Genomic DNA, 115,343 nt, shown 5'->3' with positions numbered 1-115,343 from the left:
GCGTAAAATGCCCGTCATGGCGAGTGACCTATATCCAGCACCCGTCAACTCTGACGACCTGCCCGTGAATGTAATCTGCTCCCTCTGAGCTGAGAAAACGAACAACATTCGCCACATCTCTCGGCTTGCCAATCCTGCCTGCCGGTATGTCATCAACTATCACACGAACATCTTCCTCCGTCAGCTCACCGTTCATTTTCGTGTCTATCATTCCGCAGGATACGCAGTTCACTCTTATGCCGCTTATGGCAACTTCCCTCGCCAAAGCCTTTGTGAAGCCTATAAGCCCAGCCTTTGCCGCAGAGTATGCAACCTCGCAGGAAGCTCCCTTCTCGCCCCATACGGAGGTTATGTTTATCACGTTTCCACTGTGCTCCCTTATCATCTCAGGAAGCACCGCCCTGCTCATACGCATTACGCCAAGCAGATTCACGTTCATCATCTCGCATAGCTTCTCGTCAGTCATGTCAGTAAAAAGCTCTATATCCGCTGTGCCTGCGTTGTTTACAAGAAGCGTAACAAAGCCCAAACTGTCCCTGACTTCCGCCACGCATTTATCTATACTGTCCTTGTCGCCAATGTCGCAGTAAAAAACCTCTGCACATAAGCCACGCTCTTTAAGCTCAGATACCAAAGCTTCCGCCGCCGCCCTGCAATTCTTGTAGCATACAGCCACCTGCCAGCCGTCCTCAGCAAGCACCCTGCATATCTCCGAGCCTATCCCGCCAGAGCCACCTGTTACCAATGCTGTCTTTTTCATAAAAATACCCCCCGCAGATCATGATATACTGTAATTATATCACACCTGCGGAGGTTTTTCAACGGCTACTTTTCGTTCTCGTCTACCCATTTTCTCGCCCAGCCTGCATTCTGCTCCTGACGATTGTATACTCTGCCGTTTGGCGCAGTGTAATTGTCCGTCACAACATATTCCTGACCTGCCGAGATAACGTCATGGGGCTTGTATACCTTTGTGCCGTCTGAAGCCTGCGGGAAACGACTCTTGTCACGCTTTTTCATGGCTATCACTCTCCTTTTTATGTTATTATCCTGCCCGAAGCTTTTGTGATTATCAGATGAAAAATCTGCATAACAGTTGAAAATATCACGATAACGTGGTATAATTATCTTATACTATTTTTTTATCGGGAGTATTAAAATGGAAAAATACAACAAACAAAAAGCTATACTCACCGCACTGCTGAAATGGGTGGAAACAGAGTTCTTCGGAATTTTCGTATTTCTCTTTTTTATCGCAGTTGCAAAGCCTTTCGGTGCATTGGCAAATATAATTTTCGGTCTTACAGGACTTCTCACAGTGGTCTGCCTTATGGCTGACTTTGGTCTGAAACAGGGAGAGGAAGCCAGAAATAAGGTCACCTTCCACGGTGAAAAGGATTGCCCTAACTATGGCTTCACACTTGGTCTTATTGCAAGCATACCATGCTACATAACAATGATACTGCTGATGATATCAAAATTCAGCGGTTCGTTTAACTTCATGCCTGCCTATAAGCTTCTCGACGCCTGCTTCTATCCTCTTATAGATTGGGCTGCCCACTCTGCCGACGTGAAAGATATGTCCCCGTTTGTTTTCATCATGACCGCCATATTCCCTCTACTCTATCCATTTGCCACATGGATAGGCTTCAAAATATCCTACAAGCAGATAGACGTAAAAGAGCGTGTGGTCTACAAGCACAAATAAAATCAAGCCTGCCGTATCAGTCCGATACGACAGGCTTTTATCTTTTTATCGAAAAAAACTTAGTTCTCCACTACACATTAAACTATTTCATTACTGAAAATCTATCTCTATATCTTTTAGCGTCACATAGTTTACTCCATTGCAGTTTTTATCGCTTGCAGTGTTTGCGATAAGCGTTATCTTTGCCGTGCCTTTCACATAGTCGGCACCAATATCCGTCTTGTAGTCATACGTGTAGCTCTCTCCGGCTTTGAGCAAAGTGTTCATGGTGTTTCTGTCGCCATTTTCGCCATAGCTCGTGGAATTGCCCTTACTGTCCTCTGTGGTGATATACTGGTCAGTCGTGAAGTCAAGCACCATGTCCTTGTCCCAGTTGTTTGTGTAGGTAATATGGCTTATGAACTCGCCTCCGCTTACCTCATAGGAGTATTTCGCCGTGAGCCTGCCGTCCTTTGTTGTAAAGGTATTGTCCCCAACGTCCTCAAAATAGTCGATATATCCAATATCAACTTCGTCGGCCATATCAGAATCGTCCTTGGCGACAGAAGTCACTGCTTTCTCACTAGGGTCAACATCGCCAGCGACCTCAGCGTTTTTCTTTTCGTCAGTGTATTCGCAGTTCTCATTGAGCCAGTTTTCAAGCTTTTCTGCCTTTTCACCGCCTATATCAAATTTTAATATATCTCCTGCAAAAAGCTGAACATACAGATCTCCGTTAGCAGTAAAATAAGCCGTACCGTTGACGTCAAGTCTTTCTACATAGAAACTTATTGTTATTCCGCCCTCAATGTAATATTCATCATCATTTGTTACCGACAAATTAATATCAGGGTCGCTCTCATAAGCATCTCCCTCATAGACCGCATTGTATGAACCATTATCGTCCTTTAACAGGTCAAGCAGCTTTGAGATGTCGGTATTAGTATACTTTCTGAGCCTGCCCATTCCTGCGTCATTGTAAGCATAGTCCACACGAGCCGTTTTTTCAAGACTTACGTCATTTATTATGTCATCAAGGGTCATATCGGTCTTGCAATCAGGTGAGTATTTCCAATCATCATACCACGCCACAGAGCCGTCATCAAAGACCACCGCCAGATAAACGCTTGGTGACAAGTCCTTTATTGAATAAATATCCGCTTTTGTTGTTTCCTTTTTGTTTGTCTCATAGTTTTCCGTTTCAAGAGTCATGGTGGTGAGCTTGCTGTCAAGAAAAGACTTATCAACATGTCCCATTGAAACATATTCCACATCGTTATATTCAAACGTCTCATATTTTGCATTCATTGCATATTCGTCCCAAGGAACTCTATATGACACTGTTGCTTCCTCGTCTGCCATCTGCTGGTCAGCCGCAGACTTTGCCTTTATATCTTTGTCCGATCTGCCTGCAAACATCATAACACCCGTCGCCGCAGCGATAACACCGCAGGCCGCCACAGCCGCCCACTTTGTCCATATGGTTTTTATCTTTATGCCGCTGCCGCTCTGTCTGCATTCTTCAATGTAATGCTCGTCAGCATTTTCCAAAGCCTTGAAAATATCCTCTCCTGTTGTTTTCATAAAAGAACTCCCTCCTTTTCAAGCAAAGCCTTTAACTTATTTCTGCTTCTGAAAAGGCTCGCCTTAACTGTGTTCAGGTTCATAGCATACTTTTTTGATATCTCTTTTATAGGCGTTGCAAACCAATATCGCTGGAGAAATATATTTCTGTCTCTCTCCTGCAACTCGCCAAGAAATTCGTTTATAAGCCCCTCAAGATGTCTGCCGTCGCAAAGACTCTCGGTGGTGTCATTGTCAGGTATGCACTCGTCAAGCTCCTCCAGGACCGCCGCTATCTCACCTTTTCCACGCTTTGCGGCCTTTGACGCACGATATCTGTCAAATGCGATATTTCTTGTTATCCGCCCGAAAAATGCCGACAGCATTCTGGGTTTCTGTGGTGGAATGGAGTTCCATGCCCTGAGCCAAGTTTCGTTCACGCACTCCTCCGTGTCCTCCCTGACTCCAAGAATATTGTAGCCCACAGAATAACAGTATCCGCCGTATTTTATATCCGATTGTGAAATAGCCTGCTGATCTCTGCTTTCATAAAGCTCGATTATCTTGCTGTCCTCCATTTTCCGCCCCCCTATACAATATACTTCATTGAAAGTCCTTTCACCTATAATGACGAGATGTCCGCCAAAAGGTTTTATGAAAACGCAAAATAATTATAACATATGATAAAAAATTATGCAACAAAAAACGACGTCCCACATCACTATGGAAACGCCGTTTATAGGAAGAATGATTTTATGACATTGTTTTATGACAACTCGTTAAGAAGATCCATATACAATTCGTTGTAATCTGTTCTGTTATCCTTCAGGAATGCGATAGCCGCACGAGGGTGGCGGTTGAGCGCACCTGTGAGCATATAAGGCACGTCATAGCCCCACTGTGAACCCTTTGCCCTCTCCTCAGCAACGTACTTTTCAACAAATTTCAGTGTAGGAGTAAGCTTGTAGTTAGGGTTTCTCAGGAAGCTGAGCATCTGCTCCATGAAGCAGTTTCCTGCACCTCTTCCCATGCCGCTCATTGTAGCGTCAGCAAAGCTTGCACCGTGAGAAATGCTCTCGATAGTGTTTGCAAAAGCAAGCTGCTGGTTGTTGTGCATATGAACGCCCACCTTTTTGCCACTAGCCTCAGCCACTTCACAATACTGCGCAGTAAGTCTTCTCACCTGCTCTGGGAAAAGTGAGCCGTAGCTGTCAACAAGATAAATAACGTCAACAGGGCTTTTTGCCACAAGGTCAAGAGCCTGTGCGATATCGTCCTCACGGCTCGCAGAAACAGCCATGATGTTGATAGTAGTTTCATAGCCCATATCGTGGCAGTAGTTTATCATCTCCAGCGCACCAGGCATCTGATGAGTATATGTTGCGATCCTTATCATGTCGATAACGCTCTCGCTCTTTGGCAGGATATCTTTCTTGAAATCACATCTGCCAACATCAGCCATAACAGAAAGCTTCAGAGGGCTGTCATTCTCGCCCACGATAGCTCTGATATCCTCCTCATCACAGAACTTCCACTTACCGAACTCCTTAACGTCAAAAAGCTCCTTAGAAGCCTTGTAGCCGAACTCCATGTATTCAACGCCTGATTTTATGTTAGTTTTATAGAGTTCTTTTACAAACTCGTCTGAAAATCCAAAATTATTTACAAGACCTCCGTCACGGATAGTTGCGTCCAGAAGCTTTATATCAGGACGGTATGACATAAGGTCACCTTTCTGATTTATTGTCTTTGCCTGATTTGCCATTGTGATTACTTCCTTTCCAAAAGCAGGTACTTACCATGTCTTTATAAAATTTATCACTTTAAAGATTTTATGCTTTTAAGCTTTTATGTATTAAAGTATAACATCGTTTTTGCTGTATGTCAATAGAGCAAGAAAATTTTAAATATATTTTTTACATTTTGATAATATTTCCCTCCCTCAAGCCTGAACTTTTGTACATTTCCAACTATCAAAACGATGCAGTATTGTGAAAAGTGCTGAAAAATATCCACGCTCCTTGACAAATCAGACTTATAGTTGTATACTCTAAGTGTACTACAACAGATAATACAGTTAGTACAGCAGAACAAATGAAACGAAACAACAAAATCGAAAGGAGGTATTCAAGGTGATAACGCTTGATCTTACAGGAAGAGCACCTATCTACGAACAGATATGCAGCCAGTTCTCAAGCCTTATATCAAAAGGCGTGCTGAAAGAAAACGATAAGCTGCCAAGCTCAAGAATGTTGGCAAAGGAACTGGGTCTGAATCCAAACACAGTCGCCAAAGCCTACAGCAGACTTGAGCATGACGATATAATCTATTCTGTAGCAGGAAAAGGCTGCTTTGTGGCAAAGCAAAAAGGCTCTATAGAGAAAAAATTGCTGGAAGAATTTAAGCTCCATGCCGCCGCCGCAATGCAGGCAGGCATAAGCCTTGGATCGCTTACCTTCGTCCTTGAAGAACTGGCGGAGGAACAGAGAGAAAGGAGTGACAAAGAATGATAGAAATAAAAGACCTGTCACTTACATTCAAAAACGCAGACGAAGATCACGAGGCACTGAAAGCCGTCACCCTGGATATCCCCGAGGGCTGCATATACGGCTTTGTAGGCTCGAACGGAGCAGGAAAATCCACGCTTTTGCGTGTCATAAGCGGAATATACCGTCCCGACAGCGGAAGCGTCACCATTGACGAAACAGAGGTCTATGACCGGCCGCAGGCTAAGGAGAACATCTTCTTTGTGAGCGACGAAACGGTGCAGTTTTCAAGACTGACAGTGAATGACCTGAAAAGCTTTTACCAAAGCAGCTACCCGACCTTTGACGACAAGGTGTTCGATGACCTTATTTCAAAGCTTGACCTGCCACGGAAGAAACCGCTGTCCCAGTTTTCAAAGGGCATGAAAAGGCAGGCTATCGTTGCGGCTGCACTTGCCAGCCGAACAAAGTATATCCTCCTTGACGAAGCCTTTGACGGCCTTGACCCTGCCATGCGCAGACTTATCCGCACCATGATAGTTGACGATATTTTCGACCGTGGTGCGACCCTTATCGTGTCCTCCCACAACGTTACCGAAATAGGCGATCTTTGCGACAAGGCAATGCTCCTACACAAAGGCGAAGTCATTTTCGCCAAGGATATCGACGACGTAAGAGAGGGCTTTGAAAAGGTGCAGATAGCCTTACCTGAGGGCGAGCTTGACCGCTCCGCCATAGAAAACGCAGGCGTCGAAGTACTCAGTTTCAGAAACCTTGGAAGAGTTTCCACCGTGGTGGCAAAGGGCGAAAAAGCGGATATCACCGCAAAGCTTTCCGCTATCTCCCCTGCCGTTCTGGAGCTTGTCCCTCTCACACTTGAAGAGATTTTCATTTACGAAATGGAGGTGCGTGGATATGCTGTCAGCAGCGAAGAGGATAAGTAAGACCTCAAACCGTGATCTTAAAGCGAACAGTTTGTTTTTTATAATCACAAATCTGGTGCTTTTTGTAAATTACATTGTGCAGATGTCCATACGGAATTTTATTACTTACTACAATGAAAGCATAACGAACTACTATCAGGGCTATGTCATTGCATACATTGGCGTTGCCGCTGTCGCACTGTGCGGAGTTTTCACTGTGTTCGCTCTTTTCCATGAGAGCTACAGCAAAAGTCACGCAGACCTTGCCTACTCACTGCCCGCAGGTGCAAAGGAACGCTTTTTCTCAAAGCTTTGCACACTTGTAAAGCTGCACATCTTGCCTGTAGTTTTTTGGAACATCATTCAGTTTATTTCCACTATCATAACCACCGATCTATCTTTGAAGATACTTGCAAGGTATGCCGCAGTGCTGTTTCTCACTGAGCTTTCTACCTGCCTGTTCGTTGACCTTGTTGTGATACTGTGTCTTGTCTGCTGCGGCAGGCTTGCGGAGGTCATATACACAGCTGTGATAATAACAGCCTGTGAGGCGATACTGCCAAGGTGCATAGTTCTTTCATCTATCAGCATTTTCTCAACACGAGGCAGTGATGATATTGAAATCATTACAGATAAGTGGTTTGCGTGGAGTGCATTTCCTGCTTATCTTATGGATAACGGCTATTCAAACGCACTGGTTTTAATGCTCATGGGCAGCTCGCTGCTTTCGGCAGCACTCATATGCCTGCTGTATTTCATCTACAAAAAGCGTGACGGCAGAGCCACAGGCAAGCCATTTGTATTCACCGCTTTTCGTGAGATAGTTCTTATCCTCGGCATTGTGACCGTGACGACCTACGTTCTTTCCGATCCTGACAACATAGTTCTGCTGCCAGTGGTGCTACTGAGCTACCTTCTTATAAGGATATTCTCTGCAAAGAGCACCTTGACAATAGCGAAATTCGTAAAATGGATAGCAGTCTTTGCTGTATATATGATCATGATATTTGCCTTTAACTTCATTTCATATCTTTGCGACGGTTTCGCTGGCAAGCCTGACCTGTCAGTGCTCACCGACTATGACGACGTTTGGGTGTGGGTGCAGACAGACGAAGATATAATGACCTATACCTCAAGCTACAAAAACCCAGAAGGCAGAAAAACTCTCACTAAAGAGCAGGCTGAGCAGCTTACAGACATTTACATTAAAGCTCTGGACAGCCGTGAAAAGAGCTTTAGCGATTATATCGACTGTCTGAAAAACCGCAACCTTGCAGGCAACTTCGCCTCCATAACTTTATACACCCGTAATTCGGACGATATTTACAGCGACAATAACAGCATCATTGATGTGATCGACATTGACGTCAGGCTGACAAAGAACAGTACCGAGCAGGTGGCAGAGGAAATAAAAGCCCTTGATTTCATTTCACCGGAACAAATATCCTATCTTGAAACGAAAGAATACTATGACTAACAAAACCCCCTCAGAGCCACGCTCCAAGGGGGTTTTATCTTTCTGTTCTCTATTAATCCATGACCGCATTAGCAAGCATAAGCTTGATACGGTTCTCCTGATTGACCTTTGTCGCACCCGGGTCATAGTCGATAGCGACTATATTTGCGTCCGGATAAGCCTGCTTGATAGTTCTTGACATACCCTTCGCCACAATGTGGTTAGGCAGACAGCCGAATGGCTGAGTGCAGATTATGTTCTTTGTGCCTGTTTCTGCAAGAGCCGCCATTTCAGCAGTGATGAGCCAGCCCTCGCCCATTTTTACGCCCTGACTAATATACTTGTCAGCACACTTTCTAAGGTGTTCAAAATCATGAGGCGGCTGGAAAATGCCCTGCTCGTTGATGACCTTTATCTGCTGCTTCTGGAACTTGTAAAGCACATCATAACCAATGCCGTACATAAGAGTGCGGCTGGTTTTCTTGTCATAAAGCTTCTCGTCATTGATAGCGTCCGACGCACAGTAAAGCACGAAGTCCAACAGTCCAGGCACGTTAGGCTCACAGCCCTCAGACAGCAGAAAATCGTTCAGGTGATTGTTCGCAAGAGGTGAATACTTAACGTATATCTCTCCCACGATACCTACCTTAGGCTTCTTCTCCTTTGACCTCGGCAGTGCCGCAAAGTCTTTGAGCATGGCATTGTAAATGCTCTTTGTGTGCATATATCTGCTCGGGGTAGCAAACAGCTTTCCAAGCCTGTGCTGCCACCTTGCCAAAAGCTCGTCCGTAGAATTTTTCTCTATCTCGTAAGGCTTGCACTGATTGTACAAAAGCATGAGCATATCACCATAAAGTACCGCATAAATAAGCTTCATTGCAATGGCAAGGGTGATATCTATGGAAGCGTCCTTTTCAAGTCCGCTGAAATTCAGCGACAGAACAGGCACTTCTGGGAACTGCGTTGACAGCGCCTTTCTTATAAGGTGGATATAGTTTGAAGCACGACAGCCGCCGCCCGTCTGCGACATAAGCAGAGCCGTGTGTTCAAGGTCATACTTGCCGCTTTTGAGAGCGTCCATAAACTGTCCGATAACAAGAAGCGCAGGATAGCAAGCGTCATTATGTGTGTTTTTAAGTCCCTCGTCTATAACGTTTCGTGAGCAGTTTTGCAAAAGCTCCATGTTATAGCCGTATTTTTTGTATATCGCCATGATAAGCTTGAAGTGTATAGGAAGCATATCAGGTATAAGTATAGTGTATTCCTCACGTCTTGACTTGTCAAAATAAGACCTTTTTACTCTGTCCGAGCCTGCGTGTTTTATCTCTTTTTCAGCCATTACATTGCCTCCTTGTCCATTTTTTTCTCAGCATTTGCGCTGGCTTCTTTTTCCTCCAGTGCCGCCGCCAAAGACCTGAGTCTTATCTTAGCCGCACCGAGATTCGTTATCTCGTCTATCTTTAGCTGAGTGTAAAGCTTGCCCTTTTCTTCAAGTATAGCTCTCACCTCGTCTGTTGTAACAGCGTCGATACCACAGCCGAAGGATACCAGCTGAACGAGCTGCATATCATCATTCTCGCATACATACTCTGCCGCTCTGTAAAGCCTTGAGTGATAAGTCCACTGATTGAGAACGTCAAGGGCAGGAGTGTCCACCTTCATTGCCACGCTGTCCTCAGTGATGACCGCAAAGCCAAGAGAAGCGATAAGCTTGTGTATGCCGTGGTTTATCTCAGGGTCGATGTGGTAAGGTCTGCCTGCCAGAACGATTATTTTCTGACCCTTCGCCCTTGCCTCAGCGATTATCTCCTGCGCCTTAGCCTCGATATCCCTATGGTATCTCACCTGCTCAGAATAAGCCTTGTTAAGCACTCCAAGCACCTGCTTTGCAGTGATGTTATACTTTGAAAGCGCCCTTGCCATTGCCTTTGCAACGTGCTTTTTGATGTTTATGTCAAGATAAGGCATGATGAAATTATCATCATTCAGCTTGTCATTGTTAGCCTTTAGAAGCTCAGGATAATAAGCAACGACAGGACAGTTATAGTGATTGTCCGACTGACCCTCGTCAGCATTGTAGCTCATGCAAGGATAGAAGATAAAGTCCACGCCCTTGTCAAGGAGGCTCTCTATATGACCGTGACAAAGCTTTGCAGGATAACATACCGTATCAGACGGGATAGTTTGCTGACCCTTGTAATATGTATCTCTCGTTGACTCCTCAGACAGCACCACCTCAAAGCCAAGGCTTGTGAGCAGCGTTGAGAAGAACGGCATAAGGTCATAATAAGACAGTGCCAGTGGCAGACCTACCTTTGCAATAGGCTTTGCAGGCTTGTTGTCAGCATAAGAGAGTATCTTGTTATACTTATACTCTATCATGTTTTCCGTTCTGTCGGTTATCTTTATGCCTGCACCCTTTTCACAGCGGTTTCCGGAAGTAAATCTTCTGCCGTCATTAAATCTTATTATAGTAAGGTTACAGTGCGCACCACAGCCACCGCACTGAACGGCTCTTGAATTGTAAGCAAATTCTTCAAGCTGAGCCTTTGTAAGAACGCCTGACTTGCCGTCCCTGCCCTGAGATTTTTCTTTTGCGAAAAGCGCACAGCCGAACGCACCCATAAGTCCCGCAATGGCAGGTCTTATAACGTTTCTGCCAAGCTCCATTTCAAATGACCTGAGCACAGCGTCGTTAAGGAACGTTCCGCCCTGAACGACTATATTCTTGCCAAGCTCATCAATAGACTTGGCTCTTATTACCTTGTAAACTGCGTTCTTGATGATAGACGAAGAAAGTCCTGCAGAGATATCCTCAACGGAAGCTCCGTCCTTTTGCGCCTGCTTTACAGATGAGTTCATGAACACTGTACATCTTGAGCCAAGCTCCACAGGTGCTTTTGCAAACAGACCGAGCCTTGCAAACTCTGCAATGTCATATCCCATTGCACCTGCAAAAGTCTGAATGAACGAGCCACAGCCTGATGAACAAGCCTCGTTGAGCATAATGCTGTCGATAGCGTTGTTTTTTATCTTGAAGCACTTTATATCCTGTCCGCCGATGTCGATGATAAAATCAACGTCAGGGCAGAAATAAGCCGCCGCCTTATAGTGCGCAACAGTTTCAACTATACCATAGTCAACGCCCAGACCTGCCTTTATAAGATCCTCACCGTAGCCTGTTACCGCAGAAGCTTTTATGTTAAGCTCAGGAGTAGCAAGGCTGTAGATCTCCTCAAGCTTTGAAGCGATTATATCCAGCGGCTGACCCTTGTTTGAGCAGTAGTGCTGATAAAGAAGCTTTCCGTCAGGTGTGATAAGCACAAGCTTTGTGGTTGTCGAGCCTGCGTCTATGCCAAGATAAGCGTCGCCCCTGTAAGTTCTGATGTCTTCATATTTAAGGTCAGACTTCTTGTGTCTTTCCACGAAAGCATTATATTCCTCACGGCTTGCAAACAGTGGCTTGCCTACCACGATATTGTCAGTAGCCTTTGCGTTCACTATCTTGTCAAGAGCTTCGTCTATAGTCATTTCCTCAGCAAGAGTGTCAGCATGAAGTGCCGCACCGAAAGCCATATAGCAGGAAGAATTTTCAGGAAGTATAGCGTGTTCCTCGTCAAGGTTCAAAGTAGTTCTGAATGCCTTTCTCAGTGCACTGAGATATGTAAGCGGACCGCCAAGGAAAAGCACCTGACCGCCGATCTTTCTGCCCTGTGCCAGACCCGAAACTGTCTGGTCAACAACAGCCTGAAAGATAGAAGCGGCAATATCCTCTTTTCTTGCGCCCTGATTAAGAAGCGGCTGAATATCAGACTTTGCGAAAACACCACATCTTGAAGCGATAGGATAAGTCTTTTCAGCCTTAAGAGCAAGGTCGTTCATCTCGTCAGGGGTAACACCCAAAAGTCCTGCCATCTGGTCGATAAAAGCACCTGTTCCGCCTGCGCAAGAGCCGTTCATACGCTGTTCAACGCCCCCTGTGAGGAAGATTATCTTAGCGTCCTCACCGCCAAGCTCAACCACAACGTCAGCCTTTGGATACTTCTTGTTTACAGCGATATAAGCAGAAAAGACCTCCTGCACGAAAGAGATCCCACTTGCCTCAGCGATGCCAAGACCTGCCGAGCCTGTTATGGCTATCCTGAACTTGTCCTCAGGATAAAGCTCTCTGATAGCACGCAGCTGCTCAGCCACCGTTTCCCTTACCTTTGAAAAGTGTCTTTCATATTTGTTATAAATAAACTCGCCCTCGTCAAGAATTACCGTCTTGACCGTGGTCGAACCTACGTCTATGCCTAAATCATAAATCTTGCCCATAGTAAAAACCTCACTGATTCTCGTTTGTACACTCTTAATTATTATATCACACTTTTTCGCAAATTACAAGCTTTTTATATTAACAAATATGTATCTGAAAACTACCTATAAAGCTAAAACGGGCGAACACTGTTCGCCCCTACAATGCAACTATTACAATGTATGGCAAAATGCGTTCGCCCGTAAATATTCATTTTTTATCTATGCTTATTCCTGCTCTAAAAGGCAATCAGTAAGATTAAGGTCATAGAGATTGTTGTAGGTAGGCTGCTGAACAGGCTCGCCTGCAAGTCTGTAGAACTGCTCTGAGCCGTACTTCTTGATGAAGTTTGTGGTGTGGCAATTTATTTTCAGCTCCTCGATAAACTTCTTCATAACATTGCTGTCAGCGCCATAAGCATTCTCAAGGAAGTCAAAAGCGTATTTCAGACCATTCATAGACTGCTGTGTAACGTTGTTTGCGCCATGGAGCAGATTGTTGAAGGAGTTCTGCAAAATAACAGTACAGCGGTTTTTGTTATCTCTTCCCTCGTTCGTACACTTATCAAGATAAGCTTCCAGATTGTGGAGTATCCAGTGCTGGATCTTCTTGTTAGACGGCGAGATGTTTCTTGCTCTTACCGCCTTGTCAAGGCTCTTGTTGCAGTCCATGATGTGTTCACTGATTATCTGACGGCATGAAAGACCATTGTTTATCTTCACAAGAATATCTTCCATTCTTGGGTGGATAAGTCTTATCATCTTCTCCATTTGGATACAGCTTCTCATTGTGTATGTGATGCCGTCCATAAGCAGATTCATAAGAGCCACAGCTTCCTCAGTGCCTGCCGCTCTTGCGTCAGCAATGTTCTGAGCAGTTATGCCGCCCTCGAGGATAGCGTCAACGTCATATTTCTCACGATAGTAGTTGAATCTGTCATAATATTCAGCAAAGCCCTTTGAGAACTCTGGGTTCTGTACATACTGAGCAGCCAGAGCGTGGTCAACAAGGATACCGCTCTCCTCATAAAGCTGCATCATTTCAGAAAGGTCCTCCCAGCCACGGGCAGTAACAAAGCGGTAGTTGTTCTTATCGCTTGCGTCCACCATATAATAGTGGTCAGGGTGAAGCTCAAGATATGATATGATAGCAGGGTGAACGCCTGCATAGTAAGCATATTCTTTCCAAACGCCGAAATCAGGCTGACACTCGACCCTCTTAACACGGTCGAGAGTAACGATATCGAACTCAGAAACAGACTTGTTGAACTCAGGCGGGTTACCTGCTGTAACAACTACCCAACCTGCCGGAACCTGATGAAGTCCGAAAACCTTATACTGCAAAAACTGGAGCATTGCAGGAGCAAGGGACTCGGAAACGCAGTTGATCTCATCGAGGAAGAGAATACCCTCTTTGATGCCAGTGGCTTCGATAGTGTCATAAAGAGTAGCCACGATCTCACTCATCGTGTACTCGGATATCTGCACGTCAGCACCGGTGTAGTTTCTATGTACAATAACAGGCAGACCGAGGGCAGACTCTCTTGTGTGGTGGGACATGGAGTAGGTAACAAGGTTTACGCCAGTTTCCTGAGCTATCTGCTCCATAATAGCGGTCTTACCGATACCAGGTGCGCCAAGCAGGAACACAGGTCTCTGATGTTCTATGCTAATTCGGTAATCGCCAAATTCGTCTTTAATGAGATAGGCTTGTATTGCATTAAGTATCTGTTGTTTTGCTTCTTTAATATTCATAATCATTTCTCCTCAGTGCAGTCTGAAGCTGTGAACAAAAAGCACTGCACAATTAAATAATCTTACCATTTTATTATAGACTATCTCCAAATTAAAGTCAATAGTCATCACAAGTTTTGTCAGCTTACACAAACAATTGAAAATATTTTAGTTATTCTGTATCAAAGTCATAAAATTTAACTGTTAAAATATTGATATCAGAACAGAATTTTCAACAGACCTTTAAGTTTTTTCAAACGTTTTCGTCCATACCCCAGCCGACCTCATAACCTCACTGCTCACTTGGTTTTGACATCTCCCAAACAATGTGCTATAATAATAAGGTATAAAATTTTTTCTCGGAGGTCTGATCTATGCTTTATGAAATAAAAAATGATAAACTCTCTATCTCAGCCGACACTTTCGGTGCTGAGCTTCACTCTATCAAACTGGACGGCAAAGAATATCTCTGGCAATGCGGTGACGCTTGGAAACGCTACGCTCCTATCCTTTTCCCGTTCATATGCTCCCCTAAAGACCGCACCTACAAGGCAGGCGGTCAGGATTATCACATGGCTGCAAACCACGGCTTCGCCCGTGACAGCGAATTTACATACGCTGGAAGCACCAAAAATTCAGTAAGCTTTCTACTAAAAGACAATGACGTGACACTTGCTCAATACCCATATCACTTTGAGCTTGAAGTCACTTACTCCATAAAAGGTTCAAAAGTCACCGTCACAAACACAGTAAAAAATACTGATGAAAAGGCTATGTACTTCTATCTCGGCGGTCACCCTGCTTTTATCTGCGATATCCAAGGTGGCAAATGCACAGTTGAGTACGAGAAAAACGAGCATATCGTTCAGCCTATCCCAAACGGCGAGAGGACTATCCTTGACGGTGAAAAGACTATCACTCTCACAAGAGAGCTTTTCGACTATGACGTTATCATGAAAGACCACCCTGCTTCAAAGGCTGTCACCCTGAAAAAGTCTGACGGCGGTTTCGTAAAGCTTTCATTTCCACATTCTGACTGCATTGCCGTATGGACTTCCACAGGCAACCCTGACGCTCAGTTTATCTGCCTTGAGCCTTGGACTAGCGTGCCTGTTTACGAGGACGACGCTTTTGAGGATATCGAAAACAAGCCTCATGCTATCAAGCTTGCACCTGAAGCTGTTTACACCTACAGCTACACCGTGGAGGTGGGCTGATGAGAGCGGTAATACAGAGGGTCACAAGTGCAAAAGTTGAGGTCGAGGGCAAGGTCACAGGCGAGATAGAAAAGGGCTTTCTGATACTTTTCGGAGTAGGTCAGGAGGACACTGAGGCTGACTGTGACAAGCTTGCAGACAAGATATCAAAGCTTCGCATTTTCGCCGACGAGAACGACAAAACAAATCTTTCTATAAACGATGTTGGCGGAGATATTCTTTGCGTTTCTCAGTTCACCCTTTATGCAGATTGTCACCACGGCAACCGCCCGTCATTTATCTATGCAGGCAAGCCTGATGAAGCCAACAGACTTTATGAATACTTCTGCAAGGTCTGCGGTGAGAAAATTTCAGGCAAGGTAGAAAAGGGCGTTTTCGGTGCAGACATGAAAGTTTCACTGCTCAATGACGGTCCTTTTACTATCATTCTTGAATGCAGAAACGGAGAGATAATCCCATGAATATACAGATATTCGGCAAGTCAAAATCCTTTGACACAAAAAAGGCCGAGCGTTATTTCAAAGAGCGTGGAATAAAGTTCCAATCTGTTGACCTGCCTACAAAGGGGCTTAGCAAGGGCGAGCTAAACTCAGTGCTTGCGGCTGTCGGCGATATAGACAAGCTTATCGACCCAAAGGCAAAGGGAGAGCAGGCAATGCTCATAAAATATCTTGGAAGTACCGAGGAGAAGATAGAAAAGCTTCTTGACTATCCCGAGCTTTTTGCCGCACCTATCGTCAGAAACGGCAAGAAAGCCACAGTAGGCTTCTGCCCCGAGGTGTGGAAAAGCTGGGAATAGCCCTAGATGAAAATACTGTGAAAATTGCCGATATTCGTTGAAAGAAGCTTGAAAGTGTGGTATAATACCATATGGAAAAGTATTTTCAGAAAGAGATGTTTTAAATGGTAATTGATTTTCACGTTCATGCCTTTAATCCAAAGGTAGCGGAAAAGGCTGTCGAAAAGCTTCAGGCTTGCAGTGGAATAACTCCTTTCACAAGAGGCACTGCAGAGGAAACCATACAGCGTTTTGACGAATGGGGCATTGACAAGGGCGTGCTGTTATCAGTGGCAACAAAACCTACTCAGCAGAGAGTTATAAACGATTGGTGTGCCCAACAGGACGGCGGAAGATTTATAAGCTTCGGTGGAATACACCCTGACGCTGAGGACTATGAGCAGGAGATAGCCCATATAAAGGAGCTTGGACTTCACGGCATAAAGCTTCACCCTGATTATCAGGGCTTTATGATAGATGATGAGCGCATGGACAAGATATATGACGCCATTGAAAGAGCCGACCTGCCTGTTATATTCCATTCGGGCTATGACTGCGTTTCCCCTGACCTTATCCACTCCACACCTGAGAGGGCGCTGAACATGATAAAAAAGCACCCTAAACTCAAGGTCATTTTTGCACATCTTGGTGCAAACATGATGTGGGAGCAGGTGCGTGACGTTTTGGCTGGAGCTGACGGTGAAGTTTATTTTGATACCGCTTTCACAAGTATGTGTCCTGACGAGCTTATGCAGGCTATCGTCGAAAAGCATGGGGCTGACAGGATACTTTTTGCAAGCGACTGCCCTTGGGACAGTTCCTACCTTATAAAAGAAAAGATACTGCGCTTGAACATTTCCGAGGATAACAAAGATAAAATTCTCGGAGGCAACGCAGAAAGACTTCTTGGCTTAAAATAAAATTGTGTAAATTCTGAAAAGAGGATATAAAAAATGAGATCAAAACTGCTTGCGGCTGTGCTGGCTTGTTCTGCGGTTTTCGGGCTTGCGTCATGTGGGGCAATGCTTCCAGAAAGCTCCTCCGAAACGGAGACCACCACGGGTACTGCCGCCCAGAGAGTTATAGAGACCACAAAGACCGCCACAATGGGCGACGATTATGATGAGGACGATGAGGATTACGAGGGCTACACCACCACCACTTCTGTGACGGCAGGCACACTTGAAAACCCTGACGTAAGCATTGACGAGGGCTACGACCCTGACATAATCGCAACGGCAACAAAGAGGACGACCACCACCACAACCACAACATCTGCCGAAACAAAGGCGACTAAAAAGACCACCACCACAAAGTTCAAAAAGGACGCACTTTTCCCTTTGGGTGATGATGTGAAATACCCTGATTCTATCCCATTTCTTGTAAAGTCAGACACCTCTTATCTTAATCTCAGATACGGTCCGTCAAAGAAATATGACGTGATAGAAAAGATACCTGACGGCAAGACCATAAACGGCTATGGCGAAAGAACAGACGGTGACGGAAACATATGGGTATATGTAAAATACAACGATAAAAGCGGCTGGGTAATGAAAGAGCTTCTCAGCGGCACTGAATAAACGGAGGACAAATAATGGACAGCTTCAAGGAACAGATAGTTCGCAAGATTCCCACAAAGAACGATAAGATACAGAAAATTTTCATCATGATAGCAAGCGTGGCACTTGCCGCACTGTGCTTTATCTTCCCTTTCGGCACGCAGTTTTCTGTAATAGGCATTTTTCTTGCCGCTGCCGCACTTTATGGCGGTTATTATCTTACAACAAAACTCGATGTGGAGTATGAATACATTTTCACAAACGGAGAAATAGACGTTGACAAGATAACGGCTCAGCGTTCAAGAAAGCGCCTTATCACATTCCGTTGCGGCAGTGCGACAGATTTCGGCATTGCTGACGAGAATTTCTCTGTACCTGAGGGCGCAACACAGGTCCTTGCCTGCGCTTGTGACGATAGCCTTACAGACTACTACATAACATTCAACCACAAAAATCTCGGACTTACAACTGTTATCTTCACACCAGATGATGATATGCTTGAGCTTATGAAGCCTGCGCTTCCAAGAACACCGAGGAAATAAAAATGAAAATATTTGTCGGAACTGATCTTATTGAGATCGAACGCATAAAAAAAAGCTGTCAGAGCCGACGTTTCTGTGAAAGGGTTTACTCCGAAAAGGAGCTGACCCTTTTTTCACAGAAGAAAAACCCATACGAATCCATGGCGGCGAATTGGGCGGCTAAGGAAAGCTTCGCAAAGGCTTTAGGCACTGGGGTCGAGGGCTTCGCCTTAAACGAGGTGTCCTGCTTGCGTGACGAGCTTGGCTGTCCTTATCTGGAGCTTACAGGGAATGCGCTTTTGGCGGCTGAAAATAGGGGGCTGACCTTTGCGGTGTCACTTTCCCACATCAAGGATATCGCTTCGGCAGTGGTGATAGCTTATGAAAAGGAGGATAAAAATGGATAGGATATTAACAGTGGAGCAAATGACATTTTGCGAGCATGAGGCTGAAAAATATGGCGTGAGCCTTGCTCAGCTCATGGACAATGCGGCGGCACAGCTTTCGGAGGTCATTGCAAGCAACTCGTCTTCGTCCTCAAAGATAGTGCTTCTTATTGGCAAGGGAAACAATGGCGGTGACGGACTTGTGGCGGCAAATTTGCTTGCGGAACAAGGCCTCAAGCCTGCGGTGGTCCTATGCTGTGGTGAGCCTGACACTGACCTCTCCTCGGCAGCGTATGCTAGGCTCGATAAGAGCGTAGAGGTGCTGAAAGCTGAAAATGCGCTGGATTTTATCGAGGGTGCAGACGTGCTTGTGGACTGCATTTTCGGAACGGGTTTTCACGGAAGCCTGCGTGAAAATATCCTGCCAGTGTTCAGAGCTTGTGAAAAATGTGAAGGCATGAAGATAGCCTGCGACCTGCCGTCGGGAGTCAATGCACGGAATGGTCAGGCTGACAAGCTATCGTTCATGGCTGACGTGACAGTGACCTTTCATCGTGGCAAGCTGGGTCTTTATTTACAGCCTGCGGTGGACTTTTGTGGTGAAATTCTTGTAAAAGATATCGGCATTGACGAGCGTTGCGAGAATACCCTATACCCTGTCATAACGCCTTTTGACGTAACAAAGGCAAGGGCTGCACTGCCTTTTAGACCTGCTGACGGACACAAGGGCACTTTCGGCAAGGTGGTGAGCGTGGCAGGCTCGGAGAGCTATATAGGTGCGGCAGGGCTTTCAGCAATGGCGGCAATGCGGACAGGCGTGGGGCTTTTTGAGCTTTGCACTGCAAAAAGCGTAGTCAACTCCCTGTCGGCTGGTATGTATGAATGTACATACTCGGCAATGAAAACCGACAAGGACGGCTTTATGGTGGCTGAAAATGCGGAGGCGATACTGAAAAAGTGTGAAAAGGCAAGCTGTTTGCTGATAGGCTGTGGGCTTGGTCACACGGCTCAGACAGAGAAGCTTGTGGCGGAGCTTATTGAAAATGCGGAGATACCCATAGTTTTGGACGCTGACGGAATAAATTCACTTTGTCCGAATATAGATGTACTGTTGAAGAAGAAAAGTACAGTTATCCTCACCCCTCACCCTGCGGAGCTTGCAAGGCTTTGTGGCGTGACGGTGGGCGAGGTCATGTCGGACAGACTTGGGTTTGCATATAGGCTGTCAGAAAAATATGGTGTGACAGTGCTTGCGAAGTCGGCTGACACCTTTGCTGTGGACGGTGGGAAAGTTTATCTTTGCACCGAAGGCACAACTGCGCTTGCAAAGGGTGGCTCAGGGGATATGCTTGCAGGCATTGTTTCCTCCTATGTGGCTCAGGGGTGCGATGCTCTTGATGCGGCGGCACTTGGGTCGTTCACACTTGGCTCGACGGCTCTACTTGCAGGATACAAAAGATCTGAGCGTGGAATCATTGCAAGAGATGTTATTGACGCTTTGCCACGATTTTTGTATGACCTTGAAAACGCCGACTAGGCTGTACTAAAAACAAAGACCTTCTTCTTATGAAGAGGGTCTTTTTTTATGGAGGGCAAAATGAAAAGAACAAAGGCATTTTTTCTCACGATTTTGGCGGTAATGGGCTTATGCTCATGCGGTGAAAGCACCGAAGTCAAACCCGTAAAGCTGGCAGAGGACTACAAGACCCCGGCTGAGTTCACCATTGACGGCACGGAATACGTCGCAAGCTTCACCCGTGAGGGCGCAGATATGTGGGAGTGTGAGATAACTGCGCCGGAAACTGTAAGCGGCATGGTGATAACCTGCTCAGGAGAAAGCGCACGAATTGAATACAAGGGTTTGACCTACGAAACTGACCGAGGGAACATACCCGAAAGCTCCGCTGTCACAATGACTGCCGCTGTGCTTGACAAGCTTATTTCGCAGAAAGGCGTGACGTATCTCAAAAATGACAAGGGAGACATCACCGCCACGGGACAGATAAAAGGGCAGGATTTTTCGGCTAAAATCAAAGGCGGAAAGGTAAAAAGCTTGAAGATATCAGGGGAGGTAAGCGTAAAATTCACATAAAAAAAGGTGCAGAGAAAATCTGCACCTTTCTTATGTATGGAAATGAATTATTTACCAAAGTTTGCGCAAGCGATAACGTTACCGTCCTCGTCCTCAAATCTGAGGTCAGCAATGTAGAAATCAGCCTGGTTTGGAATGCCCCATCTCATAAGTGAAACATACTGTGGTTCAGTTGAGTTTACAAATGTAGCACCGTCCTTGATACCAGGTCTCATTGTAAGCTCATAGGAACCCCACTCAGAAGTCCACTCAGCCTCGCCGAAGTCATAGAGGTCGTTCCAACTGTTTTCGCCTTCACCTGTTGTAGGCTGTGTAACGAATGCACCCATGAAGTTACCAGGAACGAGTGATTTTGTGCCGTCGTCACCTGTGAACTCGCCAACTGCCTTTGTAACTACATCAGCCTTGATAGTGAAGATCTTCTCAAGATCAGCCTCGTGACCCTCAAAGAACTTCTCCATGTGGAACTTGATCTTAGGGATCTTGTAGTTGCCATTATCCTGATCGAGAGTCTCGACCTTGAGCATTGGAATACCTGCAAGCTCCTCAATAGAGAGATTTACATGAGACTCATCGTTCTCGTAATCCTTCTCAGCGAAAGGTTCAACGATAGAAGCAACGTCCATATCCTTCTTGAAATATACAGAAGCCTCCTCATAGTTCTTCAGAGTAGCTGGCATTTCGGAAATATCCTTTGCAGCCTCACCCTCAGACTCTGTGCCGGAAGCGGCTGTTGAATCAGCTGTTGACTCAGGAGCAGCTGTTGTTGTAGTAGCCTCTGTTGTTGTAGCAGCTGTAGTTGTTGTTGTAGTAGTTTTTGCCTCAGCCTTTGATGAAGAATCATCAGAGCTGCCGCAAGAAGCGAACATAGCACTTGTAAGTGTAAGTGCAAGAGCGCAAGCTAAAAACTTTTTCATTTTAATAACCTCCGTTTAATCGTCATGCTATACACATAGCCTGACCTATATTTACTTTTGTATTATAACACAATTGTCACATATTTTCAATATACTATTTGCACAATTTAAGCACATGATTTCATATGTTTTGCACAGAAATCGTTTACAAGTTAGTGCAGGTTACACAAACGAAAAAAAACAGAGCTTCCCGAATGACAGAAAGCTCTGTATAAATTCACTTATTCAAGTGTGTTATCTGAGAGAGATTACTTTCTCTTAGAAATAACGATAGCTGCACCAGCAAGTGCTACGCCAGCAAGTGCAAGACCAGCTGTTGCGCCTGTAGCTGCTGTGTTGTCAGAAGCTGCTGCGGAAGATGTAGCTGTTGTAGTTGTTGTGCCAGCCTTTGAAGATGTTGTGCCAGCTGCTGTTGAAGATGTAGCTGCTGCAGAAGACTTGTCGTCCTTCTTAGAATCGTCCTTCTTAGAATCTGTGCCTGAAGGTGTTGAATCAGCTCCAGAGCTTGACTCCTCAGCTACTGGCTTCTTCTGAACTTCCTTCTTGTCCTTGTTAGAACCAGCCTCGAAGAGAACGTTGCCGTCAGCGCCAAGAACCTTCATACCTACAACGTCGATACCCTTAAGGTCTGCTGCCCAGTTGTTGATACCAACTGCTGCGTAATTATCAGCATCGCCGTCTGTTGTTGCGAAAACAGGAGCGTCGCCGAGGTATTCAAGAACGTATGTGCCTTCCTCTTCTGTTGTGTAGCAGAGAGTATCCTTTGGCTTATCGTCCTCAACCCATGAGCCGCCAGCCCAGTCCTTAGCGTTCCAGCCACCAGACTTTGAGTTGAAGTTGATTGATCCGCCACCGCCGATCGTGTTCCAATCGTTGTTGTCAACCTTGATTGTGAATGAAGCACCGTAAACAGCTCCAAGGTCAGAGATAGCATCCTTGTTTACAGCACCCTCTGACTCATCGCCATTGAAGAATACAGCAAAAAGGTCATCCTGAGTCTGTCTGCCGATCTTAGCGAGGTCATCGCTTACGTTGAGCTTTGTGCCTGCTGCTGATGCTGGGATCATTGCCATAGAAGCTACGATAGCTGCTGCTGACATACCAGCGAGAATCTTAGAAATTTTCATCGTTAATCTCCTCCATATGAATATAGTTTTATGAATTGTCATTCAATTCTAGTCTTATTATAGCAGACTTTCTCCCTAAAATCAAGGGGTTTTCACTTTTTTTATTCCAAAAAGTGTTGAAATTTCTAACAATATTGTCACACTTCTTTTGTGCATTAATCACAGAAAACGTTATCATTTTTTGCTTTTTACAACAATTGTCAGTCCTATCTGTCATTGAATCTCTGCAAGAACTGCTTTGTTCTTTCGTTCTGGGTCTGACCGAAAACTTCCTCCGGAGTACCCTCCTCCACGATATAGCCGTCGTCCATAAAGATAACATGGTTTGCCACATCACGGGCAAATGCCATTTCATGGGTGACTATTACCATGGTCATTTTCTCTTTGGCAAGCTCTTTTATTACCTTTAAAATCTCCCCTGTAAGCTCAGGGTCAAGTGCGGAGGTCGGCTCGTCAAAGAAAAGTATCTGCGGCTTCAAAGCCAATGCTCTTGCGATAGAAACACGCTGCTGCTGACCGCCTGAAAGCTCGCATGGATAAGACTTGCCTTTAGTTTCGAGTCCCATTTTTTTCAAAAGCTCCTCACAGTTGGCTTTGGCTTCCGCTTTTGGCTGTTTAAGGACATGGAGAGGTGCTTCCATTATATTCTGATTTACAGAAAAGTGCGGAAAAAGGTTGAAATTCTGGAACACAAGACCTATTTTCAGGCGGATATCCCTGAGGGTCTTAGAGGGTGCATACACTGCCTTGCCGTTTTCCGTGTGGAACATATTCACGCCGTCAACGTTTATCTCTCCGCCGTCTGCTTTTTCAAGCTGGTTTATACAGCGCAGAAGCGTTGATTTACCGCTGCCTGACGGACCTATTATTGCGACTACCTCGCCCACCTCAACGTTAAAAGAAATATCTTTGAGTACCTTAAGGCTGTCAAAGCTCTTAGAAATATTTTTCACTTCAAGAATAGCCATATGAGTTCTCCTTATTTATAATAATCGAATTTCTTTTCGATAACGGCAAATGCCACCGTCACGATAGCGTTGAGTACGAAATAGAATGCGCCTGCGATAAAAAGCGGTGTTATTGAGCTATACAGGTTCATCTGCTGTTTTGCCTTCATTGTTATCTCAGCGAATGCGATAACGTTTGCGAGAGAGGTATCCTTTACAAGGACGATGACCTCATTCGATGTGGCAGGGATAACACGCTTTGTGACCTGGGGCAGGATTATTCTAAAAAATGTCTGCATTTTCGTCATGCCGAGCATTGAAGCCGCTTCGTACTGTCCCTTTGGGATAGCCTCGATACCACCTCTGAATATCTCTGCGAAATACGCCGCATAGTTAAGGACAAATGCCGTAACAAGGGCGATAAACATATAGTTCTCGTTGTTTTTTATATTGGTAAGCACGTCATATACACCGCCTGTTTTGCCCTGCTTTGCAGCACTTGCGATAATAAGCGGCACCGCATAGTAGATAGCGATTATCTGAAGCATGAGCGGTGTGCCACGCATGACAAGTATATAGAGATTTGTCAGCCACGAGATAGGCTTGAAGCGGCATTTTTTCAGCATTGTCACAAGCACTCCCACAGGTATTGAAAGCACGATGGTCCATGCGAAAAGCTTCAGTGTATTAGGCAGGAACTCCAGCAGGATCTCCGTGACCTTTTTTACTTCCTCAAAAGTCATAAATATTCATTCCTTAACAAAATATTACGATAACACGTCACCGTATCAGCGTATTAATACATTATACTACATATTTTGCGACTTGTCAAACGGAAAGAGTGAGGAATGAGGAGTGAGGAATGAAGGTATCGCCTGCGGCGATGATTTTTTTATTGCGAACTGCGTTCGTACAATTAACTCACCAACGTTCTTATTAACTTACCTCTTGAAGTATCTCAAACCACAGCTATGCTAATTCCTCATTCCTCATTCCTAATTCCTCATTTGTCATTCCTCACTCCTCACTTTAAATCAGTTCTCTTCGTTTTTCAAGGCAAGCACAGAATCACGGACTTTCGCCATAAGCTCTTCGGGGGTTTCGCCATTAGGATAAATAGGCTCACCGTAAACGACTTTTACTTTATATTTGCTAAGACGCTTCCAGTTGAAAAGCCTTGGGAGCTTTCTGTCTGGTGGGAATATCTCGTGTCCGCCTTTGATGTAGGCTGGTACTATAGGTACATTGGCTTCGATAGCAAGGACGGCTGCACCGCTTTTGAACTTGCCCATTTCACCAGTTTTGCTTCTTGTACCCTCCGGGTGAACTAGCACACCCCATTTCTGACCAAGCTTTTTACGCAGAGCCGCCATGGTTTCGTCTACTCTTCCGCCCCTGTCAACAGGCACCATACCGCCTATTCTTACTATAAGTCGGCTGGCTAAACTGCCGTTGAAAAGCTCTTTTTTTGCCATACAGCAAAATTTTGCAAAACGCTCGTATCTGAAATTCAGGGTGAGGAAGATAAAATCAAAATTTGAAACGTGATTTGCACAGATTATATAACCGTCCTTATCAGGTAGATTTTCCTCGTTGGTGACCTTGACTTCATAGAAGGCTGTCACAAGATTTCTGTAAAAGCGGTAAATACGATAGTCTATCTTTTTCTTGTCCAGAGGATAGAGCATTGATTTCACAGTCTGCGGTTTTATGCGGTTTGGGTTTTGAACGAGGGCGATAAGCTTGCCCACTGTCATGTTCTTATCCATACAGCCGTCAACACGCACGCCGCTGAACTCCTCTATCTCCAATGCAAGCTCGATAGCTGAGAGGGAGTCTATGGTGAACTCCTGCAAAAATTTTGTACTGAACTTGACTTCATTCGGCTGAACGTGTGCTATTTTTGCCACGGCGTTTCTCACCATTGACGGGATATCCGACGGGTCGATACTATTTTTCGCCTGCTTTGTAAGGCTGTCAAGGTTATCCTCCATGACCATTTTCTTCAGCAGATAACGCTTTGGCTTGCCGATAGCTGTTCTTGGTATAGAATCCACAAAATGTATGCCGCTTAGCTTCATTGCCTGACCTGCGGAGGAGCTTATCTCTTTTAGCTTTTCTTCCGTCTGCTCACGCTTATCCTCAGCACAGACCACAAAGGCGTGCACCTCGTCATAGCTTCCCTCTTTCGCAGGCACTCCGCAGACCACAAGCTCGTCAACGCTCTCGATGCCCCTATAGACCTGTTCGATATCGTCAGGGGCTGCTTTTTTGCCTGTGGACAGGACGATATTTTCTTTACATCTGCCGAGAATGACGATATTTTTATGCTTATCGAACTTTGCAAGGTCGCCTGACTTGAACCAGCCGTCAGGATTGAAAGCTTCATCTGTGGACTTTTTGTCGCCATAGTAGCCTATCATCATATAAGGTGACTTTATGAGAAGCTCACCGCTGCGGTCTATCTTCACTTTGATATCGGGGTACGGCTTGCCGCAGGTGTCAGCATAGACGTGCTTGCCATATGTGCCGATAGTTGGTATGCTCGTTTCGGTCGCACCGTAGTTGTTCACAATATTAAAGCCTGTGCCGTAGAAGAAATCAAATGTATCCTTTGACATCGGCGAGCCTGCGGAGCAGAGAAATCTAAGCTCACCGCCCAAGGCTTTGTGTATCTTTGCAAAGATCTTTTTGCCGCTGTTTATGCCGTAGATCTTACGCTGATGAAGTGCAACAGGAAACATTTTCTTGAAAAGTGCTGAAGATACTTTGCTTGCGTTGATCTGCTGCATTATCTGGGTTTTCAAAAGCTCATAGACCTTTGGCACACCCGGAAAAACTGTCGGCTTGAAGTTTTGGAAGCCTGCGGAAAGACCCTTTGCGGAGAGAGACTCAATAAAGCACACTGTTCCACCTGTGAGGAGTGGGGCTAAGACCTGTGCAAAAAGTCCGTAGATATGGCTGTTTGGCAGGATTCCGAGATAGCGTTCGTTATCGGTTATGCCGTTGCACTGGCAGACCATTTTACAGGAATTTATCTGAGAATCGTGGGTGTGCATGATGCCTGAGGCTGTCCTTGTCGTACCGCTGGAAAAGATTATCACTGCGATATCAGGGTCGCCTACTTCACCTTGGCGGAGTATATTTTCCCCTGAACCGTCTAGTCTGTCAAGCTGGTTTTGGATATCGAGAACAGGTATATTTTTCACGCTTGTAAGCTTCTTTGCCGCCTTTTGAGAAGCGACAACGCACACAGGCTGTGACTTTTTCACCAGTGCGACAAGCTCTGCCGCAGGAAGCGAATAATCCAAAAGGACGGCTGTGGCGTTTAGCTTTGCACAGGCGAGAAATGCGATATTCCACTCAGGTCTGCCCTCAGAGGCGATACAGACCCTATCCCCTGCCACGACGCCCAAGGCTTTAAGGCGGCTGCAAAAAACATCAGCCTGTTGCAAAGTTTGTCCGAATGTATATTCCTTTGTTTCACCCTCGTCATTCATCATCACGAGAGCGGTCTTGCTATAGCGGTTTATTGCCGTTTTTCTAAATTCGTTATAAATGTTCATGGCAGTTTCCTTTCCGCACCTCAGATTTTCTGAGAGTTGCCCTTCATTGTATGTTCAAGTGCCTCGACAGCTTTTTCGGAGCTGTCAAGGAGGTTTTTGAGATTTTCCTCACCCAGTGCGTCAACGAACACGCTGAAATATTTTTCAAGACGCTGCTGCTTTTCTTCAATGGATTTTTCACCTTTTGGGAGGAGTTTCACCTGCACACGGCGTTTATCCTCAGGGTCACGCACAAGGCTAACAAAGCCTTTTTTCTCCATTGCACTGAGCACTGACGTTGCTCGCTGACGTGATATCATAAGGTCACGGCTTATGTCTGAGGGGTAGACTATGCCCTCGGCTGTGCTAAGATAGACTATCACTTTGCTTTCGCCCTGAAAAAGCTCTGCAAGGTCGTCCATATATCCTGTTTCAAAAAATCGTCTGAAAACTTCTCCAAAACGCTGGGCTGTTTTATCGTTCATTGTTATTCCTCCAAATGTCAAGGCGGTTGATTGTCAACACTGTTGATTATACACCCTGTTAATGAATTTGTCAAGTGCTATGGGCGGTATGGTACAAATGCCCTTGACAAAATGTCTATATCATACTATAATAATATGGTATAAATCTTTCGGCAAATGCCGAAACACCGAAAGGAGGATATGCTTTTCAAAGGTCGAAAGGCATGATCTGGATATGATAAAGGACGTACAGGAAAAAATTCTTCAGTTAAAGAAAGAAAACGATATTTGTATACTTGCGCACAGCTATCAGGCTAAGGAGATAGTGGAGGTAGCAGATATTACGGGTGATTCATACAAGCTAAGCGTTGAGGCGCAGAAGGTCTCAAACAAGAATATACTTATGTGCGGAGTGCATTTTATGGCTGAGGCGGCAAAAATGCTCAACCCTGACAAGAACGTATATCTTGCAAATCCATCGGCAGGCTGTCCAATGGCAGAGCAAATGGAACCTGAGATGATAGAAATGATAAAGGCGCAGGAGCCTGACAGAAAGGTAGTATGCTACATAAACACCACAGCTGCACTCAAGAGGGTTTGCGACGTTTGCGTTACTTCCTCGTCTGCGGTGAAGATAGTAAAGAACATGGACGCTGACAAGATACTGTTCATTCCTGACTGCAATCTTGGTGCATTCGTAAAAAAAGCCTGTCCTGAAAAGGATATAATGCTTTTGCAGGGCGGATGTCCTGTTCATGCGTCGGTAACAAAGGCTGACATGATAGCGGCTAAGACGGCTCACCCTGATGCACTGGTGCTTTGTCACCCTGAGTGTATCCCTGCGGTAAGCGAAATGGCTGATTATGTTGGTTCAACTTCTGGAATAATGAATTTTGCGGCAGAGTCTGACGCAAAGGAGTTCATCATAGGCACTGAGATATCTATTGCGGAGCATTTGCAGTACAGATTCCCTGAGAAGGAGTTTTACGTACTCTCAAAGAAGATACTTTGTCCTAACATGAAGCTCACCACTCTTATGGACGTTTACAAGACCTGCGAGGGCATCGGCAACGGCGGTGGTTTTGAGATAAAAATGACAGACGAGGAGATAACCTCTGCAAGAAAATGTATCGACGAAATGATACGTCTTGGGGGCTGATATAATGGATAATTACACCATAAAGATCGCAAAAGGGCTTGCAAACAACGCAGACGCCAGGCTCATAAGACAGCAGGTATTCGTTGAGGAGCAGGGCTTTGTGAACGAATTTGACGATATTGACGCTAAGGCTTATCATGCTGTTATTTACACGGGCGGATATCCCATTGCAACAGGCAGGCTGTTTGACGAAAACGGTGAGGCGCACATTGGACGCATCTGCGTGAGAAAGGCATATCGTGGCAGAGATCTTGGCAGAATGATAGTGGAAGCCCTTGAAAAGCAGGCTGAAAAAGTGGGCTACAAGGAAGTCGGCTTATCGGCGCAAACGAGAGTACAGCCTTTCTATGAAAAGCTTGGCTACACGGCATATGGTGATGTTTACAAGGACGAATACTGTCCGCACATTGCAATGAAAAAGACCCTTTCAGGGGAATAGATATGAAAAAGGACGACTTGGGGTCGTCCTTTTTTTGTGGCGTTTAATGAACAAAACAGTTTGTGATTGAAACGAACGAGAGTGGCGGGACGTCGAGGGCGCCGTCCCCTACACAAAAAAATTGCGCCGCTCCCCTACATAAATGTATTGATAAAAAACGATAATAATATAAATTTTTGTAGGGGCGAACAGCGTTCGCCCGTTTACCGCAAGATTGCCCACCGCTCGCAAGATATCAATTCGCCCCACAAAAATTGCACATAATTTGCGCACAAAAAAAGGACGGAAGCGATTCCGTCCTTGATTTTTTTAGCTATTTACTGTTTCCTTGATAGCGTCAACTATTTCAGGGAAATACCAGCCGCCCTCGGATCTGTTGAGAAGTCCGAAGTTCTCACCGTTTCCTATTCTTGTGCCGTTATCCCACCAACAGCATGGTACGCCATACTGCTTTGCGGTGCTGAGATAATCCTTTACACACTGAACTCTTGCTTCTGTATTAGCCTTATTTACAGAGCCGAACTCACCGATTATTACAGGTATTCCCTTGCTGAGGAACACTTCATTGATATCGGTAAAGAGTGTTGTGATAGAAGAGTCGATACTTGTATACTGGTCTGTGCCTGCGGTATCAAGTGCAAATGAATATGGCAGATAAGCGTGGATAGAAACTATTATCTTATCGTCGCCCTGCGGAACTTCGAGGGCTTCCATGTTCTGTCTTGATGATGATGCGGCATATGGTGTTACCATTATACATCTGTTAGGGTTGTTTCCGCCAGAAGCACGGACTGTTTCGACGAACGCCTTTGCATACTGATTTACGACCTCTCTTGACTCAGCGTCGCCTATCCACTCGTTGCCCTCGCCTCTAAGTCTAGGCTCGTTCACGCCCTCGAAAATGAGGTGTTCGTCATAGCCCTGAAATCTGTCGCATATCTGCTTCCAGAGGGCTTTGAGCTGCTCTATATCCTTATCGGCACGGTCTTTCTTAGGCATATACCACTCCTCGTGGTGGGTGTTGAGGATAACGAACATTCCGTTGTCGATACCGTAATCGACAATTTCCTGAACTCTGTTCATCCATGCTTCGTCAACTGTATAGTTCTCGTCCATGTGAGTACCCCATGAAACAGGAAGTCTGAACACGTTGAAGCCTGCGTCCTTGACCTGGTCTATCATCAATTTTGTGGTTTCCACATTTCCCCATGAGGTTTCAGCGTCAACGCCTGAGCCGCCTGTGGAATCCATGGTATTGCCAAGACTCCAGCCCACTTTCATCTGAGCCACAAGGTCTTTTGCAGTGGTCACTGTCATAGGGTCATTGGTATGCTTCTGAGTATTTTCTGTAGCTGAGGAATCTTTCTCAGCCTTTGAGGAGTTGTCCGAACTGCCACAGGCTGTCATCATTGATACGCCCATTGCAAGGGAAAGCACTGCTGCAAGTAGTCTTTTGATTTTCATATTTTGGTTTTCCTTTCTCACCATATAAAATAATAACATTTATATTTTAGCTCATTAATGTGGATTTGTCAATAGGAATAATAAAATTAGATAAACGCACAAAGTTCTGTTGAAATGTGACTATATATACAAAATTTGTTTTTTGTTATTCATTTTGCCCATTGACAATTATAATCATAAACTGTATAATTTAAACATAGAGTATTTAATTTGAAAATTATATGGGGGGGGTACAACTATGAAAGCTAAACACGTTGGCATAATAATATGGATAATCGTTGCTGCCTCTTTTATATTTTGTTTTTGGTATTTTGGCATAAAGAACATAGTTTCTTCTGATGAACCTGAAGATGATGAAAGCGGGATAAATACCTTTAACTACAGCTGTCCCCATGACGATACCTATCAGGAACCAACGCTGAATATGGGAAAATATTATCCAAACGGAGATACAAGCAAAGATTATTTTATAATAGGAGAAAACAACACTCTGAAATACAGCGGAGATTCGGAATATCTTTGCAATAAGCTGTTTACGTTTTATGACGAGACCGCAAAGCAGGATACGATAAAAATGTGGTCTGAAACCAGAACATATACTATTAAAACCTATCACGAAGCAAGAGATCAGATACTAATTGAATTTGACTATGGAAAACATGAAAATGCTTTCGCTTTAGCATTTAATTATGTTGATGAAAACACATTCGTCGCCGTTGATACTTACATTCGTGTTCCCGACGATTCTGCCGCTGAATCGGAATCTTATTCCGACGATGTTTCGGTAAATGAAAGCAAAATTTCATAGTAAAAAAAACTTCAATGGCGAAAAAACGTCATTGAAGTTTTTATTTATGTTTTATGTTTCAGCCGGCTTTTCCGGAATTATCGGGGTAAGCTTTCCGTCACAGAGAAATTCTATGTAATCTTCTATGGAATTGATAGGCTCGTCAGTTGCAACACCGCTGATACGGCTGTCCTCCACCCACAGGTGGTGATTGTCCGTACCGCCTGTTTGCTTGAAGCCGAACTGTTCGGCATACCACTTTGCACGCTGATTATAGACCTCTTTGCCGTTGCCGCTGTTATAGACCTCAACGCCGTCTATCCACTTCGGCAGGAGCTTTATTTCATGGATATACCAATCCGCTTCACGAAAAGGGTGGGCATGGACTAACACGCCACCTGCTTTATGCACTCTGTCGGCAAACTGATAAAAGCTTATATCACTGATGTTATCATTGGCAAGAAGAAAGTCCTTGTCGATACCATAGGTCAAAAGGTCTGCGCCAAAGTAAGAATACTCCAGACCGAAAAAGACTTTCAGACCTATCTTGTCACCCACTTCTTTGGCATTCTCATAGCCCTTGCAGAACTTGTTCACTCTGTCCTCCCAACTGTCAAAGTTGGTGACAGCACAGTTGCCGTTGAAAAAGTGATCGGTGACGATGATCCCGTCATAGCCTAGGGCTTTATAACGCCTTGCCTGCTCTGCTCCGCTTGCAGAGGCACAGCCGCTTCCCTCGGCGGTATGCAGGTGTGTTTCATACCTGAACATCAGAAGTCCACGCCTCTGTTGATGACCTCCATGCACATTCTGCCGTTATGATAAGGGCATTTCCATGGACCTACTATCTCTTTCCAATCATGCGGCTTATGGTCATAGGAAACCTCGGCATACCACTCTGAGCCTTCTCTCTTGTCGATTATCTCAGCCTTGATATATTCCCACACGCTTCTTGCACTTTCAAGGAACTTCTTTTCTCCGCTGTGCTGATAAGCGTTGATGAAGCCAACAACAGACTCGGCTTCTACCCACCATACACGCTTCTTGTCTATCTTATCGTTCTCACGCTCGTTGTTCAGTGCGCCGTTATCAAGGGCGATGTTCTGAATATTATGAGAGATCTTAAGATCCATTTCAGCAAACTGCTTTTTAAGCTCCTCGTCACCCAAAGTATCGCAGGCAAGGTCCATAAGCCATGTTGCTTCGATATCGTGACCAAATGAATGGATATCTCCCACAAGGTCAAACTTTGTGTCAAAGAAAACTTTCAGAGCGTTTGTTTCAGGAGTATAAACAATATCTCTCATCTGACCAAGCTGGAATTTAAGCCTTTTAGCAACTTCCTCGTTGTGGTCTGCCTTATAAAGCTCGGTATAAGCTTCGATAAGGTGGAGGATAGCGTTCATTGTCTTATCAGCATGCAAGCCATTCTCAGAAAGAGCGTCATTTGATACCAGGTTCCACTGTCTGTCAAAAGCTTCTCTGTAGCCATACTCGTCGAGAGTGTTGTTCTCGATATCGTGGAAAAGCTTATATGCAAGCTCCAGAGCTTCCTTATCTCCGCTTGCGTTATAGTAGCATGACAGTGCATAGATAGCAAATGCGATGTTGTATGTATGCTTCATAGTGTCGGCAGGCTCACCCTTATAGTTCATCATCCAATAAACTCCGCCGTACTCATAGTCGATACAGTGGTTTTTGATAAACTCGTAAGCGTGGCGTGCGTTGTCAAGAAGTGTCTTATCGCCCAGAGTGATATACGCTTTTGAATAGAACCAAAGTATTCTTGCGTGGAGGATAACGCCCTTATCAGCCTGCTTATCCAGCTTGAGGTCATAGCTCATAAAGCCGTAAAATCCACCGTTCTCATCATCTCTCAGCTTGTTCCAGAAGGGAATGATATGTCCTGTAAGTTCCTTTTTGACTTCTTCAATTATCATCGTAAAAACTCCTTTTAAAATATATTGTCTACGATTTTTCTATTTCAACATTTCTTTAATTTTTCTATTTCAATATTTTCCTTGCCTCAACATAAAATCTCTTATCCTCGGCATGACCCATGGAGAACGTTTTTCTTGGCAGTGCGCCGTCAACGATAACTGTAGGGAAAAGCTCTTCCTTGCCCATGTCAGGGAGCATAAAGCCTATGGAATTTTCCTTTGTGGAAAGCTCTCTTATGACCTCTGCACCGTGGATATAATCCACCTTGCCGCCCTTTTCCTTGATATAGCTGTCAAGGAAATTCTGCAATGAGCCGACAGTAAGCTTTGAAGTCGGCTTATGTATATAGAGCGTCTTTTCCTCGCCATTGTCGCAGACAACTATTGCCTGCTCTGCCTTTTCCTCAGAAAGCTCAAGAGCCGCTGTCATTTCGCTCATAAGAGCCTTTGTGTCAACGTCTGTAACTATCCTATGGATAGCTTCAAATTCAAGTGCAGGCGAATGGAGATTCACTATCTCCACAAGGGCATATCTGCAAAGAGCATTGCTCATGTCCTTATCAGGGTTCTCTCTCTTCTGCTCCTCGTAAAACTCCTTTGCAGTAGCAAGAGAATGGTTGCCGTCACCCATTGCGTAGACAAGCGGTGAAGTTTCCTTAAGACCATACTTTGTATTGAAAGCGTCGATATCACCAAGCTTTTCAAGTGCGGCTATTATCTTTTCCTGCATAGGCTTTTCAATAAGATAGCCTGCGATATGACCACCCTTTTTCATAAGGTCAAAGTCATAGAGCTTTTTCATCTCTGCCTTGTGAGCCTCCAGCGGCTCGACAACGCTTTTTTCTGTATCGTCAACGAGTATCATGATATGCGGCAGCTCAACAGGTGCGCCACGTCTTACCTTTATTCTAGGCGGTATTCTCTCCACAACTGTGGCTTCTGTTGCTCTTACGGCAGACTTCGAGCCTTTGCGGTAGTCATACTCTTCAAGGTCGATAGCGCCAACAATGCCCGCTCTGACCTTTCCGTCAGACTGTGTTCTTTCAACGTATATCATAGCGTCCTTATACTCTTCAAAAACGCCCTCGCTGATATAGCTGTCCATATTCTTATGTATGTCGGCTATTCTTTCATCAACGTTATCGTCCTCCAGATAGACCTCAGGCAGGATAAGGTTCAGTGCGCTTTTTGCACCCTCTGTTATCTTTTCCACGTCAGCCCAATACTCAGGCTCAGAGGTATACTGGTCGCAGGCAACCACTGCCCATTTTGACATATCGGCGTTCTTAGGCAGAAGTATATCTGCGCTTTTAAATGCTGTTGACATTTCACTACACTCCTATTATTCTTATATCCAAAACAGGACGGCTGTTTTCACCGTCCTGCATATTGTTTTTATTTCTCAGAGCTGTCAGAGCTATTCTCTGCCTGCTCGGCTTCGTCAGCCTGTACACCGTTTCCAGCACCACAGCAGTTCTTATACTTCTTGCCGCTTCCGCATGGGCAAAGATCGTTCCTGCCCGGCTTCTTAGCCTTTCTTACGGTCATGTTATGATGCTCGCCCGGCTTGAGAACGTCCTCTCTCTTTGGAGCGGCGCTGTTCTTCCTTACCTGAATGGTGAACAACATTCTTACAGTGTCCTCACGGATAGAAGCTACCATATCGTCGAACATATCCATACCTTCCATACGATACTCGACTACTGGGTTCTTCTGACCGTATGAACGCAGACCGATACCCTTTTTCAGCTCGTCCATATCGTCGATATGTGCCATCCACTTTGTATCGACAACTTTAAGCAAAACAACTCTTTCTATCTCATGGAGAAGTTCCTGACCAAGGTCTTCCTCACGCTTTGCGTATATCTTCAAAGCTCTGTCTTCAAGGAGGTCGATTATATCCTTCTTTGTTATCTCGTCAAGCTCCTGTGGGGTATAGTTGAAGTCGTCCTCAACTGTGATTATGCCCATAAGTCTGTCCTTAAGACCCTGCAGGTTCCAGTTATCCTGAACGTCCTCGTCAGTGATATACATATTTACAGAATCCTCAACAAACTCCTTTATCATGCCGAGGATATTTTCATGGAGATCTTCTCCGTCAAGCACCTGCTGTCTTTGCTTATAGATTATCTCACGCTGTGTGTTCATAACGTCGTCGTAGTTAAGGACGTTCTTTCTGATGTTGAAGTTTCTGCCCTCTATCTTCTTCTGTGAGGACTCGATAACACTTGTGAGCATTTTTGACTGTATTGGGGTATTCTCGTCAACCTTGAAAGTATCCATCATAGCTGTTATTCTCTCGCCGCCGAAAATTCTCATAAGGTCGTCTTCAAGTGAGAGGAAGAATGTGCTTTCGCCCGGGTCGCCCTGACGGCCTGAACGTCCTCTAAGCTGATTGTCGATACGTCTTGACTCGTGTCTTTCTGTACCGATGATATAAAGTCCGCCTGCTTCTCTAACCTTTTCTGCAAGCTCCTTTACCTCTTCTGAATACTTTGCATAGAGCTTCTTATATTCTGCTCTTGCAGCCAGAACTTCCTCGTCCTGAGTATTTGAGAAACCTGCTGCCTCGACAGCCACTTCCTCAGAATAGCCCATTTTCTGAAGGTCTGCAAGTGATTTATACTCAGCGTTACCGCCAAGCATGATATCAGTACCACGTCCTGCCATGTTGGTAGCGATAGTAACCGCACCGTATTTACCTGCCTGTGCAACTATCATAGCCTCACGGTCATGGTGCTTGGCGTTAAGCACTTCATGCTTGATGCCCTTATTTTTCAGCAGTCTTGAAAGATACTCTGACTTCTCAACGGAAACAGTACCAACGAGGACAGGCTGTCCCTTTTTATGGCACTCTATTACCTGCTCGATAACGGCATTGAACTTGCCCTTTTCCGTTTTGAAAACAACGTCTGGGTGGTCAACTCTGATAACAGGCTTATTTGTCGGTATCTCGATAACGTCGAGCTTATAGATCTCTCTGAACTCGTCCTCCTCCGTAAGGGCAGTACCTGTCATACCTGACAGCTTGCCATAAAGACGGAAGTAGTTCTGATATGTTATAGTAGCGATAGTCTTTGACTCTCTTGCTATCTCAACGCCCTCTTTTGCTTCGATAGCCTGATGCAGACCGTCATTGAAACGTCTGCCCTGCATGATACGGCCTGTGAACTCGTCTACGATAAGAACTTCTCCGTCCTTAACAACGTAGTCGATATCCTTTTTCATAACGCCGTTTGCCTTGATAGCCTGATTGATGTGGTGGGCAAGGGTCATATTGTCAGCGTCCATAAGGTTTATAACGTTGAACGCCTTTTCTGCTTTCTTAACACCGCTCTTTGTAAGAGTTGCGGTCTTAGCCTTTTCGTCGATGATATAGTCGCCGTCCAGAAGGTCGTTATCTGCCTTATCGTCCATTTCAACAACTGTAACAGGTTTCAGTGTTTTTGCAAATCTGTCGGCAAGTGAATAAAGCTTTGTTGACTTGTCGCCCTGACCTGAAATGATAAGCGGAGTTCTTGCTTCGTCTATGAGGATAGAGTCCACCTCGTCCACGATAGCGAAAGCGTGCTCTCTCTGAACCTTATCTTTCTTATAGATAACCATGTTGTCACGGAGGTAATCAAATCCGAACTCGTTATTTGTACCATATGTAATATCAGCGTTATAAGCTTCCCTCTTCTGCTCCTTGTTCATGCCAGTAAGCACAACGCCGATAGAAGTGTTCAGGAAGTGGAACACCTTGCCCATTTCCTCAGACTGGAACTTAGCAAGATAGTCATTTACAGTTACAACGTGAACGCCATTTCCTGTAAGGGAGTTAGCATAAGCCGCCAGACAGGCAACGAGAGTTTTACCTTCACCTGTTTTCATTTCGGCGATACGTCCCTGATGAAGAACGATAGCACCGATTATCTGAACAGGGTAAGGCTTTTTGCCAAGCACTCTGAACGCAGCTTCACGGCAAACCGCAAGAGCGTCAGGAAGAACGTCATCAAGAGTTGAAAGCTCGTCCAGCTTGCCCCTCAGAATGGCAGTCTGTCCGCCCAGCTCCTCGTCAGACATATCGGCATACTTACTTTCAAGCTCGAGTACCTTATTCTTTATAGGCTCGATCTTGGCAAGCTCTTTTTTAGAATAGTTGCCGAATATTTTATCAAATAATCCCATGTTTCAATCCACCTTTATTTATTCTCCTGCCAGAATTTATGGCAGGAAAAAGTTAAAAAATATACTATGCTATAAATACACTATTATATTATACAATATCCCCTTTTAAAAGTCAAGCAATTTATGTGACGTTTTACAAACAAAAATGTAGTGCTACAATAGATATTGGACAAAATTAAGAAAAAAGAAAAGAGAGATAGGCAAAAATCTGATAAAATAAAGTTACCACACAAATACAAATCAGAAAGGAAGCCTATCTCTCATGAATAGTATAACACAAGATATGAAGTTTCGTCAATCCTTAATGAATTACGCAAAGAAATATGGAGTGAGCCGAGCGAGCAGAAAATACAATAAATCACGTTCATATATATATTTCTGGCTGAAACGCTGGGACGGAAGTGTGGAGTCCCTCGCAGTTAAATCACGCCGACCGCATCATCATCCCAACGAGCATACCAAGGAAGAAATAGATCTTATCAAAAGGTATCACAAACGAAACCCAACGCTTGAGCTTCCCGAACTATGGCATCGTCTCAGAAAACAAGGGTATACACGCTGTCTTGAAAGTCTTTACAGGGTTATGAAAAAACTAGGAATGCTTCCGAAAAAGCCGAAGAAAGCGACGTATAAACCAAAGCCATACGAGCAGATGACATATCCCGGAGAACGTGTTCAGGTGGACGTAAAGGTAGTTCCGAGAAAGTGTATAGCTGACCCAGAGATGAAGCTGTACCAATACACGGCGATCGATGAGTATACCAGGATAAGATTTTTATACGGATATGAGGAGCAAAGCACCTATTCTTCAGCAGACTTTGTAAAAAGGCTGGTGAAATGGTACAAACGCAGAGGAATAACGGTGAAATGTATTCAGACCGACAATGGATTTGAATTTACTAACCGCTTTTCGCCAAGCAAAAGAGACAAGAAAACGCTGTTTGAGAATACGCTCTCACAACTTGGCATTGAACACAAACTCATTCGTCCATATACGCCCAGGCACAATGGCAAAGTAGAGCGCAGTCACCGAGAAGATCACAACAAATTCTATTCGTGCCATAGGTTTTATTCCTGCGACGACTTAAACGTGCAGCTAGCTGCACGTTTAAGTCGAACAAACAACCGTCCTATGCGTCCCCTCAAATGGTTTTCGCCTATCGAATTTCTTAATAATAGTGTCCAATATGATTGACAAACCTACATTTATGTGACGTTTTACAAACAAAAAACGACGGACAGTGTTTTCTCACTGCCGCCGCACCAATGGACTATTTCTGCATTAGCCTGTATTCGCTGATACCTGTCAGCACTGTAAACGCCACCTGACGCTGATAGTCCTCATTCTCCAATTTCTGAGCCTCCTCAGGGTTTGAAAGAAAACCGCACTCTATCATAACCGCAGGATTTTTGGTATTATTAAGTAGATAAAGCTCGTCGCCTACCGGCTTAGTTTCTCTGGTATTGTCAGGCTGTAAAAGGGAAACGAACTGCTTTTGCATCACTCCCGCAAGCTTTTCACCCTCGGCATTGTCTTTAGAATAGAACATCTGCGCACCGCTGTAGCGGCTGTCGGTAAACTGATTTTGGTGTATGGAAACTGATATGCCCTCGGAATATTTCGAGAATATGGCAAGGCGGTTTTTCATATCGGACTTTTTCTGCTCCCCAAGCCCCTCTGTGCCTTTGTCATAGATAGAGATATCGCTTTCACGGGTGCAAACAACATCATAGCCGAGAAGCTTCAGACCGTCACGGAGGCTTTCCGCCACCGCAAGGTTTATCCCCTTTTCAGGTGTGCCGTCAACGGATACACAGCCTCCGTCCACACCACCGTGACCTGGGTCGATGACCACCACAGGCTTATCCATGGTCGTTTTCACCGCCCCACCTGTCATGACGGCTTCACCGTTGTTTTTGCCATACCAGCACACTGCCGCAAAGCCTGCTATCACCACACAGCACAAAATATTCTGCAATCTTCTGAACATATATCCGCCCTCCTAGTTTTTGTCCTTTGTACAAGTTATGCGGACAAAGGACGGCTTATGCAAAAAAATCACCGCACCACGAGAGGGTACGGTGATAAAATATTCAGCACGCAGATAATATGCCAATATACGGGTGAACGCTGTTCACCTCTGCATATGTTAGGCTGAAAAGACTATTTCTTTTTACGCTTTGCACATATCGCCAAACCTGCTCCAGCGGCTATTATTGCGGCTGTAACGCCTGCCGCCGCACCTGTTGACGGATTTGTTGACGAATCGGTATTATAATTCTTTGAAGCCTGAGAGCCTGCTGTTTTGTCAGGGTTAGAAATATCATTTGAAGTGTTCTTCTTTTCTACATATGTAAAGCTTGCTCCGCCCACAACGTCACCAAGCTTATAATCGTCATATGACTCTGCAAGGGTGCCTTCATTATTAGGGACTTTGTTTTCGCCCATGGTGCTTATTGTTACAGAAAGCTCATCATAGTCGCTGTTAAGCTTTGCAAGATACGCCTGAAACTCCTCTGATGTGGCTTTCTTTCCCTCGATGGTGTATGAAGTCACGCCTTTTTTGCTGTCATATTCTGCGGTGCAGATATCAGCGGTGAGACATTCACCAAGACAGCCAAAAAGCTTTCTCACTGCGTAATGCTCCTTGCCGTCCTCTGCATATCTATCCTCTGAGAGGTATGTTTTTTCGCCAGTCTGCTTGTTTACATAAGGCTTGAAGCCGAAGCCGTTCTCACCGTCGCCATGGTCGTTCGACACATTGGTATCCGCCAAAAAGCCAGCATTGCCCATACCGATAACGTCATAAAGCCTTAAAGCAGTACCTTCATCTAAGAGGTCTGCAATACCGCCGATAACAAAGTCAGGAACGCCGTCAAAGTTTAAATCCTCAAACCAACTGTTATAGCTCCAATCAACATCATCAGCAATTTCAGAAGGAACGTCAACCATCATCTCTTTAAGAAGATCGTTCATCTCGACTATTACGCTTGTCATATCGTCCTTTTTGTTCTCCGCCGTCATGACAACGCAGTTATACTCGTTATACATTTCCAGAAGCTTATCAGCGTCAGCCTTTGCAGTTTCATCTGATGTCAGCTCTGTATTTTCCACTTCAAGAGGGATAAATCTGCTGAGGGTGGATTTATAGTTATAATACTCGCTCTCGCTGACCTCTTTGCCGTCTGTTTTGTAAACAGTGCTGTCAGTTTCCAAATCGTATTCTTCCGAGCAAAGCTCCTTTTCAGTAACGCCTTTTTCAGGGTCAAAGGTCATAGTTTTTATCTTATCGTTACTTGAAAAATATGATACCTTCCCTGTATAAAGATCTCTGTAAGGCATATAATCAAAGCCCATAAATCCCGGAAAATACTGTCCGTTTGCAACAGTGTCATCTATCTTTATCTCCTTGCCGTCCTTGGTAAGAATAGAATAATGTCTGTCGCCGTCAGCCATTTCGCCACCTATTATAAACTCAGGCACACCGTCATAATCCAGATCCATGAACCATGAGCCATAGTCGAAATAGGTCTTATCGCCGTCTGCAACACTGTCCATACTCTTTAAAATATCAGGCAGCTTGCCGTCTATGAAATTGACGAAGTCTTCTCCTGCGTCCTTATCAAGAACATAGGAAGCGTCTGCCGAAGCTGTAGTGAACATCATGCTCGCTGACATAATGACCGCAATTGCCGCCGCACTTATCTTTTTTATCATACATATCACCCCATAAAATAGTTTTCATACATATACCTACTTAATATTTCATACATATACCTACTTAATATATAACATATATCAAATAAAAAGTCAAGAAAAAAACTGACCAAAGCACACACTTTGGTCAGTTTATCACTTTTTAGGAAAGGGTATTTAGCAATATTGTATTATTGCAGGTCGCCTCTGTTAAATTCTGAAAGCTCAAGACCCTCGTTTCTTTCAAGCGCCCAGCGGATATTCCACTCGCTTGTGAAAAGAAGCAGATAGTTGTCACGGAAGTCCTTGACAAGCTTTGTGTCACTTGAAAGCTTCAATGTCTTAGGGTCGATATCCTTGTTATCTATCCAGCGGATATAAGAATAAGGCAGGCCCTCTTTGAAGAGGTCAACGTTGTACTCATTTTTCATTCTGTATTCAAAAACTTCAAGCTGAAGAACGCCCACAACGCCCACGATAACTTCTTCCATACCGCTGTCAGGCTCATGGAATATCTGTATTGCACCCTCTTGTGCGATCTGTGTTGTACCCTTTACGAACTGCTTTCTTTTGAGGGTATCCTTCTGACGGACTCTCATAAAATGCTCAGGTGCAAAGGTCGGGATAGACTCGAACTCGAACTTTTTCTTTGGCGAGCAAATCGTATCACCGATAGCGAAGATACCCGGGTCAAACACACCGATTATATCTCCTGCATAGGCTTCGTCGATTATCTCTCTTTCCTGAGCCATTATCTGCTGAGGCTGAGAAAGTCTGAGCTTTTTATTGCCCTGAACATGGAGAACTTCCATATCCTTATCGAACTTGCCTGAGCAGATACGCAGGAAAGTGATACGGTCACGGTGAGCCTTGTTCATATTAGCTTGTATCTTGAATACGAAAGCCGAGAACTCAGGGTCGAACGGATCTATGATACCGGCAGAAGAATTTCTCGGAGTAGGAGAAGTTGTCATTTCGAGGAAGTTTTCCAAAAACGGCTCGACGCCGAAGTTTGTAAGAGCAGAGCCAAAGAACACAGGCGAAAGCTCACCCTTTCTCACCTTTTCGATATCGAACTCATAGCTTGCGCCATCGAGAAGCTCGATATCATCGCAGAGAGTTGAGTGGAGATCCTCGCCGATAAGGCTGTCAAGTGACGGGTCGGAGAGGTCGACTTCTGTAGCTGCCACCTGATGCTGTCCACCGCTTGCCTCAAAAGAGATTATATGCTTTTTATCTCTGTCATAAACACCCTTAAACTCTTTGCCTGAGCCGATAGGCCAGTTCACAGGATAGGTCTGGATACCAAGCTCAGACTCTATCTGCTCCATAAGATCGAAAGGATTTCTGGACTCACGATCCATTTTATTTACGAAAGTAAATATAGGGATATGGCGCATAACGCAGACCTTGAAAAGCTTTCTGGTCTGATTTTCCACACCCTTTGAAGCGTCTATTACCATTACGGCTGAGTCTGCAGCCATAAGAGTACGGTAGGTATCCTCAGAGAAGTCCTGATGTCCAGGAGTATCCAGGATATTTATACAATAATTTTTATACTGAAACTGCATAACAGAAGAAGTAACAGAGATACCTCTTTGTTTTTCTATTTCCATCCAGTCTGAAACAGCATGGCGGGAGTTCTTTTTACCTTTTACAGCACCTGCCTGAGCTATCGCACCACCATAGAGCAGAAATTTTTCCGTAAGAGTTGTTTTACCTGCGTCAGGGTGGGAAATTATCGCAAAAGTACGGCGGCGTTTGATCTCATCTTCAAGCTTACCCAAAATTATTCCTCCATATTTCATTGCATTTTTAAACATACCTTGTTAGTATAACACAGTATCGCTTAAATTGCAAGAGATTTTTTATGAAGAAAGCGGCGTTTGTAGAATGAGGAGTGAGGAATGAGGAATTATGGTATCGCCTGTCGGCGATAAATTTTTTGATAGGGACGAACGCTGTTCGCCTGCTTCTTGTTTGCCCATACATTCCTGCGATATCCACACATTATTTATGTTTTCACAAACCATGTAGGGGACGCTACTTTGCCGTGCCGCAAAATCGCTTCGCTCTTTGCGGATTTTACGTTGTGCAGGAAACAACAAAAGCGGTGCAGGTCTTATTCTTCGATACTTATTTGTTTAGTGATTTAGTTTGTATTTCTTCTTTTCACCTCTGCACCGCTTAATCGGCTTGCGCCGAATGAGGCTCTGCCTCAAACTCCGCTAGGGACTCTGTCCCTAGACCCTGCAATGGGTTTCACCCCTTGACCCTGACCAGGGGCGTGCCCCTGGACCTTTTGCTCGCTTCGCTCGGTGTTGGCTACCCCACTCTGTGCGGCTATGTCATTCCTCACTCCTCACTTAAACCGCTCCTCACTTAACTTCGTTTCTCACTTAAACAGCCGTTGACATTCTCCACAAACTATGCTAAAATCAAATTATAAGCAATCAACTATCAAACCTACAAAGGAGGCTGTTTTATGAAAGATCTGCTCGAACTTATGAAAACCAGAAGAAGTGTACGAAAATACAAGCCTGACATGATACCTCAGGACGTTCTCAACCGCATCATAATAGCAGGAACTTATTCCGCCACAGGAAGAAACTTGCAGTCACCTATTATCATTGCTGTCACCAACAAGGAAATGCGTGACAAAATTTCTGAGATGAACAGAAAGATAGGCGGCTGGGCTGAGGGCTTCGACCCGTTCTATGGTGCGCCTGTTATTCTTATTGTACTAGCTGACAAATCCTGCCCGACTTATATTTATGACGGAAGTCTTGTTATGGGAAATCTTATGCTTGCCGCTCACAACGAGGGCGTTGGAAGCTGCTGGATACATCGTGCAAAGGAAGAATTTGAGTCTGAAGAAGGCAAGGAGATCCTCCGCAGCCTTGGCATCGAGGGCGAATACGAGGGCATCGGTCACTGCGCACTCGGCTACACTGAGGGTGAATATCCCGAGGGTCACGAGAGAAAAGACAATTGGGTATACTATATCAAATAATCCTGACAAACTATCTAACAAAAAACGGAGCGGTCAAAACCGTTCCGTTTTTTTTCTTATTAATGAGCTGTCACGTCAGAAAATTCTATGCCGACCTGCTTGCCCTCATATGTTGCGGAATACTCAAACGTTGTGCCAACAACTGTCGCCTTGCCATTGCTGTCTATCTTGAGCTTGCACTTCGGAAGCTTCTGGATATAAAGCTGTTTTGTTTCCCCAGGATAGTTGTTGTCATATATCTGAAGGATATATTTTCTGTGGCAATCAGAATCCTGAATAAGTCCGATAGCGTTCACTGTATGAGTATCGTCTATAGTTGTAACAACTGGTATGCCAAGGCTGAGCTGGTCTTCAAGCTTTTCAAAGCCCTTACTGTCGTTGTTAAGGTTATACTCTGACGAAGAATCGTCCCACTGGAGGGTGTTAAGTCTGTAGAGTGCCTTTGCGAACTCTGCGTCATTTGAGGAATAGCCACCCTTTATTTTGCCAATGCCGTTTGCTATATCCATATCAAGCAGTTCTACCTTTTTCCAGCGGAGATTGCCGCCTGATATTTTCGTAACGTTCTTTACCCAGCCCTTGTTCTTGCTGTCATACTTATAGTCATCATTAAGGGTGAGAATATCCCCTGTGCAGGAATAGTCGAGATACTTTGTAACGTCTGAATATGTGCCCGCAAAAAGGTCTGAGGTTATCTTGCTAAGCGGCACTCTTTCGTCATACTGTTTACCAAAGTCTGTTCCGCTTATGTCATAGCCTGCGGCATTCACCTTTATGTCGCTCTTATCTGACGGAGTGATATCTCCAAGAGAAGTTTTTACATTTCCGAGATACCAATCTCTTGCCATAACAGCCATGCCGAAGTCAACGCTTGCGGTAGTTGTTGTTCTGAAATTCTTGAATGAGAAGCCGTTCACCTTTGGGTCAAAGCCTGTGTTGTAGAGTGAATAACCTCTTACGTTATCGTCAGCGTTCGTGTATGTAACGATATCATAGTTCAGTGTAGTAACTATCTGCTTGTAAACGTCATTAAGGGCGTTTGCGTCGGAAGCGGAGTAATACTTTCCGCCTGTGGAATAAGCAAGCTCCTGAAGCCAATCTCTGTCAACATCTCTGCCAAGACCAACTGTGAGAACGATTATGTCCTTATCCTTTGCAGTATTTGCAAGGCTTGAAACGCTTGCAGGATTAAACTCGTCAGACTCGCCGTCTGTGAGCATCACGATGATATTTCTGTATTTTCCACCGGAAGTTGCCTTGAACTCGTCCATGCACTTTTTAAGAGCCGTCTGGCTGTGAGTGCCGTTAAATATCTCTTCCTCCGACTTTATCTTATCGAGAGCTTCCGTAAGCTTCGTCTTATCATCAGTGAAGTCTACCATCTTTTTGTAGCTTCCTGTGAACTTGCAAATGCCGACCTGATAGTGGCTCTCAAACTTGTCGATAAGATTCTTTGCAAATTCAAGACGCTTGAAGTCAACATCATTCTCAGAAGAAGTTACACACTGCTCCTTTGGATACATAGAGCCGGAGTTATCAACGAGGAAGCAGATCCTTGTTGTGGCTTCATCGTTTACAGTTTTCTCAACGCCTACCACATAAGTGCCAAGCTCTGTAAGAGAAGCAGAAACTGTCTTTTTGCTCTTGTCTGCCTTTGAATCCACCTTTGTGTAAAGGGTCGAGCGTGAATCAAATCTCAGCACTGTAAGGTCATCAAATGAATATCCCATTTTACTCAGCTTTGCAGAGTCGATATCAAAAGTTATCTTTGCCGAGTTGAACTTATAGTCAGAATAAGCGTCATAAGCCTTTGTTACGATACTTGCATTTGAAGAGATACCAAAGAGGTCAAGCTCAACGAGGGTCGCACTGGCAGCGTTTGCGTCGCCCTTTATTTCAAGGCGGCAGTCCCCTGCATTTTTTTCCACTGTAAGCTCTCTTTCAGCGTCATTGGTCTTTCCGTCAGACTTTGACTCTCTCGGATTTGTGCCTGCCATAAGCTCATAGCCGTCAAGAAGACCATCGCCGTCAGTATCGGCTTCAATAGGGTTCGTGCCTAGCTTTATCTCATCGCCGTCGCTTATTCCGTCATTGTCAGTATCCTCGCTTTGAAGGTTAGTGCCGTGGCGTGTTTCATCGGCATTCTTTATGCCGTCGCCGTCCCAGTCCTGATCGTCAGAAAACTCCGACTCCTTGAAGGTAGTGCTTATATCAAGCTTTGTTATGACCGATTTCGCCATGGCGATACGGTTATTTTCCCTTATTTTCAGACCCACGATAACACAGGCAGCCACAAGGAACGCAAGCACTATACACAGCACCAGCAACGCTATCTTCTTTTTGCGCTTTCCTCTGTTCATGCTCTGAACAAAATCATTCGTATCAGAAAAATTTGCTTTCATAAATATTAATTCCCCTTATCAGATCACATATTTCACGATATTAATATTCTAGCATATATGTACCTCATTTGCAAGCAAAATAACCTAGAATAATTCACAAAATAAACTGTTCTTTTTTGTTTACAAACAGTATATCTTACCAAAACATTAACAAGATAATTCTTTTATTATTAACCTAAAATAAATTAAAACCTTCTTTTTCCACAAAAAAGGGCAGCCCCTCTCGGAGCTGCCCTTTGGCATAATACTATCACTCTTCTGTAACAGTATTATAAATAACGTTCACAACGAAGTCCTTGTCATAATCTACCTGCAAGATAGAATCAGGCTCAAGCTCGTCTGCAATGATCTTCTTTGCGATAAGAGTTTCGATACGTCTTTGGATAAACCTCTTGAGAGGTCTTGCACCGAAGTTCTGGTCGTAGCCCTGATTTACGATAGCTTCCTTAGCGGCGTCTGTTACCTCTATGCTTAGCCTCTTGTCTTCAAGACGCTTGCCAAGCTCTGCAAGCATAAGATCAACGATCTTGTATATCTCCGTCTTCATAAGCGGCTTGTAGTAGATTATATCGTCAAGTCTGTTAAGAAACTCAGGTCTGAACTGCTGTTTCAGCAGAGCGTCCACCTTGTCCCTTGCCTCCTGAGATATCTCGCCCTCAGGTGTAATGCCCTCAAGGATATAAGGAGAACCAAGGTTTGAAGTAAGGATTATGATAGTGTTCTTGAAGTCAACCGTTCTGCCCTGTGAGTCTGTGATACGTCCGTCGTCAAGCACCTGCAAAAGGATATTGAAAACGTCAGGGTGAGCCTTTTCAATCTCGTCAAGAAGAACTACTGAATAAGGCTTTCTTCTTACAGCCTCGGTGAGCTGACCGCCCTCCTCATAGCCTACATATCCCGGAGGCGCTCCGATAAGACGGCTTACGCTGAATTTCTCCATGTACTCCGACATATCTATACGAACGATATTGTTCTCGTCGTCAAACAAAGCCTGTGCAAGAGTTTTTGCAAGCTCTGTTTTACCAACGCCTGTAGGACCGAGGAACAGGAACGAACCTATCGGCTGATTTGGATTTGCGATACCGGCACGAGATCTCATGATAGCCTCAGACACACGCTCAACGGCTTCGTCCTGACCGATAACTCTCTCATGGAGGATATCAGGCAGGTGGAGAAGCTTCTCACGCTCGCCCTCCATAAGCTTTGCAACAGGGATACCTGTCCAGCGGCAGATTATCCTTGCGATCTCTTCCTCTGTTACCTTATCTCTTAGCAGAGTGTTCTTTGTCTTTGACTTCTCTGCCTTTTCTTCTTCCTCGGCAAGCTGCTTCTGCAAGTCAGCCATTCTGCCGTATTTCAGCTCTGCAAGCTTGTTAAGGTCATATTCACGCTCTGCTCTCTCGATATCCTTTGAGCATTGCTCGATATCCTCACGGAGCTTCTGCACCTTAGAGATAGCAGACTTCTCATTCTCCCATTTAGCTTTCATTTCATTGAACTGCTCACGCATTTCTGAAAGCTCTTTCTGCACCTCATGGAGATGTTCAACTGCAAGCTTATCAGTTTCCTTTTTAAGGACAGTTTCCTCTATCTCGTGCTGGAGTATCTTACGTCTTATCTCATCAAGCTCTGTAGGCATTGAGTCCATTTCCGTTCTGATGAGTGCGCAGGCTTCGTCCACAAGGTCGATAGCCTTATCAGGGAGAAATCTGTCTGTGATATATCTGTTTGAAAGAACAGCCGCCGCAATAAGCGCCTGATCCTGAATTTTTACGCCGTGGAATACTTCGTATCTTTCTTTCAGACCACGGAGTATAGAGATAGTGTCCTCAACTGTCGGCTCGTCAACCATAACAGGCTGGAAACGTCTTTCAAGAGCGGCGTCCTTTTCGATATACTGACGGTACTCGTTAAGAGTCGTTGCACCAATACAATGGAGTTCGCCCCTTGCAAGCATAGGTTTCAGCAGGTTGCCTGCGTCCATTGCGCCGTCTGACTTGCCTGCGCCAACGATATTGTGAAGCTCATCTATAAAGAGTATAATCCTGCCCTCAGACTTCTTTATCTCCTCAACGACAGCCTTAAATCTCTCCTCAAACTCGCCTCTGTATTTTGCGCCTGCGATAAGCGCACCCATATCAAGTGAGAAAACCTGTCTGTCTTTCAGACTGTCAGGAACATCTCCGCTGACGATACGCTGAGCAAGGCCCTCTGCAATGGCGGTCTTACCAACGCCAGGCTCACCAATAAGACAAGGGTTGTTCTTTGTTTTTCTTGACAGTATCCTTATAACGTTTCTTATCTCACTGTCTCTGCCGATAACAGGGTCAAGCTTGTTCTGTCTTGCAAGCTCAACGAGATCCTGACCGTACTTTTTCAGCACGTCATAGGTTTCCTCAGGGTTCTGGCTCGTTACCTGAGCGTTTCCTCTTACAGCTTGAAGAACTTTCAGAAACTTTGTTTTTGTTACACCAAAGGTCTTGAATATTTCCTTCAAAGCACTGTTTGGGCTGTCCATGATACCCATAACAAGATGTTCAACTGAAACGTATTCGTCCTTCATTCTCGAAGCTTCCGACTCGGCTTCCGCAAAAGCCTTGTCAAGGTCGCTTGAAATGTATACAGAGTCCTGTGCACGTCCGCCTACCTGCACCTTAGGTATATCGTCAACTGCTCTTGTAAGAGCCGCCTCTATATTTTCAGGGGCGATATCCATTTTTACAAAAAGCTGCGGCACAAGACCGTTTTCCTGTGAAAGCAAAGCCAGCATAAGGTGCTGCTGGTCAACAGCCTGATTTGAGTTTCTTGAGGCAATGCTCTGCGCTTCCTGCAAAGCTTCCAATGATTTCTGTGTCAATTTCTGAGCGTTCATAAAATTACCTCCCTTATCACCTAAAAAGATATATGCTCACAGCAGGCGGAATGCTCCGCCCACCGTTTAAAGAACGACAACGCCTTTTTTCAGATATCTTTCATACATTTCAGATACCTTTCTTGCCGCCGTTTCAGGTTCTGCAGCGTTGTCAAAGTAAAGCTGAATACAGCTGTCCATACAGCTTATATAATCACCGATAGCGTTCGCTATATCCTCGTCGGTCAGCTCCGACTGAGGCGGTGCGTAAAAATCTCTTGTAAATCTGCCCTCGGCTGTTTCATAAGGCACGCCAGTAGTGAAAAGATACGAAAGATATTTTTCCTCGAGCCTTGCCCACAGCTTAAAAAAGCTGTCAAGCATTGAAATGAGCTGTGTGCTCTGAGTTCTGAAAGATACTTTCAGCCTCCCCACCTTTCCGTGAAAATCACGGCTCAGCTCTATGCTGTATCGTATGGTCGGCTTATATTTATATCTCAAAGGACTTTTTATAGACATCATAGCGTCAGAGGGCTGATTAAGGGTCTGAAACCTGCTGTCCATAAGCTGTTCTATTTTAGAGAATATTTCACGCATTCTTTTTTCAGGGGTGAGAAGCTGGACACGCTCTGCCAAAATCTGATTTATCAGATTTGAACGGCTGGTGTTCATGGAATATGCCATTCTGTCGATAGCCTCCACCACATCGTCTGCAAGCACCAGACTATACACGCTCTTGTTCACTTTGCTCTCATTCCTTTCTTTAAGGCGTTCCCATATGGCGTCGCCTTTTATCACTGTACTTATTATACCACATTCTAATAATTTGTCAATAGGATTATATAATTTTAATTACGAATTATATAGATGCACAATAGAATGTATGTTCTGCGCCTCTAATTTGTGCAGTTTTATTGAAAACTCGTCAAAAGTATGATATAATAGCAGATACCAAGTTGGAAAGGCGTGATAAAAATGCTCAAAGGCGTTATATTTGATATGGACGGACTAATGATAGATACGGAAAAGCTGCTCACAAGGTTTTGGTGTGAGGCGGCGAATCATTACGGCTATCCAATGACAAAGGAACACGTTCTGGGCATACGCTCTCTTGCAGCGAAGTATGCTATCCCACATCTGAAAGGCATTTTCGGAGAGGATTTTGATTACTACAAAGTTCGTGGAAAGCGTATCGAGCTTATGAACGAGTTTATCAGGCAAAACGGCATAGAAAAGAAAAAGGGGCTTGATGAGCTTCTTGACTATCTTGACAGCACAGGGCTGAAAAAAGCCGTTGCCACTGCCACCGACCTACAGCGCACCACGCTGTATCTCAGCTCTATAAATATCATTGACAGATTTGACAAGCTTATCTGCGGAAACATGATAGAAAACGGCAAGCCTGCCCCTGATATTTATCTCGCCGCCGCAAAGGAGCTGGGGCTTGACCCTAGCGAGTGCATTGCCCTCGAGGACTCACCAAACGGCATACGCTCCGCCCACGCCGCAGGCTGCAAACCTGTTATGATACCCGACCTTTCACAGCCTGACGAGGAAACAAAAAAGCTTCTGTATGCCTGCTGTGATGACCTTTCCAAGGTCATAGGCGTGATACAAAAGCTTTTAAGATGAATATTCTGCCAATTCATGTAGGGGCGAACATTGTTCGCCCGCTTTTTGTAAAAACCCTATAAAAATTGATACAATGTTACACGAATTGACACAAACGCTACATAGGGATAGTAAAACCGATAGCTTTATCACTTCGACGGGCGAACGCTGTTCGCCCCTACACTGACTACACTGATTTGCAAAATAAAATACAAAAATGCGGATACCTCCACGATATCCGCATTTATTTTTTATCCTATCTAATTAATCCTCGACCTCAGAAACAGAAGACGTGTCAGTGTCCGTCTTGCTGTCCTTGTCTTTATTATCAGAAGCCTTGCCGCCCAGATACTTTTCATAAATAGCTATCTGATCCTCAACAGACTTCAGCTCGTCCTTAGACTTTGTTGTAACACAAATATATGTGTGTCCGTTATCATCAAGTATAGTTGAAAGGGTGTACTTTGCTTCGTCGGTAAAGCCTGTCTTTCCGCCCTCGATGCTTATGCCGTCGTCAGCCTCGCCGTCACCGTCACAATCCACATAGTAGCCCTCAATTCTCTGTGCAACAATGCTTGTAAGCTCGATACCGTCCTTGTGCTGTTTTGTCTTTGAAGTTGTGTACTTTGTTGCTGTAAGCACTTCACGGCAAGTTTCGTTATCCATAGCCGCCTTTGTGATAACTGCGATATCCTGCGCTGTGGAATAATGATTTTTGTTGTGCAGACCGCTTGCATTCACAAACTTTGTGCCGGTAAGACCAAGCTCCTGGATCTTAGCGTTCATAAGCTCAACGAACTTCTCCTCTGAGCCTGCAACTGCGTTTGCAAGACCTGTTGTGCCATCAGCACCGCTCACAAGGATAGCTGAATAAAGCAGATCTTTCATTGTAACAGTTTCCCCGGCTTCAAAGCCTGCTCTTGATGCGTTGTCCTCGATAAGAGGGTCGATATCATCGCTTGTGAACTTATATGTAGCGTCCATATCCTGAATATTCTCTGCGGCTACAAGAAGCGTAAGCATCTTTGTAAGAGAAGCAGGATATACCTTTTTCTCGTAATTATAACCTGCAACTATCTCGTTTGTGTCAGCGTCAACAAGTATAGCTGAGTTTGCTGTCATACCCTTTATATTTATATCCTGATAATTTGCAGACTTCACAGGATAATTGCTCACAGGCTCTTCCACAACTGATGAAAGGTCGTCAACCTCTGAAACCTCCTCAGAAGAGCTTTCCTCAGGTTTGCTGTTCACCTTAACAACTGCGTCTGCCACCTTGCTTGCCTGAATGGTATATCTTCCTGTTACCACCAATGCCGCTGAACCAACAGCCACAAGCATTATAACTATAAGCACAGCAACTATAGCTGCACCGCCCTTTTTGTTTGTCCTCTTCATTTTTACAACAATTCCTTTCCTAGTGCTTATACTGCACCTATCTCCTCTTTTTCTTCCTTATGACCATATTTCGCTTCATACTCGTTAAGAGTATCGTGACAATATTTAAGTATATCTCTTCTCGTCACAATACCTATAAAAACTTCCCTGTCATCAATAACAGGCACAAAGTTCTGATCCATTGAAAGAAGTATCAGATCCTCGATAGTAGAATAAACATAGACGGGTTTCATTCTAACACGTCTTGTTATCTCACTTATCCTATATTTCTCCAGCTCACGCATATCCTGAATGCCATTATTGAGCATGAACCACAGAAAGTCGCCCTCTGCAAGGGTCTTTACATATCTGCCCTCACGGTCGATAACAGGCACAGCGGTAAAGCTGTGATTTTTCATTTTCTCAAGAGCCTGCCTTGCTGTGTTGTCATCATAGACAAAATCCACGCAAGCCTTCGGCTTCAAAAACTTTAGTATATTCATTTATATATATATCCTCTTGTAAGCATACGTTTTTATGCGGTAACGACCGCACCTATAATTATACCAAAAAAACGCATACAAGTAAAGCATAGAGAGGGCATTTTCCGCCCTGCGTTTTCAACAAATCTCCACGCTGAAATTGTGCATTTTGACTTACTGCTGTGCAGACTTGTAGCCGTATGTGTAAACAAGGCTCACAAAGCTGTCATAGGATATGGTCTTAAGATCGTCCGTCTGATATCCCCCTGCACTGAGATCGTCTGTTGTAACGCCTGCTTTGTTGAAGATACCCTGACAATAGCCAAGCCTCTGATCCTCTGACATACTGTCAAAGTCCACAAGACTTGTCGCCTGAGATACGTCAAACAGGCTGTCGTCAGCTTCCCCCGAAAGCTCGTCAACAGTGTATTCTGAAACTGTATCATCTGAGCCTTCAATGGTAAAGGTCTGCGTGTATTTTTTTAAGCTTCCGTCAGATTTATCAAAATACAGGTCGATAGCAGTAATGTATGTGTCGCCCGTATAAGTGTACTCCTCGATATCGAAATCATCAGCCTCATCACTGTTTATATGACCATAGGTTCTCGGCAGGTTTTGCTTGACTATGCTTTCAAGAACGCCGTCAAGCTCCGTCACGTCTGACTTGTGATAAACACCGGTCACGTTATCGTAATCATATCCTACTCCGTCAACATAGATAAATCCGCTGGTGCCTATATCCGATGTGACTTTCAGATAGATGTTTCCGCCCTTTTTGGCTCTTACTACCTCCTGCTTTGAGCCGTCGGCCTCTGTGCAGGTCGTTTTCAGAGTGTAGTCGCCGTCAAAGATCGCAGCAGTTTTTTTAATAAGCTCACCCTGCTCGTTCAATACCTTACTATCTGTATCACTCTCGTCACCCTTGCTGTCCTCAGACTTTGCGCTGTCGGCATTGTCGGCTGTTGAAACGTTCGCCTTGCTCTCTGTGGCAGAAGAGCTGTCCTTACTATCCTTTGAACAGCCCGCTGCACACAAGCATACCACGCAAGCGCAGAGAGCCGCACATATTTTCTTTATATCCATATGTAAATATCCTTTCAGACCATGTACTATATTTCTTTTTCAAGACAATACTGCTGTTAACATTATACACCCCTTAAACTTTTATGTCAAGAGATAAGGCAGAGCGTAAAGATCGGTGAATTATTTGCTATTTTACCTTATTTACGCACATAAAAATCACAAAAATCACCTATCAATGTATACTGTGAGTTCATGCTTTTTTCACAAAAGTCTGATATAATATTTGGGTATTATGACGAAAGAACACCTAAAGAAGAAAAATATATGTGAAAGAGGAAGTAAAAATGGAAGCAGGTCTGATAATCGGAAACCAAATAATAATAATGTTCATTATCCTTATTATAGGCGCATTTTGCTATTTAAAAGGGATAATCACAAAGGACGGTACAAAACAGTTGTCCTCATTCGCACTGAATATAATCAATCCTGTGCTTATATTCATGTCCTATCAGTCAAAATATGACAAGACCCTTGTGCATGGATTGCTGTGGTCTTTTCTGTTGTCAGCGATATCCTATGCAGTGACTATCTTGCTCACCTATGTTCTTATAAGAAAAAAGACTCCCGACCTTGCGGTGGAGCGTGTTTCGTCAATATATTCAAACTGTGCATTCATGTGCATACCCCTTATAAACGGCATTTACGGCTCAGAGGGCGTTTTGTATCTTACAGCGTATCTTACGTTCTTCAACGTCCTTATCTGGACGCATGGACTTATGACAATGAAAGGCGAGCGTGACTTTTCTTCTCTTGTGAAAGCCCTTATCTCACCGTCAGTTATAGCCGTTGTGGTCGGTCTTATTTGCTATCTTACAAATGTCAGACTGCCGAAAGTTCCTGCAACAGCTTTGCAGTACATAGCAGATATGAACACGCCTATCGCCATGGTGATAGCAGGTGCAACAGCCGCACAGACCAACGTTTTGAAAGCCCTTCAAAACCGCCGTATCTACTACGTTTCACTGTGCAAGCTCATAATACTCCCTGTGGCAGGCTTCTTTGCAATGTGGATACTTGATCCTCCTCCGATAGTTCTTATGACAGTTACCATAGCCGCCGCCTGCCCTGCAGCGACCATGTGTACAATGTTCGCTGTAAACCTTGACAAAGACCCTAAAACAGCCTCAGAGATCTTTACAGTCACCACTATCCTCAGTGCTGTAACTCTGCCGCTTATAACTATCTTTGCCGACAGACTTACATATCATATTTAAAGTCAGCCTAAGCAAACATATCCATATAAACAAAAAGACCTGTCAGCATTTCGCTGCACAGGCTGTGAAAAGATAAATAAGCTACGCTCTGCAATGCTTTCCGAAAACCTCGGAGAGCATTTTTTTATCACTCTTTTTGCTGCACCGCAGGTAATTCTATAAAAAGCCTGCCGCACACACTGATCCCCTTCATGACAACACCGTTTAAAGAGATTTCAAACGTCTTGCCTTTATAATTTTTTATCCACCCATAGTATACACCTTACTTCATCGGTGCCTCGGATAATAAAAGTATAACATATAATCAATTCACTGTCAATATTTCTTTGAACAAATAGCATATAAATTGTATATTTCAATAAAACAACCAGAAAATTTATAGCGTTTTACACAAAATTGTCAGAAAGCATTCTCAAACAAGACACAATTTCTCCGCTATTTTACTTTTTTCTGTAAAATATTATCCTCCGCCCTCATAAAAAATCTGTATACATCTCCAAGAGAAGCAAGGTCACTGCATACTGTGTCCAGCAAGTTCACGTTGAAAAGCAGCTTAGGGTCTTCACTGTCAAAGCTTACACCGATATCCTTTTTATTGAGCCACAAAGCGTCCTCACGGCTGGCATTGGGAAAATGGTCACGCTTATACTCGTCACCGAACAAAACGAACTTGCTGTTGTCTTTCAGCGCCTTGTGAGCCTTTTTATATTCCTGCGCCCCTGCAAGTATCATCGCCCTCATTTCGTCCATGCTTTCTCTGTCGGTTTTGTAATATCCACAACCATAGCCGAAACCATGGGTAGAGATATAGAAATAAAACTCAGGCATGGGGTGATATTCGCTTTTGTCATGCTGGCATTTCAAAGAACACCACACGCTCTCTCTGAATATCGGTCCGCCCTTGTTGTAACGTGCGTCTTTGTAAAGCCTTGAAATCTTTTTCGGGTTGCATACTATCCTGCTGTCAATATCGTTCATTATGGGCGTTAGCGCAGTGATAAGCTCCGCAAAAGGCTCTTCTATGAGCCTGTGATAATCCGCCTTATGCTCCTTGAACCATTCCTTACTATCTCTCGTATGATTTTCAAACAAAAAGCCGATAGCCTCTTCACTAAATAGCATTTTTTCTCTCTCCTTGATGTTTCTAAACTTATTATAGTATATCACGATTTGCATTTTTAATCAAGAAAAAAGAGCCTGCCAAAGCAAGCTCTCTTCCAAATGGATTTTATGAATGAAGTCCCATTTCGTAAGCGGTTTTCATGTGTGCACTGCTCTGCACTTCGCCCTTGTCCCACACGCCTGTGCCGTAAAGGATACCCTTTTCAACCGCCCCGTCAAGACAGTCAAGAGTAAATCCCCTTATGCTCTCAACTGTCTTTTCAAGGTTAGCGGCATTGGTATCAGCCGCGGTGAGTATATAATACACCTCTTTGTTTACCATTTCAGTGTATCTCGGCACTGTTCTGTCAATGAGTGTCTTGAGCTGAGCGTCCATGGTGTAGAAATAAACAGGCGTTGCAAAAACGATAACGTCAGCGTTCACCATTTTGTCCATTATCTCCGCCATATCGTCTTTCTGCACGCACTTGTGAGTGCTGTTGCAAACGCCGCAGCCTGTGCAGTAGTTCACCTTAAAGTTCCTGAGAAATATTTTTTCCACCTTGTGTCCTGCCTGCTGTGCACCCTTTATGAACTCATCGCAAAGCACGTCGGAATTTCCGCCCTTTCTAGGGCTTGCGGATATAACAAGTATATTTTTCATATTGTCACCTCAAAGATCAAAGTGTTTTTATAACGTCCTCAGCTATCTGCTCAGGGGTAAGATGATTTTCTTTCAGCACCTCGGCAGGGTCATAGCGGTCATAGAACTTCTTTTCAAGACCAAAGCAAAGGGTCTTTACATCACTGTCGCCGTAAAATCTTGCTATCTTCTCGCCAAAGCCGCCCTCAAGAACGCCGTCCTCAAGAGTGATAATGGTCTTGTGGTCAGCCTTAAGGCTTTCAAGCATTTCCTTGTCAATGCCTGTGATGTAGTAAGGGTTTATTACAGTAGCCTTGACACCTGTTTTTTCCTCGATAAGCTTTGCGGCCTCAACGCCCAAGCCGTAGAACGAGCCAAGTGCAATAACAGCCACCTGACTTCCCTTCTGTGTCATCTCATACTTGTTGAGCTTTGAAAGATCCTTTGTGAAAGGCTTGCCGTCTGAAACAAGGCTTGCAGGAACTCTTATTGCAACAGGGTGTTCGTTCTGTTCAAGGGACCAATCCAGCATTGCAAGATATTCTTCCTTTGTTACAGGTGCAAGATAAACAAGCTCAGGGATATTTGATATCATCGGTATATCGTAAATTCCAAGGTGAGTAACGTCACTCATGCCGTAAACCGAAGCCGCAAAAACAGCTATTGTAACAGGACTTTTATTTATGCAAACGTCCTGAGAAAGCTGGTCGTAGGTACGCTGTAAGAACGAGCTGTAAACGCCGTAGAAAGGCTTCCCACCGTTCTTTGCTATACCTGAGGCAAGTGCCATTGCGTGTTCCTCTGCAATGCCCACGTCCATAAACTGCTTGCCTGCTTTCTTTCTGACATCAGGAGTGAAGCCGAAAACCGTTGGAGTAGCGGAGGTTATAGCACACACGGACTTGTCAGCCTGCATTTTCTCAAGAAGATAATTGCAGGTAACAGTTCCGTAATCCTCGCCCTCAGCATCGTAAAGGGACTTGCCTGTTTCAGGGTCGAACGGCATATGCCAGTGCCATGTTTCCTTATCCTTTTCCGCAGGAGCATAGCCCTTGCCCTTTTGTGTTACAATGTGAACGACAACAGGCTTTTTGCTGTCCTTTACGCCCTCAAAAGCCTTGATGAGCGAAGGGATATCGTTGCCGTCCTTAACGAAAACATAGTCAAGACCCATTGCCTTGAAAAGGTTACATTCAGCCTTGCCCTCGGTATCACGAAGAAGCTTGAGATTTCTGTACATACCGCCGTGGTTTTCTGCGATAGACATATCGTTATCGTTCACAACGATTATGAAGTTTGTATCCATTTCCCCTGCAAAGTCGATACCCTCCAGAGCTTCGCCACCGCTGAGAGAGCCGTCGCCGATAACAGCGATAACATTGCCCTCCTCGCCCTTGAGATCTCTAGCCTTTGCAAGACCGCTTGCAAGGCTCACAGAAGTAGAAGTATGGCCAACCGTAAAAAAGTCATGCTCGCTCTCCTCTGGGTTTGTGTAGCCTGAGATATCATCGAACTTGTCAGCGTCAAGGTAGGACTCCTTTCTGCCTGTGAGCATTTTATGTGGATAGCTTTGATGTGAAACGTCAAAAACTATCTTATCCTTAGGGGACTCAAAAACATAGTGCATTGCGATAGTGGCTTCCACCATGCCGAAGTTAGGGCCAAAATGTCCACCATGCTTGCTGAGCCTGAAAAGCAGAGCCTTTCTCATTTCCTCAGCCAGCGCTGTCATTTCATCAACAGTGAGCTTTTTAACGTCAGCAGGTGAGTCTATTTTTTCAAGATACATTTTCATTTCCTCCTGTTTTACTTATAATTTTTCTTAGCTTTAGCTTACTTATATTGTACCACCTAGAGTTAGCTCTAAGTCAACAGGTTGTAGAGATATTTTACATTTTATTAACAATCGACCTAACAAAAAAGCACGGTCATGTGCCGTGCTTAGTATATTTCTCTTGAAAAAAATTAATGCTGTGCTATAATTATAGTATCACCAATATCACACCGGAAAGGTCTTGAAAGCATGAAATACAAAGTTATAGACATAAGTGAAGAGGATTACGGCTGCGAGGGTATACCGGAGAACAGCGAACTCATGTGCAGTGTTTTGATCGAAAGCTCTGACGGCACACAAAAATGGTTGAAAATAGCTGACCGATATCTCAGAGAAAACGACATTGATATAGGCAGTGTCATCACTGCAGACTAGCCTGCCTCCCCTGGAATATCACGCATTATCCACGCAAGCTGTTCTTCTGTAGGCTCTTCTATCTCATAGCCGTTGACATGGTCGCCCTTGAAACAGTTTTGATACAGCTCCACCCATGCAAATGTTGACAGTTTGCAATCAGAATAGATTTCTTTTTCACCTTTGTACGGCAGATCTTCAGGATAGCAGGTCTTGATAATAGGATTTCCATAAGGGGTGCAGTCCTCGAACTTATCCTTATTGCTCCCAAAAGTGTCTTTACAGCACACTCCCCTCAATGAGTATCTTGCCACAAGATACTTTTCACCCTCCTCATCAGGGTTCTTTTTAAACGCTATCTGCGCCAGCTCGACAATAGCTTCTGCGGCGTATATAGGGCAAGGAATTAAATATCCGTTGTGAAGCTCAAAGATCTTGTCCTTGTAATGAAAAGTCTTTCGCTTTTCGATAGTGCCATATTCTGCATACTGAAAAATATTCAGCTCAGGGGCATCGGAGTAATAGTCGGTGACAATTTCCCCTGCCTTACTGCGGAAATAGCGTTGTTTCTGCGCTTCAAGATGGTTCGATTCCACATTTTCATCAGAAAAATAATTGTGTTCAAATTCGTCGATATCCTCAGTAAAAAACGAAGCTGTACCGCTTGTGCATGAGGGAAAGTTGGCGTCAAACAAGGTTATTTTGTATATCATATGGATTTCCTTTCTTAGAAGCAGTGCCAAGCATTTCGGTACTGCTTTTATTATATTCTATTATGTTCCCATTTGAGGTAAATAAGACTATTTTTCTTTGTCGCAAAGGAGAAAATATTCGCTCATGAGTTTGGCGAGGTGCAACTACACTCATATCTTAAATCAACATCATAATTTTGTAAATAGTTTTATTTATAAATCGCCAATAATTTGTATCTTTATGCAAATTGATACTGCAAAATTTGTAGCAGATAAACAAAAAAAGCCGCAGACAAAACGTCTACGACTTAGAAAACACTCTGGCAGGGGCAGAAGGATTCGAACCCTCGGCACGCGGTTTTGGAGACCGCTGCTCTACCAACTGAGCTATACCCCTAGATAAAAAAATGTGGTGGACCATCAGGGACTCGAACCCCGGACCCACCGGTTATGAGCCGGTTGCTCTAACCAACTGAGCTAATGGTCCACATAGAGCAAAAAAATAGCAAGCTTTTTGAGAAGCTTGCATAACGACCTCACGCAAGCGAGAGGAAATATTGGTGACCCGTGGGAGAATCGAACTCCCGATGCCGGCGTGAGAGGCCGGAGTCTTAACCGCTTGACCAACGGGCCATATAATGCTGACCTGCAGCATATAAAGAAAAACCGCAGCGAGCAAAAATATATCTGCCCGTTACGGGAAATTTGGTGCACCATCGGGGACTCGAACCCAGGACCCACTGATTAAGAGTCAGTTGCTCTACCATCTGAGCTAATGGTGCATAGGTGTCGGCAGCACCCTATCTTACCGGGACGTTACCATCCAAGTATTTTCGGCGAAGAAGAGCTTAACTACTGTGTTCGGCATGGGAACAGGTGTGACCTCAACTCAAACGCCACCGACTAAGTGAAGAGGAACGAATCCTCAAAATTGAATAATGAAAAAGCTGTTGGTTAAAAGGAGTAGTCATAACCAATAAGGTTAAGCCCTCGACCGATTAGTACTCGCTAGCTAAACACGTCACCGTGCTTACACTTTGAGCCTATCAACCTTGTAGTCTTCAAGGGGTCTTACTCTGTAAACAGAAGGGATATCTTATCTTAAGGGCGGCTTCACGCTTAGATGCCTTCAGCGTTTATCCGTTCCGCACATAGCTGCCCAGCTGTGCCACTGGCGTGACAACTGGTGCACCAGAGGTGCGTCCATCCCGGTCCTCTCGTACTAGGGACAGCTCCTTGCAAATATCCTACGCCCACGACAGATAGGGACCGAACTGTCTCACGACGTTCTGAACCCAGCTCGCGTACCGCTTTAATTGGCGAACAGCCAAACCCTTGGGACCGAATTCAGCCCCAGGATGCGATGAGCCGACATCGAGGTGCCAAACCTCCCCGTCGATGTGGACTCTTGGGGGAGATCAGCCTGTTATCCCCAGGGTAGCTTTTATCCGTTGAGCGACGGCATTTCCATTCACATACCGCCGGATCACTAACTCCAACTTTCGTTACTGCTCGAACCGTCATTCTCGCAGTTAGGCTCGCTTTTGCGTTTACACTCTGACGCATGGTTTCCATCCATGCAGAGCGAACCTTTGAGCGCCTCCGTTACTCTTTAGGAGGCGACCGCCCCAGTCAAACTGCCCACCTAACAATGTCCCCCGACTTGCTTCAAAGCCGCAGGTTAGAATTCCAGCACTCCAAGAGTGGTATCCCAAGGTCGACTCCACACAAGCTGACGCCTGTGCTTCCCAGTCTCCCACCTATCCTGTACGTGAAATACCGAAATCCAATATTAGGCTACAGTAAAGCTCCATGGGGTCTTTCCGTCTAGTCGCGGGTAACCGGCATCTTCACCGGTACTACAATTTCGCCGGGCGGGTTGTTGAGACAGTGCCCAGATCGTTACACCTTTCGTGCGGGTCAGAACTTACCTGACAAGGAATTTCGCTACCTTAGGACCGTTATAGTTACGGCCGCCGTTTACCGGGGCTTCAATTCAATGCTCTCACATCTCCTCTTAACCTTCCGGCACCGGGCAGGTGTCAGCCCCTATACGTCATCTTTCGATTTAGCAGAGACCTGTGTTTTTGCTAAACAGTCGCCTGGGCCTATTCTCTGCGGCTCAATCACTTGAGCACCCCTTATCCCTAAGTTACGGGGTCAACTTGCCGAGTTCCTTAACAACCCTTCTCCCGTTGGCCTTAGAATCTTCTTCCTATCTACCTGTGTCGGTTTGCGGTACGGGCACCTAAGATATTCATACAGCTTTTCTTGTCTCTTTCCATGATGACTTCTCTACTCATTTTCGATCCCTTACGACCGGGTCAACCATCGCCCGGCAACATCACTTCTAAAGCGTCCCTGTACTTAAATCTTTCGGTGGCTACGGAATTTCAACCGTATGTGCATCGGCTACGCGTCTCCGCCTCGCCTTAGCCCCCGGCTTACCCTGAGCGGACGAACCTTCCTCAGGAAACCTTAGATTTTCGGCCATTATGATTCTCACATAATTCTCGCTACTCATTCCGGCATTCTCACTCGAATAAAGTCCACCAGCGCTTCCGCTCTGACTTCACCCCTTATTCGACGCTCTCCTACCACTCTAAATTACTTTAGAATCCCAAGCTTCGGTACATTGTTTAGCCCCGTTGAATTTTCGGCGCAGGGTCACTCGACCAGTGAGCTATTACGCACTCTTTTAATGAGTGGCTGCTTCTAAGCCAACATCCTGGTTGTTTATGCAACCCCACATCCTTTTCCACTTAACAATGTTTAGGGACCTTAGCTGTGGGTCTGGGCTGTTTCCCTTTTGACAATGAGACTTATCTCACATTGTCTGACTCCCGTGAATCAATTATCTGGCATTCTTAGTTTGATAGGGTTCAGTAATCTTTCGACCCCTAGCCCATTCAGTGCTTTACCTCCAGTAATCTTTCACGAGGCTAGCCCTAAAGCTATTTCGGAGAGAACCAGCTATATCCGAGTTCGATTGGAATTTCTCCGCTATCCACACCTCATCACCGGCCTTTTCAACGGACGTGTGTTCGGCCCTCCATGGAGTTTTACCTCCACTTCAGCCTGGACATGGATAGGTCACTCGGTTTCGGGTCTATTGCATACGACTTTTTCGCCCTATTCAGACTTGCTCTCGCTTCGGCTCCGTGCCTTAAGCACTTAACCTTGCCGCATACAATAACTCGCCGGACCATTCTACAAAAGGTACCCGATCACACTTTGACGTGCTCTCGGTGCTTGTAAGCATAGGGTTTCAGGTTCTTTTTCACTCCCCTCCCGGGGTTCTTTTCACCGTTCCTTCACAGTACTATTCGCTATCGGTCATTAGGTAGTATTTAGGCTTGGAGGATGGTCCCCCCATCTTCCCACGGGGTTTCACGTGTCCCGCGGTACTTTGGATACAGCTCGCTGACTTTCTCTTTCGCTTACGTGACTCTCACACTCTTCGGTACGTTTTCCCACACGTTTCAACTAGAAATTATCAATGCTAAATGCTGTCCGAAACCCCATAAGTATTGCTACCTATGGTTTAGCCTCTTCCGCTTTCGCTCGCCACTACTCACAGAATCTCGGTTGATTTCTTTTCCTCGCCCTACTTAGATGTTTCAGTTCAGGCGGTTCCCCTCATATACCTATTTGATTCAGTATATGATGTATGTGCATACACATACGGATTGCTCCATTCGGAAATCTGCGGATCAATTCATACTTGCTGATCCCCGCAGCTTATCGCAGCTTATCACGTCCTTCATCGGCTCCTAATGCCAAGGCATTCTCCCTACGCTCTTCTTAGCTTAACCATTTTTGAATTATGTCTAATCCTCTTAATTTTTATGCTAATTGCAGGTTTTTTACCCGACTTTAACTTTCGTTATTGTCGTTCATTTTTCCTCATTTGCATTACTTTTGCTTTTCATTATTCAATTTTCAAGTTTCGTTCCTTGCAAGATCTCTCTTGCTGGTGGGCACAAGTGGACTCGAACCACCGACCTCACGCTTATCAGGCGTGCGCTCTAACCACCTGAGCTATGCGCCCATTATGCTTTACATAACGGCACTCAAGCTGTTCGTCTTCCTTCGTCCCTTGGTGGAGATGAGGAGAATCGAACTCCTGACCCCCTGCTTGCAAAGCAGGTGCTCTCCCAGCTGAGCTACACCCCCATATGCAGGGACTAGGTACTCCATTGTGCTGTTTTAAAGATACTGTTTCCAGCATCCTCAAAATTGAACAAAAACTACTTTCTTAAACCTTTGCTGACCGGAGAATTTGTTTATGAGAAGTTTTTTTACTTCTCCGTTCTCCATAGAAAGGAGGTGATCCAGCCGCACCTTCCGATACGGCTACCTTGTTACGACTTCACCCCAGTCATCAATCCCACCTTCGACTGCGTCCTCCTTGCGGTTAGACTACAGGCTTCGGGTGTTACCGACTCCCATGGCGTGACGGGCGGTGTGTACAAGGCCCGGGAACGTATTCACCGCAGCATGCTGATCTGCGATTACTAGCAATTCCGACTTCATGTAGGCGGGTTGCAGCCTACAATCCGAACTAAGACTGCTTTTAGGGGTTCGCTCCACCTCGCGGCTTTGCTTCCCTCTGTTGACAGCCATTGTAGTACGTGTGAGGCCCAGGTCATAAGGGGCATGATGATTTGACGTCATCCCCACCTTCCTCCGTTTTGTCAACGGCAGTCCTGCTAGAGTGCTCTTGCGTAGCAACTAACAGTAAGGGTTGCGCTCGTTGCGGGACTTAACCCAACATCTCACGACACGAGCTGACGACAACCATGCACCACCTGTCTATATGTCTCCGAAGAGATTTCACTCATCTCTGAGCTATGCATACGATGTCAAGACCTGGTAAGGTTCTTCGCGTTGCTTCGAATTAATCCACATACTCCACTGCTTGTGCGGGCCCCCGTCAATTCCTTTGAGTTTCAACCTTGCGGTCGTACTCCCCAGGTGGATTACTTATTGCGTTTGCTGCGGCACGGAAGGGGTCAGTCCCCCCACACCTAGTAATCATCGTTTACGGCGTGGACTACCAGGGTATCTAATCCTGTTTGCTCCCCACGCTTTCGAGCCTCAGCGTCAGTTAAAGCCCAGTAAGCCGCCTTCGCCACTGATGTTCCTCCTAATATCTACGCATTTCACCGCTACACTAGGAATTCCGCTTACCTCTACTTCACTCAAGAACCACAGTTTCAAATGCAGTTTATGGGTTAAGCCCATAGTTTTCACATCTGACTTGCGATCCCGCCTACGCTCCCTTTACACCCAGTAATTCCGGACAACGCTCGCTCCCTACGTATTACCGCGGCTGCTGGCACGTAGTTAGCCGGAGCTTCCTCCTCAGGTACCGTCTTTTTTCGTCCCTGAAGACAGAGGTTTACAATCCTAAAACCTTCTTCCCTCACGCGGCATCGCTGCATCAGAGTTTCCTCCATTGTGCAATATTCCCCACTGCTGCCTCCCGTAGGAGTCTGGGCCGTGTCTCAGTCCCAATGTGGCCGATCAACCTCTCAGTCCGGCTACTGATCGTCGCCTTGGTAAGCCGTTACCTTACCAACTAGCTAATCAGACGCGAGCTCATCTTTCAGCGATAAATCTTTGATAATCAAATCATGCGGTTCAATTATGTTATGCGGTATTAACGATCGTTTCCAATCGGTATCCCCCTCTGAAAGGCAGATTGCTCACGTGTTACTCACCCGTCCGCCACTAGATCAGAAAAGCAAGCTCCTCTTCTCTCGTTCGACTTGCATGTGTTAAGCGTGCCGCCAGCGTTCGTCCTGAGCCAGGATCAAACTCTTAATCAAAGTTGTATATCAAAAGCATCTCTGCTCTTGTTATCCTGTTTCAGTTCACTTCACTGAACGTACATTTCTTTTACGTCTTTATGTTAGACCTTTAATTCTTTTTCTCAAAAGAATCTCTCAAGGGTTTCGTACTATTCGTCTTTGTTCAATTTTCAAGATGCTGTTTCGTTACACTCTTTTGTGTCGTGCAACTTTTACATTATATCACACTTTTTATCTTTTGTCAACCCCTTTTCTGAAGTTTTTTCAAAAAAGTTTTTTGACTTTCGATCTTTTCGTGTTTTCTAATGTGCCGTCTTAAATCAGCTTATCTATTATATCATATCAGCTAAGCTTTGTCAAGACTTTTCTTTGTGAATTCTTTATGAATTCGTTCGAACTCTTTTGTTGAGTTCTTTTTGAGCTACTCCTTCGGTCTCTGCTGTTCTCCCGAACCTTTTACCTTCGTTTCGCTTCTTCCTTTATCGCTCTCTCTCGAGGCGACTTGTTTATTTTATCACTTTTATGCCATTTTGTCAACCCCTTTTTTCGCTTTCTGCTTTTTTTACACTTTATTTCCCTTTTCTTATCTCTTTTTGTCCATTTTGCTTTGCTCCTTTGTTCCTTTGATACAAAAAGTGACAACTGAGCGTCGCTCAGCTGTCACTTTGGATTGTTTATTATATTTAGAAAAAAAAAAAAATAAACTCACAGAACAGAAGCTCTGTGAGTCATTGGAGGCGCCACCCAGATTTGAACTGGGGATCAAGGTGTTGCAGACCTATGCCTTACCACTTGGCTATAGCGCCATATTGGAGCGGATTACGAGGCTCGAACTCGCTACCTCCACCTTGGCAAGGTGGCGCTCTACCAGATGAGCTAAATCCGCATTTAATGGTATCTACAATATTATATGCAAGATACCAAAACCTGATACATAAAGAATGTATTGGCGACCGGAATGGGGCTCGAACCCACGACCTCTAGCGTGACAGGCTAGCGTTCTAACCAGCTGAACTACCCGGCCATATGAGCGGACTTTACAAGTCCGCTTGGTGGGAACAACAGGGCTCGAACCTGTGACCCTCTGCTTGTAAGGCAGATGCTCTCCCAGCTGAGCTATGCTCCCGTTAGCTGTCGTCTTGAGTTGTATCTCTCAGCGACGATATTTATTATACACTATTCAAAGCCATTTGTCAAGAGCTTTTTTGAAATTTTTCAAAAAAGTTTAAGTCCGCAAACGCTTTATTATCGGGCATTTGAATAATGTACATAAAATATTCATTAAATATTATTCTTTTATTAACCCTAAAATCTCCTCAGGAGTAAAGTGATATTTCTTATCACAGAAGTGACACTCAACGTCAGTACCACCATCTTTAGAAAGATCTTCAAGTTCTGCCCTGCCCAAAGAAATAAGAGCATTCTCTACTCTTTCCCTTGAACAATTGCAACGATAATTAACCTCAAAATCATCAAGAACGTTCGGTTCAAGACCCTCCAAGGCTTTCATTGCAATAGCTTCTGTGGTCATACCACCACATATAAGCTTTGTTACAGACTCCATTCCGTTTATATTCTTCTCTATCTGATCTATAGCTGACTCAGGTGCAAACGGCAAAAGCTGAATAAGAAATCCACCTGCACAATTCACTGTCAGATCTGGATTTACAAGTACGCCAAGAGCGCAGACGCTTGGCACCTGCTCACTGACAGCAAGATAGTTAGTTATGTCCTCTGCTATTTCGCCTGAAACAATAGGCACTTGTCCGCAGTACGGCTCTTTAAGTCCCATGTCCTTGACCACACTAAGCGTACCATTAGAGCCTACAGCCCCTCTGACATCAAGCTTGCCTTTATCGTTAAGCGGCAGTTCCACCACTGGATTTTGTACATACGCCTTAACATTTCCCATGCTGTCAGATACGCATATAAGCGCACCTGTAGGACCGTCACCGTCCATTTTTACAGTTATAGAATCATCTTTGCCTTTAAGTCCAAATCCCATGAGCGAAGTACCCATAGCAAGTCTGCCAAGTGCCGCCGTGACCACAGCGGAAGTTTTATGTATCTCTTCAATGCGTGAAACAATATCCTTTCCGTCGATAGCGCTGCACACAACGGAAGCGTCTTTACTTATAACTCTAACTATTCTACCCATAAAATCACCCTCTGTTTATTCTCCTGCACACATAAAGAACTCTCTGCGTTTTATCATTAACTGGCGAGTCCTCAAATCCGTCATACTTTCCTATAAGCTCAAAATCATTTGACTTTACAAGCTCGCTCAAAAACTCGTCCGTGTATATCTTCTCTGTGAAATCCTCACTAAAACGACAATAAGAGCCGTCCTCCTGCTCCTCAAAGAAGTCAAGATATATGCTCACGCTGTCATCATCATTGAGCTCATTCTGCCATGCACAGAAAAGCCCATCAAGATCATAGCAGAACGCATTGTCTGCAAGGATCACTCGGTGCTTGTACACAGTATTTACATCAAATATGAAAAGTCCACCATCGCAGGTGAATTTTGATACACACTCAAAAGTCTTTCTGACAGCTTCCTCATTTTCAAGGTGATTTATGCTGTCAAGAACACAAACAACAGCATCAACTGCGCCATACAGATCAAGCTCAGTCATATCCTGCATAAGATACTGTATGTTCAGACCACTTTCATAGCGCTTATCCATGGCTTCTTCCAGCATTTGATCCGACAGATCAACGCCTACCACATCATAATCAAGACGTGCAAGTGCTTCACTGAGCGAACCTGTGCCGCAGGCAAGGTCCAAAACTACCTCATGCTCTGAACTGTATCGTTTTATAAGCTCATGACACCGTGCTGCAATTTTTCCGTAATCGACATTCTCTGTAAGCTTATCATAGTAACAGGCAAATCTGCCGTATCCGCTCATTACTTATCTTCCTTCTTATCCAATCTGTCAAAAACGATATTATATCCGCCTGAGCCGTCATAAGAAAGTGAGCGGTTCACACGGCTTATAGTTGCCGTTGAAGCACCTGTTTCGTTTACTATATCGCTGTAAACATGATCCTTTGTGAGCATTTTTGCAACCTGAAAACGCTGCGAAAGTGCTTTCAGCTCAGGTATAGTGCAAAGATCTTTAAAAAACAGCCTGCATTCCTCGACAGTTTCAAGACAAAGCACTGCTTCATAAAGATCGTCTAAATTTTTGATCTCAAGTTTCTCTTTCATGAAAAAAATCTCCTTTACGTTTCATGGTGTAAAGTGTTAAACCATAAATATATTTTAACACAAGTCATGAAAAATGTAAAGGAGAATTATGAATTTTTTATTTACTTACTCTTAATTTTTTCTTCTATTAGGCGTTAGAAAACCGCCGAATGACTTCGGCTCATCAGAAATATCCTCTTTATCATCGTAGTATTCCTCTTCTTCGTCCTCTGTATCGCTTTCTAGTTTCTCTGGTGGCGTTATCTCAGCCCCCTCGGATATATCGTCTATTATTGCCCTCAGTTCATCTACGCCCTCTCCTGTGATAGCAGAGAACTCCACACAGGTGATGTCCTCAAAGCATGGTATCTCTGTCTTGAAAGCTTCCATACGTGCTTTTCTGGCGTTAGGCTTGAGCTTATCCGCCTTGGTGAACACGATTATAAATGGTATCTCAGCGTCAATAAGATAATTTATCATCATCAGATCGTCTTTGCTCGGCGGATGACGCATATCCACAAGCTGAAAAACAAGTGCAAGCTGTCTGCTGCCGTCGTCAAGATAGCCTCCTATAAGACTGCCCCACTGCCTTTTCTCGGACTTTGATACGCTGGCATAGCCATATCCAGGCAGATCAACGATATAGATATTCTCCACAGAAAAGAAGTTTATTGTAACAGTTTTACCCGGCATAGAGCTTACTCTCGCCAAGTTTTTTCTGTTAAGAAGCTTGTTTATCAGCGACGACTTTCCCACATTCGACCTGCCAGAAAAGGCAAATTCAAGTCTGTCAGACTTGGGTATCTGCGAGAATTTTCCAAAGGATGTATAAAATTCTGCTTTGTTATAATTCATAGGCGCCCTTTCTATACCGTTAATTTTTTTCGCTCCGGCTCGTTCTTGCTTAGGAGTTCAAGCGGAACATTATTTTTGCTGTTTGGAACAAGTGCAACGTCAAGCACATCCTGAATAGTCTTTGCGAACACGAACTCGCAACAAAGCTTTACTGTATCGTCAACGTCATCAAGATCGCCCTTATTAGCAAAAGGCACAATAATAGTCTTTACCCCCGCCTTGTATGCAGCCATAGTCTTTTCACGGAGACCGCCTATAGGCAACACCTTGCCGCTAAGAGTTATCTCGCCTGTCATAGCAACGTCACTGCGTACTTTTATATTACCCAATGCAGAGATGATGCCCGTTATCATGGTAACACCTGCAGATGGACCGTCCTTAGGCACAGCACCCTCGGGAGCGTGTATATGCAAATCTTTTTTCTCGTAAAAGTCTTTATCGATGCCATATTTGTCAGCAACGCTTCTGCAATAGCTTACGGCAATCTTTGCAGACTCCTTCATAACGTCGCCAAGTGAGCCTGTAAGCTCTATTCTGCCCTTTCCGTCAAGTACAAGGACTTCCAAAGGCATGACAACTCCGCCCACTGACGTCCATGCCAGACCATTTACAGAGCCAACAGCATCTTTGTCTGATACAACATCAGGGAGATATTTCTCATGACCAAGATATTTTTCAAGATTATCCGCCTTGAAAGTAACTTTCTTAACGCCGTCTTCAACTATTTCCTTAGCAGCCTTTCGGCAAAGCGAGCCTAACTGTCTTTCAAGATTTCTCACGCCAGCCTCTCTTGTGTAGCTGTCTATAAGCTTATAGATAGCATCATTGCAGATGCGTATCTGAGATGCTTTAAGACCATTCTTACCTTCCTGCTTTTTAATAAGATGTTCCTTTGCAATATGGAACTTCTCCTCCCTAGTATAGCTAGACAACTCTATGACCTCCATACGGTCGAGAAGAGGTGCTTGAACAGTATCGAGAGTATTTGCAGTTGTAATAAACAGCACATCACTTAGATCAAATGGCACTTCAATATAATGATCTCTGAAAGCATTGTTCTGCTCGCTGTCAAGAACCTCAAGCATAGCAGACGATGGATCGCCCCTGAAATCATTGCTCATCTTGTCTATCTCATCAAGAAGAACGACAGGATTTTTACTTCCTGCAAGCTTCATGGCATTCATTATTCTTCCTGGCATTGCACCAACATACGTCTTTCTGTGACCTCTGATATCACTTTCGTCCTTAACACCGCCCAATGAGACCCTTACAAAGTTTCGATTAAGTGCTCTAGCGACAGACTTTGCCACTGAAGTTTTGCCAACGCCTGGAGGACCAACAAGACAGAGGATCTGCCCCTTGACATCAGGAGTAAGCGCTCTTACTGCAAGATTTTCAAGTATTCTATCCTTGACCTTTGCCATGCCATAGTGATCCTTGTCAAGTATCTGCTTTGCCTTTTTAACGTCTGTCCTATCCTTTGTGACAGCATTCCACGGCAATGCAAGCACTGTGTCGAGATAATTTCTCAGCACAACACCCTCCTGTGACATCATACCCATCTTGGAAAGCTTCCTGACCTCGCCCATAAGCTTATCACGAACTTCTTCGGACAATACAAGTGAATCTATCCTATGTGTGTACTCATCGATCTCATTTACATCTGAGCCGTCTTCATTTTCACCCAACTCATTCTGTAACGCCTTGATCTGCTCACGAATATAGTATTCGCGCTGACTTTCTTCTATCTGCGAATGGACCTGACTATGTATCCTTCTTTCAAGAGATAAAACATTGGTCTCTCGTGAAAGTATAGTGACCATAAGAATTAGCTTATCTGAAACAGATGGGGCTTCAAGAAGCGACTGTCTGTCAGTAAAAGCTAATGGAATATTAAATGCCAAACTTTCAAAAAGTTGAACAGGCGTTTTAGAACCAAGTATCTGGGCATAAAGTTCTTCAGGCATTTTAGGAACCACCTGAACATACTCTTCAAACTCATCTAAGACCGAACGAAAAACAGCAAGTTGTTCGTCATCGTCAAGCCTATCCTTTGAATAATTTGGTACAAGTCTTACATCAGCTTCATAGCAATCATCATACTGATAAAACTCAGCAAGTCTCGCTTTACGCAGACCTTCCACATAGCATCTGTATATTCCATCAGGCGCTTTAACGATCTGTCTTACCTTTGCTACAGTACCCACCTTGAACATATCCTTTTTTTCAGGCATTTCAAGATAAACGTCTTTTTGCGCACAAAGAAAAACAAGTTGATCGCCGTCCATGGCATTTTTCATGCTCTTTATAGTTCTTGGTCTGCCAACATCAAAATGCATAGACATTCCAGGAAAAACTACCAGATCTCTCGTTGGAACACACGGCATAATATTATTTATTTTAACATCAGTTTTATCTTTCATAGTTGCTCCATTTCCTTACAGCTCTACAAATACTGTAATGCTTTGTTATACAGCTTTAGTATATAATATCACATTTATGATACATTTGCAAGCCCCACTCAGAAACTTCCCCTTAACAAAAAGAGGCACCTATAAAGGTACCTCAAAATAGAAAACACTATTAGTCAGCTACATATGGAAGAAGTGCCACATGACGTGCTCTCTTGATAGCTGTTGTAAGTTCTCTCTGATGATAAGCACAAGTGCCAGTTACACGTCTAGGGAGGATCTTAGCTCTCTCTGTCATGCACTTTCTAAGCTTTGCGATATCCTTATAGTCGATCTTTTCAGCTCTGTCTGCACAGAACATACAAACCTTCTTACGACCTCTCTTCATAGGTCTGCTTGTATTTCTTTCCTTTTCCATGGTAAATTTCCCTCCTTAGAGAAATATTTTTTCAAAACTCCTCTGCTTAGAACGGTACTCCGTCATCGGTCAATACTTCTTCAAAATCATCAAGGTCACCAATGGACAAAGCGTCATTTGATGGAGCATTGTTATAGTTATTCTGATTAGAATTGTTTGCAGGCTGTGAATATCCACCATTGTTCTGCTGGTAATTATTCTGCTGATAACCACCATTTCCGTAGTTATTGGAATAGTTACCTGCTCCCTGCTGTTTTGGTTCACCCGTGAAAGACACACTGTCAACATTGACCTCAGTTGTATAATGCTTTACACCATTCTTGTCATCATAAGAACCTGTTCTTATCTGACCTTCAAGAGCGATCATTCTGCCCTTTGAAAAGTATCTGTTGATAAATTCAGCTCTCTGTCCCCAAGCAGTGCAAGTAATAAAATCAGTCTGCCTTTCAGCACCCTGACGAACTGGTCTGTCAACTGCAACATTGAATCTCAAAACTGCATTTCCACTAGGAGTCTGTCTTACTTCAAGATCCTGAGTGATCCTACCCATTAAAATAACTCTGTTAAGCATAACTTTTCCCTCTTTCGCAGTTTTACTTGACCGTTACTAAGAAACGGATCACGCCGTCTGTGATACCAAGAATTCTCTCAAGCTCAGCCGGAAACTCAGGCGTAGATGTGAATGACCACAGTACATAAGTACCTTCTGTTTCATAATTGATAGCATAAGCCAGCTTACGCTTGCCCCAATTACTAAGTGTAACGTCGCTTGCGTTTGCCTCGATCAAGTCATTGAACTTAGCTGTGAGTGTGTTTACAGCCTCCTCGTCAAGCTTAGAGCTGAAAATTACCATAGCCTCATAAGACTCATTAATTTTTGCCATTGCATTTGCACCTCCTTTTGGATTTCGCCTGTGCCGCAATTTGCACAAGCAAGGATAACTCAATTATTATAACACAAGACCGATTATCTGTCAAGTGTCACTTGCGTTTTTTTATGAACTTTTTGTAAAATCATGCAAATATCTTTGTAACACCAAAAATGCCAAACACAACTATCGCAGAATAAACGGCAAAGCCAAGAATAACAGCCCCCCATGACGTACCGCCCTTTGCTACTATCTTTTCGGCTATCTCCTGCTCAGTGCCGTCCTCCGACCTTATCTCACGGATCTTTTTTTGTGCAAACTTATAATACATATAATTGCCGAAAAAGCCTGCCACAAACTGAAGTGCCATTGAAACATACCATGTCGCAGCGGAAATGCCCTGAAAAACCCTTCCGGTCACATCGATGCCGATATCAAGCGAGAAACCCATTGTCCCTGCACTAAGATATTCTATCGCAGTAGGTATATTGAGCAGTGCCGTAGCCACAAGCATGATGATACCCACAATATTCATTTTTCTAAACAGAAAATACAGGTGTGGAAAAAGGAAAGCCGCAAAGTTTATGGAAATCTTTCCACCAAATTTACCAAAACGTATAAAGTTAGACAAAAATATGAGCGGATTTGTCTTTACAAATTTTGCATAGTCATCTAGTTTAATGCCTTCAAGATCTGAGTCCTTATCAAATACAACCTGTCTGCCAAACGGACCGTAAGGCTGTCCGTCAGGGCCGGTCTGCTGAGCGTTATTTTGCGTGTCCATGTCGTTGAATGGACGTTCCTCAGTATCATTTTTCGTAAGCGGTGTTCCGCACTTTTCACAAAATAGCTTGTCAGGCGGATTTTCAAAACCGCAGCGTATACAGCGTATATTCTCACTTTCTACACTCTCCTGAGTTTGCTCCCAGCTCTGACCACTTTCATGCAAAGCGTCATTTATGCACTTTCCTTCTTTAAGATAACACTCACGATGATAAGGTGTGCCACACTCAGGACATACAACTATATCGTCACCATCTTTGAATACTTCTCCGCAGGAAAAGCATTTTTTTCCTGTATAATTAGCCATATCGGGTTTCCTTTCTTGCTGAAACAGGCTTTTTAAAGCTCTTAAGTAACATTATAGCACAACTTTCAGGAAAATGCTATAGTTTTTTTATATTTTTCCTTTACTTTTCACAAAAAAAGTTTTATAATATATAATGATATAAAATAAGGAGAAAAAGATATGGTATTTTTAGAAAACTTAAAGTCAGAGCTTGAAGCTCTTAGACCTATCATCAGCGAGCTGCATGACGTATACGATATTGAGCGTTCTCAGGAAAGGATCGCAGAGCTTCACGAAAAAGCCGCAGAACCTAATTTTTGGGACGACATGGAGAAATCGCAGAAGGTTTTGCAGGAAACAAGAAATCTTGAGGGCAAACTGGAAAAATACAATAAATTCAAGTCGTCATTTGAGGATATCGAAGTGCTTATTGAAATGGCAGCCGATGAGGGTGACGAGGACATGATCGACGAAATACAGTCTGACCTTAAAACTCTAAAAGAGGGTCTTGACGCCGCACAGCTTGACACTCTGCTCACAGGCGAGTATGATCACAACAACGCTATCATCAACTTTCATGCAGGAGCAGGCGGAACTGAGGCGCAGGATTGGAGCGAAATGCTTTTCAGGATGTATCACAAATGGTGTGAAAGCCACGGCTTCAAAATGACTACTCTTGATTATCTCGAGGGTGCAGAGGCTGGCATGAAGAGTGCCTCCGTTATCGTGGAGGGTGAAAACGCTTATGGCTATCTTAAAAGTGAAGCAGGAATACACAGACTAGTGCGTATCTCACCTTTCGACAGCTCAGGAAGCAGACACACGTCATTCTCAGCGGTGGACGTTATGCCTGAAATAGACGATACAATCGAAGTAGATATCCGTCCTGAGGACATTAAAATGGACGTTTATCGTGCAAGCGGTGCAGGCGGACAGCACATCAACAAAACCTCATCAGCCGTAAGACTTACCCACATACCAACAGGCATCGTTACATCATGCCAGACACAGCGTTCACAGTTCCAGAACAGGGATTATGCAATGAAAATGCTCAAAGCAGAGCTTATCAAAATAAAAGAGCGTGAACATCTAGAGAAGATAGAGGATATCAAGGGTGTTCAGAAAGAGATCGCATGGGGTGCCCAGATACGTTCCTATGTTTTCATGCCATACACTCTTGTAAAAGATCACAGAACGGGTTTTGAAAACAGCAATGTAAACGCTGTTATGGACGGCGACCTTGACGGTTTCATAAACGCTTATCTCAAAGCGCTTTCACTTGGCGAAATCGAAAAATAATTAGCATAAACAAAGGACAGTTCAAACGAGCTGTCCTTATGTTTTTTATGAGATTGTTTTGCCTTTTTTTCTGCTCTCTTTGGTCTTGACAGGAGTTTCTTCCGCCGCTCTATCCTCAAAGAGCTGTTCGTCAGGGTCTGCATTCTTGTATGCGAACTCAGGATTGCTTTCACCACGCTGATCGTAGTAAGGCTGGATAACGTGTTTTCTGATAACAGGATAACAATTGAAGCAAGTCACGAAGCATATGAACGAAAGAGGCCAAAATGGCAATATGAACAGAGAATACGGCAGGAAAAGATACATCATAACAATAACGATAAGCGATACCAGAAGTGACCAAAGAGACTGCTTTATGCCAAGACTCACAAGATAAAACGAGTTCTTTATTATCTGCTTCATGTTAAGGTTAGTGGAGCTTATCATAAGATAGATGTAAAAGTGCATCATGAAGAATACGATAAGACAGCTTATGCAGATAACAAACGGAATGTATATCATGGAGTTCTGCTCTGCCCAATATTTATACATTGGAATCCCGACCATAAATCCTATAGCGAAGATGATATCTATGGCACCCATGATAGTGCCCTGCTTGAAATTCTTCTTGAAAGAATCCCAGAAATCATGTAGCAGAAACGCATTTCTTTCCTGAGAATAATTTCGGCAAACCTTTGTCATTGCAGCCGTTGCAGGTCCTACCAATACTGACGGTATCGCCAGTAAGAGCCATATTGGATTTGATGTCATAAGCATAAGTATGACCATAAGCGTCAGCGGTATGCAGAAAACAAAATACAGCAAATTAAGCTCCATAAGCTTCCACATATGCCTGCCATAGACTTCAAAAAACTTAAAAATACCCTTTTTCTCCTGAGGTGCTTTAAGCACACCTCTGCCAGGGGTATTGTAATTACCAAATAAAGACATTACACTGCTCCTTAAAATTAATAGTCCCCGAAATTGCCCCGAATTTTATTTCATTCTTTGTATACTGTATACTAAATTCGTCCTGCAAAAATAATCGTCAGCAGACATTCAAGCGCAGCCGCAACAGCCGCCGCTGCTTCAAGCACAAGAAACTTAACAGCATAAAGCCGCACCGTCTGTCGCAGACCGCTATGCTGTCCTTCAGAAAAAACAATGCACAGCAGGATATTTGACATAGCGACAGCTTCCCTTGCGGCTATAATAAGTGCCGCAGCTGTTATGACCGCAGGAATAAGTACAAACATCGCTGAAAGTAACGCACCATGTCCGCCGTAAATGCTGTAAAGCTGAGACATTGCAACACCCCAGCCCATGCCACGCAACAGCAATACTGCAACAGCTAAAGGCTGTCCCAGTGAAGAAAAACCTGACAAAAACACAACTGCTAAAAAAACAGTCGAACTGAAAAAAGACCTCACAAGAATTTCTTCAAGATCACCTGACGACCTCACGTCAACGAAGCTGTTTGAAAACACCGACAGCATTGAAAGCTCGTCGCTGCCCATAAAGCAAAAAGTAACAGCACCCAAAAGCGCACCAATCAGGATAGCTCCTGCAAAAAATGCAAGAACTCCGCTTTTGTATATGCCTGTCCCGCTGTTCATTATACATCACTCCTTTGAGTAATGTATATGCCACGGTGCAGAAAAAATAACTATTTTGAAAGCTCGTAAGCTCTCTTAGTGCAAGCCTTGCAGCAATTCTCAACAGCCTTTGGCAGACCGCCCTCACGGAGCTTTTCAAGACCAGCAATAGTTGTGCCACCCTTTGATGATACCATTTCAATAAGCTCATCAAGTGACTTGCCACTGTCAGTTATCATTTTAGCAGAGCCGATAAGCGACTTTGCAAAAAGATCTCTTGCAACTGTTTCATCGATATCAACGCTCTTTGCATACTCTACGAATGCCTGAGCATACAGATAGATAAAAGCAGGAGATGAACCGTTTATTGCTATTATCTCTTTCATTTTATCCTTTGATATGACGGCATACATACCGCATGAGCCAAAGATATTGCAAACAAGCTCAAACTCCTCATCTGTTACGCTGTCAGAGCGTGAAAGAGCAGTTGCGCCCTCCCCAAGAAGAAGAGGAGTGTTTGGCATAACAAGCACTACCTTTGCGCCAGCCACAGTTTTTGAAGCGATATAATCATCTGTAATGCCTGCGCAGATAGAAACTATGACCGTATCTTTCGTTACCGCAGGAGCTATCTCATCAAGCACCTCGTCAAGCTGCTGAGGCTTAATTGCAAGAAAAACATATTCTGACTTTTCAACTACCTCTGCACAGCCTGAACATTTTACTGTTCCAAGCTCGTCAAGTCTATCAAGTATCGGAGCATATTTATCAAAAGCGTAAAGCTGAATATCCTTACTCATTTTACTGCCTGCAATGCCCTTCATGATAGCATAGCCCATATTTCCTGCACCGATAAAACCAACATTTATCATACACTCAAGACCTTTCTGAATAAAAGGCAGAAGCCTGCCTTAAAAATAACTTAATTTTAATTATACACTAAATCTCAACGGATTTCAAGTGTTTCACCTAAATTTCACATTAGTACCCCATTTTTATTGTATATTTTCACGCAAAAAACAGCGACATTTCTGCCGCTGCTTTAAATCATGTATTTGTCGCTTTATGTCCAAACTGTGTTCTTACTTTTTCATAAGCAAACTTCACAGCAGGCAGGAATAACATGAGCAAGATCAGATCCACAGGGAGCTGGATAAGATTTTTCGCTATTCTCGGTGTGCAGTATGTAAGAAAACCGCTCATTCCTTCTTTGGTGAGGTTTGTGATGCCAAAAGTCTTGTTTACATAAAGTGTATACAGGAAATAAGAATTAAGTCCTATATTACAGAAAAGTATAACACTTCCTCTTGCAATTGCGATTCTTATGTAGCTTTGAAGCTTTTTGTTGTTAAAATCGCACTTATACAACAAACAGCCGTAGATGATACCTGAAATAATAACTACCATTGCAAGCTGTGGACTGTAGGCTCTCGGAGATTTGTTCTGCACTATATATCCTAGAAAGTCAAGCACAAATGTAGACATTCCACATACCACAGGTCCGTAAAGCATACCTATAGTACAGGTTGCAAGAAAAGTGAAACCAATCCTCAAGTCAGGCGTTACCTCAATGGAAAATGATCTGATAGCAAACGCCAACGCTATCAGTATTCCTGCTGTTGTCAATGTTCTAAGATCTTTCAGTGACTTGAAAGAGTCATAGAACATTCTTCCGAAGCTCTTCATAAATTTACCTCCTTATTCTGCGAGCTTGTCGCTTTGTGCATAACGGAGCATAAAAACAGCTCTGCACACTACCCATGCGGGATGTGCAGAGCCGCTATAAAAAGCTTCAATTACACATTCAGCGGGATGCGAAAACCGAACCGCAAAGATTCTGCCTTTTTCGTTCCGACGGCAACTCCCCGTCCGACGGACACTTAACGCTCAGTTTTCTACTCTGTAATATGTCAAAGTCTTAAAGACTCAGACCTCATGAAAAATTAGAATGCAGTTTCATTGAGGATCTTGTAAAGCTCTTCCTCGAAAGGCTTCTTCATTGAAAGAGCCTCCTGAATATCTACATCATATATCTTGTTGTCCTTCATACCAACAACTCTGTTGCCAATGCCCTGCTCGAGCAGTTCAACAGCGTGATAGCCCATTTCAGTTGCGACAACTCTATCTCTTACTGTAGGAGAGCCGCCTCTCTGAACATGACCGAGAATAGTAGCTCTTGACTCGACACCAGTAATATCCTGAAGAGTTCTTGTGATATACTCTGTCTTGCCAACACCCTCAGCAACTACAATGATAAAATGTGTCTTGCCTGACTTCTTTGTCTGCTCCATCTTCTGAGCAATAGCATTGAGGTCATAAGGCTTCTCAGGTGTGATAACAGCCTCAGCGCCTACAGCAGCAGCAACGTTGATAGCAATGTGACCAGCGTTTCTGCCCATTACCTCAACTACTGAACATCTGTCATGTGACTGTGCTGTATCTCTGATCTTATCGATCATTTCCATAGCCGTGTTCATAGCTGTGTCATAACCGATAGTATATTCTGTGCATGAAATATCGTTGTCTATAGTACCAGGCAGACCGATACATGGGATACCCTGTGCTGAAAGATCAGCCGCACCTCTGAATGAGCCGTCACCACCGATAACTACGATACCGTCAAGGCCCATTTCAAGACACTTATCTCTGCCCTTCTTTACGCCCTCGATATCTCTGAATTCAGGACATCTTGCAGTATAAAGACAAGTACCGCCTCTCTGGATTATGCCAGAAACAGTTCTTGCATTCATCTCAATAACTTCACCATTAAGAAGACCGTTATATCCTCTGAGGATACCTACGACTTCCATACCCTTTGCAAGACCAGCTCTGCATACTGCTCTGACAGCAGCGTTCATTCCCGGAGCATCTCCTCCGCTGGTAAGTACACCAATTTTCTTAGCCATGTAAAATACCTCCAAACCAGGAAACAATTTATCCTGTTACTTTCCTAATAATCTATAATGAGCATAGCACAAAGCCCCTGAATTGTCAAGGGCTTTGTTTATTTTTTAACATTTTATTAAACGTTTTCGTTATTCAGCAGGCACAACAGCCGGAGCTGGTGTTGTTTCAGAAGAGCTGCCTGTGTTCGTATCAGGCTTAGGCTCTGTTGCCTTTGTTGTAGTGGTCGTAGTAGTCACAAGACCTGCGGAAACTGTAACTGTAAGCACATCACCATTTTTAACATTCACAGTGTTTCCAACATTAACGCTCGTCGCCATAACATATCCTGCAGAAACAGAGCTTGAGAAATCGGTAACGACCTTATACTTGATATTATAAGAATCAAGTAGCTCAAGGTAAGCCTTCTTTGACAGACCAGAGAAATCAGGAACAGAAACATTTTCAGGACCTGCACATACTTTAAGAACAAGCTCATTTTTCAAAGACGGATCAAAATCAGTACCCTCTGGTATGCTCTGCTCTTTAACAACGTCCTTATCGTCAACATCAGAATAATAATATTCAGCCTTGATAGTAAAATCCTCACCAAGCTGTTTTACAACAGTATTGTATTCCAGACCCACAACGTTAGGCATTATAGCGCCATAGCCATATTCTGACTGACTTTCAGCATCAGTCACCTTAGGCGTAGCAACTGTGGTGCTGTAAACGAATACCTCGCTGTCAACTCCATCTGCATCATCAGAAGAAATGACCTTATCCTCAGACGAATCATTATTGCTGTCCGACGGACCTGAAAACAACTCATATAGCAGAAAAACTGAAAGCAAAAGCACTATCACAAGCACAGTCCAGCCTATTATCGTAGCCGTTTTATTCTTAGGCTTTTCTTCCTCACGAGTCTGCTGTGGCATTTGCCTTGACTGCGTTCTTTGTCTTGGAACATGCTGTATAGGAATAGTCTGAGTTGAACCCTTAGGGTGTTCCATATGCGTTGTATGCTGCTCAAAAAGTGCAGTAACAAGCTCTGAAACTGTCTGTATTCTTTCTTCGCCACGAACTCTCATAGCTCTTGAAAGAACTCGTGAGATATGCTGTGGTATTCTCGGATTGACTCTGCAAGCTTCGACCATAGTATCATTCTTTGTACGTGTATAAGCGTCAAGGGGCATACAGCCTGTTAGTATTCTATAAAGAACTGCAGCAAGTGCATAAACGTCAGTCCATGTGCCCTGCCATTCTAACGAAGAATATTGCTCAGGAGCGGTATATCCTGAATAGAACTCAGGAGAAAGCCCTGTATTAGATGTTCTTATAGAACTTATGCAAAAGCCTGTAAGTTTAAGCTCACAATCAGTTGTAACAATAATATTTTCAGGAGATATTCCCCTGTGTATGATACCTGCATTATGTATAATGCTCAATGTTGTAAACAATGGCACAAAAAGCTTTTTGACCTGTTCCCATGTGAGAAAGCCTGTATTTGACTGTAAAAATTTCTTTAGCGTCACGCCCTCCACATATTCGAGTATGACATAGGTCGTATTATTCTCGCAAAACATATCCTTTGCCGTGGCGATATGCTGAAGATTTCTCATGCGTGAAAGAACTTTGTTCACGTCTGCAAACTCAGACATAAATGTCTTATACTTAGCCAGACAATCTGGGTTCACCACAAGTCGCTGACTTTCGCTGTCTCTTTCGCAAAGAGTGTCAGGCATATACTCTCTTGCCACACACTTACATTTGCCAACCATATCGTAGCAAATGTAAGACGCACCCTCACCATTATATGAAAGCATTTTTCCGACTATATATCTGTTGTCAAGCACTGTTCTCGGTGCAAGATAAGCCTGTAAATGCGGGATATCGTCGGTATAGCTACAATAATGACAGCGACCGTCAGAACCAAGTTCGTTCATACAGCCCATACATAATTTAGTACTAGGATCCATACCGAACCTCCTTTTTACGTTATTCATCAATTTATATTAGCAACAAACCGAGCATAAGTCAAGTTTTTTTTGTGAAATTGTAGAATTTACGCAACAATTTGTATTTCTTTTGTAACATTATGACCCTTTTACAGATACTCAGGATAAATAAGCGTAGAAGAATAATACAGATACTTATTATCCGTATCGAACGTTACATTAAGCACCACAGGCTGATCATCACCTGCGTCATTCTCATACCAATAGCGGTATATATAATTTTTAGTGTCTTTTGACCATATGATGCCGTAATATTCAAGGTCTATGGCATCTGACAAGCCACTCCACTTTGCTCCTTGTTCAAACTTATCAAGGTTGATAGCTTTACTCTTTTTTTCACCGTTTGCATTGTTTTTAAGCACCTTGAAATTTGAATATTTTACAGTTTGTATACGTTCTTCATCATCAACAGTAACAAGTGCCGCCCATTCAGGATAATTTATGCCATCAACATTAACACTGTCATCAGACTCAATGATATAATCAAAATTCAGTGCATTGTTCACTCCCTGAAAAGCCGATTCGTCCTTAAAGTGCATATCAAGCTTTTTCTGAGCCTTTGCAACATCTACGCCGATATATTCAGAAATGCTCTCAGCGGTGTTTTCACCCTTTCCGCTTATAATATTCACAACGATAAGGACGACAAGCACCACAAGAAGCACTACCGCCACTGTTATAAGAATAAGCTTGAGCTTGCTTTCAGACAATTTATGTTTTTTCTCGCCCACTATTTCCACATTTAGCGGTTTATTCTGCTTTTTGAAACGCTTCATGATAGATGTATTTTTGTCTGGTCTTAATCTTGTGTCACAGTTAGGACAGAAAATGTCATCATCGTCAACTGACTTGTGGCATTTAGGACACTCCATAAAAACAACTCCCTTTTGCAACATCCGTGCATTTGCACACTTTTTCAAAACAAGTATACCATAATCTCTGTAAAAAGTCAACAAACGCAAAACAGCGGACAGAAGTCTATCCGCTGTAAAAAACATATATCAGAAGTGCATCTGGTCAGGGTCTTCGATATCCTTTGCAAAACAGCCTGCAACAGGTATCGTTTTGCTGCGATATTTTGAAAGGCCTGCTGCTGTCTCATCGTCAACGATAAACGCCTTATCAACAACTGCATTCTTCGCTTTAAGTGTCATGACCTGAACGCCTATAGTATCTCTCGTGGACTTAGGCATAAGAAGCGCTGTATCAAATATCATTGCTCTGCCGTTAGTTGTGCGAAGCATTATCTCAGCGTTATCCTGCACAAAGAACATTCCCACAAGCTTAGCCTTTGCAGAATAAGCGTTGGCAAGCTTCTTTCTGTTGGTCTTTGTTTCATAGGCATTGAGCGGCACTTTTGCCACCTTTCCGTTTTCAAAACAGAATATCATATAGCCCGAATAATCTACAGTATTCACCATGGACACAACGCCCTCACCGTCATCAAAACCAAGCTTTGCAGGAATATAGTCACCAAGAGAGCTTGCCTTTGTGTCGGCAAACTGCGATACCTTGGTCTTATACACAGCCGCCTTGTCTGAGAAGAACAGAAGCTCCGTTTTGTTGGTGCTTTCCATTTCCTGAAGCGGACCGTCGCCCTCTTTATACTTCTGCTCGCTTGCCATTCTCAGTGATTGCGGAGTACATTTCTTGAAATAACCGCTTTGAGATAGGAAAAGCTTGCAGGCGTAGTCAAGAATATCGTCCTCTATGTCTATCTCCTCGATATCAGTCTTATAATAGAACTGAGTTTTTCTTGGCTGACCATACTTCTTTGAAACTTCCTTTAATTCGGAAATGATGATATTCTTTATTTTTCTGTCGCTTCCAAGAATATCTTCAAGCTCTGCAATAGCTTTTTCAAGATCTTCAGTTTCGGCAGTTCTTTTGAGGATATACTCACGGTTAAGGTGTCTGAGCTTTATTTCAGCAACATAATCTGCCTGTATCTCGTCAATGCCGAATCCAACCATAAGGTTAGGAACGACCTCTGTTTCTTCTTCCGTTTCTCTGATTATCTTTATAGCCTTGTCGATATCGAGAAGTATTTTTCCAAGACCTTTCAGCAGATGCAGCTTGTCTTTCTTTTTAGCAAGGTCAAAGCTTGTCCTACGGCGAACGCAGTCCATTCTGAACGCTACCCATTCTTTAATTATATCATAAACGCCCATTATTCTTGGATAGCCGTGAACAAGTATATAGAAATTGCATGAATATGAGTCCTGAAGCGGCGTCAGCTTATAAAGCTTTTGCATAAGCTTATCAGGGTCTACGCCCTTTTTGATATCTATACCTATTTTCAGACCGTTAATGTCCGTTTCATCACGGATATATGATACCTCTCTTATCTTGCCTGCCTTAACGAGAGCAATTATCTTCTCGATTATTGCTTCAACTGTGGTAGTGGCAGGTATCTCAACGATTTCAAGACACCTTGACTCCTTGTCATACTGATATTTTGCTCTCAGCTTAACAGAGCCTTTTCCTGTGCGGTATATCTTATCAAGCTCCTCCTCATCATAGAGAAGTGAAGCACCGCCCGGAAAGTCAGGTCCTTTCAGCGTTTCAAGAGCGTTGAAATCAGGATTTTTCATAAGTCCGATAGTTGTCTCACAAACCTCGCTAAGGTTGAACGGACAAACTGATGAAGCCATAGAAACGCCTATACCAACGTTTGCATTAACAAGTATTGACGGGTAAGTAGCAGGAAGCAAGGTCGGCTCTGTGGTGGTGTTATCATAGTTAGGAACAAAATCCACAGTGTCCTTATCTATATCTCCGAAAAGCTCCTGACAGATAGGCATGAGCTTTGCCTCAGTGTATCGAGAGGCAGCATACGCCATATCTCTTGAATATGCCTTACCGAAGTTTCCCTTACTCATTACATATGGGTGCAAAAGTGCTTCATTGCCCTGTGAAAGTCTTACCATGGTTTCATATATAGCACCGTCGCCGTGAGGATTGAGCCTCATGGTCGCACCAACGATATTGGCAGACTTTGTGAGCTTTCCGTTTAAAAGTCCCATTTTATACATGGTATAAAGCAGTTTTCTGTGTGAGGGCTTAAAGCCGTCTATCTCAGGGAACGCTCTTGATACCAAAACGCTCATGGCATATGGCATATAGTTCTTTTCAAGAGACATTGTTATCTTTTCATCTGCAACAAGTCCTGCACCCTCGATATATGCGTTGTTATTTGGTTTAGCAGTCTTTTTAGGCTCTGCCTTTTTTCTTGCCATAAAATCTATCCTTTCTGCGCCGAATATATTTTCAGATGCAAATTATGAAATATCCGCCATATCAAGATAATCAACACCATTATTGGTGATGAAATCTTTTCTTCCCTGCAGATCGTCACCCAAGAGCATATCGAACATCCATTGTGTCTGCTCGATATCGTCAGGCTCTATCTTTATAAGACGTCTTGTGGCAGGGTCCATTGTCGTAAGGCTCATCATCTCCGCCTCGTTCTCGCCAAGACCTTTTGAACGCTGGATATCAAACTTTTTATTGCCTATCATTTTGAGTATCTTTGTCTTTTCGTTCTCGTCATATGCAAAGTAAGTCTTGTCGGAAGTCGTTATCTCAAAGAGCGGTGACTCCGCAATATAAACATATCCTTTTTCAATAAGGGTCGGCACAAGTCTGTAAAGCATTGTGAGTATAAGCGTTCTGATATGGAAGCCGTCAACATCGGCATCAGTACAAATAACTATCTTGTTCCAGCGAAGGTTGTCGAGATTGAACATAGATATCTCCTTGTTCTTGCCCGTCTTGACCTCAACTCCGCAGCCTATGACTTTTATAAGATCTGTGATTATCTCATTCTTGAAAATCTTATCATAGTCAGCTTTCAGACAGTTGAGTATCTTTCCTCTTACAGGGATAACAGCCTGAAACTCTGCATTTCTTGCCATTTTTACAGAACCGAGCGCCGAGTCGCCCTCCACGATATAAAGCTCACGCTGAGAAAGGTCTTTTGAACGGCAGTCAACGAATTTCTGCACCTGATTTGAAAGGTCGATAGAGCCTGCAAGCTTTTTCTTCAGGTCTATTCTTGACTTCTCAGCCTTTTCACGGCTTCTCTTGTTTACAAGAACCTGCTCGGCTATCTTCACCGCTTCGTCAGGATTTTCAATAAAGTATATCTCGAGATTGTGCTTCAAGAACTCTGTCATGCACTCCTTGATAAACTTGTTTGTGATAGCTTTCTTTGTCTGATTGGCATATGAAGTCTGTGTAGAAAAAGAACTTGAAACAAGCACCAAGCAATCCTCGATATCCTGAAAAGTAATAGGCTTTTCGTTTTTCAGATACTTATTGTTGCTTTTGAGATAAGCATTTATCTGAGATGTGAAAGCACTCTTTACTGCGTCCTCCGGTGAGCCACCATGTTCCAGAAAACTTGAATTGTGATAATATTCAAGACATTTTACCTGATTAGAGAAAGTGAATGCCACAGAAAGCTTTACCTTGTAATCGTCCTTGTCCTCACGGTCACGACCCTTGCGGTCGCCTGTGAAAAACTGCACCGAGGTCAGAGGCTTTTCACCTGCTATCTCTGCAACATAATCGGCGATACCATTCTCATAATAGAACGTCTTTTCTTCAAAAGAATTGTTCTCACGCTGTATACGCAGGATAAATGTGATATTAGGGTTTACTACAGCCTGCTTTTTCAGAACGTCCTCAAAATATTCGTTCTCAATTTTTATATCAGTGAAAACTTCAAGGTCAGGTCGCCAATGTGTCTTTGTACCTGTCTTTTTCTGCTTTGTTTCTTCCTTTTTAAGACCACCAACGTTTCTTCCCTTTTCAAAGTGCAGGTCATACTTATATCCGTCACGGAAAACCTCGACGTCCATAAACTCAGATGAATACTGCGTCGCACAAGCACCCAGTCCGTTAAGGCCCAACGAATATTCATAGTTATCTCCGCTGTTATTATTATACTTGCCACCTGCATAAAGCTCGCAGTAAACAAGCTCCCAGTTATATTTTTTCTCACGCTGGTTATAGTCAACAGGACAACCACGTCCGAAGTCTTCCACCTCGATAGAATCGTCATTGTACTTTGTAACGATTATCTTATCGCCATGACCGTCACGAGCCTCGTCTATAGAGTTTGAAAGAATTTCAAAAACAGAATGTTTACAGCCCTCAAGTCCGTCAGAGCCGAATATTACCGCAGGACGCTTTCTTACTCTGTCCTCCCCCTTAAGAGATACTATATCTTCATTTGTATATTCCTTTTTATTTGCCATTTCTCATTTCCTTTCTTACGGATCTGAAGAATTTTTTACATACAAATTATATTATAACACAAAGTCAACGATTTTGTAAATACATTAATTAAACATTTTTCAGAGCAAAGCCGAACATTTGTTTTGTTACTAATAAACAAAAACACAGGCTATTGATTATTTGAAAAAAATATTATATAATATAGGTAGCTTAAAAAATCGGAGGACAAAATGGATATTACGATAAATGCACCGCAGACCGAAAGCAACTCAAACTCTGCCAAAGCAATGGCTCTTAATAATGGGCTGATATGGTTCATATGCTTTGTTCCGCTTATCGGCTTGTTTCTTGAAAACTATGCAAACTCTGCCACCGCAGGAGCGTTCCTGTGGATACTTGTGCCGCTGTTCATGATAGGCTGTTCCATTGCAGATTGCAAACAGCTTATAAAGCATGGCATTGATGCCGCACACCTTTTCAAATGGGTATGGCTAACGCCTTTTTATGTTTATAAGCGTGAAAAGCTTTGCGGCAGAGAGCTTTACAAAGCGATAATGTGCGGATTTTTCATTATCGCTGCACTGTTTATGAATGGTTTTACGCAGAGCATAAAAATAGACAACGACTATATGCTCGTATCCGCACAGAACAGTTATGTGCAAAGCCTTGACAACTTTTCGGGAAATTCAGCAAAGGTAATCGGTGAGTGCATAGCTTCTTATCTAGGCGAGGACGCAAAGTGGGATTGCACAAAGAACGGTCACAACTACACAGTAACAGTAAAAGGCAAACATGGCTCTGATAACTACACTATTTCCTTTTTAATAGTATATGACGGCTTCACTTACAGAAAATTCACCATTTCAGACGTGATAAAAAATAAAGTTTCACTCCGTGACGATGAATTTAGTGCTGTATGCAAAGAGATATTCACAGAAGATAAAAGCGACACCGACAGTAGCAATGAAGAAAGTTCAAATTCACAAACAGAATAATTTCATGAGCGGACTTTGTTCCGCTCTTTTTGTTGTCAGTGTACATAAATGTGTACAAACTGATATGGCACGATTTGTGTATATGCACAAAGGTGATAAATTTGTCACTTTTCTATTGACTTTGCAAGGTAAAAGTGATATTATTGTCACATAAGGTGATAAATAAATCACCTTGTATATGCAGCTGTTTAAATCACAAATGAAAGAAGATGTAGAAATGAATGACAAAACGGAGATAAAAACAGACAAAATATCATACAAAAAGTATTACAGACAGATGGGTATTTTGGGCACGCTGGGTGGAGCGATGTGGATATTCTATTGGGTTATGGAAAAGGTGCTGCCTGCGATAAAGAAAGGGCACACACTTACCAATGTGATAAACCTTATCGTATCTTTGGGAACGCTTGCGCTGATCGCCATATGCATAACAAAGATGATATCCACGGTCGGCAAAAGAGATACAAATGACGAGCTTACTCAGCAGACAACAGCAAAGGTCAATCAGACTTTTATAACGTTCCTGTTCACGATTGCCTGCCTGTTTATTTCAGTTATGACTTTGTTTTCCGATATTTTAGGAAGATTTAAGGTCACACTAAACGAATATGTTATAACGGGCTTGATATGGTTCTGCTATGCGGTGTACAATTTTATAGGTCTATATTTTGAAAGTAAGTTCGATGATGATGAGAACTAGAGGGATAAAAATGAAAGCGAAAAAAGAAAAGAAAAAGATAACTCTGAGAGAATATCACAAAAAGCGTATGGTAACAGGAATTGCAATACTTGTCACAGAGATATTTGAAAACACTGCGGAGCATTACAAGCTTGATAATACAACATGGGCGACGGTGATATTCGTTGTGTTGGCTGCTATGACGGCTTTATTTGCAGTAATATGGCTGTATGCAAGCTGTCAGAAAGTTGACAAAGAGGACGAAATGGCAAAAGAAAATATGCTCAAGGCACATCAAAGTATCACAAAAATGTTTTTAATAATATTAGCAGTAGCGATCTTTATATCAATGTTCTGGGAAGGAAGTATAACCATAAAGATAAACAGCGACAGACTATATCAAGTATGGTTTATATTCTGGTTCAGTTACATGACCCTTGAAAGCGGATTTTTCCTCCACCATGAGGGCAAGCTCAGCACCGATGAGGAGGACGAGTAATGCCGGAGCTAAAAACAAAACTCAAGGAATATCGTGCCAAGCTTGACATGAAGCAGGGTGACCTTGCCGAAAAAGTGGGCGTCAGGCGTGAAACTATCATACGTCTTGAAAAAGGACAATACAATCCGTCCCTAAAGCTTGCAATGGATATTGCAAAGGTATTTGGTGTATCTGTAGAGGATATTTTTTCATTTGAAGATGAATAAAGCTGAAAATACAGTAAAGCAGACGGTTTGCAGAATTTTGGTGCAGAAGAAAAGCATATACCGAAAATGCAAATACAGACATATAAGCACATATTCTAGCGTAGACAGATAAATATTGAATATACGTTGCTTATACTATGATTATCTTTAGTTTATGCCATATTACTATGTATATTAGTGTAAAAGGCAAAAGTGAAATGAATTGTGAGAAATCGAGAGAAATGGAGCAAAACGAAGAGAATTAAAGAGAATGAGGGATATAAATTAAAAATTCGACGTTTTGACTATTGACAATCGTGAAAAGCTGTTGTATAATAGACAACGTTGTGAGTTCACAGGGCAAAAATGCGGCTGTGAACAGACTTTTTAAAATTCTGAATGGAGGAAATAATATGTCAACTTATATGCCAAAAGCAGGCGACATTACTCGCACATGGTATATTCTCGACGCTGAAGGTCAGTCACTCGGTAGAGTTGCTGCTAAGGCTGCTCACATTCTTCGTGGCAAGCACAAGCCAACTTACGCACCACACGCTGACTGCGGCGACCATGTAATCATCATCAACACAGATAAGGCTGTTCTCACAGGCAAGAAGCTTGATCAGAAGTCTTACAAGTGGCACACAGGCTGGATCGGTGGTCTTAAGGAGATCAAGTATTCAGATATGATGGCTAATCAGTCAGACAGAGCTATGACAATTGCTGTTGAGGGTATGCTCCCTAACAACACACTTGGCAGAGCTGCTGCAAAGAGACTCAGAGTATACAAGGGTGCTGAGCATAACAATGCTGCTCAGAAGCCTGTTAAATACGAACTGTAAGGAAGGAGCAATTTAGATGTACGAATCAAAGCAGCCATATTTCTATGGCACAGGTAGAAGAAAACATTCTGTTGCCCGTGTTCGTGTTTACGAGGGTACAGGTAAGATCACAATCAACGGCAGAGACATTGACGATTACTTCGGTCTTGAGACACTCAAGCTCATCGTTCGTCAGCCATTTGCTGTAACAGATACAATGGATAAGTACGATATCGTTTGCACGGTAACAGGCGGTGGAGTAACAGGTCAGGCTGGTGCAATCAGACACGGTCTTTCAAGAGCTCTTCTTCAGGCTAGCGATGAGTTCAGACCTCTCCTTAAGAAGGAAGGCTTCCTCACTCGTGACCCAAGAATGAAGGAAAGAAAGAAGTACGGTCTCAAAGCCGCAAGACGTGCTCCACAGTTCTCAAAGAGATAATTTCATTCTCATTTATCAAACCGTTTCGCAGAAATGCGAAGCGGTTTTTTTATACCCTATCCTAACTGTCAAAATGCACAACCAAAACATCTGCTCGTTGTCAATTTAGCTGAATATCCCCCTGCTTATTGTAAATAACAACAAAATATGATATAATTATTACTGATAAATTAACTTTTAGGAGATAACTGCTATGACGAATGAATACATAAAACCGCCCGTTGAGATACGCTACAAAAATGAACTTGATGCCTTGAAAAGTGTTGATATTGGCAAAAAGCCTGAAAATTGGGTGCTGTCGCCAAAGGCAGTGCGAACATTTATATTAGGCGGAATCATCAAAACTGCCGATGGCAAAATGCAGATAAAGCGCAAATTCTATGGCAATGACGCACTTGTTGAGCGCTGTATAATCACCCTCGCCGGAAACCGTGGACTTATGCTGGTGGGTGAGCCAGGCACTGCTAAAACTATGCTCTCTGAGCTTCTCTCTGCTGCCTGCTGCGGCATAAGCACGAACACAGTTCAGGGTACGGCTGGAACTACCGAGGATATGATAAAATATAGCTGGAACTATGCCATGCTTCTTTCAAAAGGTCCGTGCCGTGAAGCCCTTGTGTCTGCTCCCCTGCTCATAGGCATGGAACAAGGCATTTTCGCACGATTTGAGGAAATAACTCGTACCCCTGCAGAAATCCAAGATAGCCTTATTTCTGTAATGAGCGACCAGATACTCAATATCCCTGAGCTTGAAAACGAAGGACTTGTTTTCGCCAAGCAAGGATTTAATATAATCGGTACTGCAAACACCCGTGATAAGGGCGTAAATGAAATGTCAGGTGCTTTGAAAAGACGTTTCAATTTTGAGACTGTCGAGCCTGTTCGTGACGTAAGGCTCGAAAAAGAGATCATTATCCGTGAAGCACAAGACCTTGCAAAAACAGGTCATATCGACCAGCCTATAGACACTGACGCTGCTGAACTTCTTGCTGTCACATATCATGAGCTTCGTGAGGGCGTTACCTCAGAGGGAACAAAGCTTGAAAAACCAAACGCCGTTATGAGTACAGCCGAAGCTGTGTCCGTTTTCTATCAAACTATGAGCAGTGCATATTATTATGGTGACGGAAAAACTGATCTCAAAGAGCTTACGCAGAATCTTTTAGGAGCAGTTTGTAAGGAAAACAAAGACGATCTTGAAAAGCTCAAAAGCTATTTCAGGATCGCTGTTAAGGAAAAAAGTGCAAGTGAGGGAGGCATATGGACAGAATATCTGGATACAGCCAAGTATCTGAAATAATACCTTTCGACTATTCTCAGCCATTTCTGCTTTTTCCTGTAAGACACCACAGCCCTGTCTGCTCGTGGCAGCTCATCAGAGCAATTAAAGAATATCAGCCCGATGTCATACTTATAGAGGGTCCTGAAAACGCCAATGATATGATAGGTGTGTTGACGGACGAGAGAACAAAACTCCCTGCGGCTTTCTATTATTACTACAAGGACAGAAAAAAGTTTATCAGTGATGAAGCCGAAGACTATAAATGCTACTACCCTTTTATCTATACTTCACCTGAGTATAACGCTCTGAAAACAGCCGCAGCCATGGGTATAGAAGCACGCTTTATAGATCTTCCCTACAGCGAGATACTTATTACCACCGCAGAAAATAAAGGCCTTCGCAGTAATAAGGACAAGCACAGCTACACTGATGACAGCAGACTTATATACAGCAAATTCTGCAAAAAGCTTTGCGAGAAAACAGATCTAAGGACCTTTGAAGAGTTCTGGGAGAAGTATTTTGAGATAGAGGGGCTCAGACTATCTGTACAAGATTTTGTACAGCAAATGTACACCTACTGCATTATCTCACGAAATGACGAAACAGAAGATGATCTTGCGGCAGACGGCACTCTTGCAAGAGAAAACCATATGGCTCTGCGTATCAAAGAAGCACTTAAAGATAACAAAAAAGTCCTTGCTGTAACAGGCGGATTCCACAGTTTGGGACTTTATGAGCTTTTGAAAAGTGATAATATCCAAAAAGAAAAGCTTCACAAGCTCTCTCAAAAAGATGAGGGCTGTTTCCCCGTAGCTTATTCTTATGAAGCAGCAGACGCTCTCAGTGGATATGCCTCTGGTATCCAGCGTCCTTATTTTTATGATTGCGTGATGAACAAGCTAATCCACTGCGATGACCCGGCAGGTGTTTACAGCGACACAGTTCTTGACCTGCTCATAGGTACAGTGAGAGCCTGTGATAAACATGATATCCCAGTGTCAATGGCTGACGCTTCCGCAGCGCAGTCTATGATGAGTGGACTTGCCGCACTTCGTGGCTGTCATGAATGTGGACTTTACGAGCTTGAGGACGCCATAACCTCGTCATTTATCAAGGGAGAGAAAACAATATCCTCCGCCCTGCCTATCGACATTATGCACAAACTTGCCACAGGCGACAAGACAGGTCATATAGGTGATATAAACCACGTTTCTCCGCTTATCGCTGATTTTGAAGAACAGTGTAAAAGGTTTCGACTTAAAATAAAAACAGTAACCCCTAATAAGACGGAAGTTTCACTTTTTACCACTGCAAACGGCATGGAACTAAGCAGATTTTTCCATAGAATGGTGTTTCTAGGCACAGACTTTGCCCAGCGAACAAAAGGACCTGATTTGCATAGGCGAAAAGACAGAAGCCGTGTCCGTGAAGAATGGGTATACAAAAAAGTTCCTGCCACAGACGTTGCTCTCATAGACCATACTGCCGACGGCTTCACCATTGAAGAAGCCTGCCGCACCTGTGCTTCAAGAACACTTCGCCATGAAAAGCACTGTGATGTTGCGGCGCATATCCTTGTGGACTGCTTCCAAATGGGCTTAGAACTCTCTGATGATGACAAGGCTTGTGCCGAGAACATTCTTAACTCAGACGGTGACTTTTTCTCTGTAGGCAGAGGTCTAAGGCATTTTATCACTCTTATGGAACTCCAACAGCTTTATAATACCGAGTTTTCCGCCGCAGAAAATTGTGCAAAGCGGTGCATGACAAGGATAATCACAGCACTGCCTGATATGGCGTCGGTGAAAGACGACCACATTGCAGAATGTGCAGCAATAATGTACGCAATGCAGAAAGCTGTCACTGACGGCTTTAGAGAATATCGTCAGGACTATGAAAACGCCCTGCTTTCCCTCTGCGGCAAATCTGATAAAGACCCATTTGTTTACGGCACAGCACTTGGCATACTTTATGCCTTTGACCCCCACCGCCGCAAGCTTGCTGAACAGGCAATGTCAAGCTATCTCAAAGGCGACAGGAATGTTCAGATACAAGGAGCGGAGTTTCTTCACGGACTTTTCAATGCCGCCCGTGATATCATCATGACGGACGATTCTTTCATCAGAATGACAGACACGCTTATCTGCGGACTTGACTATGACGATTTTATAGAGATACTTCCCTCTATGAAGCTTGCTTTCAGTTGTTTCACCCCCTATGAAATACAGCAAACAGCCACCGCTGTCGCAAAGCTTTATGACGCTGACAGTGCTGAGCTTCTTGTGGAAAAACCTATAAACGAAAGGCTATACAGCTTCGGCGGGGAAATAGATAAAGAGATAGTCAAACTTTTGTCTGAGGAGGAAAAGCCATGACAGATGAAAGCAAAGCCATATCCGTCAACCGCTGGCGGCTCGTGCTGGGCGGAATGTCTGACAAAAGCCTTTCCTTTACCGGTGACAAAGCAGCGATAATAACGTTTCAGGATATGGAAAAGCTACTCGATTATCTCTATAGCCGTGCGCAAGGTGACGATGTAAGGAACGAGAACAGCAGGCAAGGCGGCCAGGGTGGCAGTGTGCTAAACGCCGCAGAATGGATAACAAAAGTCAGAACGCTTTTTCCAAAGCAGACCGCCGATGTGCTTGAACGTCAAGCTTTGGAAAGGTTCAACATGACCGAGCTTCTTACCGATAAAAAGGTTCTTGAAGAAATGAAGCCTGATATAGCGCTGCTTAAAACTATCATTCAGCTCAAACATCTCATGAACGGCGAGGCATTGCAGGCGGCTGTAAAAATAGCAAAACAGGTGGCAGACGATATCAAACAAAAGCTTGATATGACCATAAAGCGAAGCCTTACAGGCAGGCTTGATAAAAACACATCGTCAGTTATGAAATGCTATGCAAACCTCGATTTCAAAAAGACTATCCGCCGAAACCTGAAAAACTATGACAAAACAAGCAACCAGCTTATACTGAAAGATATCTATTTCAGTGGACGTGTGAAAAAGCATAACAAAAAGCGCATTATCATAGCCATAGACGAAAGCGGTTCAATGCTCGGTTCAGTCATCTATAGTGCAGTAATGGCGCAGATAATTTCCGAACTGCCCTTTGCAGAGGTGAAGCTCATCATATTTGATACAAGCATCGTTGACCTCTCAGACCATGCAGACGACCCTGCTCAGACAATAATGAGCGTTCAGCTTGGGGGAGGAACGGATATTGCAAAAGCCCTTACCTACTGCGAAAGCCTTATCGTTACGCCCCATGACACTTGCGTTATCGTGGTAACAGACCTCTACGAGGGTGGCAGTGAAGCACAGCTTATGAACGTCAGCAAAAATATAATCACAAGCGGCGCACATCTCTCATTCCTTACCGCCCTTGATGAAAATGCCGACCCTGCCTATGACAAGGCGACAGGTCAGAGGCTTGCAGATATGGGCTCATTCGTTGGCGGTCTTACCCCTGATAAGCTTGGGGATTACATCGGAAAAATATTTGCATAGGAGATGACATCTTGGACGTGATCGATAAACAGCTTGGCATGGCAAACGAACAAACGCTTATTGAGCTTTCAAACAAGGGCATTTACAAACGTGCGTTGAAGGAATCCAAAAACATGACCCTTTCGGCTGAAAAAAACCATGAATGTTACATAGTAAAATTAGACGGTGAAACCTGCACCATAAAATCACCACTTGATGAAAGTCAATGCACTTGTGTTTCAAGAGGAATGTGCAGGCACATTATCACAGCCATACTGCTTTTGAAAGCACAGCTTCCACAGTACGACGGCGAGGATATCACTCCAGAGGTCATAACCTCCGAGCCTGAACAAGCAGAAATTGAACTTCCCGACCAACCTGAAATAAATCCGCTTTCTCAGGATACCCAGAAAAAGATAAAAGGATGTGCCGAACAGTGCATAAAAATAATGTCTGGAATATTTATCCGAGGTCTTGTAAGAGCCGAAGAGAGCGACCCCGATAACTTTGAGCTTGCCGCAGTTTCCTGCCACGCTTTGAGAATGGCTGAGGCAGAAAGACAAATGCGTGAACTTGGCAGCCGACTTAAAGACTGTGTTTCAAGGCAAGCTTCATTCAGTCCGCAGGTATTCACTCACAAAATGTTTGAATATGCTGACAGCATGAACAAGCTTATAAAAGCCGACATCACAGAAGAAATGCTCGGCACCTTCCGCAGAGAATACACCGACTATGAGGGGACGCTCCAACTCCTGCCTATAGGCACAAGAAATGTCAGTGGCGAATACACTGGCTGTATCTACTATTTTCTAAATAAAGACAGAACATCTCACCAACGCTTTCTAACCTACAGCGATCTGCGCCCCACGTTCTATGAAAAAAAGTCAAGACGATTTGCCGAAAGCACAACTGTATGGGATCTTGACAGCTCTCTAAACAGCTATATGTGCACAGAGCTGAAGCTTGAAAACGCCAAGATGAGCATGGGGCATTTGTCCTCATCGTCAAAGACCAATGCCATAGGCGCAGGCCCTGCACAGCTAAACTGTTTTGCCCTCCGTGAGCTTATTGTCAGCGATTTCAAAGAGCTTGCGGAAAAGATCTCCGCAAACAAAAGCGACGAGGAGACCGACCGGCTTTATTTCGTTCACCCCAAAGAGTGCGTCGCTTCATATTTTGACAAGCACACTCAACAGCAGATTTTTATTATAAAAGACAGCTGTGATAGACAAATATCCGTCACCGCAAAATACACAGCAGAAAATCGTGAATTTATTTCCACGCTTGAAACCATAGGTGGCAAAATGCTAAAAGAGAAGCACAAAAACTACGTCATGCTGACTCAGGGGTATATCGACCACGGCAGGCTAACGCTTTTTCCAATAGAGGTCTATGATTTTATTGATCCGCCTGACAATGTTCCTGTACCTGTCGAGAATGATACAGACCAAGACTATGGAATGTGTAGCGAGCTTCTTGACGCCACCGAAGAAACCGACAAGAGGATAGTCACGGCAATGGAGTGCGGAGTGAACTCTGTTATCACAGACGAACACGCTCAAAGCATACGCCAATGCGGACTTGAAGAACTTGCAAAACGTTATGAATGCTTCACAAAGCTGTGCGAAAATGCAAGACACACCACCGCAGACAAAAGCCTTGATATCTTCACTGCCGCAGGCAACACGATGCGGTATATCAGACTTTGCACACAAAAATTAGCACTGTTCAGTGCGATAAATAATATGGAGGAGAAAAAATGATCTACAACGAAAGCACCAAAAGCTTTATAAAGCTTGAAACCGCCCTAAAGGAGCTTGGTTTTGACCAGCAGACCATAGACCTTGCCCTTGAATATCTTGACATCACAAAGCCAAGAAACAATGACCTGATGAGAAAAATTATAACAAGATACTATCCAAAACTCATGCAGTATAGTTATCGTGAAAAGCTTATCAAAGCTGTAAAAAGTGAGATATCAAATTCAGATAGTGATGAGCTTAAAGACCGTTATATTATTTTCAGTTCAATGGCAACGGGTCCATATTTCCGATATATGACAGAAGCGCTGTCTGGCAATGCCTATATATATTCCGAAAACAAAGCCATGTATATGAAGCCGCTCACTGATTTTTATGGTGAGAACGCAGAAGCAGTCTGGATATCAACAGAGATATCACACAGATCAGATCAATCCATACACTACGTTTTCACTGTAAATCCTATCTATTCCGCAGATGTTGCTATAAGGACATTCAAATACGTTAGCCCTGACGATATCATAGCACAGCTTCTCCTGTGCGTTTACGCATTGGACGCAACCGAGCTGCCTAAAAAGAGCCTGCTCGGCAAAACAATAATTCCTGATACAGCCGCAATTGCCATAAAAAAGCTTTGCGAAGTGGTCGAAAAAAAGCCCCAAACAACTACAGCCGTTTTCTGTCTTTTTCTTGCCGCATATGCAGAAGCGTCATATTTTGCAAAAGAATATCGTGCATTTTTTGATAAGAACATTGTGAAATACTGCGACGATCTTACCCAAGGGCTGATATATATGAAGCTTTCCACCAACAGGATATTCGACCTTATCGAAGCTCAACCACAGTGTCTTACAGATAGATACATTCTGCACTTTGTCAAATTACCTGACAAAAACGGAAACTACCCTGTGCAAATGGTAAAGCTCGCAAAAGATCACCCCAATATCTTCATACAAACAATGAAGAACGCTCGCTTTGATCTAGGCATAATAATGGAGAAAATGCTCAAAGCCACTGACCCGAATTATGATGCAAAGGCAGTAGGTCTTAAAGCCGCCCAGCAGGAACATATCTCAAAAAATATAGCCGAGCATTTCAAACACCGTGACGAGATATACGCATATATCACAGGCAAAGCCGAATTAGACACCATACTCCCTTTTGCAGACGAAGAATCCTGTAATGGCGGACATCAGAATATGAATTATGTTGGCGAATATGGCGAGGACGATTTTATAATCCGCTGTATCGCCGCCCTTTCCATAGGAGCATCTAAAGATACAAGTGACCCCCTCCAACTTATAGGCAACGATCTTTATTATAACACCGAGTTCATCGTCCGTGCAATGGTAAGATCAGGTCTACCGATAGATATAATTATAAGATCCCTTGGCTGGCAGATAGAAAGCTCTTACTGTAAAGAAGCCATCATCAATAAGATAACCGCTATCATGCCAGAATTTAAAGACAAAGCCACCATTATCGACGTAAGCAAAATGGCTGTGTCCAGCCGACTTTTGTATATAAGGCTTCTTGATATCGCAGACAGCAACAAGTACAAAGATGAATTTTTTGCCCTTTGTGACGATAACAGCAAGGTAATAAAAGCAGAGCTTGTGAAAGTTATATCCGCCCACAAGGATTGGCACGATAATGTTTGCAAACTTCTTGCTCAGAAAAAATCAGCCAAGCGTGAAACTGCACTTATGATAATCGAAAATCAAGGTACTGACGCCTACCGCACAGAGCTTGAAAAAGCCTATGCCACAGAAAAATCCGACAAACTCAAATCGAAAATATCTGAACTTTTGGGCAGCGAAGCAAAGCCTGCCGAAATATCAGATGAAGACCTTGTGACTGCGCTCACCAAAGGCACAAAAAGCAAGAAAGTTCTCTGGCTTTTTGAACAGCCCTTTGCACCTATTCACTTCACCGATGATAAAATCGCAGAGGATATCTATTTGCAGGCTCTCCTGCTTACATATGCAAACGCCGACGAAGGTACCCTCCCACCCGAGGGCAAGACACTTGCCCAGAAGCTCAAATCTGACGAGCTTGAAACATTCGCCCTTGAAGTCCTGAGCCGCTGGCTTGAAAAAGGTGCAGAAGCGAAAACAAAGTGGACAATGTATTTTGCGGCCATTTACGGCGGTGATGAAGCAATAAATTGCCTGACGGATTACATAAAAGAATGGTCGAAACAGTCATTAAATATGCGTGTTGCCCTTGCGGTTAAAGCCGTCAATGCCGTAGCTCTGAATGGCAGTTCCTATGCACTTATGACTGTAGACAATATTTCAAGAAAATATAAGAGTCGTGCGGTCAGAGCTGCCGCAGTTGACGCACTTGCCAATGCCGCTAAACAGCTTGGCTTGACAACGCAGGAGCTTGCGGACAAGATAGTACCTGACATGGGCTTTGACGAGAAAATGTGCCGCACCTTTGATTTTGGGAGCAGAAAATTCTCCGTTTATCTCACTCCACAGCTTGATATAGAAATATTCGAGGGCGAGAAAAAGCTTAAAAATCTCCCTAAAATAGGCGTTAATGACGACCCTGCCCTCGCAGAAAAGGCTACTGCTGATTTCAAGGAAATGAAAAAGCAAATGAAAACTGTTGTTGACGCACAGAAACAGCGTCTTGAATATGTGCTTATGCTTGACCGTAAGTGGACAGCAGCAGCTTGGAAAGCTCTCTTTGTAAAAAATCCTCTCATGCACTGCTTTGCGATAGGTCTTATATGGGGTATTTACGAAAATGGCTGTCTTAAAACTTCGTTCCGTTATCTTGACGACGGCAGCTTTACAAACTCAGATGATGATGAGATAGAGCTGTCCGAGGTTATGCAGATAGGGCTTGTTCACCCGCTGGAGCTTACTGAACATGAAAAAGAAGCTTGGCTGGAACAGCTTGATGATTACAAGATAATACAGCCATTTGACCAGCTAAGAAGAAAGGTATACAAAGTAGCGGAAATCGATAAGAATAAGACCGCCTGCGAGATCTTCAAGAATACCGAGATAACGAACACCACTCTAGTCAACCGCATGACCAAAGCAGGCTGGTATAAGGGTCAGGCACAGGACGCAGGCTTTTTCTATGAGTTCATAAGAAATGATATCTCAGGCAAGGAGAAAGATCCCGACGGCAAGCTCATCAACATAGGCATGACCGCCGAGCTTAAATTCTCAGGAACATACATTGGCTATTACGAGATAGAGGACGTGACCGTGGAAGAGCTTTACTTCCGACTTCCCGATGCTGCATACAATGACAACATGAAACTTGGCGATGTCAATCCAAGATACTACAGCGAAGTTGTCTTACAACTTAAAAAAGCTATAAACAAGTAGGCATAACAAAAGGCAGTTCTGATTTTTTTCAGAGCTGCCTTTTACTTATTTATTTTCCACAGGAAGTCCGTGATCTCCTGCAATGTGTCTGCCTGCCCTGTTCACACAATATATGCAAACAGGAACTATGTACAAGCAAGCCGCTATCCATGCCGCCTGATCTGTGAAGCAGATTGCAAGATAACCGAATTTCGGCACAAATATCATACTTACAGAAATTCGAGCTATCATTTCCGTCACTCCTGAGAATATAGCAAGTCCAGAATATCCAAGGCCCTGCGTACACATTCTGCAAGTGTTGAGTATACCGAGCGTCCAATAGAAAAAGCCTGCGTAGAAAAGATATTTGGCTGAAGCAGTAAGCACTGCTGCGTCTGACTTATTCACAAAGATAAGCGAAAGCTCTCTGCCGAAGAATATAAGTACAATACCGGCTATTACTCCATATGTCATGCCAACGCCAACTCCAATGCGTATACCCTTTTTGATACGCTTGAGATTTCCTGCACCGAGATTTTGGCTTGCAAAAACAGATGCACCTGTTGCAAAAGCGTCATAAGGACACATTGTGAACTGCTTTATCCTTGCCCCAGCAGTGAATCCTGACACATAAATGCTTCCAAGCTTGTTGTTAGCCGACTGCATGACCATTGAGCCGATAGCCGTTATGGAATATTGAAGTCCCATAGGAAAACCCATTATTATAAGGTTCAGCACCGCAGGCTTTGACATCGCTCTGTCCTCTTTTGAAAGCTTAAGCACGTTTACCTTTTTCATAATAAATACAGCACATAGTATTCCGCTTATCGCCTGAGCAACGACCGTAGCGATAGCCGCACCCATGCAGCCCCACCTGAAGACGATAACACACACAAGGTCAAGTGCAATGTTCAAAACCGTTGATATAGCAAGAAATACAAATGGCGTTTTACTGTCGCCAACAGAACGCAATACGCTTGAAAGCAGGTTATACAAAAGTGTGAACGGTATGCCAAGAAATATCACCAGAAGATATTTATATGCGTCATCAAAAATATTCGACGGAGTTGAAAGAAGCTTCAATATCTCACTACAAAGCACCGCACAAACTGTGGTCAACACAAACGCAGTAACGGCGGTTATAACAATAGAATTGTAAAAATACTGTTTCAGCTTTTTTATGTCCCCTGCTCCGAAATGCCTTGCAATAGGCACGCCAAAGCCGCAGGCTGTTCCCATGCAGAAACCAAGCACCAAAAACTGCACACTGCTTGAAGCTCCGACACTTGCAAGAGCGTCAGAACCAAGAAATCTTCCCACGATGGCAGCGTCAATAAGATTGTATGTCTGCTGCAACAAATTTCCTAAAAGCAGAGGAAGCGCAAAGCTCATTATAAGCTTGAACGGACTGCCCGTTGTCATGTTTTTTGTCATTACTTTTCCTCCAAAAATCTAACTATTACATTTATCATCTTTAATTTTTACTATCACATTCTATCATCAATATATGAAAAAATCTATAACACAAATTAAATTTACTTTTGTGATTTTAAACAAATATAATAACAAAAAACATACATATTGCACATAAAAAAAGGCAAGCATATTTCAACCTGCCTTTGTGTAGCTTACGCTTTATACGTTAAATCTGAACAGAACGATATCGCCGTCCTGCATAACGTAATCCTTACCCTCGAGACGAACAAGACCCTTTTCCTTAGCCGCCGTCATAGAGCCACAGCTCATAAGATCGTCAAATGAAACGACTTCGGCTCTGATAAAGCCCTTTTCAAAGTCAGTGTGTATCTTTCCTGCCGCCTGTGGAGCTTTAGTTCCCTTTTTGATAGTCCAAGCTCTTACCTCAGGTTCGCCTGCTGTCAGGTATGAAATAAGACCAAGAAGCGAATAGCCCTCCTTGATTATTCTGTTAAGACCTGAAGTTTCAAGACCGAGGTCTGCAAGGAACATTTCCTTGTCCTCATCGTCCATGTCAGATATCTCAGCCTCTATCTGCGCGCATATCGGGAACACAGCCGAGCCTTCGGCTTTTGCAATCTCGCAAACTTCCTTGTAATGCTCGTTGCTTTCGATATTATTTCTGAAATCATCTTCGCAAAGGTTAGCCGCATAGATAACAGGCTTAAGTGAAAGAAGCGGTGTTTCTTTAAGTATCTCCAGCTCGTCCTCTGTCATGTCATAAGAACGTGCAGGCTTGCCGCTTTCAAGATGCTCTTTGAGCTTTTCAAGGAATTCTACAGCAGAAGCAAGAGATTTGTCGCCTTTCATTGCCTTTTTAGTTCTGTCAAGCTTTCTCTCGATAAGCTCAACGTCAGAGAAAATAAGCTCCAAATCTATAGTTTCAATGTCTCTGCGAGGATTGATAGAGCCGTCAACATGAATGATGTTAGGGTCGTCAAAACATCTTACAACGTGAACGATAGCGTCCACCTCTCTTATGTTTGAAAGAAATTTGTTTCCAAGTCCCTCGCCCTTTGAAGCACCCTTTACAAGACCTGCAATGTCAACAAATTCAAGTGTTGCAGGAGTAAACTTTACAGGGTGATACATCTCAGCCAGCTTGTCAAGTCTTTCATCAGGCACCGAAACAATGCCCACATTCGGTTCGATCGTGCAAAACGGATAGTTCGCAGATTCTGCACCCGCATTTGTGAGTGCATTAAAAAGTGTTGATTTTCCTACGTTAGGAAGTCCTACCATGCCAAGTTTCATATCAATATACGCCTTTCGTTAAAATTTTACGCCATCATTGTCAAAATCATCTTCATCATCATCAAAGTCATAATCATCATAATACTCATCAGGGTCAAAATGATCGTTACAGCCACCCTTGTCTATCTTGTTGTTACAACCGATAGTAACGCCTTTCTTGATAGGCGAAACAAACAGACCAATTATAACGCCAAGGAGAAAAAGTGCAAGACCTTTCCAAAAATAGCTTACTGTGAAGTTATTTTCAGTATCGCAGTTTTCTTCAAAAATATCCATAATAATACCTCCGTCTATTCTACTGATTTTAAAGATTCTACCATATCTATCTTTTTAAGCTTGAAATGAAGAACCAAATTAACTATAAATGCAAATGCCAATGTGAGCAATGCACCAAGCACATATGCCCACCAAACAAGCTGTCTGTTGAACAGCACAAGGTCGACCTCAGAAGTTATCACTACAAAATAGTGCAGTATCTTTCCTGCCGCAAGACCCACGATAATGCCCACAATCGTCGATATCAGATTTTCTCTGTAAATATACGCTGAAGTCTCACCGTCATAGAATCCAAGCACTTTTATTGTCGCTATCTCACGAACACGCTCAGTTATGTTTATGTTTGCCAAATTGTAAAGCACCACAAACGCCAAGCCTCCCGCACAAACGATGAGCAAAATAACGATAGCGTCAAGGCTGTCCACAGAATTAAGGAAACCTCTGCTTGAATCATTTTTAAAGCTTATTCCATAAAACTCGTCATTTGAAATAAGCTGTTCCTTGAAAGAGTTTTCATCAGTGTCTTTCTTTAGGTCAATAAAAGAAAGATTATAAACAGGCTTCTCACCGTATACACTTTCAAAATCATCAGGAGTGATGTAAATATAATGCAAAGCATAGTTCTTGCTTACTCCGCCTATCTTGAACTCTTTCTCCTCATGACCACTGAGCTTTATAGTAATAGTGTCACCCGTTTTCAGGTCAAGAAGCTTTGCAAGCTTTTGTGTTATGATAACAGAACCGCTTTTCACTTCAAGATTTGATCCATTCTCAGCAGATACAAGATCGATATAATCTCCCATATTTTCAGGAGTTTTCGGCACGATCATAGAAACAGACTGGTTTTCACTTTCATTTTCTGCAATGCCATCTGTACTCTGCATAAGCATAGATTTGTCTACCTGTGCGATACTGCTTATCTTGTCCTCCAATTGTTTCTCGTCAAAATCGGCTGAATTAAGTACCGCGATCCCATCATACAGAAATATCTCATTGAATTGCTTTTCGGCAATAGTCTTTATAGAATATTTCAAACCAAAACCCGTGACTATCAGTGCCGTACAGCCTGCCACTCCCACGATTGTCATAAAGAAACGCTTTTTATATCTCAGCAAATTTCTCACAGTGACCTTTGCAAGAAAGTCAAGCCGATTCCATATAAGATCCACACGCTCCAGCAAAACACGCCTGCCATTCTGCGGTGGCTTTGGACGCATAAGCTGTGACGGCTGTGACTTAAGCTCTTTGATACAAGCGTAAAGCACCGCCGAGCAAGTGCAAATAACCGACACCACCAAACAAAGCACCATATAAACAGGCTTGAACGGTGTGTCAATATCAGGAATGTTATATGAAATATTATAGCAACTATAAATTATCTTCGGAAAGATCTGCAATCCAACAACAACGCCTATGCAGCTTCCTGCTGATGCCGCTGTTGCTGCATAGAAAAGATACTTTCCAGCTATTCTTGCCCCACTGTATCCTAAAGCCTTGTATGTACCTATCTGCGTTCTCTGTTCCTCTACCATTCTAGTCATTGTGGTCAGGCATACAAGCGCCGCCACAAGAATAAAGAACACAGGAAACACCTTTGCAATAGAGTCGACCTTCTGAGCATCCCCATAAAATGAACTATAATCAGAGCTAGCCTCAAATCTGTCATACTGATAGAATGCAGGCGTTTTAACGGCTTCAAGTTCTTTTTTCGCTCCGGCTATCTCATCTTCTGCCGCCGCAAGCTGACCATTATATTCATCAAAAGCCGCCGTACTTCCTGTCTTTTTGTCTTGAAGGAGCTTCCCTGCCACTTCTTCAAGCTGTTGTGCTTTTAAAAGCTGTGACCTTGCAAGATACTTTGCACTAGAACCACTCTGTTCAGCCTTATCATAAGCCTCCTGAGCTTCCTCAACCGACTTCTGCGCCGTTGTCAAAAGCTCCGTAAGCTGATTTTCGTCGCAGGCAAGCGCCTGTTTCAAGATGTCAACTTTCTCCTGAGCGACATCAATACTGTCCTGAGCGTCACTGCTTAGTTTTTCAAACCTTGCGTTCACACTGTCCTCAAAAAACTCCACCGCCTGAACGCTCTTATCTTTCACAGCCTGCTTGTACTCGTCGGAAAACGGGTCAAGCTCGTCAGTGCCTTTGAATTTCACATAAAGCTCAGTGTAATAATCGCACACAAACTCGCTCTCAGGCACAAAAACGTTGCTTACCACAGTTCCGTTGCCCACTGTGGTCGCATCACGCTCATAGCCGATATAAAGCGGTGAAGCCACAATACCAACTATCCTGTATGTGTCAGTTGCCAAAGTATCAGTTATATTTTTTGACGAGTCAGGCTCGTTGATCTTTATCTCTCCGCCCAACTTAAAGGTGTTAGGTGAACTCATTTTTACCTCTACTGCGCACTCGCCTTTTTTTTCAGGAAGCCTGCCCTCTAGTAAAACAGGCTTATCAAGATTATTAGGGCTGTTCTCATCAACAACATTGTTGAAGGACATGAATTTCAGCACAAGGTTTTGATTTTCATGATAATAGAAAACGTCCTTAGAATATCCCGCCATAACGCCCTCAACGTTCTCTGCTTTTTTCACAGCCTCAACGTCCTCAGACTTAACGCCTATAGACGACATTAACTTAATATCCATAAGTCTGTTATCACTGAAATATTTCTCCGCCGTGTCTATCATATCAGGCATAGTCGCCTTGATACCAGAGAAAAATCCACAGCCAAGAAGAACTATCAGAAAAATAGAGAGAAATCTGCCCAACGAGTGACTTATCTCTCTGACAGTATCCTTTTTCAATGCACTTTTCATGACAGACCTCCCCTTTGTAATATCATTCTTCCCCGTCACTATCCGAAAAATCATCAAGACCTATCCTGCCCGATAGAATAAAATAAACAATCGCCGCAAGGACAAAAACGACAGGAGCAAAAATTATAATAGCTTTTTTAGCCCACTCAACCCCCAACGCTCCCGCAAGCATAAGACCCAGCACTCCTGAGATATCAAAAAACAAGATACAAAAATACGTCCTAAGTGCCGATACCGCAGGTGCAGTGTCCCCATCGGGGTCAGCTTTATCACTGAAAATATTTATCCTGCCTGCTGAAAACACAAGCAGAATAAACACCGCCATAGTAAGAAGACTTAGCACAAGATCCACCACATAAGGCTTTGTCCTGCCTGCCGTCATGCCCACTATCAGCACAAAGCAATCACACCCCATGCAGAACATTAGAGCCGCCGTATTTACCACCGTAAGCACTAGCTGAAAAGGCGTAAAAGGAACTTTTTTCATTTTATCTTAATCGCCGAACATTTCCTTAGAAAGCTTGCCAAGCTTCTCACAGCCGTCGATTATCTGTTTGTCTGTAGGAGTTGAGAAGTTCAATCTGAATGAAGCTGTCTTGTCAGACTCGCTTACCATGAAAGCATTGCCCGGAACAACGGCTACCTTATATTCTGCAACAGCCTTTTTGCAGAAACCAGTCATGTCACTGCCTTCCGGAAGAGTACACCAAATGAACAGACCGCCCTCAGGTCTTGTGAACTTGATCTGTGAAGAGAAATTCTTCTCGATCTGCTCTATCATAAGTTCGAGCTTATGCTTGTAGATCACTCTCAGCGAAGCAAGATGTGCTTCGATATCATTGTCCTTCATGAAGTTGTAAGCCAGCATCTGCGCCCAGATATTTGTATGTACGTCAGCCACCTGCTTGCAGACAACTATCTTTCCGATTATCTCCTTTGGAGCGGAAATGTAGCCAACTCTGATACCAGGAGCAAGTATCTTCGAGAATGTTCTTGAATACATAACAAGACCGTCCTTGTCCATGCTCTTGATAGACGGGATAGCCTCACCCTTTATTCTCAGGTCGCCGTATGGGTTATCTTCAAGGATCATAACACTGTACTTCTTAGCAAGCTCATATATAGCCTTTCTCTTTTCAAGAGAAGTTGTAAGACCAGTAGGATTCTGGAAGTTAGAGATAATGTAGAATACCTTTACCTTGCCTGTAGCGAAAGCCTCTTCAAGCTCTTTCAGGTCAACTCCGTCTTCATGAAGCGTGATACCCTTAAGCTCAACATTGTAAGACTTAAACGCATTAAGTGAGCCTATAAAGCTTGGAGCTTCACAGCAAAGAATGTCGCCTGGGTCGCAGAGAACTTTACAAGCAAGCTCGTTAGCCTGCTGAGCACCGCTTGTGATGATAAGATCATCTCTCTCAGGGTCAAATTCACCCTTCTTTTCAAGTTCTTTCTTAAGAAGATCTCTCAGCGGAGTGTATCCCTCTGTAAGGCTGTACTGGAGTGCGCCGATAGGATTTTTCTTGAATATCTCTTCTGATATCCTATTAAGCTCGTCCACAGGGAATGCCTCAGGAGAAGGATTACCTGCCGCAAATGAAATTACCTCTGGGTCAGAAGTAAATTTAAGTATCTCTCTGATAGCAGAAGCCTGCAGATGAGAAACCTTTTCTGAAAACTTATAAGTCATATCTTTTTTACCTCTTTTTCTTAAAATACATAATATGATTATATCACATTTTTCCTATAAAATAAAGTGTTTACGCAAACTTTTTTTTAGTATTAACACTCTAAGCTCTATTTTTGTGCAATTTAAACAACTGCATATCCACCTGACATATGGACAAACCGTAATAAAACCCACCATAACAGCATAAGATCATATAAAAACAAGTCAGAAAGCAGGTTGACAGATGAAAAGACAAGGCTTTATAAAAGGCTCAGCAATATTGCTTGCAATGGTTCTGATAACAAAAATTCTGGGACTTCTCTATAAGATACCTCTTACTAATCTTCTGGGCGGCACAGGCATGGGATATTTCGCTTCAGCATTCTCAGTTTTCACACCAGTTTTCGCCATAGTCGTTTCAGGTATCCCCTCCACCATGGCTCGCCTTACCGCTGAAAACTATGCCCTTGAACGCTTTTCAAATATGCGTCATACCAAGCGAACTGCATTTTTTCTTTTCACGATCATCAGCGCAGCCGCTGCTGCAGTAATGATACTCACCTCAGATTTTCTGTCACGCAATGTAGTCGGCGAGCCAAGTACAAAATATGCTCTCATGTGCGTTGCCCCATCTATTATTTTCTGTACCATTATGTCAGTGGAACGCGGTTACTGTGAGGGCTTGCAGAATATGATACCGACCGCTGTATCAGAAGTGATAGAAACCCTTTTCAAACTTATCCTTGGTCTTGGTTTCGCCTACGGACTAATGTATCATATCTCCGATATGTATGATAAAACAGGCATGATATTCGGCACAGCCTATGAAAACTCACGTCAGGCAGCCTCCGCCGCACTTCCATTTATAGCTGCCGCAGCTATCCTAGGTTCGTCCATAGCCTCTGCGATCGCCTGTCTGTATATTCTCATATCAGGCAAGATCAAAGGCGACAGCATAACAAAGCAAATGCTTCAAAGAGATACCATAACAGACCCCACAGGAGCAACAGCAAAAAAGCTTGTCGTCTGCTGCCTTCCGATCGCACTTATCTCAGTGATAATGACCTTTGCCAACATGATAGATATGCTCACTGTCAATCCGTGTATCAAAACCGCCATGAAAGCTTCTCCACACACATTTGACAGCCTGCTTTCTGATAAGCTCACCACCGATATGCTCCCGAACTTCATCTACGGCTCTTATACTGGTCTTGCAGTGACAGTTTTCGGTCTTGTTCCGACCATCACCGCAATGTTTGGCAAAAGCATACTCCCCTCACTTGCCGAAAGCTGTGCCAAAAATGATAAAAAAGCCATGCAGTCAGACCTTACAAAAATGCTCATCGTCACCAGTATCATAGCCATACCCGCAGGCATGGGCATAGCATTTTTGTCAGAACCTATCCTGCGTTTTCTTTTCGGAGGCCGAGAAACTGAGATACAGGTCTGTATAATGCCAATGTCCATACTTGGAATAGCAGTAATATTCCTTGCCATAGCCACACCATGCTTTTCTATCCTGCAAACCCTGGGAAAACCTCACAAAGCCATAATAATTATGTTGGCAGGTGGAATTATCAAGCTATTTCTGAACATTATACTTATAAGACAGCCCATAATAAATATATCAGGAGCAGCTATTTCTACTCTTGTATCAGAGGTTTTCATATGCGTCCTATCCGTACGCTCAGTTTGCAAAATGGCGGATCTAAAACCAAAAGTGAGCGAAGTTTTCGTAAAGCCCACCTACGCCGCTATCATGTGCAGTGTGACAGCCGTTTTGTCACACGAAACACTTACGAAAATAGCCCATTTGCAAATAAATCATAGATTTGTGACTCTTTTTTCTATAGGAATTGGTAGCACAATGTACTTTTTTTGTTTATATTTATTGTGCGAAACGCCGAAAAATATTGTAAATTACATATTTTCAAAAAAAAATCCGCAAAACCCTTGAAATTTTGAGCAAAATGGTTTATTATTAATAAGCACCCTTTTGGAAAGGTAATGATGTAATGAGCGATAAAATTAAGGAATTGCTTGCTAAAGACAGCTTTGATATCAATGATCTTGCGGATATCGTGATGATTCTCAGAAGCGAGAACGGCTGCCCGTGGGATAAGGTCCAGACCCATAAGTCTATCAAGAAAGATTTTCTTGAAGAAGTCTATGAGGTCATGGAAGCAATTGACTGTGACTCTCCTGAAATGATGAGAGAAGAACTTGGCGACGTTCTTTTGCAGGTGGTTTTCCATACAGTTATCGAGACCGAAAACAACAATTTCAGACTTGACGATGTGATAACTGATATTTGTAAAAAGCTTATCATCAGACACCCACACGTTTTCGGAAGCGTAGAAGCTGACAACGTTGAAACAGTGCTTAAAAATTGGGACACTATCAAGAAAGAAACCAAGGGACAGGAAACTTATTCCGATACCCTTAAAAGCGTTCCAAAGAACTTTCCTGCACTTATGAGAGCTCAGAAGTTAAGCAAACGTGCAGCAAGAGCAGGTATCGAGTATGACAATGCTCATGATATAAGCGCACTTGAAAATGCTGTTAAGACTCTTGAAAACAGTGCTGACAGTGATAAAGCCGTAGTTGCAAAACAGCTTGGTGAGATAATGTTCACTTGTGCTTCACTTGCAAGAAAGCTTGACCTTGACGCTGAAGAAGTGCTGACGGATACAAATAATAATTATATCGAGAAGTTTGAGAAAACAGAAAATGCTGTAAGGCAAAACGGGCAGGATATGACCGCCCTGAGCATAAATGAGCTTGACGCTTATTGGCGAGAGCAAAATGAATGAATAACTTTATTCGTTAAAAATAATTTGGAGGTAAAAACAATGACAAAGGCAGAACTGATCAATCTTATCGCAGAAAAGGGCGATTATTCAAAGAAGGACGCTGAGAAGGCACTTACAACTGTTATTGATTCTGTATCAGAGACACTTGCTAACGGCGAGAAGATCTCACTGGTAGGTTTCGGTACATTCGAGGTTAGAGAGAGAGCTGAAAAGACAGCTATCAATCCTCGTACAAAGGAGCAGATCACTGTTGCAGCTAAGAAAGTTCCTGCATTCAAGGCAGGCAAGGCTCTTAAGGACGCTGTAAACAAGTAATCTAAAGCTTATGCCACTCAGACCTAGCCTGCGGGTTAGGTCTTTTTTACTACAAAGGAGGAAAATATGCGGCTTGATAAATACCTGAAAGTCACAAGACTTATTAAACGACGTACTATTGCAAACGAAGCTTGCGATGCAGGCAAGGTGCTTGTGAACGATAAGATTGCAAGAGCTTCATATGACGTGAAAGTTGGCGACATTATCACCATAAATATGGGTCAGAAGCTTGTCAAGGTGGAAGTTCTCAATGTCACCGAGTATGTAAAAAAAGAAGAAGCAGCCGAGAATTATCGTGTTATCAGCTAAAAAAAGAGGACCGCTCAATGCGATCCTCTTAATTTTTTATCTATTATGCATTTGCACTCAGATCATAATCTGACATATCAATATCAGAGAAATCATAGTCATCATAATCATCATAATCACCATAGTCATCATAATCTGACTCAAGATCACCCTCTGCATTTACAAGCATATTGTAGACCTCGTCACCAAGAACTTTCTTTACATTAGCAACAAATCCATCACTGTCACAGCCTGCAAGGTATGTATTCATCTGATCGTCATTTGTCATGTCATAGATCTTGTCGCCTGACGGAACAGTGATGTCAGAAGCCTCTGTCTTATTTCCTGTAACTGCCATTGTAACAAACTGCTTGCCGTTCATGCCAAACTCAACAGAAAGATCAAGCTTGTCAGCAGTTGAAGCAGAAGCAAGCTCTACCCAGCCTGATACAGCCTGAGAATCAGATGTACCATTCACATCAAATCTGATAGTACCTGAGAATGCGTCACCCTCTTCTTTAAGGTCTTTGAGAGTCACCTCAGCTTCCATTGTGTCAAAGTTTATGCTCGGTGAAACTGCCATGGTAGGCTCAAGGGAAAGTCCACCGTCAGCAGAAGTCTTGTCAGCGTCTATATCTGAATCAGCCGCAGTTTCCATTTTCATTGTGAACTTGCCATTTGTAACACCGTCAACAGTATTTGCAGAACCCTTGAATGATGCACTGCCCTCACTGCCCATGTTAAGGCTAAAATCAACAGCCACAACGTCATCCTTAAGAATGGTGTAAAGAGTTGCACCCTCGCCGTCTTTTTCAAGGCTAAAGCCCGCAAGATCATCACCACTGTAGTAAGCGTTAAATGTTGCAGTTTCGTCAAGATTATCACTTGCAAAAAGTGAATCCATAGAATCAGCATACTGTGAGATTATATCATCATATGACATACCAAGCTCTTCAGCAACACCTGACTTGCTGAACATATCTTTAAGCGTAGCGTCGTCCTTAGCCTTGTCAAGAACAGCCTTAAAAGCAGCCTTTACATCATTGCCTGAGATAGTGTATTCCTTAGTTGTATAGCTGTACTCGTTTCCGTCAATGTCACCAGTCTTTTTGTCGCCGTCAACAGGCTTAGGGAAAGAGTCCTCTATAACCTTCTTGTATTCCTCCAAATCCTTTTCAAGTGCGTCAGTATCAAAATCAACATCAGCGCCCTCAGCAGAATCAAAGAGAGAATCAAGGTCAATGCCCTGTGAAGAAAGCTCACTGCCTACCTTGTCTTTAAGGCTGTCAACGTTAACCATAAGATAAGCGTCAGAAAGCTCAGGTATCTGAACATAAGCCGACTTGTTATCTCTGGAATATACAGCATTAGCAGACACAAGATTATTTCCGCCATATGTCAGCGAAACATCTGCTGCAGTGTTGCTTCCCTTCTGCTTTGTAACAGTTGTCACAGAAATAGGCTGTAAGCTGACACCTGCCTTCTCTGTGAAGCCCTCGCCGAATGAAACAGTAGCCGTTGCATTGTAAGCAAAATCAAGTTCGCCCTTGATAGCCTTTTCAGCCGTGCCAAGAGTGTTGTTTATATTATCTGCCACCTGAGTAAGCTTAGCCTTGCCGCCCTCAGTTTTACCATCATTACTGTCTTTATTTACAAAATAATAGCCAAGACCTGAGCCAACTATGCTAAGACCCAAAACGCCTGCCAATACAGGTGTAAGCACCTTATTTTTTACCATTTTATTTCCTCCTTAAAGAAACTCATGTTTCTGTTCGTATTTAAAATATAACATACTTTTAACAATTTGTCAATAGACTAACATATTACAAATCAGCTACAAATGTCCCTAAAATAACAAAAAGAGAGGCACAAGGCCTCTCTTCATCATATTCTCTTATCAGCCAAATTCAAATCCGCTAGCCCTTACTCTGTCAATAAAGTCCCCGAGAATATCAGTATTGGTTTTCGATACCGAGTGAAGCAAATAAATAGCCCCCGGGTGAGCGGCATTCACAAGCTTTTCAAGTGCCTGCCCCTCATCAGGCTGATTGTTCACGTCCCAATCAGCGTAAGCAAAGCTCCAAAGCTCAGTCTCATAACCGCAGTTTGCCGTCACTCCAAGAGAAAATTCCGAAAACTCGCCCATAGGCGGTCTGAACACTGTCATGGTATAATCATAGTTATCCTCCATATACTTATGGAAATCCTTTATCTCTGACTCACATTCCGCCTGCCCAAGCGTCGGCATAGAATAATGGTGTACCGAATGATTTCCCACAATATGCCCCTCGTCTATCATACGCTTCACAAGCTCAGGATTTTTCTCTGCATAATCCTGCAAAAGAAAAAACGTCGCCTTGACCTTTTTCTCTTTCAGCACATCGAGGATCTTTTCAGTGTATCCGTTCTCATACCCCTGATCAAAGGTCAGATATATCTTGTCATCATTATTTATAGCCTTTGCATTAAGCATGCCGTATTGTGCATTAAAATCAAGCGCACCAGTCGTCCTGTTCTTTTCGTCCACAAGAACGCCTTGACCATATCCGACCTTGTCATGTGAAAGCCCCGAAAGATCTATCTTTTCCTTTGCTGTTTTCTTTCCCACAGCCACAGGCTCGATGACCGCCGAGCTTGTTCCCTCTGATGAATTTCCCTCACGCACTATCACTGTCCTGCCACAAGCACTGAGCGCTACAACTGCACAAATAAGTGCCATGCAATTTCTTATCTTCATATGAAGCCCTCCGTTTTCTTATCATCTTATACTATTATGTTCAGAAAACGTCTTTATACAAAAATACGTTTCAGGTAAATTCTGACGTAAAACAAAAAAGGCGGCAAAAACTACCGCCTTTAAATATCAGTTATGACTCAAGATAGGACTTCACCAATGCCTGCAAAAGTTCATCTCTGTCAATATGACGAATAAGACTTCTGGCATTATTGTATGTCGTTATGTAGGTCGGGTCCTCAGAAAGAATATAACCTACGATCTGATTAATAGGATTATAGCCCTTCTCTTTCAGAGCGTCATATATAATTGTAAGTGTCTTTTTCAGCTCAGCCTCCTTGTCGTGCTGTACTGAAAATTCCATAGTTTGTTCGTGCATTATGCTCAGCCCCTCTGCAATGTATTAATATCAGCAATACGCCTGATATTATTATACTCCATTTGTTTCAAAATAACAAGTCAAAAAGCAAAATTTATGCACTTTATACAAATCAAGCACTATATTTTTTACATTCTGAGTTCAGCACCGATAGCCTTGAGAGCTTCAAGAA

Annotated in this window: 97 protein-coding genes, 10 tRNA genes, 3 rRNA genes and 1 riboswitch (1 of these 111 only partly in view); of the genes, 37 read left to right on the top strand and 73 right to left on the bottom strand. The window is 43.5% G+C overall.

What is annotated here, in order from left to right; translation table 11 throughout:
- Window positions 1–28: 28 nt before the first annotated feature.
- Together ymfI and RBI_RS12255 are read right to left on the bottom strand one after the other, a co-directional pair.
- Window positions 29–760, bottom strand: a complete 732-nt coding sequence (ymfI, locus tag RBI_RS12260) for an elongation factor P 5-aminopentanone reductase (RefSeq protein ID WP_041337394.1) — start codon at window positions 758–760, stop codon at window positions 29–31.
- A gap of 65 nt (window positions 761–825) precedes the next feature.
- Window positions 826–1,020, bottom strand: a complete 195-nt coding sequence (locus tag RBI_RS12255; RefSeq protein ID WP_022287722.1) for a hypothetical protein — start codon at window positions 1,018–1,020, stop codon at window positions 826–828.
- Window positions 1,021–1,159: 139 nt separating this feature from the next.
- Here RBI_RS12255 and RBI_RS12250 point away from each other — a divergent pair, with 139 nt between their 5' ends.
- On the top strand, window positions 1,160–1,708 hold the full coding sequence (locus tag RBI_RS12250; protein ID WP_041337392.1) for a hypothetical protein: 549 nt from the start codon (window positions 1,160–1,162) through the stop codon (window positions 1,706–1,708).
- 90 nt (window positions 1,709–1,798) lie between these two features.
- Here RBI_RS12250 and RBI_RS12245 read toward each other — a convergent pair whose 3' ends face one another.
- The 3 genes from RBI_RS12245 to RBI_RS12235 all read right to left on the bottom strand — a co-directional run bounded on the left by RBI_RS12245 (window position 1,799) and on the right by RBI_RS12235 (window position 5,015).
- Complete coding sequence (locus tag RBI_RS12245) at window positions 1,799–3,271, bottom strand: hypothetical protein (RefSeq protein WP_041337391.1); 1,473 nt, start codon at window positions 3,269–3,271, stop codon at window positions 1,799–1,801.
- The gene (locus RBI_RS12240) at window positions 3,268–3,828 is read right to left on the bottom strand and encodes an RNA polymerase sigma factor (RefSeq protein ID WP_041337390.1); all 561 of its coding nucleotides are present in this window, start codon (window positions 3,826–3,828) and stop codon (window positions 3,268–3,270) included. Before RBI_RS12240 ends, RBI_RS12245 begins: the two co-directional genes overlap by 4 nt.
- A gap of 188 nt (window positions 3,829–4,016) precedes the next feature.
- Window positions 4,017–5,015: an aldolase catalytic domain-containing protein gene (locus RBI_RS12235; RefSeq protein WP_178086269.1), complete on the bottom strand. Its 999-nt coding sequence runs from the start codon at window positions 5,013–5,015 to the stop codon at window positions 4,017–4,019.
- Window positions 5,016–5,382: 367 nt separating this feature from the next.
- Here RBI_RS12235 and RBI_RS12230 point away from each other — a divergent pair, with 367 nt between their 5' ends.
- Genes RBI_RS12230 through RBI_RS12220 form a run of 3 tightly spaced genes read left to right on the top strand, consistent with a single transcriptional unit; the run spans window position 5,383 to window position 8,136 of the window.
- On the top strand, window positions 5,383–5,760 hold the full coding sequence (locus tag RBI_RS12230) for a GntR family transcriptional regulator (protein WP_041337388.1): 378 nt from the start codon (window positions 5,383–5,385) through the stop codon (window positions 5,758–5,760).
- Window positions 5,757–6,680, top strand: coding sequence for an ABC transporter ATP-binding protein (locus RBI_RS12225; protein WP_041337387.1), 924 nt, complete (start codon window positions 5,757–5,759; stop codon window positions 6,678–6,680). The genes RBI_RS12230 and RBI_RS12225 overlap by 4 nt, the downstream gene beginning before the upstream one ends.
- Entirely contained in the window at window positions 6,652–8,136 is a 1,485-nt protein-coding gene (locus tag RBI_RS12220) for a hypothetical protein (RefSeq protein ID WP_041337386.1), read from the top strand. Before RBI_RS12225 ends, RBI_RS12220 begins: the two co-directional genes overlap by 29 nt.
- A 52-nt stretch (window positions 8,137–8,188) precedes the next feature.
- Here the strand turns inward: RBI_RS12220 and RBI_RS12215 are convergent, their stop codons facing one another.
- The 3 genes from RBI_RS12215 to RBI_RS12205 all read right to left on the bottom strand — a co-directional run bounded on the left by RBI_RS12215 (window position 8,189) and on the right by RBI_RS12205 (window position 14,166).
- The gene (locus RBI_RS12215; RefSeq protein WP_041337385.1) at window positions 8,189–9,454 is read right to left on the bottom strand and encodes a 2-hydroxyacyl-CoA dehydratase; all 1,266 of its coding nucleotides are present in this window, start codon (window positions 9,452–9,454) and stop codon (window positions 8,189–8,191) included.
- On the bottom strand, window positions 9,454–12,432 hold the full coding sequence (locus RBI_RS12210; RefSeq protein ID WP_051706909.1) for an acyl-CoA dehydratase activase-related protein: 2,979 nt from the start codon (window positions 12,430–12,432) through the stop codon (window positions 9,454–9,456). The genes RBI_RS12215 and RBI_RS12210 overlap by 1 nt, the downstream gene beginning before the upstream one ends.
- 207 nt (window positions 12,433–12,639) lie before the next feature.
- On the bottom strand, window positions 12,640–14,166 hold the full coding sequence (locus tag RBI_RS12205; RefSeq protein ID WP_041337384.1) for an AAA family ATPase: 1,527 nt from the start codon (window positions 14,164–14,166) through the stop codon (window positions 12,640–12,642).
- 353 nt (window positions 14,167–14,519) lie between these two features.
- On the opposite strand from RBI_RS12205, the gene RBI_RS12200 reads away from it, so the two are divergent.
- From RBI_RS12200 to RBI_RS12160, 9 genes are all read left to right on the top strand, one after another.
- On the top strand, window positions 14,520–15,362 hold the full coding sequence (locus RBI_RS12200; RefSeq protein ID WP_041337383.1) for an aldose 1-epimerase family protein: 843 nt from the start codon (window positions 14,520–14,522) through the stop codon (window positions 15,360–15,362).
- Window positions 15,362–15,823: a D-aminoacyl-tRNA deacylase gene (dtd, locus tag RBI_RS12195; protein WP_041337381.1), complete on the top strand. Its 462-nt coding sequence runs from the start codon at window positions 15,362–15,364 to the stop codon at window positions 15,821–15,823. Before RBI_RS12200 ends, dtd begins: the two co-directional genes overlap by 1 nt.
- Window positions 15,820–16,161 carry an arsenate reductase family protein gene (locus RBI_RS12190; protein ID WP_022287732.1) on the top strand — a complete coding sequence of 114 codons (342 nt, stop codon included), beginning with the start codon at window positions 15,820–15,822 and terminating at the stop codon, window positions 16,159–16,161. Before dtd ends, RBI_RS12190 begins: the two co-directional genes overlap by 4 nt.
- Window positions 16,162–16,265: 104 nt before the next feature.
- Window positions 16,266–17,060 carry an amidohydrolase family protein gene (locus RBI_RS12185; protein WP_041337380.1) on the top strand — a complete coding sequence of 265 codons (795 nt, stop codon included), beginning with the start codon at window positions 16,266–16,268 and terminating at the stop codon, window positions 17,058–17,060.
- Window positions 17,061–17,093: 33 nt separating this feature from the next.
- Window positions 17,094–17,720 (top strand): SH3 domain-containing protein, encoded by a 627-nt coding sequence (locus tag RBI_RS12180; protein WP_041337379.1) that lies wholly within the window; start codon window positions 17,094–17,096, stop codon window positions 17,718–17,720.
- A gap of 14 nt (window positions 17,721–17,734) precedes the next feature.
- A complete protein-coding gene (locus RBI_RS12175; RefSeq protein ID WP_051706903.1) occupies window positions 17,735–18,241 on the top strand; it encodes a DUF6106 family protein in 507 nt (168 codons plus the stop codon).
- A 2-nt stretch (window positions 18,242–18,243) separates the two neighbouring features.
- Window positions 18,244–18,627: a holo-ACP synthase gene (acpS, locus tag RBI_RS12170; protein ID WP_022287736.1), complete on the top strand. Its 384-nt coding sequence runs from the start codon at window positions 18,244–18,246 to the stop codon at window positions 18,625–18,627.
- Entirely contained in the window at window positions 18,620–20,143 is a 1,524-nt protein-coding gene (locus RBI_RS12165; protein WP_041337378.1) for a bifunctional ADP-dependent NAD(P)H-hydrate dehydratase/NAD(P)H-hydrate epimerase, read from the top strand. The genes acpS and RBI_RS12165 overlap by 8 nt, the downstream gene beginning before the upstream one ends.
- A gap of 60 nt (window positions 20,144–20,203) precedes the next feature.
- Window positions 20,204–20,698: a hypothetical protein gene (locus RBI_RS12160; RefSeq protein ID WP_147337877.1), complete on the top strand. Its 495-nt coding sequence runs from the start codon at window positions 20,204–20,206 to the stop codon at window positions 20,696–20,698.
- A gap of 47 nt (window positions 20,699–20,745) precedes the next feature.
- Here RBI_RS12160 and RBI_RS12155 read toward each other — a convergent pair whose 3' ends face one another.
- The 6 genes from RBI_RS12155 to RBI_RS12130 form a co-directional block, all read right to left on the bottom strand.
- On the bottom strand, window positions 20,746–21,615 hold the full coding sequence (locus RBI_RS12155) for a hypothetical protein (RefSeq protein WP_041337376.1): 870 nt from the start codon (window positions 21,613–21,615) through the stop codon (window positions 20,746–20,748).
- Window positions 21,616–21,863: 248 nt separating this feature from the next.
- Window positions 21,864–22,742, bottom strand: coding sequence for an NPXTG-anchored protein (locus tag RBI_RS12150; protein WP_041337374.1), 879 nt, complete (start codon window positions 22,740–22,742; stop codon window positions 21,864–21,866).
- Window positions 22,743–22,948: 206 nt separating this feature from the next.
- On the bottom strand, window positions 22,949–23,710 hold the full coding sequence (locus tag RBI_RS12145; RefSeq protein ID WP_041337373.1) for an amino acid ABC transporter ATP-binding protein: 762 nt from the start codon (window positions 23,708–23,710) through the stop codon (window positions 22,949–22,951).
- Window positions 23,711–23,721: 11 nt separating this feature from the next.
- A complete protein-coding gene (locus RBI_RS12140) occupies window positions 23,722–24,432 on the bottom strand; it encodes an amino acid ABC transporter permease (RefSeq protein WP_041337372.1) in 711 nt (236 codons plus the stop codon).
- Between the two features lie 291 nt (window positions 24,433–24,723).
- Window positions 24,724–27,255 (bottom strand): AMP-binding protein, encoded by a 2,532-nt coding sequence (locus RBI_RS12135; protein ID WP_041337371.1) that lies wholly within the window; start codon window positions 27,253–27,255, stop codon window positions 24,724–24,726.
- A gap of 20 nt (window positions 27,256–27,275) precedes the next feature.
- Entirely contained in the window at window positions 27,276–27,719 is a 444-nt protein-coding gene (locus RBI_RS12130) for a MarR family winged helix-turn-helix transcriptional regulator (RefSeq protein ID WP_051706899.1), read from the bottom strand.
- Window positions 27,720–27,933: 214 nt separating this feature from the next.
- On the opposite strand from RBI_RS12130, the gene nadA reads away from it, so the two are divergent.
- Together nadA and RBI_RS12120 are read left to right on the top strand one after the other, a co-directional pair.
- A complete protein-coding gene (nadA, locus tag RBI_RS12125) occupies window positions 27,934–28,857 on the top strand; it encodes a quinolinate synthase NadA (RefSeq protein ID WP_041337370.1) in 924 nt (307 codons plus the stop codon).
- 4 nt (window positions 28,858–28,861) lie between these two features.
- Window positions 28,862–29,296, top strand: a complete 435-nt coding sequence (locus RBI_RS12120; protein WP_041337369.1) for a GNAT family N-acetyltransferase — start codon at window positions 28,862–28,864, stop codon at window positions 29,294–29,296.
- Between the two features lie 309 nt (window positions 29,297–29,605).
- On the opposite strand, the gene RBI_RS12115 is transcribed toward RBI_RS12120, so the two are convergent.
- Complete coding sequence (locus RBI_RS12115; RefSeq protein WP_041337368.1) at window positions 29,606–30,760, bottom strand: glycoside hydrolase family 5 protein; 1,155 nt, start codon at window positions 30,758–30,760, stop codon at window positions 29,606–29,608.
- Window positions 30,761–30,998: 238 nt separating this feature from the next.
- Here RBI_RS12115 and RBI_RS12110 point away from each other — a divergent pair, with 238 nt between their 5' ends.
- Window positions 30,999–31,568: a hypothetical protein gene (locus RBI_RS12110; protein WP_041337367.1), complete on the top strand. Its 570-nt coding sequence runs from the start codon at window positions 30,999–31,001 to the stop codon at window positions 31,566–31,568.
- A 51-nt stretch (window positions 31,569–31,619) separates the two neighbouring features.
- On the opposite strand, the gene RBI_RS12105 is transcribed toward RBI_RS12110, so the two are convergent.
- From RBI_RS12105 to secA, 4 genes are all read right to left on the bottom strand, one after another.
- Window positions 31,620–32,318, bottom strand: a complete 699-nt coding sequence (locus RBI_RS12105; protein WP_041337366.1) for a PHP domain-containing protein — start codon at window positions 32,316–32,318, stop codon at window positions 31,620–31,622.
- Window positions 32,318–33,487: an AGE family epimerase/isomerase gene (locus RBI_RS12100; RefSeq protein WP_041337365.1), complete on the bottom strand. Its 1,170-nt coding sequence runs from the start codon at window positions 33,485–33,487 to the stop codon at window positions 32,318–32,320. The genes RBI_RS12105 and RBI_RS12100 overlap by 1 nt, the downstream gene beginning before the upstream one ends.
- Window positions 33,488–33,551: 64 nt before the next feature.
- Window positions 33,552–34,814: a DUF1015 domain-containing protein gene (locus RBI_RS12095; RefSeq protein WP_041337364.1), complete on the bottom strand. Its 1,263-nt coding sequence runs from the start codon at window positions 34,812–34,814 to the stop codon at window positions 33,552–33,554.
- Window positions 34,815–34,882: 68 nt separating this feature from the next.
- Entirely contained in the window at window positions 34,883–37,657 is a 2,775-nt protein-coding gene (secA, locus tag RBI_RS12090; protein WP_051706898.1) for a preprotein translocase subunit SecA, read from the bottom strand.
- Between the two features lie 262 nt (window positions 37,658–37,919).
- On the opposite strand from secA, the gene RBI_RS12085 reads away from it, so the two are divergent.
- Window positions 37,920–38,852, top strand: a complete 933-nt coding sequence (locus tag RBI_RS12085) for an IS481 family transposase (RefSeq protein WP_038671504.1) — start codon at window positions 37,920–37,922, stop codon at window positions 38,850–38,852.
- Between the two features lie 76 nt (window positions 38,853–38,928).
- Here the strand turns inward: RBI_RS12085 and RBI_RS12080 are convergent, their stop codons facing one another.
- The 3 genes from RBI_RS12080 to RBI_RS12070 form a co-directional block, all read right to left on the bottom strand.
- On the bottom strand, window positions 38,929–39,648 hold the full coding sequence (locus tag RBI_RS12080) for an N-acetylmuramoyl-L-alanine amidase (protein ID WP_041337363.1): 720 nt from the start codon (window positions 39,646–39,648) through the stop codon (window positions 38,929–38,931).
- Between the two features lie 173 nt (window positions 39,649–39,821).
- Entirely contained in the window at window positions 39,822–41,375 is a 1,554-nt protein-coding gene (locus tag RBI_RS12075; protein WP_041337362.1) for an NPXTG-anchored protein, read from the bottom strand.
- A gap of 170 nt (window positions 41,376–41,545) precedes the next feature.
- Window positions 41,546–43,162: a peptide chain release factor 3 gene (locus tag RBI_RS12070; RefSeq protein ID WP_370817503.1), complete on the bottom strand. Its 1,617-nt coding sequence runs from the start codon at window positions 43,160–43,162 to the stop codon at window positions 41,546–41,548.
- Window positions 43,163–43,839: 677 nt separating this feature from the next.
- Between RBI_RS12070 and RBI_RS12065 the strand changes: the two genes are divergently transcribed.
- Complete coding sequence (locus tag RBI_RS12065; protein ID WP_041337361.1) at window positions 43,840–44,367, top strand: nitroreductase; 528 nt, start codon at window positions 43,840–43,842, stop codon at window positions 44,365–44,367.
- Window positions 44,368–44,426: 59 nt separating this feature from the next.
- Here RBI_RS12065 and RBI_RS12060 read toward each other — a convergent pair whose 3' ends face one another.
- The 3 genes from RBI_RS12060 to RBI_RS12050 all read right to left on the bottom strand — a co-directional run bounded on the left by RBI_RS12060 (window position 44,427) and on the right by RBI_RS12050 (window position 50,364).
- Window positions 44,427–46,769, bottom strand: coding sequence for a vWA domain-containing protein (locus tag RBI_RS12060; RefSeq protein ID WP_041337360.1), 2,343 nt, complete (start codon window positions 46,767–46,769; stop codon window positions 44,427–44,429).
- Between the two features lie 250 nt (window positions 46,770–47,019).
- Window positions 47,020–49,641 (bottom strand): ATP-dependent chaperone ClpB, encoded by a 2,622-nt coding sequence (clpB, locus tag RBI_RS12055; RefSeq protein WP_041337359.1) that lies wholly within the window; start codon window positions 49,639–49,641, stop codon window positions 47,020–47,022.
- Window positions 49,642–49,707: 66 nt separating this feature from the next.
- Window positions 49,708–50,364, bottom strand: a complete 657-nt coding sequence (locus RBI_RS12050; RefSeq protein WP_041337357.1) for a hypothetical protein — start codon at window positions 50,362–50,364, stop codon at window positions 49,708–49,710.
- Between the two features lie 231 nt (window positions 50,365–50,595).
- Here RBI_RS12050 and RBI_RS12045 point away from each other — a divergent pair, with 231 nt between their 5' ends.
- On the top strand, window positions 50,596–51,252 hold the full coding sequence (locus RBI_RS12045; RefSeq protein WP_041337356.1) for an HAD family hydrolase: 657 nt from the start codon (window positions 50,596–50,598) through the stop codon (window positions 51,250–51,252).
- 243 nt (window positions 51,253–51,495) lie between these two features.
- Here the strand turns inward: RBI_RS12045 and RBI_RS12040 are convergent, their stop codons facing one another.
- The 3 genes from RBI_RS12040 to RBI_RS12030 form a co-directional block, all read right to left on the bottom strand.
- Entirely contained in the window at window positions 51,496–52,629 is a 1,134-nt protein-coding gene (locus RBI_RS12040) for a D-alanyl-D-alanine carboxypeptidase family protein (RefSeq protein WP_051706897.1), read from the bottom strand.
- A 26-nt stretch (window positions 52,630–52,655) separates the two neighbouring features.
- On the bottom strand, window positions 52,656–53,111 hold the full coding sequence (locus tag RBI_RS12035; protein ID WP_022288260.1) for a CBS domain-containing protein: 456 nt from the start codon (window positions 53,109–53,111) through the stop codon (window positions 52,656–52,658).
- 153 nt (window positions 53,112–53,264) lie between these two features.
- Window positions 53,265–54,173, bottom strand: a complete 909-nt coding sequence (locus tag RBI_RS12030) for a hypothetical protein (RefSeq protein WP_041337355.1) — start codon at window positions 54,171–54,173, stop codon at window positions 53,265–53,267.
- Window positions 54,174–54,457: 284 nt separating this feature from the next.
- Here RBI_RS12030 and RBI_RS12025 point away from each other — a divergent pair, with 284 nt between their 5' ends.
- Window positions 54,458–55,387 carry an AEC family transporter gene (locus RBI_RS12025; protein ID WP_022288258.1) on the top strand — a complete coding sequence of 310 codons (930 nt, stop codon included), beginning with the start codon at window positions 54,458–54,460 and terminating at the stop codon, window positions 55,385–55,387.
- Between the two features lie 435 nt (window positions 55,388–55,822).
- On the opposite strand, the gene RBI_RS12020 is transcribed toward RBI_RS12025, so the two are convergent.
- From RBI_RS12020 to RBI_RS12010, 3 genes are all read right to left on the bottom strand, one after another.
- Window positions 55,823–56,509 carry a DUF2461 domain-containing protein gene (locus RBI_RS12020; protein ID WP_041337353.1) on the bottom strand — a complete coding sequence of 229 codons (687 nt, stop codon included), beginning with the start codon at window positions 56,507–56,509 and terminating at the stop codon, window positions 55,823–55,825.
- Window positions 56,510–56,615: 106 nt separating this feature from the next.
- A complete protein-coding gene (locus RBI_RS12015; RefSeq protein WP_041337352.1) occupies window positions 56,616–57,152 on the bottom strand; it encodes a flavodoxin family protein in 537 nt (178 codons plus the stop codon).
- A 16-nt stretch (window positions 57,153–57,168) separates the two neighbouring features.
- Entirely contained in the window at window positions 57,169–58,920 is a 1,752-nt protein-coding gene (locus RBI_RS12010; protein WP_041337351.1) for a 1-deoxy-D-xylulose-5-phosphate synthase, read from the bottom strand.
- Between the two features lie 234 nt (window positions 58,921–59,154).
- Here RBI_RS12010 and RBI_RS12005 point away from each other — a divergent pair, with 234 nt between their 5' ends.
- A complete protein-coding gene (locus RBI_RS12005) occupies window positions 59,155–59,340 on the top strand; it encodes a hypothetical protein (protein WP_041337349.1) in 186 nt (61 codons plus the stop codon).
- Here RBI_RS12005 and RBI_RS12000 read toward each other — a convergent pair.
- From RBI_RS12000 to RBI_RS11890, 23 genes are all read right to left on the bottom strand, one after another.
- The gene (locus tag RBI_RS12000) at window positions 59,337–60,032 is read right to left on the bottom strand and encodes a hypothetical protein (RefSeq protein ID WP_041337348.1); all 696 of its coding nucleotides are present in this window, start codon (window positions 60,030–60,032) and stop codon (window positions 59,337–59,339) included. The genes RBI_RS12005 and RBI_RS12000 overlap by 4 nt on opposite strands.
- Window positions 60,033–60,332: 300 nt before the next feature.
- Window positions 60,333–60,408 (bottom strand) — tRNA-Trp (locus RBI_RS11995).
- A gap of 13 nt (window positions 60,409–60,421) precedes the next feature.
- Window positions 60,422–60,498 (bottom strand) — tRNA-Ile (locus RBI_RS11990).
- A gap of 71 nt (window positions 60,499–60,569) precedes the next feature.
- A tRNA-Glu gene (locus RBI_RS11985) sits at window positions 60,570–60,644 on the bottom strand.
- A 73-nt stretch (window positions 60,645–60,717) separates the two neighbouring features.
- Window positions 60,718–60,793, bottom strand: a tRNA-Lys gene (locus RBI_RS11980).
- Between the two features lie 5 nt (window positions 60,794–60,798).
- Window positions 60,799–60,915: ribosomal RNA gene (rrf, locus tag RBI_RS11975) — 5S ribosomal RNA — on the bottom strand.
- Window positions 60,916–60,989: 74 nt separating this feature from the next.
- A 23S ribosomal RNA gene (locus RBI_RS11970) occupies window positions 60,990–63,826 on the bottom strand.
- Window positions 63,827–63,985: 159 nt separating this feature from the next.
- Window positions 63,986–64,062, bottom strand: a tRNA-Ile gene (locus tag RBI_RS11965).
- Between the two features lie 49 nt (window positions 64,063–64,111).
- Window positions 64,112–64,187 (bottom strand) — tRNA-Ala (locus RBI_RS11960).
- Window positions 64,188–64,333: 146 nt separating this feature from the next.
- A 16S ribosomal RNA gene (locus RBI_RS11955) occupies window positions 64,334–65,845 on the bottom strand.
- Together the 16S, 23S and 5S rRNA genes with 6 tRNA genes alongside form the textbook arrangement of a ribosomal RNA operon.
- 714 nt (window positions 65,846–66,559) lie before the next feature.
- Window positions 66,560–66,633, bottom strand: a tRNA-Cys gene (locus tag RBI_RS11950).
- 4 nt (window positions 66,634–66,637) lie between these two features.
- Window positions 66,638–66,713: transfer RNA gene (locus RBI_RS11945), tRNA-Gly, on the bottom strand.
- 61 nt (window positions 66,714–66,774) lie between these two features.
- Window positions 66,775–66,851, bottom strand: a tRNA-Asp gene (locus RBI_RS11940).
- 26 nt (window positions 66,852–66,877) lie between these two features.
- Window positions 66,878–66,953: transfer RNA gene (locus RBI_RS11935), tRNA-Val, on the bottom strand.
- 162 nt (window positions 66,954–67,115) lie between these two features.
- A complete protein-coding gene (gene hslO / locus RBI_RS11930) occupies window positions 67,116–67,985 on the bottom strand; it encodes an Hsp33 family molecular chaperone HslO (RefSeq protein ID WP_041337347.1) in 870 nt (289 codons plus the stop codon).
- Window positions 67,986–67,989: 4 nt separating this feature from the next.
- On the bottom strand, window positions 67,990–68,742 hold the full coding sequence (locus tag RBI_RS11925; RefSeq protein ID WP_041337346.1) for a class I SAM-dependent DNA methyltransferase: 753 nt from the start codon (window positions 68,740–68,742) through the stop codon (window positions 67,990–67,992).
- The gene (locus RBI_RS11920; protein WP_041337345.1) at window positions 68,742–69,044 is read right to left on the bottom strand and encodes a YerC/YecD family TrpR-related protein; all 303 of its coding nucleotides are present in this window, start codon (window positions 69,042–69,044) and stop codon (window positions 68,742–68,744) included. Before RBI_RS11920 ends, RBI_RS11925 begins: the two co-directional genes overlap by 1 nt.
- A gap of 111 nt (window positions 69,045–69,155) precedes the next feature.
- The gene (gene yihA, locus RBI_RS11915) at window positions 69,156–69,878 is read right to left on the bottom strand and encodes a ribosome biogenesis GTP-binding protein YihA/YsxC (RefSeq protein WP_041337343.1); all 723 of its coding nucleotides are present in this window, start codon (window positions 69,876–69,878) and stop codon (window positions 69,156–69,158) included.
- A gap of 11 nt (window positions 69,879–69,889) precedes the next feature.
- Window positions 69,890–72,301, bottom strand: coding sequence for an endopeptidase La (lon, locus tag RBI_RS11910; RefSeq protein ID WP_041337342.1), 2,412 nt, complete (start codon window positions 72,299–72,301; stop codon window positions 69,890–69,892).
- A 160-nt stretch (window positions 72,302–72,461) separates the two neighbouring features.
- Window positions 72,462–72,707, bottom strand: coding sequence for a 30S ribosomal protein S18 (gene rpsR / locus RBI_RS11905; protein ID WP_022287519.1), 246 nt, complete (start codon window positions 72,705–72,707; stop codon window positions 72,462–72,464).
- 46 nt (window positions 72,708–72,753) lie between these two features.
- Window positions 72,754–73,278, bottom strand: a complete 525-nt coding sequence (locus RBI_RS11900) for a single-stranded DNA-binding protein (RefSeq protein ID WP_022287518.1) — start codon at window positions 73,276–73,278, stop codon at window positions 72,754–72,756.
- Window positions 73,279–73,300: 22 nt separating this feature from the next.
- Window positions 73,301–73,591: a 30S ribosomal protein S6 gene (gene rpsF, locus RBI_RS11895; RefSeq protein WP_022287517.1), complete on the bottom strand. Its 291-nt coding sequence runs from the start codon at window positions 73,589–73,591 to the stop codon at window positions 73,301–73,303.
- 130 nt (window positions 73,592–73,721) lie between these two features.
- A complete protein-coding gene (locus tag RBI_RS11890; protein ID WP_051706895.1) occupies window positions 73,722–74,666 on the bottom strand; it encodes an RING finger protein in 945 nt (314 codons plus the stop codon).
- Between the two features lie 159 nt (window positions 74,667–74,825).
- Here RBI_RS11890 and prfB point away from each other — a divergent pair, with 159 nt between their 5' ends.
- Window positions 74,826–75,944, top strand: a complete 1,119-nt coding sequence (gene prfB / locus RBI_RS11885) for a peptide chain release factor 2 (protein WP_041337341.1) — start codon at window positions 74,826–74,828, stop codon at window positions 75,942–75,944.
- A 45-nt stretch (window positions 75,945–75,989) separates the two neighbouring features.
- Here prfB and RBI_RS11880 read toward each other — a convergent pair whose 3' ends face one another.
- The 9 genes from RBI_RS11880 to RBI_RS11840 form a co-directional block, all read right to left on the bottom strand.
- Window positions 75,990–76,874, bottom strand: a complete 885-nt coding sequence (locus RBI_RS11880; RefSeq protein ID WP_041337340.1) for a YesL family protein — start codon at window positions 76,872–76,874, stop codon at window positions 75,990–75,992.
- Between the two features lie 71 nt (window positions 76,875–76,945).
- A complete protein-coding gene (locus RBI_RS14290) occupies window positions 76,946–77,539 on the bottom strand; it encodes a hypothetical protein (RefSeq protein ID WP_051706894.1) in 594 nt (197 codons plus the stop codon).
- A gap of 50 nt (window positions 77,540–77,589) precedes the next feature.
- Window positions 77,590–78,390, bottom strand: coding sequence for a pyrroline-5-carboxylate reductase (gene proC, locus RBI_RS11870; RefSeq protein WP_041337339.1), 801 nt, complete (start codon window positions 78,388–78,390; stop codon window positions 77,590–77,592).
- 175 nt (window positions 78,391–78,565) lie between these two features.
- Window positions 78,566–79,204, bottom strand: coding sequence for a folate family ECF transporter S component (locus tag RBI_RS11865; RefSeq protein ID WP_022287511.1), 639 nt, complete (start codon window positions 79,202–79,204; stop codon window positions 78,566–78,568).
- A 117-nt stretch (window positions 79,205–79,321) separates the two neighbouring features.
- Window positions 79,322–79,423, bottom strand: a riboswitch (THF riboswitch).
- A 38-nt stretch (window positions 79,424–79,461) separates the two neighbouring features.
- On the bottom strand, window positions 79,462–80,424 hold the full coding sequence (gene pfkA, locus RBI_RS11860; protein ID WP_022287510.1) for a 6-phosphofructokinase: 963 nt from the start codon (window positions 80,422–80,424) through the stop codon (window positions 79,462–79,464).
- A gap of 129 nt (window positions 80,425–80,553) precedes the next feature.
- Entirely contained in the window at window positions 80,554–82,380 is a 1,827-nt protein-coding gene (locus RBI_RS11855; protein WP_081856057.1) for a protein kinase domain-containing protein, read from the bottom strand.
- A gap of 128 nt (window positions 82,381–82,508) precedes the next feature.
- Window positions 82,509–83,291 carry a zinc ribbon domain-containing protein gene (locus RBI_RS11850; RefSeq protein WP_041337338.1) on the bottom strand — a complete coding sequence of 261 codons (783 nt, stop codon included), beginning with the start codon at window positions 83,289–83,291 and terminating at the stop codon, window positions 82,509–82,511.
- Between the two features lie 129 nt (window positions 83,292–83,420).
- A complete protein-coding gene (locus RBI_RS11845) occupies window positions 83,421–85,658 on the bottom strand; it encodes a DNA gyrase/topoisomerase IV subunit A (protein ID WP_041337337.1) in 2,238 nt (745 codons plus the stop codon).
- Window positions 85,659–85,700: 42 nt separating this feature from the next.
- Window positions 85,701–87,683: a DNA gyrase/topoisomerase IV subunit B gene (locus tag RBI_RS11840; RefSeq protein ID WP_041337336.1), complete on the bottom strand. Its 1,983-nt coding sequence runs from the start codon at window positions 87,681–87,683 to the stop codon at window positions 85,701–85,703.
- A 210-nt stretch (window positions 87,684–87,893) separates the two neighbouring features.
- Between RBI_RS11840 and RBI_RS11835 the strand changes: the two genes are divergently transcribed.
- The 11 genes from RBI_RS11835 (at window position 87,894) to RBI_RS11785 (ending at window position 101,169) form a co-directional block, all read left to right on the top strand.
- Window positions 87,894–88,658 (top strand): hypothetical protein, encoded by a 765-nt coding sequence (locus RBI_RS11835; protein ID WP_041337335.1) that lies wholly within the window; start codon window positions 87,894–87,896, stop codon window positions 88,656–88,658.
- 217 nt (window positions 88,659–88,875) lie between these two features.
- Entirely contained in the window at window positions 88,876–89,358 is a 483-nt protein-coding gene (locus RBI_RS11830) for a hypothetical protein (RefSeq protein ID WP_041337334.1), read from the top strand.
- 10 nt (window positions 89,359–89,368) lie between these two features.
- Window positions 89,369–89,836, top strand: coding sequence for a hypothetical protein (locus RBI_RS11825; protein WP_041337332.1), 468 nt, complete (start codon window positions 89,369–89,371; stop codon window positions 89,834–89,836).
- Window positions 89,836–90,042: a helix-turn-helix transcriptional regulator gene (locus RBI_RS11820; protein ID WP_022287501.1), complete on the top strand. Its 207-nt coding sequence runs from the start codon at window positions 89,836–89,838 to the stop codon at window positions 90,040–90,042. Before RBI_RS11825 ends, RBI_RS11820 begins: the two co-directional genes overlap by 1 nt.
- A 392-nt stretch (window positions 90,043–90,434) precedes the next feature.
- Window positions 90,435–90,863, top strand: coding sequence for a 50S ribosomal protein L13 (gene rplM / locus RBI_RS11815; protein WP_022287500.1), 429 nt, complete (start codon window positions 90,435–90,437; stop codon window positions 90,861–90,863).
- Between the two features lie 16 nt (window positions 90,864–90,879).
- A complete protein-coding gene (gene rpsI, locus RBI_RS11810; protein WP_041337331.1) occupies window positions 90,880–91,281 on the top strand; it encodes a 30S ribosomal protein S9 in 402 nt (133 codons plus the stop codon).
- A 193-nt stretch (window positions 91,282–91,474) separates the two neighbouring features.
- A complete protein-coding gene (locus RBI_RS11805; RefSeq protein WP_041337329.1) occupies window positions 91,475–92,581 on the top strand; it encodes an ATP-binding protein in 1,107 nt (368 codons plus the stop codon).
- Window positions 92,542–94,938 carry a DUF5682 family protein gene (locus tag RBI_RS11800; protein WP_041337328.1) on the top strand — a complete coding sequence of 799 codons (2,397 nt, stop codon included), beginning with the start codon at window positions 92,542–92,544 and terminating at the stop codon, window positions 94,936–94,938. The genes RBI_RS11805 and RBI_RS11800 overlap by 40 nt, the downstream gene beginning before the upstream one ends.
- A complete protein-coding gene (locus RBI_RS11795; RefSeq protein ID WP_041337327.1) occupies window positions 94,935–96,077 on the top strand; it encodes a VWA domain-containing protein in 1,143 nt (380 codons plus the stop codon). The genes RBI_RS11800 and RBI_RS11795 overlap by 4 nt, the downstream gene beginning before the upstream one ends.
- Before the next feature lie 11 nt (window positions 96,078–96,088).
- The gene (locus tag RBI_RS11790) at window positions 96,089–97,819 is read left to right on the top strand and encodes a hypothetical protein (RefSeq protein ID WP_041337326.1); all 1,731 of its coding nucleotides are present in this window, start codon (window positions 96,089–96,091) and stop codon (window positions 97,817–97,819) included.
- Window positions 97,816–101,169, top strand: coding sequence for a DUF4132 domain-containing protein (locus RBI_RS11785; RefSeq protein ID WP_041337325.1), 3,354 nt, complete (start codon window positions 97,816–97,818; stop codon window positions 101,167–101,169). Before RBI_RS11790 ends, RBI_RS11785 begins: the two co-directional genes overlap by 4 nt.
- 45 nt (window positions 101,170–101,214) lie before the next feature.
- Here the strand turns inward: RBI_RS11785 and RBI_RS11780 are convergent, their stop codons facing one another.
- The 6 genes from RBI_RS11780 to RBI_RS11755 form a co-directional block, all read right to left on the bottom strand.
- The gene (locus RBI_RS11780; protein WP_041337324.1) at window positions 101,215–102,582 is read right to left on the bottom strand and encodes an MATE family efflux transporter; all 1,368 of its coding nucleotides are present in this window, start codon (window positions 102,580–102,582) and stop codon (window positions 101,215–101,217) included.
- A 201-nt stretch (window positions 102,583–102,783) separates the two neighbouring features.
- Window positions 102,784–103,878 (bottom strand): redox-regulated ATPase YchF, encoded by a 1,095-nt coding sequence (gene ychF, locus RBI_RS11775; protein ID WP_041337323.1) that lies wholly within the window; start codon window positions 103,876–103,878, stop codon window positions 102,784–102,786.
- A gap of 18 nt (window positions 103,879–103,896) precedes the next feature.
- Window positions 103,897–104,154 (bottom strand): hypothetical protein, encoded by a 258-nt coding sequence (locus tag RBI_RS11770; RefSeq protein ID WP_041337322.1) that lies wholly within the window; start codon window positions 104,152–104,154, stop codon window positions 103,897–103,899.
- A gap of 14 nt (window positions 104,155–104,168) precedes the next feature.
- Window positions 104,169–106,976 carry an FtsX-like permease family protein gene (locus RBI_RS11765; protein WP_041337321.1) on the bottom strand — a complete coding sequence of 936 codons (2,808 nt, stop codon included), beginning with the start codon at window positions 106,974–106,976 and terminating at the stop codon, window positions 104,169–104,171.
- A gap of 22 nt (window positions 106,977–106,998) precedes the next feature.
- Window positions 106,999–107,463 carry a hypothetical protein gene (locus RBI_RS11760; RefSeq protein WP_041337320.1) on the bottom strand — a complete coding sequence of 155 codons (465 nt, stop codon included), beginning with the start codon at window positions 107,461–107,463 and terminating at the stop codon, window positions 106,999–107,001.
- A gap of 6 nt (window positions 107,464–107,469) precedes the next feature.
- Window positions 107,470–108,663 carry a PLP-dependent aminotransferase family protein gene (locus tag RBI_RS11755; RefSeq protein ID WP_041337319.1) on the bottom strand — a complete coding sequence of 398 codons (1,194 nt, stop codon included), beginning with the start codon at window positions 108,661–108,663 and terminating at the stop codon, window positions 107,470–107,472.
- Window positions 108,664–108,886: 223 nt separating this feature from the next.
- Here RBI_RS11755 and RBI_RS11750 point away from each other — a divergent pair, with 223 nt between their 5' ends.
- The 4 genes from RBI_RS11750 to RBI_RS11735 all read left to right on the top strand — a co-directional run bounded on the left by RBI_RS11750 (window position 108,887) and on the right by RBI_RS11735 (window position 112,079).
- Window positions 108,887–110,599: a putative polysaccharide biosynthesis protein gene (locus tag RBI_RS11750; RefSeq protein ID WP_041337318.1), complete on the top strand. Its 1,713-nt coding sequence runs from the start codon at window positions 108,887–108,889 to the stop codon at window positions 110,597–110,599.
- A gap of 58 nt (window positions 110,600–110,657) precedes the next feature.
- Window positions 110,658–111,455: a nucleoside triphosphate pyrophosphohydrolase gene (gene mazG, locus RBI_RS11745; protein ID WP_041337317.1), complete on the top strand. Its 798-nt coding sequence runs from the start codon at window positions 110,658–110,660 to the stop codon at window positions 111,453–111,455.
- 24 nt (window positions 111,456–111,479) lie between these two features.
- Window positions 111,480–111,770 (top strand): HU family DNA-binding protein, encoded by a 291-nt coding sequence (locus tag RBI_RS11740; RefSeq protein ID WP_256319968.1) that lies wholly within the window; start codon window positions 111,480–111,482, stop codon window positions 111,768–111,770.
- Window positions 111,771–111,836: 66 nt separating this feature from the next.
- Complete coding sequence (locus tag RBI_RS11735; RefSeq protein ID WP_041337316.1) at window positions 111,837–112,079, top strand: RNA-binding S4 domain-containing protein; 243 nt, start codon at window positions 111,837–111,839, stop codon at window positions 112,077–112,079.
- Between the two features lie 43 nt (window positions 112,080–112,122).
- Here the strand turns inward: RBI_RS11735 and RBI_RS11730 are convergent, their stop codons facing one another.
- The 4 genes from RBI_RS11730 to pheT form a co-directional block, all read right to left on the bottom strand.
- On the bottom strand, window positions 112,123–113,796 hold the full coding sequence (locus RBI_RS11730) for a DUF6583 family protein (protein WP_041337315.1): 1,674 nt from the start codon (window positions 113,794–113,796) through the stop codon (window positions 112,123–112,125).
- A 159-nt stretch (window positions 113,797–113,955) separates the two neighbouring features.
- Window positions 113,956–114,795, bottom strand: a complete 840-nt coding sequence (locus RBI_RS11725; RefSeq protein ID WP_051706890.1) for a polysaccharide deacetylase family protein — start codon at window positions 114,793–114,795, stop codon at window positions 113,956–113,958.
- Between the two features lie 130 nt (window positions 114,796–114,925).
- On the bottom strand, window positions 114,926–115,171 hold the full coding sequence (locus RBI_RS11720) for an IreB family regulatory phosphoprotein (protein ID WP_022288225.1): 246 nt from the start codon (window positions 115,169–115,171) through the stop codon (window positions 114,926–114,928).
- Between the two features lie 128 nt (window positions 115,172–115,299).
- A protein-coding gene (pheT, locus tag RBI_RS11715; RefSeq protein WP_041337313.1) for a phenylalanine--tRNA ligase subunit beta crosses the window boundary here: on the bottom strand, window positions 115,300–115,343 show its end. 2,371 nt of this gene lie beyond the right edge of the window; only the last 44 of its 2,415 coding nucleotides appear in the window; its start codon lies off the right edge, out of view — the gene reads right to left on this strand; its stop codon occupies window positions 115,300–115,302.

The organism is Ruminococcus bicirculans (ex Wegman et al. 2014) (genome assembly GCF_000723465.1).
In the GTDB taxonomy this organism is placed as follows: domain Bacteria; phylum Bacillota; class Clostridia; order Oscillospirales; family Ruminococcaceae; genus Hominimerdicola; species Hominimerdicola aceti.
The sequence above is the reverse complement of the archived record's forward strand: the minus strand, read 5'-3'. Positions and strand labels throughout refer to the sequence as shown.

Coding starts and splice junctions, on each gene's coding strand:
- ymfI (WP_041337394.1), bottom strand. CDS start 760: ATGAAAAAGACAGCATTGGTAACAGGTGGCTCTGGCGGGATAGGCTCG.
- RBI_RS12255 (WP_022287722.1), bottom strand. CDS start 1,020: ATGAAAAAGCGTGACAAGAGTCGTTTCCCGCAGGCTTCAGACGGCACA.
- RBI_RS12250 (WP_041337392.1), top strand. CDS start 1,160: ATGGAAAAATACAACAAACAAAAAGCTATACTCACCGCACTGCTGAAA.
- RBI_RS12245 (WP_041337391.1), bottom strand. CDS start 3,271: ATGAAAACAACAGGAGAGGATATTTTCAAGGCTTTGGAAAATGCTGAC.
- RBI_RS12240 (WP_041337390.1), bottom strand. CDS start 3,828: ATGGAGGACAGCAAGATAATCGAGCTTTATGAAAGCAGAGATCAGCAG.
- RBI_RS12235 (WP_178086269.1), bottom strand. CDS start 5,015: ATGGCAAATCAGGCAAAGACAATAAATCAGAAAGGTGACCTTATGTCA.
- RBI_RS12225 (WP_041337387.1), top strand. CDS start 5,757: ATGATAGAAATAAAAGACCTGTCACTTACATTCAAAAACGCAGACGAA.
- RBI_RS12220 (WP_041337386.1), top strand. CDS start 6,652: ATGCTGTCAGCAGCGAAGAGGATAAGTAAGACCTCAAACCGTGATCTT.
- RBI_RS12215 (WP_041337385.1), bottom strand. CDS start 9,454: ATGGCTGAAAAAGAGATAAAACACGCAGGCTCGGACAGAGTAAAAAGG.
- RBI_RS12210 (WP_051706909.1), bottom strand. CDS start 12,432: ATGGGCAAGATTTATGATTTAGGCATAGACGTAGGTTCGACCACGGTC.
- RBI_RS12205 (WP_041337384.1), bottom strand. CDS start 14,166: ATGAATATTAAAGAAGCAAAACAACAGATACTTAATGCAATACAAGCC.
- RBI_RS12200 (WP_041337383.1), top strand. CDS start 14,520: ATGCTTTATGAAATAAAAAATGATAAACTCTCTATCTCAGCCGACACT.
- dtd (WP_041337381.1), top strand. CDS start 15,362: ATGAGAGCGGTAATACAGAGGGTCACAAGTGCAAAAGTTGAGGTCGAG.
- RBI_RS12190 (WP_022287732.1), top strand. CDS start 15,820: ATGAATATACAGATATTCGGCAAGTCAAAATCCTTTGACACAAAAAAG.
- RBI_RS12185 (WP_041337380.1), top strand. CDS start 16,266: ATGGTAATTGATTTTCACGTTCATGCCTTTAATCCAAAGGTAGCGGAA.
- RBI_RS12180 (WP_041337379.1), top strand. CDS start 17,094: ATGAGATCAAAACTGCTTGCGGCTGTGCTGGCTTGTTCTGCGGTTTTC.
- RBI_RS12175 (WP_051706903.1), top strand. CDS start 17,735: ATGGACAGCTTCAAGGAACAGATAGTTCGCAAGATTCCCACAAAGAAC.
- acpS (WP_022287736.1), top strand. CDS start 18,244: ATGAAAATATTTGTCGGAACTGATCTTATTGAGATCGAACGCATAAAA.
- RBI_RS12165 (WP_041337378.1), top strand. CDS start 18,620: ATGGATAGGATATTAACAGTGGAGCAAATGACATTTTGCGAGCATGAG.
- RBI_RS12160 (WP_147337877.1), top strand. CDS start 20,204: ATGAAAAGAACAAAGGCATTTTTTCTCACGATTTTGGCGGTAATGGGC.
- RBI_RS12155 (WP_041337376.1), bottom strand. CDS start 21,615: ATGAAAAAGTTTTTAGCTTGCGCTCTTGCACTTACACTTACAAGTGCT.
- RBI_RS12150 (WP_041337374.1), bottom strand. CDS start 22,742: ATGAAAATTTCTAAGATTCTCGCTGGTATGTCAGCAGCAGCTATCGTA.
- RBI_RS12145 (WP_041337373.1), bottom strand. CDS start 23,710: ATGGCTATTCTTGAAGTGAAAAATATTTCTAAGAGCTTTGACAGCCTT.
- RBI_RS12140 (WP_041337372.1), bottom strand. CDS start 24,432: ATGACTTTTGAGGAAGTAAAAAAGGTCACGGAGATCCTGCTGGAGTTC.
- RBI_RS12135 (WP_041337371.1), bottom strand. CDS start 27,255: ATGAACATTTATAACGAATTTAGAAAAACGGCAATAAACCGCTATAGC.
- RBI_RS12130 (WP_051706899.1), bottom strand. CDS start 27,719: ATGAACGATAAAACAGCCCAGCGTTTTGGAGAAGTTTTCAGACGATTT.
- nadA (WP_041337370.1), top strand. CDS start 27,934: ATGATAAAGGACGTACAGGAAAAAATTCTTCAGTTAAAGAAAGAAAAC.
- RBI_RS12120 (WP_041337369.1), top strand. CDS start 28,862: ATGGATAATTACACCATAAAGATCGCAAAAGGGCTTGCAAACAACGCA.
- RBI_RS12115 (WP_041337368.1), bottom strand. CDS start 30,760: ATGAAAATCAAAAGACTACTTGCAGCAGTGCTTTCCCTTGCAATGGGC.
- RBI_RS12110 (WP_041337367.1), top strand. CDS start 30,999: ATGAAAGCTAAACACGTTGGCATAATAATATGGATAATCGTTGCTGCC.
- RBI_RS12105 (WP_041337366.1), bottom strand. CDS start 32,318: ATGTTCAGGTATGAAACACACCTGCATACCGCCGAGGGAAGCGGCTGT.
- RBI_RS12100 (WP_041337365.1), bottom strand. CDS start 33,487: ATGATAATTGAAGAAGTCAAAAAGGAACTTACAGGACATATCATTCCC.
- RBI_RS12095 (WP_041337364.1), bottom strand. CDS start 34,814: ATGTCAACAGCATTTAAAAGCGCAGATATACTTCTGCCTAAGAACGCC.
- secA (WP_051706898.1), bottom strand. CDS start 37,657: ATGGGATTATTTGATAAAATATTCGGCAACTATTCTAAAAAAGAGCTT.
- RBI_RS12085 (WP_038671504.1), top strand. CDS start 37,920: ATGAATAGTATAACACAAGATATGAAGTTTCGTCAATCCTTAATGAAT.
- RBI_RS12080 (WP_041337363.1), bottom strand. CDS start 39,648: ATGTTCAGAAGATTGCAGAATATTTTGTGCTGTGTGGTGATAGCAGGC.
- RBI_RS12075 (WP_041337362.1), bottom strand. CDS start 41,375: ATGATAAAAAAGATAAGTGCGGCGGCAATTGCGGTCATTATGTCAGCG.
- RBI_RS12070 (WP_370817503.1), bottom strand. CDS start 43,162: ATGAAATATGGAGGAATAATTTTGGGTAAGCTTGAAGATGAGATCAAA.
- RBI_RS12065 (WP_041337361.1), top strand. CDS start 43,840: ATGAAAGATCTGCTCGAACTTATGAAAACCAGAAGAAGTGTACGAAAA.
- RBI_RS12060 (WP_041337360.1), bottom strand. CDS start 46,769: ATGAAAGCAAATTTTTCTGATACGAATGATTTTGTTCAGAGCATGAAC.
- clpB (WP_041337359.1), bottom strand. CDS start 49,641: ATGAACGCTCAGAAATTGACACAGAAATCATTGGAAGCTTTGCAGGAA.
- RBI_RS12045 (WP_041337356.1), top strand. CDS start 50,596: ATGCTCAAAGGCGTTATATTTGATATGGACGGACTAATGATAGATACG.
- RBI_RS12040 (WP_051706897.1), bottom strand. CDS start 52,629: ATGAAGAGGACAAACAAAAAGGGCGGTGCAGCTATAGTTGCTGTGCTT.
- RBI_RS12035 (WP_022288260.1), bottom strand. CDS start 53,111: ATGAATATACTAAAGTTTTTGAAGCCGAAGGCTTGCGTGGATTTTGTC.
- RBI_RS12030 (WP_041337355.1), bottom strand. CDS start 54,173: ATGGATATAAAGAAAATATGTGCGGCTCTCTGCGCTTGCGTGGTATGC.
- RBI_RS12025 (WP_022288258.1), top strand. CDS start 54,458: ATGGAAGCAGGTCTGATAATCGGAAACCAAATAATAATAATGTTCATT.
- RBI_RS12020 (WP_041337353.1), bottom strand. CDS start 56,509: ATGCTATTTAGTGAAGAGGCTATCGGCTTTTTGTTTGAAAATCATACG.
- RBI_RS12015 (WP_041337352.1), bottom strand. CDS start 57,152: ATGAAAAATATACTTGTTATATCCGCAAGCCCTAGAAAGGGCGGAAAT.
- RBI_RS12010 (WP_041337351.1), bottom strand. CDS start 58,920: ATGTATCTTGAAAAAATAGACTCACCTGCTGACGTTAAAAAGCTCACT.
- RBI_RS12005 (WP_041337349.1), top strand. CDS start 59,155: ATGAAATACAAAGTTATAGACATAAGTGAAGAGGATTACGGCTGCGAG.
- RBI_RS12000 (WP_041337348.1), bottom strand. CDS start 60,032: ATGATATACAAAATAACCTTGTTTGACGCCAACTTTCCCTCATGCACA.
- hslO (WP_041337347.1), bottom strand. CDS start 67,985: ATGGGTAGAATAGTTAGAGTTATAAGTAAAGACGCTTCCGTTGTGTGC.
- RBI_RS11925 (WP_041337346.1), bottom strand. CDS start 68,742: ATGAGCGGATACGGCAGATTTGCCTGTTACTATGATAAGCTTACAGAG.
- RBI_RS11920 (WP_041337345.1), bottom strand. CDS start 69,044: ATGAAAGAGAAACTTGAGATCAAAAATTTAGACGATCTTTATGAAGCA.
- yihA (WP_041337343.1), bottom strand. CDS start 69,878: ATGAATTATAACAAAGCAGAATTTTATACATCCTTTGGAAAATTCTCG.
- lon (WP_041337342.1), bottom strand. CDS start 72,301: ATGAAAGATAAAACTGATGTTAAAATAAATAATATTATGCCGTGTGTT.
- rpsR (WP_022287519.1), bottom strand. CDS start 72,707: ATGGAAAAGGAAAGAAATACAAGCAGACCTATGAAGAGAGGTCGTAAG.
- RBI_RS11900 (WP_022287518.1), bottom strand. CDS start 73,278: ATGCTTAACAGAGTTATTTTAATGGGTAGGATCACTCAGGATCTTGAA.
- rpsF (WP_022287517.1), bottom strand. CDS start 73,591: ATGGCAAAAATTAATGAGTCTTATGAGGCTATGGTAATTTTCAGCTCT.
- RBI_RS11890 (WP_051706895.1), bottom strand. CDS start 74,666: ATGGCTAATTATACAGGAAAAAAATGCTTTTCCTGCGGAGAAGTATTC.
- prfB (WP_041337341.1), top strand. CDS start 74,826: ATGGTATTTTTAGAAAACTTAAAGTCAGAGCTTGAAGCTCTTAGACCT.
- RBI_RS11880 (WP_041337340.1), bottom strand. CDS start 76,874: ATGTCTTTATTTGGTAATTACAATACCCCTGGCAGAGGTGTGCTTAAA.
- RBI_RS14290 (WP_051706894.1), bottom strand. CDS start 77,539: ATGAACAGCGGGACAGGCATATACAAAAGCGGAGTTCTTGCATTTTTT.
- proC (WP_041337339.1), bottom strand. CDS start 78,390: ATGATAAATGTTGGTTTTATCGGTGCAGGAAATATGGGCTATGCTATC.
- RBI_RS11865 (WP_022287511.1), bottom strand. CDS start 79,204: ATGAAGAGCTTCGGAAGAATGTTCTATGACTCTTTCAAGTCACTGAAA.
- pfkA (WP_022287510.1), bottom strand. CDS start 80,424: ATGGCTAAGAAAATTGGTGTACTTACCAGCGGAGGAGATGCTCCGGGA.
- RBI_RS11855 (WP_081856057.1), bottom strand. CDS start 82,380: ATGGATCCTAGTACTAAATTATGTATGGGCTGTATGAACGAACTTGGT.
- RBI_RS11850 (WP_041337338.1), bottom strand. CDS start 83,291: ATGGAGTGTCCTAAATGCCACAAGTCAGTTGACGATGATGACATTTTC.
- RBI_RS11845 (WP_041337337.1), bottom strand. CDS start 85,658: ATGGCAAGAAAAAAGGCAGAGCCTAAAAAGACTGCTAAACCAAATAAC.
- RBI_RS11840 (WP_041337336.1), bottom strand. CDS start 87,683: ATGGCAAATAAAAAGGAATATACAAATGAAGATATAGTATCTCTTAAG.
- RBI_RS11835 (WP_041337335.1), top strand. CDS start 87,894: ATGGATATTACGATAAATGCACCGCAGACCGAAAGCAACTCAAACTCT.
- RBI_RS11830 (WP_041337334.1), top strand. CDS start 88,876: ATGAATGACAAAACGGAGATAAAAACAGACAAAATATCATACAAAAAG.
- RBI_RS11825 (WP_041337332.1), top strand. CDS start 89,369: ATGAAAGCGAAAAAAGAAAAGAAAAAGATAACTCTGAGAGAATATCAC.
- RBI_RS11820 (WP_022287501.1), top strand. CDS start 89,836: ATGCCGGAGCTAAAAACAAAACTCAAGGAATATCGTGCCAAGCTTGAC.
- rplM (WP_022287500.1), top strand. CDS start 90,435: ATGTCAACTTATATGCCAAAAGCAGGCGACATTACTCGCACATGGTAT.
- rpsI (WP_041337331.1), top strand. CDS start 90,880: ATGTACGAATCAAAGCAGCCATATTTCTATGGCACAGGTAGAAGAAAA.
- RBI_RS11805 (WP_041337329.1), top strand. CDS start 91,475: ATGACGAATGAATACATAAAACCGCCCGTTGAGATACGCTACAAAAAT.
- RBI_RS11800 (WP_041337328.1), top strand. CDS start 92,542: ATGGACAGAATATCTGGATACAGCCAAGTATCTGAAATAATACCTTTC.
- RBI_RS11795 (WP_041337327.1), top strand. CDS start 94,935: ATGACAGATGAAAGCAAAGCCATATCCGTCAACCGCTGGCGGCTCGTG.
- RBI_RS11785 (WP_041337325.1), top strand. CDS start 97,816: ATGATCTACAACGAAAGCACCAAAAGCTTTATAAAGCTTGAAACCGCC.
- RBI_RS11780 (WP_041337324.1), bottom strand. CDS start 102,582: ATGACAAAAAACATGACAACGGGCAGTCCGTTCAAGCTTATAATGAGC.
- ychF (WP_041337323.1), bottom strand. CDS start 103,878: ATGAAACTTGGCATGGTAGGACTTCCTAACGTAGGAAAATCAACACTT.
- RBI_RS11770 (WP_041337322.1), bottom strand. CDS start 104,154: ATGGATATTTTTGAAGAAAACTGCGATACTGAAAATAACTTCACAGTA.
- RBI_RS11765 (WP_041337321.1), bottom strand. CDS start 106,976: ATGAAAAGTGCATTGAAAAAGGATACTGTCAGAGAGATAAGTCACTCG.
- RBI_RS11760 (WP_041337320.1), bottom strand. CDS start 107,463: ATGAAAAAAGTTCCTTTTACGCCTTTTCAGCTAGTGCTTACGGTGGTA.
- RBI_RS11755 (WP_041337319.1), bottom strand. CDS start 108,663: ATGACTTATAAGTTTTCAGAAAAGGTTTCTCATCTGCAGGCTTCTGCT.
- RBI_RS11750 (WP_041337318.1), top strand. CDS start 108,887: ATGAAAAGACAAGGCTTTATAAAAGGCTCAGCAATATTGCTTGCAATG.
- mazG (WP_041337317.1), top strand. CDS start 110,658: ATGAGCGATAAAATTAAGGAATTGCTTGCTAAAGACAGCTTTGATATC.
- RBI_RS11735 (WP_041337316.1), top strand. CDS start 111,837: ATGCGGCTTGATAAATACCTGAAAGTCACAAGACTTATTAAACGACGT.
- RBI_RS11730 (WP_041337315.1), bottom strand. CDS start 113,796: ATGGTAAAAAATAAGGTGCTTACACCTGTATTGGCAGGCGTTTTGGGT.
- RBI_RS11725 (WP_051706890.1), bottom strand. CDS start 114,795: ATGAAGATAAGAAATTGCATGGCACTTATTTGTGCAGTTGTAGCGCTC.
- RBI_RS11720 (WP_022288225.1), bottom strand. CDS start 115,171: ATGCACGAACAAACTATGGAATTTTCAGTACAGCACGACAAGGAGGCT.